At 63.2% G+C, this 109932-nt stretch carries 114 protein-coding genes, 2 tRNA genes and 1 pseudogene (1 of these 117 only partly in view); 59 read left to right on the forward strand and 58 right to left on the reverse strand.

All coding sequences use genetic code 11. The annotated features are described in order from the left end of the window. A partial coding sequence (locus L879_RS0102930) for an IS630 transposase-related protein (protein WP_027314805.1) occupies positions 1-236 on the reverse strand: 236 nt, incomplete at its 3' end. A 134-nt stretch (positions 237-370) separates the two neighbouring features. On the opposite strand from L879_RS0102930, the gene L879_RS0102935 reads away from it, so the two are divergent. Continuing rightward, a complete protein-coding gene (locus L879_RS0102935) occupies positions 371-649 on the forward strand; it encodes a hypothetical protein (RefSeq protein WP_027314806.1) in 279 nt (92 codons plus the stop codon). Here the strand turns inward: L879_RS0102935 and L879_RS0102940 are convergent. Continuing rightward, the gene (locus L879_RS0102940; RefSeq protein WP_027314807.1) at positions 638-961 is read right to left on the reverse strand and encodes a hypothetical protein; all 324 of its coding nucleotides are present in this window, start codon (positions 959-961) and stop codon (positions 638-640) included. The genes L879_RS0102935 and L879_RS0102940 overlap by 12 nt on opposite strands. A 359-nt stretch (positions 962-1320) precedes the next feature. On the opposite strand from L879_RS0102940, the gene L879_RS0102945 reads away from it, so the two are divergent. After that, on the forward strand, positions 1321-1911 hold the full coding sequence (locus L879_RS0102945) for a hypothetical protein (RefSeq protein ID WP_027314808.1): 591 nt from the start codon (positions 1321-1323) through the stop codon (positions 1909-1911). On the opposite strand, the gene truA is transcribed toward L879_RS0102945, so the two are convergent. Genes truA through def form a run of 4 tightly spaced genes read right to left on the reverse strand, consistent with a single transcriptional unit; the run spans position 1903 to position 4605 of the window. Beyond that, positions 1903-2652: a tRNA pseudouridine(38-40) synthase TruA gene (truA, locus tag L879_RS0102950; RefSeq protein WP_027314809.1), complete on the reverse strand. Its 750-nt coding sequence runs from the start codon at positions 2650-2652 to the stop codon at positions 1903-1905. The genes L879_RS0102945 and truA overlap by 9 nt on opposite strands. A gap of 2 nt (positions 2653-2654) precedes the next feature. Continuing rightward, on the reverse strand, positions 2655-3149 hold the full coding sequence (locus L879_RS0102955; RefSeq protein WP_027314810.1) for a GNAT family N-acetyltransferase: 495 nt from the start codon (positions 3147-3149) through the stop codon (positions 2655-2657). An 8-nt stretch (positions 3150-3157) separates the two neighbouring features. Beyond that, on the reverse strand, positions 3158-4090 hold the full coding sequence (gene fmt, locus L879_RS0102960; protein WP_183501313.1) for a methionyl-tRNA formyltransferase: 933 nt from the start codon (positions 4088-4090) through the stop codon (positions 3158-3160). Then, the gene (gene def, locus L879_RS0102965) at positions 4087-4605 is read right to left on the reverse strand and encodes a peptide deformylase (protein WP_027314812.1); all 519 of its coding nucleotides are present in this window, start codon (positions 4603-4605) and stop codon (positions 4087-4089) included. Before def ends, fmt begins: the two co-directional genes overlap by 4 nt. A gap of 86 nt (positions 4606-4691) precedes the next feature. Between def and L879_RS0102970 the strand changes: the two genes are divergently transcribed. Together L879_RS0102970 and L879_RS0102975 are read left to right on the forward strand one after the other, a co-directional pair. Beyond that, on the forward strand, positions 4692-5879 hold the full coding sequence (locus L879_RS0102970) for a DNA recombination protein RmuC (protein ID WP_027314813.1): 1188 nt from the start codon (positions 4692-4694) through the stop codon (positions 5877-5879). 104 nt (positions 5880-5983) lie between these two features. Continuing rightward, on the forward strand, positions 5984-6487 hold the full coding sequence (locus L879_RS0102975) for a YciE/YciF ferroxidase family protein (RefSeq protein ID WP_027314814.1): 504 nt from the start codon (positions 5984-5986) through the stop codon (positions 6485-6487). A 65-nt stretch (positions 6488-6552) separates the two neighbouring features. Here the strand turns inward: L879_RS0102975 and L879_RS0102980 are convergent, their stop codons facing one another. From L879_RS0102980 to rpmH, 9 genes are all read right to left on the reverse strand, one after another. Beyond that, positions 6553-7284, reverse strand: a complete 732-nt coding sequence (locus L879_RS0102980) for a pyrimidine 5'-nucleotidase (RefSeq protein WP_035458568.1) — start codon at positions 7282-7284, stop codon at positions 6553-6555. A gap of 77 nt (positions 7285-7361) precedes the next feature. Next, on the reverse strand, positions 7362-8267 hold the full coding sequence (gene argB, locus L879_RS0102985) for an acetylglutamate kinase (protein ID WP_027314816.1): 906 nt from the start codon (positions 8265-8267) through the stop codon (positions 7362-7364). A gap of 168 nt (positions 8268-8435) precedes the next feature. Beyond that, the gene (locus L879_RS23485; protein WP_154664061.1) at positions 8436-9533 is read right to left on the reverse strand and encodes a calcium-binding protein; all 1098 of its coding nucleotides are present in this window, start codon (positions 9531-9533) and stop codon (positions 8436-8438) included. Between the two features lie 146 nt (positions 9534-9679). Beyond that, on the reverse strand, positions 9680-10042 hold the full coding sequence (locus L879_RS0102995; RefSeq protein ID WP_027314818.1) for a DUF423 domain-containing protein: 363 nt from the start codon (positions 10040-10042) through the stop codon (positions 9680-9682). Further along, positions 10039-10704: a ribosome biogenesis GTP-binding protein YihA/YsxC gene (yihA, locus tag L879_RS0103000; RefSeq protein ID WP_027314819.1), complete on the reverse strand. Its 666-nt coding sequence runs from the start codon at positions 10702-10704 to the stop codon at positions 10039-10041. Before yihA ends, L879_RS0102995 begins: the two co-directional genes overlap by 4 nt. Positions 10705-10778: 74 nt before the next feature. Next, complete coding sequence (locus tag L879_RS0103005) at positions 10779-12323, reverse strand: CYTH and CHAD domain-containing protein (RefSeq protein WP_051434999.1); 1545 nt, start codon at positions 12321-12323, stop codon at positions 10779-10781. 141 nt (positions 12324-12464) lie between these two features. Continuing rightward, on the reverse strand, positions 12465-14321 hold the full coding sequence (gene yidC / locus L879_RS0103015) for a membrane protein insertase YidC (protein ID WP_027314821.1): 1857 nt from the start codon (positions 14319-14321) through the stop codon (positions 12465-12467). After that, positions 14314-14745 carry a ribonuclease P protein component gene (rnpA, locus tag L879_RS20195; protein ID WP_035458571.1) on the reverse strand — a complete coding sequence of 144 codons (432 nt, stop codon included), beginning with the start codon at positions 14743-14745 and terminating at the stop codon, positions 14314-14316. Before rnpA ends, yidC begins: the two co-directional genes overlap by 8 nt. Positions 14746-14766: 21 nt before the next feature. Continuing rightward, positions 14767-14901 carry a 50S ribosomal protein L34 gene (rpmH, locus tag L879_RS0103025; protein ID WP_027314822.1) on the reverse strand — a complete coding sequence of 45 codons (135 nt, stop codon included), beginning with the start codon at positions 14899-14901 and terminating at the stop codon, positions 14767-14769. Positions 14902-15496: 595 nt separating this feature from the next. Between rpmH and L879_RS0103030 the strand changes: the two genes are divergently transcribed. Further along, positions 15497-16933 (forward strand): sensor histidine kinase, encoded by a 1437-nt coding sequence (locus L879_RS0103030; RefSeq protein WP_027314823.1) that lies wholly within the window; start codon positions 15497-15499, stop codon positions 16931-16933. A 99-nt stretch (positions 16934-17032) separates the two neighbouring features. After that, positions 17033-17109 (forward strand) — tRNA-Arg (locus L879_RS0103035). 96 nt (positions 17110-17205) lie between these two features. Here the strand turns inward: L879_RS0103035 and L879_RS23920 are convergent. Then, complete coding sequence (locus tag L879_RS23920) at positions 17206-17373, reverse strand: hypothetical protein (RefSeq protein WP_169732740.1); 168 nt, start codon at positions 17371-17373, stop codon at positions 17206-17208. Positions 17374-17530: 157 nt separating this feature from the next. Here L879_RS23920 and L879_RS0103045 point away from each other — a divergent pair, with 157 nt between their 5' ends. Further along, the gene (locus L879_RS0103045) at positions 17531-17797 is read left to right on the forward strand and encodes a GlsB/YeaQ/YmgE family stress response membrane protein (protein ID WP_027314824.1); all 267 of its coding nucleotides are present in this window, start codon (positions 17531-17533) and stop codon (positions 17795-17797) included. 62 nt (positions 17798-17859) lie between these two features. Here L879_RS0103045 and L879_RS0103050 read toward each other — a convergent pair whose 3' ends face one another. Further along, the gene (locus L879_RS0103050; RefSeq protein ID WP_245265160.1) at positions 17860-18084 is read right to left on the reverse strand and encodes a YgaP-like transmembrane domain; all 225 of its coding nucleotides are present in this window, start codon (positions 18082-18084) and stop codon (positions 17860-17862) included. Between the two features lie 186 nt (positions 18085-18270). Between L879_RS0103050 and L879_RS0103055 the strand changes: the two genes are divergently transcribed. Further along, positions 18271-18765 (forward strand): YciE/YciF ferroxidase family protein, encoded by a 495-nt coding sequence (locus L879_RS0103055; RefSeq protein ID WP_027314826.1) that lies wholly within the window; start codon positions 18271-18273, stop codon positions 18763-18765. A 75-nt stretch (positions 18766-18840) separates the two neighbouring features. Here L879_RS0103055 and L879_RS0103060 read toward each other — a convergent pair whose 3' ends face one another. The 3 genes from L879_RS0103060 to L879_RS0103070 all read right to left on the reverse strand — a co-directional run bounded on the left by L879_RS0103060 (position 18841) and on the right by L879_RS0103070 (position 20533). Continuing rightward, positions 18841-19089, reverse strand: coding sequence for a hypothetical protein (locus tag L879_RS0103060; RefSeq protein WP_027314827.1), 249 nt, complete (start codon positions 19087-19089; stop codon positions 18841-18843). Then, positions 19076-19717, reverse strand: coding sequence for an acyl-homoserine-lactone synthase (locus L879_RS0103065; RefSeq protein WP_027314828.1), 642 nt, complete (start codon positions 19715-19717; stop codon positions 19076-19078). The genes L879_RS0103060 and L879_RS0103065 overlap by 14 nt, the downstream gene beginning before the upstream one ends. An 84-nt stretch (positions 19718-19801) precedes the next feature. Continuing rightward, positions 19802-20533, reverse strand: a complete 732-nt coding sequence (locus L879_RS0103070; RefSeq protein ID WP_027314829.1) for a helix-turn-helix transcriptional regulator — start codon at positions 20531-20533, stop codon at positions 19802-19804. A gap of 108 nt (positions 20534-20641) precedes the next feature. On the opposite strand from L879_RS0103070, the gene L879_RS0103075 reads away from it, so the two are divergent. The 9 genes from L879_RS0103075 to L879_RS0103115 all read left to right on the forward strand — a co-directional run bounded on the left by L879_RS0103075 (position 20642) and on the right by L879_RS0103115 (position 26149). Continuing rightward, positions 20642-21034 carry a helix-turn-helix domain-containing protein gene (locus L879_RS0103075; RefSeq protein ID WP_027314830.1) on the forward strand — a complete coding sequence of 131 codons (393 nt, stop codon included), beginning with the start codon at positions 20642-20644 and terminating at the stop codon, positions 21032-21034. Positions 21035-21119: 85 nt separating this feature from the next. Next, positions 21120-21629 carry a hypothetical protein gene (locus L879_RS20205; protein ID WP_051435000.1) on the forward strand — a complete coding sequence of 170 codons (510 nt, stop codon included), beginning with the start codon at positions 21120-21122 and terminating at the stop codon, positions 21627-21629. Positions 21630-21640: 11 nt separating this feature from the next. Beyond that, the gene (locus tag L879_RS0103085) at positions 21641-22030 is read left to right on the forward strand and encodes a phage holin family protein (protein ID WP_027314831.1); all 390 of its coding nucleotides are present in this window, start codon (positions 21641-21643) and stop codon (positions 22028-22030) included. Then, the gene (locus L879_RS22530; RefSeq protein ID WP_051435001.1) at positions 22027-22449 is read left to right on the forward strand and encodes a DUF3618 domain-containing protein; all 423 of its coding nucleotides are present in this window, start codon (positions 22027-22029) and stop codon (positions 22447-22449) included. The genes L879_RS0103085 and L879_RS22530 overlap by 4 nt, the downstream gene beginning before the upstream one ends. Positions 22450-22470: 21 nt before the next feature. Further along, positions 22471-23169 carry a hypothetical protein gene (locus L879_RS20215; protein WP_051435002.1) on the forward strand — a complete coding sequence of 233 codons (699 nt, stop codon included), beginning with the start codon at positions 22471-22473 and terminating at the stop codon, positions 23167-23169. Positions 23170-23574: 405 nt separating this feature from the next. Continuing rightward, positions 23575-23970: a response regulator gene (locus L879_RS20220; protein ID WP_210163803.1), complete on the forward strand. Its 396-nt coding sequence runs from the start codon at positions 23575-23577 to the stop codon at positions 23968-23970. Between the two features lie 101 nt (positions 23971-24071). After that, positions 24072-25109 (forward strand): UV damage endonuclease UvsE, encoded by a 1038-nt coding sequence (locus L879_RS0103105; RefSeq protein WP_027314832.1) that lies wholly within the window; start codon positions 24072-24074, stop codon positions 25107-25109. Between the two features lie 80 nt (positions 25110-25189). Beyond that, positions 25190-25642 (forward strand): response regulator, encoded by a 453-nt coding sequence (locus L879_RS20225; protein ID WP_051435003.1) that lies wholly within the window; start codon positions 25190-25192, stop codon positions 25640-25642. Positions 25643-25825: 183 nt separating this feature from the next. Continuing rightward, positions 25826-26149, forward strand: a complete 324-nt coding sequence (locus L879_RS0103115) for an SWIB/MDM2 domain-containing protein (protein ID WP_027314833.1) — start codon at positions 25826-25828, stop codon at positions 26147-26149. A gap of 35 nt (positions 26150-26184) precedes the next feature. Here the strand turns inward: L879_RS0103115 and L879_RS20230 are convergent, their stop codons facing one another. Then, positions 26185-26811, reverse strand: coding sequence for a hypothetical protein (locus L879_RS20230; RefSeq protein WP_154664062.1), 627 nt, complete (start codon positions 26809-26811; stop codon positions 26185-26187). A 114-nt stretch (positions 26812-26925) separates the two neighbouring features. Here L879_RS20230 and L879_RS0103125 point away from each other — a divergent pair, with 114 nt between their 5' ends. Next, complete coding sequence (locus tag L879_RS0103125; protein WP_027314834.1) at positions 26926-27789, forward strand: D-amino-acid transaminase; 864 nt, start codon at positions 26926-26928, stop codon at positions 27787-27789. Between the two features lie 55 nt (positions 27790-27844). After that, positions 27845-28198, forward strand: a complete 354-nt coding sequence (locus L879_RS0103130; protein WP_035458581.1) for a hypothetical protein — start codon at positions 27845-27847, stop codon at positions 28196-28198. A 14-nt stretch (positions 28199-28212) separates the two neighbouring features. Here L879_RS0103130 and L879_RS22535 read toward each other — a convergent pair whose 3' ends face one another. The 3 genes from L879_RS22535 to L879_RS0103145 form a co-directional block, all read right to left on the reverse strand. Beyond that, positions 28213-29220, reverse strand: a complete 1008-nt coding sequence (locus L879_RS22535; protein WP_051435005.1) for a coiled-coil domain-containing protein — start codon at positions 29218-29220, stop codon at positions 28213-28215. Positions 29221-29407: 187 nt separating this feature from the next. Continuing rightward, the gene (locus L879_RS0103140) at positions 29408-30010 is read right to left on the reverse strand and encodes a DUF1134 domain-containing protein (protein WP_027314836.1); all 603 of its coding nucleotides are present in this window, start codon (positions 30008-30010) and stop codon (positions 29408-29410) included. Between the two features lie 180 nt (positions 30011-30190). Continuing rightward, positions 30191-31024, reverse strand: a complete 834-nt coding sequence (locus L879_RS0103145; protein ID WP_027314837.1) for a 3'(2'),5'-bisphosphate nucleotidase CysQ family protein — start codon at positions 31022-31024, stop codon at positions 30191-30193. A 171-nt stretch (positions 31025-31195) separates the two neighbouring features. Here L879_RS0103145 and chpT point away from each other — a divergent pair, with 171 nt between their 5' ends. Beyond that, entirely contained in the window at positions 31196-31837 is a 642-nt protein-coding gene (chpT, locus tag L879_RS0103150) for a histidine phosphotransferase ChpT (RefSeq protein WP_027314838.1), read from the forward strand. 13 nt (positions 31838-31850) lie between these two features. On the opposite strand, the gene L879_RS0103155 is transcribed toward chpT, so the two are convergent. Both L879_RS0103155 and ctrA read right to left on the reverse strand, forming a co-directional pair. Continuing rightward, positions 31851-32288: an EamA family transporter gene (locus L879_RS0103155; protein WP_027314839.1), complete on the reverse strand. Its 438-nt coding sequence runs from the start codon at positions 32286-32288 to the stop codon at positions 31851-31853. Positions 32289-32360: 72 nt separating this feature from the next. Further along, entirely contained in the window at positions 32361-33062 is a 702-nt protein-coding gene (gene ctrA, locus L879_RS0103160) for a response regulator transcription factor CtrA (protein WP_027314840.1), read from the reverse strand. A 518-nt stretch (positions 33063-33580) separates the two neighbouring features. Between ctrA and L879_RS20240 the strand changes: the two genes are divergently transcribed. After that, entirely contained in the window at positions 33581-33973 is a 393-nt protein-coding gene (locus tag L879_RS20240) for a flagellar export protein FliJ (protein WP_035458584.1), read from the forward strand. 174 nt (positions 33974-34147) lie between these two features. Here L879_RS20240 and L879_RS0103170 read toward each other — a convergent pair whose 3' ends face one another. Then, entirely contained in the window at positions 34148-34579 is a 432-nt protein-coding gene (locus L879_RS0103170; RefSeq protein ID WP_027314841.1) for an SAM-dependent methyltransferase, read from the reverse strand. A gap of 175 nt (positions 34580-34754) precedes the next feature. Between L879_RS0103170 and L879_RS0103175 the strand changes: the two genes are divergently transcribed. After that, positions 34755-35378, forward strand: a complete 624-nt coding sequence (locus L879_RS0103175) for a glutathione S-transferase family protein (protein ID WP_154664063.1) — start codon at positions 34755-34757, stop codon at positions 35376-35378. A 523-nt stretch (positions 35379-35901) separates the two neighbouring features. Here L879_RS0103175 and L879_RS0103180 read toward each other — a convergent pair. Further along, the gene (locus L879_RS0103180) at positions 35902-36534 is read right to left on the reverse strand and encodes a GNAT family N-acetyltransferase (protein ID WP_027314843.1); all 633 of its coding nucleotides are present in this window, start codon (positions 36532-36534) and stop codon (positions 35902-35904) included. Positions 36535-36726: 192 nt separating this feature from the next. Here L879_RS0103180 and L879_RS0103185 point away from each other — a divergent pair, with 192 nt between their 5' ends. Beyond that, a complete protein-coding gene (locus L879_RS0103185) occupies positions 36727-37737 on the forward strand; it encodes a lysylphosphatidylglycerol synthase domain-containing protein (protein ID WP_027314844.1) in 1011 nt (336 codons plus the stop codon). Continuing rightward, a complete protein-coding gene (locus tag L879_RS0103190; RefSeq protein WP_027314845.1) occupies positions 37734-38567 on the forward strand; it encodes a class I SAM-dependent methyltransferase in 834 nt (277 codons plus the stop codon). Before L879_RS0103185 ends, L879_RS0103190 begins: the two co-directional genes overlap by 4 nt. A gap of 109 nt (positions 38568-38676) precedes the next feature. Here the strand turns inward: L879_RS0103190 and L879_RS24155 are convergent. Next, positions 38677-38904 (reverse strand): annotated as a pseudogene (locus L879_RS24155) (helix-turn-helix domain-containing protein); the annotation flags it as partial. Positions 38905-39137: 233 nt separating this feature from the next. Further along, positions 39138-39413 (reverse strand): CtrA inhibitor SciP, encoded by a 276-nt coding sequence (gene sciP / locus L879_RS0103200; RefSeq protein WP_027314846.1) that lies wholly within the window; start codon positions 39411-39413, stop codon positions 39138-39140. Positions 39414-39644: 231 nt separating this feature from the next. Here sciP and mnmA point away from each other — a divergent pair, with 231 nt between their 5' ends. The 4 genes from mnmA (at position 39645) to L879_RS0103220 (ending at position 42028) form a co-directional block, all read left to right on the forward strand. Continuing rightward, positions 39645-40799 (forward strand): tRNA 2-thiouridine(34) synthase MnmA, encoded by a 1155-nt coding sequence (gene mnmA / locus L879_RS0103205; RefSeq protein ID WP_027314847.1) that lies wholly within the window; start codon positions 39645-39647, stop codon positions 40797-40799. Between the two features lie 22 nt (positions 40800-40821). Beyond that, complete coding sequence (locus tag L879_RS0103210) at positions 40822-41463, forward strand: class I SAM-dependent methyltransferase (RefSeq protein ID WP_027314848.1); 642 nt, start codon at positions 40822-40824, stop codon at positions 41461-41463. Positions 41464-41593: 130 nt separating this feature from the next. After that, positions 41594-41812, forward strand: coding sequence for a hypothetical protein (locus L879_RS0103215; RefSeq protein ID WP_027314849.1), 219 nt, complete (start codon positions 41594-41596; stop codon positions 41810-41812). Positions 41813-41951: 139 nt separating this feature from the next. Further along, positions 41952-42028, forward strand: a tRNA-Met gene (locus L879_RS0103220). 109 nt (positions 42029-42137) lie between these two features. Here L879_RS0103220 and L879_RS0103225 read toward each other — a convergent pair. The 3 genes from L879_RS0103225 to L879_RS0103245 form a co-directional block, all read right to left on the reverse strand. Further along, entirely contained in the window at positions 42138-43652 is a 1515-nt protein-coding gene (locus L879_RS0103225; RefSeq protein WP_027314850.1) for a sensor domain-containing diguanylate cyclase, read from the reverse strand. Between the two features lie 192 nt (positions 43653-43844). Further along, the gene (locus L879_RS0103230) at positions 43845-44579 is read right to left on the reverse strand and encodes a TerC family protein (protein WP_027314851.1); all 735 of its coding nucleotides are present in this window, start codon (positions 44577-44579) and stop codon (positions 43845-43847) included. Between the two features lie 1025 nt (positions 44580-45604). Then, positions 45605-46198, reverse strand: a complete 594-nt coding sequence (locus tag L879_RS0103245) for a 3'-5' exonuclease (protein WP_027314852.1) — start codon at positions 46196-46198, stop codon at positions 45605-45607. A gap of 242 nt (positions 46199-46440) precedes the next feature. Between L879_RS0103245 and L879_RS0103250 the strand changes: the two genes are divergently transcribed. Then, positions 46441-46821 carry a rhodanese-like domain-containing protein gene (locus tag L879_RS0103250; RefSeq protein WP_027314853.1) on the forward strand — a complete coding sequence of 127 codons (381 nt, stop codon included), beginning with the start codon at positions 46441-46443 and terminating at the stop codon, positions 46819-46821. 93 nt (positions 46822-46914) lie between these two features. Here L879_RS0103250 and L879_RS20250 read toward each other — a convergent pair whose 3' ends face one another. Further along, on the reverse strand, positions 46915-47415 hold the full coding sequence (locus L879_RS20250) for a lytic transglycosylase domain-containing protein (protein WP_051435006.1): 501 nt from the start codon (positions 47413-47415) through the stop codon (positions 46915-46917). 909 nt (positions 47416-48324) lie between these two features. Here L879_RS20250 and L879_RS0103260 point away from each other — a divergent pair. From L879_RS0103260 to L879_RS20270, 10 genes are all read left to right on the forward strand, one after another. Next, a complete protein-coding gene (locus L879_RS0103260) occupies positions 48325-49635 on the forward strand; it encodes a nucleotide sugar dehydrogenase (protein WP_027314854.1) in 1311 nt (436 codons plus the stop codon). 49 nt (positions 49636-49684) lie between these two features. Beyond that, positions 49685-51151, forward strand: coding sequence for a glycosyltransferase (locus L879_RS20255; RefSeq protein WP_035458592.1), 1467 nt, complete (start codon positions 49685-49687; stop codon positions 51149-51151). Between the two features lie 28 nt (positions 51152-51179). Next, on the forward strand, positions 51180-52388 hold the full coding sequence (locus L879_RS0103270) for a PilZ domain-containing protein (RefSeq protein WP_027314855.1): 1209 nt from the start codon (positions 51180-51182) through the stop codon (positions 52386-52388). 53 nt (positions 52389-52441) lie between these two features. Next, positions 52442-53860, forward strand: a complete 1419-nt coding sequence (locus L879_RS0103275; RefSeq protein WP_027314856.1) for a mannose-1-phosphate guanylyltransferase/mannose-6-phosphate isomerase — start codon at positions 52442-52444, stop codon at positions 53858-53860. After that, positions 53838-56885, forward strand: a complete 3048-nt coding sequence (locus L879_RS23090; protein ID WP_084020683.1) for a right-handed parallel beta-helix repeat-containing protein — start codon at positions 53838-53840, stop codon at positions 56883-56885. Before L879_RS0103275 ends, L879_RS23090 begins: the two co-directional genes overlap by 23 nt. Positions 56886-56892: 7 nt before the next feature. Then, positions 56893-59820, forward strand: a complete 2928-nt coding sequence (locus L879_RS0103290) for a tetratricopeptide repeat protein (protein ID WP_027314858.1) — start codon at positions 56893-56895, stop codon at positions 59818-59820. A gap of 118 nt (positions 59821-59938) precedes the next feature. Next, positions 59939-61783 carry a tetratricopeptide repeat protein gene (locus L879_RS0103295; protein WP_027314859.1) on the forward strand — a complete coding sequence of 615 codons (1845 nt, stop codon included), beginning with the start codon at positions 59939-59941 and terminating at the stop codon, positions 61781-61783. Positions 61784-61828: 45 nt separating this feature from the next. After that, positions 61829-63169, forward strand: a complete 1341-nt coding sequence (locus L879_RS0103300; protein ID WP_027314860.1) for a tetratricopeptide repeat protein — start codon at positions 61829-61831, stop codon at positions 63167-63169. A gap of 234 nt (positions 63170-63403) precedes the next feature. Beyond that, positions 63404-64174, forward strand: a complete 771-nt coding sequence (locus L879_RS20265; RefSeq protein WP_051435008.1) for a LuxR C-terminal-related transcriptional regulator — start codon at positions 63404-63406, stop codon at positions 64172-64174. Between the two features lie 556 nt (positions 64175-64730). Further along, positions 64731-65372, forward strand: a complete 642-nt coding sequence (locus L879_RS20270) for a LuxR C-terminal-related transcriptional regulator (RefSeq protein ID WP_161634627.1) — start codon at positions 64731-64733, stop codon at positions 65370-65372. A 228-nt stretch (positions 65373-65600) separates the two neighbouring features. Here L879_RS20270 and L879_RS0103315 read toward each other — a convergent pair whose 3' ends face one another. The 6 genes from L879_RS0103315 to L879_RS0103340 all read right to left on the reverse strand — a co-directional run bounded on the left by L879_RS0103315 (position 65601) and on the right by L879_RS0103340 (position 71899). Further along, positions 65601-67241: a GMC family oxidoreductase gene (locus L879_RS0103315; RefSeq protein ID WP_027314861.1), complete on the reverse strand. Its 1641-nt coding sequence runs from the start codon at positions 67239-67241 to the stop codon at positions 65601-65603. 62 nt (positions 67242-67303) lie between these two features. Next, a complete protein-coding gene (locus tag L879_RS0103320) occupies positions 67304-68224 on the reverse strand; it encodes a branched-chain amino acid ABC transporter permease (protein WP_438268094.1) in 921 nt (306 codons plus the stop codon). Between the two features lie 58 nt (positions 68225-68282). Continuing rightward, on the reverse strand, positions 68283-69170 hold the full coding sequence (locus L879_RS0103325; protein ID WP_027314863.1) for a branched-chain amino acid ABC transporter permease: 888 nt from the start codon (positions 69168-69170) through the stop codon (positions 68283-68285). A gap of 6 nt (positions 69171-69176) precedes the next feature. Continuing rightward, the gene (locus L879_RS0103330; RefSeq protein ID WP_027314864.1) at positions 69177-69884 is read right to left on the reverse strand and encodes an ABC transporter ATP-binding protein; all 708 of its coding nucleotides are present in this window, start codon (positions 69882-69884) and stop codon (positions 69177-69179) included. Next, positions 69877-70635: an ABC transporter ATP-binding protein gene (locus L879_RS0103335; protein ID WP_027314865.1), complete on the reverse strand. Its 759-nt coding sequence runs from the start codon at positions 70633-70635 to the stop codon at positions 69877-69879. Before L879_RS0103335 ends, L879_RS0103330 begins: the two co-directional genes overlap by 8 nt. A 76-nt stretch (positions 70636-70711) precedes the next feature. After that, positions 70712-71899, reverse strand: coding sequence for an ABC transporter substrate-binding protein (locus L879_RS0103340; RefSeq protein ID WP_035458696.1), 1188 nt, complete (start codon positions 71897-71899; stop codon positions 70712-70714). A 332-nt stretch (positions 71900-72231) separates the two neighbouring features. Here L879_RS0103340 and L879_RS0103345 point away from each other — a divergent pair, with 332 nt between their 5' ends. Continuing rightward, on the forward strand, positions 72232-73722 hold the full coding sequence (locus L879_RS0103345) for an NAD-dependent succinate-semialdehyde dehydrogenase (RefSeq protein ID WP_027314867.1): 1491 nt from the start codon (positions 72232-72234) through the stop codon (positions 73720-73722). 55 nt (positions 73723-73777) lie between these two features. On the opposite strand, the gene L879_RS0103350 is transcribed toward L879_RS0103345, so the two are convergent. Continuing rightward, complete coding sequence (locus tag L879_RS0103350; RefSeq protein WP_027314868.1) at positions 73778-74578, reverse strand: HAD-IIB family hydrolase; 801 nt, start codon at positions 74576-74578, stop codon at positions 73778-73780. Between the two features lie 223 nt (positions 74579-74801). Between L879_RS0103350 and L879_RS0103355 the strand changes: the two genes are divergently transcribed. Further along, entirely contained in the window at positions 74802-76055 is a 1254-nt protein-coding gene (locus L879_RS0103355; protein WP_027314869.1) for a glycerate kinase type-2 family protein, read from the forward strand. Between the two features lie 105 nt (positions 76056-76160). Beyond that, on the forward strand, positions 76161-76337 hold the full coding sequence (locus tag L879_RS20275; RefSeq protein ID WP_035458596.1) for a CsbD family protein: 177 nt from the start codon (positions 76161-76163) through the stop codon (positions 76335-76337). A gap of 122 nt (positions 76338-76459) precedes the next feature. Here the strand turns inward: L879_RS20275 and L879_RS0103365 are convergent, their stop codons facing one another. Genes L879_RS0103365 through L879_RS0103375 form a run of 3 tightly spaced genes read right to left on the reverse strand, consistent with a single transcriptional unit; the run spans position 76460 to position 78449 of the window. Then, the gene (locus L879_RS0103365; RefSeq protein WP_027314870.1) at positions 76460-76690 is read right to left on the reverse strand and encodes a sulfurtransferase TusA family protein; all 231 of its coding nucleotides are present in this window, start codon (positions 76688-76690) and stop codon (positions 76460-76462) included. After that, on the reverse strand, positions 76687-77322 hold the full coding sequence (gene mobA / locus L879_RS0103370; protein WP_027314871.1) for a molybdenum cofactor guanylyltransferase MobA: 636 nt from the start codon (positions 77320-77322) through the stop codon (positions 76687-76689). Before mobA ends, L879_RS0103365 begins: the two co-directional genes overlap by 4 nt. A gap of 5 nt (positions 77323-77327) precedes the next feature. Next, a complete protein-coding gene (locus tag L879_RS0103375; RefSeq protein WP_027314872.1) occupies positions 77328-78449 on the reverse strand; it encodes an Mrp/NBP35 family ATP-binding protein in 1122 nt (373 codons plus the stop codon). A 253-nt stretch (positions 78450-78702) separates the two neighbouring features. Between L879_RS0103375 and L879_RS0103380 the strand changes: the two genes are divergently transcribed. From L879_RS0103380 to L879_RS0103405, 6 genes are all read left to right on the forward strand, one after another. After that, the gene (locus L879_RS0103380; protein WP_027314873.1) at positions 78703-80958 is read left to right on the forward strand and encodes a calcium-binding protein; all 2256 of its coding nucleotides are present in this window, start codon (positions 78703-78705) and stop codon (positions 80956-80958) included. 297 nt (positions 80959-81255) lie between these two features. Beyond that, positions 81256-81759 (forward strand): pyridoxamine 5'-phosphate oxidase family protein, encoded by a 504-nt coding sequence (locus L879_RS0103385; RefSeq protein WP_027314874.1) that lies wholly within the window; start codon positions 81256-81258, stop codon positions 81757-81759. Between the two features lie 189 nt (positions 81760-81948). Then, a complete protein-coding gene (locus L879_RS0103390) occupies positions 81949-83214 on the forward strand; it encodes a PQQ-dependent sugar dehydrogenase (protein ID WP_027314875.1) in 1266 nt (421 codons plus the stop codon). Positions 83215-83269: 55 nt separating this feature from the next. Then, complete coding sequence (locus tag L879_RS0103395) at positions 83270-83590, forward strand: c-type cytochrome (RefSeq protein ID WP_210278666.1); 321 nt, start codon at positions 83270-83272, stop codon at positions 83588-83590. 74 nt (positions 83591-83664) lie between these two features. Next, the gene (gene pncB, locus L879_RS0103400; RefSeq protein WP_027314877.1) at positions 83665-84957 is read left to right on the forward strand and encodes a nicotinate phosphoribosyltransferase; all 1293 of its coding nucleotides are present in this window, start codon (positions 83665-83667) and stop codon (positions 84955-84957) included. Positions 84958-84962: 5 nt separating this feature from the next. Continuing rightward, the gene (locus L879_RS0103405; protein WP_027314878.1) at positions 84963-85733 is read left to right on the forward strand and encodes a LamB/YcsF family protein; all 771 of its coding nucleotides are present in this window, start codon (positions 84963-84965) and stop codon (positions 85731-85733) included. A gap of 139 nt (positions 85734-85872) precedes the next feature. Here L879_RS0103405 and L879_RS23830 read toward each other — a convergent pair whose 3' ends face one another. Further along, positions 85873-86373: a YcbK family protein gene (locus tag L879_RS23830; RefSeq protein WP_161634628.1), complete on the reverse strand. Its 501-nt coding sequence runs from the start codon at positions 86371-86373 to the stop codon at positions 85873-85875. 379 nt (positions 86374-86752) lie between these two features. Here L879_RS23830 and L879_RS0103415 point away from each other — a divergent pair, with 379 nt between their 5' ends. Continuing rightward, positions 86753-87190, forward strand: coding sequence for a DUF4112 domain-containing protein (locus tag L879_RS0103415; protein ID WP_027314879.1), 438 nt, complete (start codon positions 86753-86755; stop codon positions 87188-87190). A 50-nt stretch (positions 87191-87240) separates the two neighbouring features. Here L879_RS0103415 and L879_RS0103420 read toward each other — a convergent pair whose 3' ends face one another. The 7 genes from L879_RS0103420 to L879_RS20285 all read right to left on the reverse strand — a co-directional run bounded on the left by L879_RS0103420 (position 87241) and on the right by L879_RS20285 (position 93398). After that, positions 87241-88050, reverse strand: a complete 810-nt coding sequence (locus L879_RS0103420) for an ABC transporter ATP-binding protein (protein ID WP_027314880.1) — start codon at positions 88048-88050, stop codon at positions 87241-87243. Further along, complete coding sequence (locus L879_RS0103425; protein WP_027314881.1) at positions 88043-88768, reverse strand: ABC transporter permease; 726 nt, start codon at positions 88766-88768, stop codon at positions 88043-88045. Before L879_RS0103425 ends, L879_RS0103420 begins: the two co-directional genes overlap by 8 nt. Further along, complete coding sequence (locus tag L879_RS0103430; RefSeq protein WP_027314882.1) at positions 88768-89490, reverse strand: ABC transporter permease; 723 nt, start codon at positions 89488-89490, stop codon at positions 88768-88770. The genes L879_RS0103425 and L879_RS0103430 overlap by 1 nt, the downstream gene beginning before the upstream one ends. 124 nt (positions 89491-89614) lie before the next feature. Next, entirely contained in the window at positions 89615-90460 is an 846-nt protein-coding gene (locus tag L879_RS0103435) for a lysine/arginine/ornithine ABC transporter substrate-binding protein (RefSeq protein WP_027314883.1), read from the reverse strand. 219 nt (positions 90461-90679) lie between these two features. Further along, positions 90680-91525 (reverse strand): lysine/arginine/ornithine ABC transporter substrate-binding protein, encoded by an 846-nt coding sequence (locus L879_RS0103440; RefSeq protein ID WP_027314884.1) that lies wholly within the window; start codon positions 91523-91525, stop codon positions 90680-90682. A 126-nt stretch (positions 91526-91651) separates the two neighbouring features. After that, positions 91652-92350, reverse strand: a complete 699-nt coding sequence (locus L879_RS0103445) for a fumarylacetoacetate hydrolase family protein (RefSeq protein ID WP_027314885.1) — start codon at positions 92348-92350, stop codon at positions 91652-91654. A gap of 91 nt (positions 92351-92441) precedes the next feature. Next, a complete protein-coding gene (locus L879_RS20285; protein ID WP_051435011.1) occupies positions 92442-93398 on the reverse strand; it encodes a metallophosphoesterase family protein in 957 nt (318 codons plus the stop codon). Positions 93399-93875: 477 nt separating this feature from the next. On the opposite strand from L879_RS20285, the gene L879_RS0103460 reads away from it, so the two are divergent. Together L879_RS0103460 and L879_RS0103465 are read left to right on the forward strand one after the other, a co-directional pair. Next, positions 93876-94358, forward strand: a complete 483-nt coding sequence (locus L879_RS0103460) for an NUDIX domain-containing protein (RefSeq protein ID WP_035458602.1) — start codon at positions 93876-93878, stop codon at positions 94356-94358. A gap of 152 nt (positions 94359-94510) precedes the next feature. Then, complete coding sequence (locus L879_RS0103465) at positions 94511-95020, forward strand: GNAT family N-acetyltransferase (protein WP_027314887.1); 510 nt, start codon at positions 94511-94513, stop codon at positions 95018-95020. Here L879_RS0103465 and L879_RS0103470 read toward each other — a convergent pair whose 3' ends face one another. From L879_RS0103470 to L879_RS0103485, 4 genes are read right to left on the reverse strand one after another with little or no spacing between them, the layout of a single operon-like run. Then, the gene (locus L879_RS0103470) at positions 95021-97093 is read right to left on the reverse strand and encodes a membrane protein (RefSeq protein ID WP_027314888.1); all 2073 of its coding nucleotides are present in this window, start codon (positions 97091-97093) and stop codon (positions 95021-95023) included. It abuts the gene before it with no gap. Positions 97094-97108: 15 nt separating this feature from the next. Beyond that, entirely contained in the window at positions 97109-99907 is a 2799-nt protein-coding gene (locus tag L879_RS0103475; RefSeq protein WP_027314889.1) for a DUF4159 domain-containing protein, read from the reverse strand. A gap of 3 nt (positions 99908-99910) precedes the next feature. Next, positions 99911-100837: a DUF58 domain-containing protein gene (locus tag L879_RS0103480; RefSeq protein WP_027314890.1), complete on the reverse strand. Its 927-nt coding sequence runs from the start codon at positions 100835-100837 to the stop codon at positions 99911-99913. A gap of 9 nt (positions 100838-100846) precedes the next feature. Further along, complete coding sequence (locus tag L879_RS0103485; protein ID WP_027314891.1) at positions 100847-101863, reverse strand: AAA family ATPase; 1017 nt, start codon at positions 101861-101863, stop codon at positions 100847-100849. Positions 101864-102066: 203 nt separating this feature from the next. Here L879_RS0103485 and L879_RS0103490 point away from each other — a divergent pair, with 203 nt between their 5' ends. From L879_RS0103490 to L879_RS0103505, 4 genes are read left to right on the forward strand one after another with little or no spacing between them, the layout of a single operon-like run. Next, positions 102067-102666: a DUF1285 domain-containing protein gene (locus L879_RS0103490; RefSeq protein WP_027314892.1), complete on the forward strand. Its 600-nt coding sequence runs from the start codon at positions 102067-102069 to the stop codon at positions 102664-102666. Then, positions 102666-103304, forward strand: coding sequence for a CoA pyrophosphatase (locus tag L879_RS0103495; RefSeq protein WP_027314893.1), 639 nt, complete (start codon positions 102666-102668; stop codon positions 103302-103304). Before L879_RS0103490 ends, L879_RS0103495 begins: the two co-directional genes overlap by 1 nt. Further along, complete coding sequence (locus tag L879_RS0103500; RefSeq protein WP_027314894.1) at positions 103301-103558, forward strand: DUF6111 family protein; 258 nt, start codon at positions 103301-103303, stop codon at positions 103556-103558. Before L879_RS0103495 ends, L879_RS0103500 begins: the two co-directional genes overlap by 4 nt. Further along, positions 103558-104802, forward strand: coding sequence for a CCA tRNA nucleotidyltransferase (locus L879_RS0103505; protein ID WP_027314895.1), 1245 nt, complete (start codon positions 103558-103560; stop codon positions 104800-104802). Before L879_RS0103500 ends, L879_RS0103505 begins: the two co-directional genes overlap by 1 nt. On the opposite strand, the gene hemF is transcribed toward L879_RS0103505, so the two are convergent. Both hemF and L879_RS0103515 read right to left on the reverse strand, forming a co-directional pair. After that, the gene (gene hemF / locus L879_RS0103510) at positions 104799-105695 is read right to left on the reverse strand and encodes an oxygen-dependent coproporphyrinogen oxidase (RefSeq protein ID WP_027314896.1); all 897 of its coding nucleotides are present in this window, start codon (positions 105693-105695) and stop codon (positions 104799-104801) included. The genes L879_RS0103505 and hemF overlap by 4 nt on opposite strands. A 5-nt stretch (positions 105696-105700) precedes the next feature. Further along, on the reverse strand, positions 105701-106186 hold the full coding sequence (locus tag L879_RS0103515) for a tRNA (cytidine(34)-2'-O)-methyltransferase (RefSeq protein WP_027314897.1): 486 nt from the start codon (positions 106184-106186) through the stop codon (positions 105701-105703). Between the two features lie 286 nt (positions 106187-106472). Here L879_RS0103515 and petA point away from each other — a divergent pair, with 286 nt between their 5' ends. The 4 genes from petA to L879_RS0103535 form a co-directional block, all read left to right on the forward strand. Next, complete coding sequence (gene petA, locus L879_RS0103520) at positions 106473-107036, forward strand: ubiquinol-cytochrome c reductase iron-sulfur subunit (protein ID WP_035458606.1); 564 nt, start codon at positions 106473-106475, stop codon at positions 107034-107036. Positions 107037-107060: 24 nt separating this feature from the next. Next, positions 107061-108341: a cytochrome b gene (locus tag L879_RS0103525; RefSeq protein WP_027314899.1), complete on the forward strand. Its 1281-nt coding sequence runs from the start codon at positions 107061-107063 to the stop codon at positions 108339-108341. A gap of 23 nt (positions 108342-108364) precedes the next feature. After that, positions 108365-109249 (forward strand): cytochrome c1, encoded by an 885-nt coding sequence (locus tag L879_RS20290; RefSeq protein ID WP_035458609.1) that lies wholly within the window; start codon positions 108365-108367, stop codon positions 109247-109249. A gap of 216 nt (positions 109250-109465) precedes the next feature. After that, a protein-coding gene (locus tag L879_RS0103535; protein WP_027314900.1) for a 2'-5' RNA ligase family protein crosses the window boundary here: on the forward strand, positions 109466-109932 show its 5' portion. Its footprint extends 142 nt past the window's final position; only the first 467 of its 609 coding nucleotides appear in the window; the start codon lies at positions 109466-109468; its stop codon lies off the right edge, out of view.

Consider the following 109932-nt stretch of genomic DNA (forward strand, 5'->3'; position numbering starts at 1 on the left):
TCGGTCGTCTCGGTCACACGGCGGATGAGGAACTCGCGGTGCGGGTCGAGCTTGGAATAGCGCCAGCCGCCCTCCGGCTTGGGCGCTAGGCTGCCGGTGTCCCGATAGGCAGCCATCAGCCGGACCACGAAGGCGACCGACACGTCAAAGTGCCGGGCAGCGGCATGACAGGAGTGCCCCGCCTCGACAAAGCGCGCCACGCGGCGGCGAAGGTCCAACGAGTAGGACTTGGTCATCGCTCATCTCCTCCAAAGAGGGCCAAGATGAGTGAATCACGAAGCCGTCACATCGTATAGTCCAAACGATTCCGTCAGAATTGCCCTTGCTCTAGTCCTCAGGCAGGCCTTTCCGTAGAGAGACCCTGCGGACTATGTACGATTATCTTCTCGTCTACTACATGCTGACCTCTGCCGCCGTCCCGGTGACCGCAGCGAACCCGACGGCGAATGTCCTGCCGCGTACGGATGCGTGGGGCCGCGTCGCGGCTGTCAGCGTTCAGGAGCGTTTCGGCAGCCAGGAGCAGTGCCGGCAGCGCATCGAGGCCATTCGGTTCCGGGCCGCTCAGACGAATGTGCCGAGCGAGAGATTCGAGCTCGATTGCCACCCGGTTCCCCGGCCCGGCGCCGTCATTCCCTCGTCAGCGAACTGAGGTCGCGTCGGCCGCCTGCTGCCCGGCGCAATGTTCCCCGCCCAGGCTGGCCTTCGTCCCGCCGGGGCAGTCCGGCTTCGCCAGGACCCATTGGTTTCGCGGGGCGAGAACGCAGTACATGCCGTCGGCCGTGCTGACGTATTCCGGCGGGCAGATGCCGGGATTGCGGATGGAGGCGGCAATGCTGACCACGCAGAAGGCGCCGTTGGGTCGCAGATTGGGCGGGCAGATGCCTTGTCCCTGCATGGACTGAGCCTGCGCGGCGGCCGGAGCAAGGGCGAGGAAGAGGGCCAGGGTAGAGTAAAGGCGCATTCGGGAACTCTAAAGATTAGGCATCCGTTCTTAAACACTCTCCCGGAATTTTGCATCACATTCTATAGAGTTTATCGAATGTTTTTCTCTCAAAGTGTTTTGATTTTTCACAAGAATAAAAATGAAACGAAATAGTATTTAGTATTCATTTAATAATGCAGAATTCGTGCTGAGCAGAGGGGCGGTGGCGCCGGCGCGCAGCCTTTTCTGATCCCCTGCGGGTCTGGATTCCCAGGTGCGACTCCAAGGAACTTTCATCAGCTTGAGCGCAGCGATATGGACTAAAGTATAGGCTGCGCCGGAACGTTTGCGGCCCACGCCTGTTTGTGTGGGCATCTTCAAGCTGAGAGAGGCTGCCCATGATCGTCACGGCTGATGAGGTCAATCGCTCGTTTCGGGGTGCTGTCGATCTCCTCAACAGCAGGGTGGAGGGGCTGAAGTCCTTCGACATGAGCGAGCGGGGCTTCTGGCGCTCCTTCACGGCTCTCTGGCTCACTCTGCCGGCCTATATCGTGTCCCTGGCCGTCGAGCGTCTCCGCCTCGGCCTCCTGCAGCCGGATCGTTCCCTTCTCGGCAATCTCTGGATCGACCTCGTCGTGGCCCTGGGCCACGTGGCTGCTTTCCTTGCCCTGCCTGTGGCGATGATCTGGATCGCCAGGTGGCTTCGGCGCGAGGGGGCCTATGTGCCCTTCGTCATCGTGACGAACTGGATCTCCGTCATCGGCATGCTGGTGCTCTCGGTGCCTGCGCTGCTCATGCTCCTGGGCTGGGCGTCTCCGGGCCTTGCCAGTCTCTTCAGCCTCGCCTTCGCGGTCATCGTCATCCGGCTGCAATGGTTCGCGACAAAGTCGACGATGGGCCTTGCAACCCTGCCTTCCTTGGGCATCGCCATGCTCGGCTTCGGGCTCGATGCCTTCGTCGAGACGGCGATGCGGGGGCTGCTAGGCTAGCTCCGGGTAGTCCACGCCGATGAGGTAGAGGCCCGTCGGCGGGGCCATGGGGCCGCAGCGCCTGCGGTCGCGCGCCTCGAGCGCCGCTCGCACCTCCTCCACCGACCACCGCCCGGCTCCGGCCCGTTCCAGCGTTCCCGTCATCGAGCGTACCTGATGATGCAGGAACGAACGGGCGGAGGCATAGATGCGGATCTCGTCGCCGATCCGCTCCACGTCGAGCCGGTCGAGGGTGCGGATCGGGCTGTTCGCCTGGCATTCCGCCGCCCGGAACGTGGTGAAGTCGTGCCGGCCGACGAGGAGCTGGGCGGCCTCGTGCATGATGTCCGCATCGAGCTTCCAGGCCACGTGCCAGACACGGTTCACATCGAGCGCCGCCGGCGCGCGGCGGTTGAGGATGCGGTAGACGTAATGGCGCTTGATGGCCGAGAGACGGGCATTGAACGCCTCGGGCACGATCTCCGCCGAGAGGATCGCGACGGGCGCGGGCCTCAAATGGGAATTCGTCGCGTCGCGAACCGTGTCCGGCCGCCACTCCTTCTCCAGGTCCACATGCACCACCTGATGGGTGGCATGGACGCCGGAATCCGTGCGGCCCGCACAATGGATGCGCACGGGCGAGCCGGTAAAGCGCGCGATGGCATCCTCGACCGCCTGCTGCACCGAGAGGCCGTTCGTCTGGTGCTGCCAGCCGGTGAAAGGCGTGCCGTCATACTCGACGACAAGCTTGTAGCGAGGCATGTCTAATTCAGCTCTGCAAAGGCTCGGGCATAGGAGACCGGACCGCGGGCATCGTTCCCTTTGTCGGAAAGAGCAAGGGCCTGGAGGTAGGGCCCGTCATAAGGGGTTTCCAGCTTTTCCGCCAGTTTCGGGTCGAATCCGAAGCGGCCGTAATAGCGCGGATCGCCGAGAACGGTGACCAGATCGTACCCGTCGGCGCGCAGCCGATCGAGGCTGTGCTGCACGAGCGTCGTGCCGATGCCCTTGTTCTGGAAAGGGTGCGCGACCGCCAGCGGCGCGAGCACGCAGGCCTTGATGGGGGGCGTTTCGTGCAGGACAAGATGCGAATAGGCGATATGACCGGCCGGCTCCTCGGCATAGGCGACAAGGGAGAGGATCAATTCCCGGTCGCTCTCCATGTTTCGCACGAGGTCCGCCTCGGCCGACTGCCCGAAGGCGGCGGCGTAGATCGCATAAATCGCCGGCCAGTCGGTGGTTTCCTCAAGGCGGATCGTCATGGCGGCCCTCACCCGAATCGGGCGCCCGGTACAAGCCTCACGCCGCGCAGGAATTCCTCGGAAGCCACGAGGCCCTTGCCGGCGCGCTGAACCTGAATCAGGCGGACGGCTCCATCGCCACAGGATATCGTACCATTGGCGTCGAGCAATGTCCCTGCGGAACCGGAGCCAGTCCCCAGGGCTGACCGCAGCACCTTCACGCGCTCCTGTCCCTTGCCGAAATCGGCGGTGAAGTAGGCGCCGGGGAAGGGGGAGAGCCCGCGGATATGGTCGTGCACCGCCTGCGCGGGCTTCGACCAGTCGATCAGGGCATCCTCGTTCTTGAGCTTGTGGGCATAGGTCACGCCCTCTTCGGGCTGGGGCGTGAAGTTCAGCCCGCCACGGGAAAGGGCGGCCAGCGCCCGCACCATCAGGTCGGCGCCGAGCACCATCAGCCTGTCGTGCAGCTCACCCGCATTCATGTCGGGCGCGATCGCTACCCGCTCGACCATGGCGACGGGGCCCGTATCCAGGCCCTCTTCCATCTTCATCACGGCGACGCCGGTCTCCCTGTCGCCGGCCATGATGGCGCGCTGGATCGGGGCCGCGCCGCGCCAGCGGGGCAGCAGGGAGGCGTGCAGGTTGAGGCAGCCGAGTTCCGGCGCCTCGAGAATCGCCTTCGGCAGAAGCATTCCATAGGCGACCACCACGGCCGCGTCCGCCCGATGGCTGCGGAAGGTTTCGACGGCCTCTTCGGTGCGCAGGGTCTTGGGCGTCAGCACGGGCAGGCCGAACCGCTCCGCCATCGCGTGCACTGGGGAGGGCTTGAGCTCCATGCCGCGCCCGGCGGCGGCGGGCGGGCGGGTATAGACGGCCACGACCTCATGGCCCTGGCCGACGATCTCGGCGAGGGTGGGCACGGCGAAATCCGGCGTGCCCATGAAGACGACGCGCAGGCTCATGCGCCTGCCTCGCGGCGGGCGGCCTTCCTGAACTTGGTCAGGACCCGGTCGCGCTTGAGCTTCGACAGGTAGTCGATGAAGAGAACCCCGTTCAGATGGTCGATCTCGTGCTGCACGCAGGTGGCCAGCAGACCGTCCGCCTCCTGCTCGACTGTCTCGCCCTGCAGGGTCATGTAGCGGAAGCGTACACGGTCCGGCCGCTCGACCTCCTCGTAATATTCGGGGATCGACAGGCAGCCCTCCTCGTAGACGCGCCTCTCCTCCGAGGCCCAGACGATCTCGGGGTTGATGAGCACCATCGGCTGGCGCTCCTCCTCGGATTTCGACACGTCCATGGTCACCATCCGGACCGGAACGCCGATCTGGATGGCTGCGAGGCCCACGCCCGGGGCGTCGTACATGGTTTCCAGCATGTCCTCCGCCAGCTGGCGGATCTCGCTCGTGATTTCCTTAACGGGCTCGGAAATCAGGCGGAGCTTGGAATCGGGAATGATGACGAGGGGTCTGATGCTCATGATCGCGGGAGATAAGCACTTGCGGGAGGATGGTCAAATCGTTCGTCTTATGTTCGGATGCGTCCGTCAACCGGAACTTATGCTCCATGAATGAAGTCGTCCTCGTCCTCGGCCAGCTCTCCATCACCCTGGGGCAGGCCGTCATGGGGACGGCCGGGGTGAGCCTGTTCCTGCTTCTCCTCGTGACCCTGCTGCTCCTGCGCACCCGCCGGGAGCGGGCGATGGAAGCCGCCATCGCGGACGAGCGGGCGCGGGAAATGGACGACAAGGTGGCCGAACTCACCCGGATTCAAGCCGAGATGACGGGCCGGATGCGGACCATGGCGGAGGTGTTCGGCTCCCGCCAGAGCGATTTCGCGCGGATGATCTCGGAGCGGATCGACGGGCTCCAGCATCGCGTCGGCCAGGGGCTCGAGGCCTCCACCCGCCACCAGACCGAGAACCTCTCCAAGCTGAACGAGCGGCTCGCCGTCATCGATGCGGCCCAGCAGAACCTGACGAACCTCACGGGCGAGATCGTCGGGCTGAAGGACATTCTCGCCAACAAGCAGAGCCGCGGCGCCTACGGGCAGGGGCGGATGGAGGCGATCATCCGCGACGGGCTGCCGCCCAGCGCCTTCGCGTTCCAGGCCACCCTGTCCAACCGCACGCGGCCCGATTGCCTCGTGCGCCTGCCGGGGGACGAGCGCGGCCTCGTGATCGACGCCAAGTTTCCGCTGGAGGGGTTCACCCAGTTCCGCGAGGCCAAGGGAGAGGAAGCCCGGAGCCGTGCGGCGGCGCGCGTGCGCAACGACATGCTCCTCCATGTGAAGGACGTGGCGGAGAAATACCTGATCCCCGGTGAGACGCAGGACATCGCGATGCTGTTCGTCCCGGCGGAGTCGATCTATGCGGACCTCGCCGAGCATTTCGACGATGTGGTGCAGAAGGCCCATCGTGCCCGCGTCGTCATCGTCTCGCCTTCGCTTCTCACCCTCGCGATCCAGGTCATGCAGGCGCTCGTGCGCGATGCGCGCATCCGGGAGGAGGCGCGCGTGATCCAGGTCGAGGTGCAGAAGCTTCTGGAGGACGTGGAGCGGCTGGATACCCGGGTCGCGAAGCTCGATGCGCATTTCCGGCAGGCGCAGGAAGACGTGTCCCAGATCAGAGTGTCCACGGACAAGATCGTGAAGCGCGGCCAGAAGATCGAAACCCTCGAGTTCGACGAGGGCGATGCGCAGGCCCAGGCCGAACTGCTGCGCCTTCAGGGGCGCAATCTCCGCGCCGTGGATTAGGAACCGCCTTCCGCCAGCGACGTTCTCCCCCAGGCCGGGCGACGCGCCTCCCAACAATGGCGTTCGCATTCCGGCATATCTCAAAACACGGGAAGGATTGCGCTATGGGCCTTTTGTCGAAGGACATCAAGTCGTTGGACGACCTCTTCATTCACACCCTGCAGGACATCTATTACGCCGAGCAGCAGATCACGAAGGCGCTGCCCGAGATGATCGAACAGGTGAGCGATCCGCAGCTGAAGCAGGCGTTCCAGACCCACCTCGGCGAGACCAAGCAGCAGATCCAGATGGTCGAGCAGGTGTTTCGCATGCACGGTCACGATCCGAAGGGCGTGACCTGTCCGGCGATCGACGGCATCATCGACGAGGCACAGGACATTGCCGGCGACATCGACGATCCGCAGGTTCTCGATGCTGCCCTGCTCGCCGCGGCTCAGGCCGTTGAGCACTACGAGATCACCCGCTACGGCACGCTCGTCGCCTGGGCGAAGCAGCTCGGCCGCGAGGATTGCGCCGGAGTCCTGCACCAGATCCTGGATCAGGAAAAGGCGACCGACCAGAAGCTCAACAGGATCGCCGAGAGCAAGATCAACACGAAGGCCGCGTAAGGCCTTCGCATGTCTGAAACGGGAATGGCCTCCGAAGGGAGGCCATTTCTTTGCGTAGTGCCGCGCTATTTCGCAGGCAGCGCGTAAGCCTTCAAAAAATCCGCCAGATCGTTGGTGATGTAGTCGATGTCCGGCGTCTTCACCGCTTCCTGCTCGAAATCCTCGCGGAAGGGGTCCAAGGTTTTCGGAACGATCAGGGTCGTGGTCATGCCGAGCTCGTGCGGAACTGTAAGATTCTTGGCGATATCCTCGAACATGGCCGCGCGTGACGGCTCCACGCCGTGCTTGTCGAGAAAGACCTCGTAGGCGCGACGGTCGGGCTTGGGTACGAAGTTGGAAGCGGCGATGTCGAACACGTCCTCGAAATGGTCAAGGATACCGATCTTTCTCGCCACGTTTTCCGCATGCTTGCGGGAGCCGTTGGTGAGGATGAGCTTGCGTCCCGGCAGCCGCTCGATCGCATCGCCCAGGTTATGGTTCAGCTCGATATCCGTGTGGTCGATGTCATGCGCGAAATCGAGGAAATCGTGCGGGTCGATATTGTGCTCTTCGATCAGCGCCCGCAGGGTCGTGCCGTATTTGTGATAGAAGAATTTCTGCAGCGCCCGCGCGGAGAGGCCGTCGAGGCCGAAAAGCTCCGCGATGTACAACGTGATCCGCTCGTCGATCTGCGGCCAGATCCGCGAGGTGTGCGGATAGAGCGTATTGTCCAGGTCGAAGATCCACGTCTCCACATGCGAGAAGGAGCGGGAATCGGTGGCGGACAGGTGGCTCTCGAGGGCAGGTTTTGCGTTCATGATCTCAAAGACGACAATGGGGCCGTGCGGCCCCACCGACAAATATATAAGTGCTCCGGCCCCGTTCGGGAAGGGATTTAACCCCTCCGGATCATCGTGCCCGCGCCGTGATCGGTGAACAGCTCGAGCAGCACCGCGTGCGGCACCTTGCCGTCCAGGATCACCACCGCCTCCACGCCCCGCTCCAGGGCATAGATGCAGGTCTCGATCTTGGGGATCATGCCGTCGGTGATGGTGCCGTCGGCGATCAGGCGGCGGCAATCCTCGATGGTCATGTCGGGGATGAGGTTCTTGTTCTTGTCGAGAACGCCCGGAACGTCGGTCAGGAGCAGAAGCCGCTTGGCCGTCATCGCGCCGGCGATGGCGCCGGCAAAAGTATCCGCATTGACGTTGTAGGTCTGGCCGTCATGGCCTGTGGCCACGGGCGCGAGAACCGGGATCAGTTCGGCCTTGAGCACCTGGTCCAGAACCTCCCGGTTCACGTGCTCGGGCTCCCCGACGAAGCCGAGATCCACCACCTTCTCGATGTTGGAATCCGGGTCGACCGCCGTGCGGGTGATCTTACGGGCCGTGACCATGTTGCCGTCCTTGCCGGACAGGCCCACCGCCTTGCCGCCTTCGGCGCCGATCCAACCGACGATCTGCTTGTTGATGGAGCCCGCGAGCACCATCTCGACGATCTCGACCGTCGCCGAATCCGTGACGCGCAGGCCGCCCCTGAACTCGGACTTGATGCCGAGCTTGTCCAGCATCCTGCCGATCTGGGGACCGCCGCCATGGACGACGATGGGCTTGATTCCGGCCTGCTCGAGCAGGACCACATCCTCCGCGAAATCCTCGGCGGCCGCGCGGTCGCCCATGGCATGCCCGCCATACTTGATCACCACGACCTGCTGGTCGTAGCGCTGCATGTGCGGCAGGGCCTGCACGAGCACTTCGGCCTGCACATGGACGTCGGGGAGGGGAGTGGACGGATCGGACATGGACGGCTCCGGCGCGGTCATCGGGATCGAACGGCCTGCGTTCTAGCCTAGGTCCGGCGCGATGGAAACCGGTATGATGGCACCTGGAATATCCGCCATGCCGGTTCGCCTCGAAAGCGACGCTGCCGGGCAAAAGCGAAAAGGGCCGCCGAAGGCGGCCCTTCCGGGTCAGATGATGAAGAAGTCTTTCGCAGTTATCTTCAAATTCTTGTCGAGATCGGCGAATTTGACTGCCTTGCGGGAGCCGGAGCCGTCCGCATCGTAATAGAGATCGCCAGCCTTCTTGTCGTAGATGATCCGGTCGTTCTTGTCGTGCGCTTTCGAGCCGGTCCAGAAGGCATCCTTCTTGAGCCCGCCCTTTTTGCCGATCTTCGAAAAGATCGCTTTGGACAGGCCAATCGTGTCGCTCTTCGTTTCGAAGTCGTCGAGGTTGACGGCCTTCTTGGGGTTCAGCTTGTCATCGACAAGGTAAAACTCGCCATCTTCCAGAATGCCGTATTGGCCGGAGGAGGAAAAATTGGCGAAGTGGATGACTTCGACGTTCTTGAACTTGCCGAAGTCGAAGCTGGCAAGATCAGCCACATTGTACATGACAAAAGCAGTGTCGCGGCCGCCATTTATAGCTTCAATAACGGTGCTGTTGATGCTCTCAACATAGTACTTGTCGTCGCCTGTGCCGCCTTCGAGGGTGTCGCTGCCGGCGAGATCATGAAGCGTGTCATCGCCGCCGAGGCCCATCAAGTGATTGTCGCCTGCATTGCCCGACAATTCATTGTCTAAGGCATTGCCTGTTCCATTGATGCTCTCATAGCTTTCAAAAACAGTGCGTCCTGAACCCCCGAGGCCTAGCTTTTCCACGTTCTCCGGTAGCACGTAGCTGACACGCGACAGGATAAAATCCGTGCCGCCGTTTGCTGTCTCGACGACGACGTCCCCAGCATCGTCGATATTATAGGAATCGTCCCCGGCGCCACCGATTAGTCGGTCCGCTCCGGTCCCGCCCCAAAGAAAGTCGTCGCCTGCCCCTCCATCGAGGGTGTCCTGACCGGCGCCTCCATTCAAATCGTTGTTTAAAGTGCTGCCGGTAATATAATTGTCGAGGTCATTGCCATTAACGTGTACACTATAAAAAGGAGCAATACCTTTGTAAATCGCATCCAAGAGCTGATTTAACGTATCGTATCCGACCATATTATTGTATTCAGATACGGTATATTTAACTTCTGCTTGCTGAAGAGTATAGTAAGTGAAGTAGTAGTTTAGCATCGGAAGCCCCTTATGGATTTTTCTCCTACTATATAACGTTTCAATAATTGTCAATTCCTCATTGCTTTGAGGATGAGCAGGCGCATATTCCTTTGCAAACCAAGAGGCTTGAGTGCTGCAGGCGAAATCTTGGGGCGTTCAAGTGTTCAGCGGTTTAGCAAACTTGACACGCCGATCATCACCCAGCCGATCATCAGCAGAATGCCCCCCGTGGGCGCAGCCCTGGGGAATAGGGCCATGCCCGAAAAGGCCCGACGGGAGAGGTCGCCGCAGAACAGCGCGAGCCCAAGGACGATGACGTAGCCGGCGATCTGCGCCAGCAGCGGATGGACCGCGCCGGCAGCGATCAGGGCCGCGAGGGCGAGAAGCGCGGGAGCATGGAAGAGCAGGAACTGCGCCGCCGTTGTGAGGCTGCCGCCCGTGACATGGGCCGCGGCGGCGGAGAGGCCGACGCCGAGGAGGCCCGACAGGGAGGCGAGAACGATCAGGATCCGGGCGGCGAGCGTCATCCGGCGCCCCTTTCGTTCAGGAGCCGGGCGATTCCCGCCCGCAATTCGGGAATCCCGAAGCCCGTGCGGCTCGACGTAGGCAGGATCTCCGGGAAGGCGGCGGCGCGCTTTTCGATCTTGTGCAGGGTATCGGCCATGCACTTCTCCAGCTCGCCCTTCTTCAGCTCATCCGCCTTGGTGAGGACGATCTGATAGGAGACGGCGGCCGTGCCGAGAGTCTCCAGCACGGCCTCGTCCACGGGCTTGATGCCATGGCGGGCGTCGATCAGCACATAGACGCGGGCGAGGCTCGCCCGGCCCCGCAGGTAATCGTGGATCAGCTGCGTCCAGGCCGCGACCTTCTGCTTGTCGACGGCGGCATAGCCGTAGCCGGGCATGTCGACGAGGTGGAAGCGGTCGTTGACGTTGAAGAAGTTGAGCTGCTGGGTCCGGCCCGGCGTGTGCGAGGTGCGGGCGAGCGTGTTGCGGCCGGTCAGGGCGTTCACGAGGCTCGACTTGCCGACATTGGAGCGCCCGGCAAAGGCGATCTCCACCTTGCTCATGGGCGGCAGGTTCTTCAGGGAATTGGCGGCCCAGATGAAGTCGGCATGGCCCGCAAAGAGCTTGCGGCCGGTTTCGAGGAGCGGATCGGTATCCTGATGGGGAGGGGTTGTCTCGGTCATGGGGCTCTTATCGGCGCTCGGGACACTTTCTTCAAGGGCCGGCGGCTAGACCGTTCCTGCGGGCGTAAAAGGGCTCACCGCCAGAAGGGATCGGCCTTGGCCAGCGCGATCGCGGCAGCCTCGCTGGCATCGAGCAGCTTCCGCCGCTGCCGCTCCATGCGTTCCGGCGAGGTCTCCGGGAGAAACCGGGTGAGGGAACCGCCGACCGTGAGATCGTTCAGCTCGCCCAGCGTCTCCTGCAGATCCTCCAGGATCCCGGCCATCTCCTTGCTGCGCTTCCGGGCCTTCGTCGAGGAGAAGAGCGGAGCGAAAAATTCGGTTCCGTAGCGCAGCTTCTTGATCCGGATGCGCAATCCGTGGCGTTCCGCGTCGCTGAGCGCCCGCAGATGCTCGCCCAGCTTGCGGATGCGCTTGAACCGGCGGGACAGCTCGTCCGACGCGAAATCCCGGACCGGGTGCTTGCGGGCTTTCCGCATCGCCTTCCGGTCCGAGACCGTCCAGGCTCCGGCCTCGATCCAGGCGGCGGTCTGCAGAATGACGTCCATGAACCGGCGGGAATGGAGGGTTTCCAGGAGTTCCTCATAGGCCCGGGCCCGCTGTCGCTCCACAGCCCCGGCCTGAGAGGGACCGTCCCCCGACGCCTCCGTGGAGCGGATCCGGGCGAGGAGAACATCGAGATCGCGGGCGGCTCCCAGCGTCTGGCCGGCCCAGCGGAGATCGCTCCTGACCGCATCGCTTTCCGGGTCGGACAGCAGGTGTTTCCCGAACAGGGAGACAGCAGCCCTTAAGCGCCGCAGGCCCACGCGCATCTGGTGCAGGGCCGCGGGGTCCTGGGTCTGACGCACGAGCACTTCGTTGCGAACCGCCTGGGACAGGCAGGACCGGGCGATGGCCTTGAACGCCTCGGCGCAGGTCGCGTCCTTCGCCAATGCGACCGGCTCCGCCCGAACGGGAGATGCAGGCTGAGTCTCAAGGAGGCGGTAGCCGCGTTCCGATTTCGCCATGGTCGACAGGCGCAAGGGGGCGCTCTCGCTTAAGCAGCGGGCGAGGCCGAAGAGAGCGGCGGCATCGCCCTGCCGCAGTTCCAGCTCGACTTCCGAGAAGGCCGCTGTCTTGTCGCCCCCGATGGCCCGAGCGTTGTCGAGCGCCACCTCGATCAGGGCGCCGTCGAACTCCATCTCAAAAGCCCTCCGGTCCGTTTCGACGGTGAAGGCAGGCTTGATGTCCGCGCGCAAAGCTTCGTCCGACAAAAGCTTTTCGAGAGGGGTGCCGGCTGCGGCTGTCAGGTCGAGCGCGCCATCGACGGGAGTTTCCCACTCGCCGCGCTCCAGGGCGAGGCCCCGGTGGCGGCCCTCGGCCTTGATCGTCTGGATCGCGCCGTCTTTCCTTCGGCGAATGCGCAGGCTGATGCCTTTCCGCTTCAGGGCCCGGTCGCCGGTGTCGAAATAGGTCGCGTGGAACTGCCCTCCCTGCTCGGGCAAGGGCCGCGCCTTGGCGAGAAGGGGATGCGCGAGAAGAGCGTCGGCCGTGCCCGACGCGAGTTCCATCTTCAGCTCGACCTCGCGGGGCTGGGTTTTCGATGCGGAATTCCGCTTCGACTGTTTTCCGTAGGCACGCATGACCTGTCACCGGCTCGCCTCGCCGATGATCATATAGATGCGCAGGGATGGGAGGAAATGCCCTCGCTCGAGCCGGGGCTTTCCCAAAAGAAAATCCCCGGGGCGAAGCCCGGGGATGATCATGGCTGCTGTTGCTCGGCTTCAGCCCTTGGCGGGGCTTGCCTTGCGGCTGAAGGTCTTGCGCAGGTTGTCCCAGAGCTCGATCTTCACGCCGTTGCGCCGCATGATGAAGGCCTGCTGCGTCACGGAGAGCAGATTGTTCCAGGCCCAGTAGATCACGAGACCGGCGGGGAACGAGCCCAGCATGAAGGTGAAGATCACCGGCATCCAGGAGAAGACCTGCTTCTGGACCGGGTCCGGCGGCTCCGGATTCATCTTCATCTGGAGCCACATGGTGATTCCCATGAGGATCGGCCACACGCCGAGCATGAGGAAGTGGCCGATCACCGGCACGGCGCCCGGGTTGTAGGGCAGAAGGCCGAACAGGTTGAAGATCGAGGTCGGATCGGGCGCGGCGAGGTCGCGGATCCAGCCGAAGAACGGCGCATGGCGCATTTCGATGGTGACGAAAAGTACCTTGTAGAGCGCGAAGAACACCGGGATCTGGATCAGCACCGGCCAGCAGCCGGCGACCGGGTTGATCTTCTCCTTGCGATAAAGCTCCATCAGCGCCTGCTGCTGCTTCATCTTGTCGTCGGCATAGCGCTCGCGGATCGAGGTCATCTCCGGCTGCACCGCCTTCATCTTCGCCATGGAGGCGTAGGACTTGTTGGCGAGCGGGAAGAACAGGATCTTCAGGATCACGGTCACCAGCAGGATCGCGATGCCGAAATTGCCGAACAGCTTGTAGAAGAAGTCCAGCACCATGAAGAGATGTTTGGTGATGAAGTAGAACCAGCCCCAATCGATGAGGCGGTCGAAGCGGTCGATGTTCAGCGAGCTCTGATAGGCATCAATCGTCGCCACCTCTTTCGCGCCGGCGAAGAGATGCTGTGTGACATTGAATGAGCCGCCCGGCTGGACCGTCTGCGCCGCGACCTGGGTCACTGCATTGTACGTGCGGCCCGCCTGGCTCTGCTGCGAGGCGAAGGTGCCCTGATAGGGCGTCGCCTGATCGGGGATGATCGCAGCCGCCCAGTACTTGTCGGTAATACCGAGGAAACCGCCCTTCACACCGTCCCACGTCTTTTGTGAGACATTGGAACCTGCAACCGGAGTTTCTTTGTCCAGAGCGTCGTACTTGATCTCCTGGAGACCGTTCTCGCCGACGACGCCGATCATGCCCTCGTGAAGCACGTAGTAGCCGAGCGTCACCGGCTTGCCATGGCGCGAAACGAGGCCGTAGGCCTGCAGGGACACGGGCGCGGAGCCGCGGTTCTCGACCGTGTCCTTGACCGTGAACATGAATTTCTCGTCGACCGAAACGGTGCGCTGGAAGACCAGTCCCTGGTCGTTCTGCCAGGTCAGGGTGACCGGGCTGCCGGGCGTCAGGGACGTCTTGTCGGCGGTCCACACCGTATTGGGGCCGGGCAGGCTCCCGGCCTGAGCGCCGACCCAGCCGAACTCCGCATAATAGGGATTCTGCGTCCCGGCCGGCGACAGAAGCACGATGTTCGCGCTCTTGGGATCGACGGTCTCGCGGTAGTTCTTCAGCGCCACGTCGTCGATGCGGCCGCCGCGCAGGTTGATCGAGCCCGAAATCGCGGGGGTGTCGATGGCGACGCGCGGCGAGCGTGCAAGAGCCGCCTCGCGGGTCTCGACGGCGGGTGCCGCCGGCGTGCTCGGAACGGTTCCCGGTACGGTCGGGGCCGCGCCGCCTGCTTGGCTCGGGCTCGCAGGCGGGTTCGGCGCCGTCGGGTTGGCCTGCGTGGATTGCTGCTGCTGGGCGGCCTGCCGCTGCTTTTCGGCCTGGGGAGCCGCAAAGAAATATTGCCAGCCTAGCAAGACCGCCAGCGACAGCGCGATGGCGACGATGAGATTTTTGTTATCTTCACGCATGGGAATGTCCGCGACGCTCGCCGTTGAGAGGTGAGGAGGGGAGGTGACGTTCTGCGGGGGGCGCGCTTTTGGGCTTGGTGACAGCTCGCAGCGCGCGCCGGAGATCGTCGATGAGCACACCGAAATCGGCGGAGAGAATATCGCGCCGTCCGATGACGACCACATCCGCTTCGATTGGGGCGAAATCCTGGCCTGCCTGGGCAATGGCGGCCCGCAGCCGGCGCTTGATCCGGTTGCGCTCCGTGGCGTGGCCAACCCGCTTCGTGACCGTGAGCCCGAAGCGCAGGCCGAGGCCTGAGCCTTCGCGCAATCGAGCCTGAACCGTCATCCGCTCGGTATGAAAGCGGCGGCCGGAGGCCGCCGCGACGAAGTCAGGTCTTTTCGTCAGACGCCCGAGGCTCGACGCTGCGCGATGTTCGCGCATCGGGCTGTCCTTAAGGGCTGCTTACGCCGAGAGGCGCTTGCGGCCATGGGCGCGGCGAGCGGCAATGACCTTGCGGCCACCCTTGGTCGCCATGCGCGCACGGAAGCCGTGGCGGCGCTTGCGAACCAGCTTGCTCGGTTGATACGTCCTCTTCACGGCACATCTCCGGTCGAATGGGGCAGCGGTGCTCGAAGGCTCGCGCCCGTCTGGTTTAGGATGGGGTTTCCCCCGAAACTGTCTCGAAAAAACGATCAGCGCCCCGAGAAGAGCGCTGTCAGCTTGCGGGCTTATGAAGGAATGGAGGGGCAAAGTCAACGCCGCTCTGCCTCCGATGCGGCAATCGGGCCTCTCCTTACCAAGCCGTGACGGACCGGCCGGGTGGGCTGCCGCAGGCCCGTCAAGCCGCATGCGGTGCCCGAAGGGCATGTGCCGGAGGATAGAGCCGTTTCCACTGGCGTGGAATCGCCCCTTTTCTTTAGCAGGCCGCATTTCTCACGGCGAACCGGTCCGCTTCGCGGAAAATGCTCCAGCAGGCGAATCGCCAGGGCCGGTACCGGGCCATGGATCGGCCGATCCTGTCGGCGGACGGGGAGCCGCAGAGTAATGGTTTCCGATTGCGCAGGGTTGGTCTATCCCTACCCCGCTATCTCCGAGGGGACGAAGGGCACGGCGGTGGCGTTCCCGAAGCCGCCGGCCCAGGATCCTGGGCGCGGCGCCCGTTTTCCCGGTATGCCGTTTGGAATGAGGCCGAATGAGTCGTGAGCCAACCACCTTTGCAGGGCGTATCCTGAGCCGGTTCGGGCTCTCCGCGCGCCTGCTGCTGCTCACGGCGCTCTTCGTGATGATCGCGGAAGTGCTCATCTACGTTCCTTCCATCGCCAATTTCCGGCTCACATGGCTGAACGACCGTCTGGCCGCAGCGCAGATCGCGGCCATGGTTCTGGATGCCGCACCCGAGGAGAGCCTGTCGGAAGAGCTGGAAATGCGGCTTCTCCAGGGGGTCGGGGCCCGGGCCATCGCGCTCCGGGGCGGGGGGCGCCGAAGCCTCCTGGCGGCGGGCGACATGCCCCCCGAGGTGAGCAAGACCGTCGATCTGCGGGATGCCCAGAGGATGGTTCTGGTCAAGGACGCCTTCGATGTGCTGTTCAATCCGGCCGACAAGCCGATCCGGGTGATCGGCTCGGGCATGGGGGTGGAGTTCGTCGAGATGATCCTCGACCAGCGCCCCCTGCGCCATGCCATGATCGAGTTCTCCCGCAACATCCTGTTCCTGTCGCTCTTCATCTCCATCATCACGGCCGGGTTCGTCTATCTGACCCTGCAATGGGTGATCGTGCGCCCCGTGCGCCGCCTCACCGGCAACATCGCGGAGTTTTCCAGCCATCCGGAGGATGCCTCGCGGGTCATCCAGCCGACGGACAGGGGCGACGAGATCGGTCTGGCCGAGCAGGCCCTAGCCCGCATGGAAATGACCCTGGCCGACGAGCTGCGCCAGAAGCGGCGTCTCGCCCAGCTCGGGCTCGCGGTCAGCAAGATCAACCACGAGCTCCGCAACATGCTCACCACCGCCCAGCTGCTGACGGACCGCCTGGACAATGTCAGCGACGAATCCGTGCAGCGCATCGCGCCGAGGCTGGTCAACACCCTCGACCGGGCCATCGCCTTCTGCGAGACGACCCTGGCCTATGGCCGGGCGACCGAGCCCCTGCCGCAGAGGCGGCTCATCCCCCTGGCTCCCCTGATCGGCGAGCTGTCGAACCTGACCGACCTCGCGCCCGAGGTCGGCATCGCCTTCGAGGCCGAGGTGGCCCCGGACCTGACGATCGATGCCGATCCGGACCAGCTCTCCCGGGTGCTCGTCAACGTGGTCCGCAATGCGGTCCAGGCCCTGAGCCAGACAGGCTCCCCGGAAGGCAAGCCCCGCATCGACATCTCCGCCCATCGGGAGGGCGGCACGGTTATTATCCTCATCAAGGACAACGGCCCTGGCATCCCGGAGCGGGCCAAGGCGAACCTCTTCACGCCTTTCCAGGGCTCGGCCCAGAAAGGCGGCACGGGCCTCGGCCTGCCGATCGCGGCGGAGCTCGTCCAGCTCCACGGAGGAACCATCACCCTCGACGAGCGCCAGGGGCGGACCTGCTTCAGGATCGCGATCCCGGACCGGATGTCCCCTGCAGATGCAAACTGAGGCTTTCCGCAAAACTTCCGCACAAGAGGCTTGCCAACCGCGTCGGATCCCTTTATGTCACCGGCCTCGGCAGACGTTGCTTCCCGCAACGGCCGGCAGGCGCCCGTAGCTCAGCTGGATAGAGCACCAGACTACGAATCTGGGGGTCAGAGGTTCGAATCCTTTCGGGCGCGCCATTTCTTCACATGACATCGACAAGCGAATGAAGGTTCGAAGACGCGTTCCTGCGCTCCGAAGCCTTCTGGCAATGCAATTCGAAGAATTCTACCGGATCATACTTCTGCGGCCGGAGTGACGCCGAGATCGCTGAGCTTGGCGCGGACCTCCGAAACGGGCCGTTTGAGCTTCAGACTGATTACGGAAACCGGTATTCCCTCCCTTGCGAGGGCCAGGAGGGCTTGAACGGTCTCGTAGGTCCAGAAGCTTCCGTCGGCATTCATGGTCGGTGCCTCCCTTCCCAAAAAGGCAAGCGTCGCCTTCAAGTGAGGCGAGATCATGAAAAATCGACCTGGAAAAATCGGCTTGGGAAAATCTCCAGCGCAACCTTAGCCGAGGATGTGCGTTCCCTGTGGAGGCAACACAGACAGGGACCACATCATGAGCATTCTCTGGACCATCATCATCGGCTTCGTTGCTGGCTTGATCGCCAAATGGATCATGCCAGGCCCGAACGAGCCGTCGGGCTTCATCATGACGACGATCCTGGGTATCGTAGGAGCCGTCGTCGCAACCTATCTCGGGCAGGCTCTGGGCTGGTACCGGGCCGATGAGGGAGCCGGTTTCATTGGTGCCATCGTCGGAGCGATCGTCGTGCTTTTCATCTACGGTCTGATCGTCGGACGCCGTTCGAGCACCACCTACTAAGTATGTCACGCCTGCGAGCGTGATGAAGGGGCCACGACTTCGTCGGTGGCCCTTCTTTCTTTTTAGCCGTCGTAGCCGACACGGCCCTGCTCGTGCGAGCCCATCAGGGCCGCCTTGACGGGGCACTGACCCACATAGCCGCGCCAGGCAAGGAACGATCCGCCTGCCAGGGCCAGGACGTTCAAGAATGGATTGGGCCGCGGCTTGGCGGCAGCCGCGGCAAGGCCGAGTCCGGCCAGCATGTAGAGGGTGCGTTCGGCCGTGGTGAGGTTGGCTTTTCCGTTCATCAAAGATCCGGCCTTTGCGGACATCATGTTCGACACATCGGTTCTCCTGATTGTCTTTGCGCGATCACCTTGGCCGAACGCGATGCCAAGCAGTGTTGTTCCGCATCCGCCGGCAAGCGCATCGGCGCGAGGAACCTGTAACCTTGGCCATCGTTGAGTCCACGCTTCAACAAAGGAGACGTGACGATGCCAGCCAAAGAGAAGACCTTGAACGACTTGTTCCTTCATACGCTGAAGGATGTTCTCTATGCCGAAAAGCAGATCTTGAAATCGCTGCCGAAGATGGCCAAGGCTGCGGAATCGCAGGAGCTGAAGCAGGCCTTTGAGACCCACCGCGAAGAAACGGAAGGGCAGATCGAGCGGCTGGAGAAGGTCTTTGCGATGCTGGACAAGCCCGCTCGCGGCGTGCAGTGCGAGGCCATCAACGGCATCATCGAAGAGGGCAAGGAAGTCATGGAGGATTTCGCCGAGAGCGTGGCTCTCGATGCGGGCATTCTCGCAGCCGCGCAGGCTGTGGAGCATTACGAGATCACGCGTTACGGCACGCTCAAGACCTGGGCCGAGGAACTCGGAATGCACGATGTCGCGAAGCTTCTCGACGAAACCCTTCAGGAAGAGAAGAAGACCGATCAGCTCCTGACCAAGCTCGCTGAAGCGCGCGTCAACATCAAGGCCGCATGACATAAGCTTACGCACGAAGAGCCCCGCGCGCTCACAAGCGCGGGGCTTCGTCTCAGCTCCCGGCGGCTGGCGAAATCAATGCCGGTTTTTGCTGCAAGGGAGAACCTCCGTTTCCAGGACGAGGCGCATGGCGCCCGAGGGCGTAATCTCCAGCGACGCCTTCATCGTGTCCGGATTTTCGACCAGATGCATGAAGGCCAGGAGCCTCAGCCGCACGATCCGGGGCAGTTTCTCCAGGCATTGCGAGAGGGTTTCCGAAACTCCGTTGATCATTTCTTCCTGCACGAAGGAGGAGAGAGGCGCGTTCTCGTCAGGCTGCGACATGCGGCACCTTTTTCTGCACATGCGGGCTGGTTCCGTGAAAGAGGCAGGGGCCGCGCAAGCCGGCCAATCGGCGGACGTGCTGGAGGCTTTCTGTCGAGATCTGGATGGCGGCTGCAAGGCAGGGCTGGCCTTCGATCGTCGTGGGTAGCCCAAGAGGACGAACCTTGAAGCCCGCCTGGTGCCAGCGGGGCAGCCACCACATTTCGACCACGGCAGTGACCTCGGTGATGCCTTCCTCGAGGCAGAATTCCTGGAAGGCCGCCAGCAGGCGGCAATCCGTGCGTCCCGTGCGGCGCTCCTTGACGATGAAATACCGCGTGCATTCGAAGATGGTCGGACCGGCAAGAATGGCTTTGTCCCTGATGAGGGAAGCGAAGGACTCGCTGATCATATGGGGCAGAAGCGTCGGATAAAGCCGCAATCCGCCGATGACGCGTTCGTTGTCGAGAGCGATCAGATAGGTTGCGTGATCGTTGTCATAGGCGTCCACGTCGCGTCCGTCGGGACGCTCGATGTCACGCCATCCTCGTTCCCCAACGAAAACGTCGTGCCTCAGGCGAAAGTATTCTTCGAGAACCTCCTCATAATTCGCCTTGTTGTGTTTGGTGATGACGTGAATCGAGGTCATCCCTCATGCCCTCCGTTTTGCCGGAGAGCAGTCTCCACGCGGGGGCGTGTTTGAGTATTGTAGAAAATTACAGGTGTCGAAGCGTCACATCTCGATCAGGCGATGGTGGAGTGCGCGGGCCACGGCATGGGTCTTGTTGGCGGCGTTGAGCTTGATGCAGGCGCTGCTGATATGAGCCGTGATGGTTCTCTCCGTCACGCCCAGGATTTCCCCCGTATCTGCCGCCGATTTGCCGAGGGCCGCCCAACGCAGCGACTCCTGCTCGCGGGCGGTGAGGGGGTTGGGGCGCGGGGAGGGGGCCAGGATGAGCCGGGCGCGCTCGAAGGCATACATGGTCATGAGGTGAAGCGCGGGCTTTGTCTGGGGCGTCAGCTCCAGGGCGGAGCCGCTCATGGACAGGCAGGCCTCGAAGCCATTCAGCCCATGAATGGGGAGACAGTAGCCCTGCCGCATGCCGAATTCCTCGGCTTCCCGCATGATTTCGGCGCCTTTCGGATTCGTTTCCGGGTCGTAGCGGGCCTCGCTCCATTCGAAGGGCTGAACGGTCTGGCGGCACAGGCGAATGATCGGATCGTGGCGGTCGTAGCCGTTGTGCGTGTAGCGACGGTACCAGTCGATAGGCCATTTCTTGAGCAGGACGAGGCTTTCGATCCGCTGGTCCGGGTGCGGCAGCCCGGTCATGATGAAGTTCTCGAACCCGAACCGGGCAAAGGACCGCTCCATGGCATCGATGATGTCCTGAGGCGTGGTCAGGCGGTCAAGGTCTTCAATGAATTCAAAGGCTTCTGCCGTATGGTCAAGGCGGCGTCCGCTCACAAGCATCTCCCTGACTTTCAACCTTTGGCTTAATGATATAAGCATGCTACTAAAAGTTTTTACAACCGCATAGAGACTGTTTTTGATCCTAAGAGGCAGGAGCGGCTTTTGCAGAAGAAGTCCCCCAACGAGACTGACAAGCATATCGGCAGCCGGGTTCGCGCCCGGCGGATCATGCTCGGGATGAGCCAGGAAAAGCTCGCGGATGCCTTGGGTCTCACCTTTCAGCAGATCCAGAAATACGAAAAGGGCGTGAACCGTATCGGCGCGAGCCGCCTGCTCCAGATGTCGGGAATTCTGGACGTGAGCATCGAGTTCTTCTTCGAAGGGCTTCCGGGACTGCGCGAGAAAGGCTTCCCGGATAGCGGCGTCATGGCCGATTTCCTGATGAAGCCTGAAAGCGACCGGCTGGTCCGGGGCTTCCTGCGCCTCAAGGATGACGACATTCGCCGGAAGGTGGCCGACCTCGTGGACTGGCTCGCCTCAAACCAGCATCCCTGAATTCCTGACGTTCCGGGCTTCCAGGCCCCTTCGGAACCCCCCGCGCTTCAGATGGTTACCCCCTCACGATTGAGAGAGGTTGACCATGGGCGTGGGACAGCAAGACACCAGCAGGCAGCATGACGACGGCAGCGAGGATTGGGATGCGCTGAAGGGCGATGTCGGCGAGATCGCCAGCGCGGCCGTGGAGCGCAGCCGTTACTTCATCGATTCCGCGCGCGAGCAGGCGACAGACTACGTCGATCGCCGCAAGGACGATATTGCGCAGTCGGTCGCCGATTTCGCCACCTCCTTACGCGAATCCACGCATTCCTTCGATGAGCGGCCCAACATCCGCGCCGTCGTCGACAGCGCCGCCGAGGGATTGGACCATCTGGCGGATTCGATCCGCGAGCGGACCTTCGCCGATTTCTTCAACGACTTCGAGGATGTGGTGCGCCGCCGTCCGGCAACCGTGGCCGCCGTGTCGGTCGCCGTGGGTTTTCTCGCCGCGCGCTTCATCAAGAGCACGGCCGAGGATCTTCGCCACGCCGACAGGGCGCAAACCGGCCGGCCGCGGACGCGCCAGGGCCAAGGCGCGCGCGGCAGCGCCTGACGGAGGTTTTCATGCAAGGCAACAACCAGACCATACAGGGTCTTGTGGGTGAGGCGCTGCGGGAATCCACCGATCTCGCGCAGAAGGAATTCACGCTCTTCAAGACCGAAATCTCCCAGAACATGCGCACCCTTTTCATAGGGCTCGCGATGGTGGTCGTCGCAGCAATCTTCGCGATCGCAGCCGTCATGCTGCTGACCGAGTCCCTGGTGAAGTGGCTGGCGACGATCGTCGATTCCGAAGCGCTCGCGGCGCTCATCGTCGGTGGGTCCCTCGCAGTGATCGCCATCGGCCTCGGGCTTTGGGGTCGCAGCGCCGTGACGGCATCTTCGCTCGCGCCGCAGAGGACCATGCGTTCGCTGAAGCGCGATGCGGAAGTCCTGTCGGAGAGAGGTGCATGATGACGTCGCAAAGCCTTCAGGACCTGGAGCAGGATATCGAGCGCAGCCGCGCACAACTCGACCGGACCATCGATCGCCTCCAGGACAAGATGACGGTCTCCGGCGTCGTCGACGACATGCTCGGGACGGCGCGCAGCAGCCAGTATGGACCGCTTTACGACACGGTCCTGGAAACCGTCAGACGCAACCCGGTTCCGGTCATGCTGATCGCCATGGGCATCGGGCTTCTCGCCTATCGCCTGGGCCGGCCGCATCGTGCCGCGCGCCCGGAAAGACTGATCGCCGCGGATGAGGACCTCATCACGGAAGAACATCTTCTGATGGAAGAGGAGGATCCGCGCCTCTACGGGACGGAAGCGAACTCCCGGCATACGCCCGAGACCATGGTCGATCGTCCCCGCATGAACTCCCGCTATTGATGGATTGAACAGGAGAGATATATGGCCAACACCAAGAACGAGCCCGGCAAGCAGGGCGGTACCGAGACCGGCACGGCCGGCAAGGTTTCCGCGGGCACCTCTGTCGGCAATATCGGCGAGGCTCCGATGCCTCACGCGCAGAACCAGAAACACGCACAGGCAGCCGGTGCGTCCGCAGGCAGCGGTCAGTCCAGGGGCTCGCCGTCCGGTCAGTCGACGCAGCAGAGCGCTCAGGGGCAGGCGGGTTCGGTGAGCGATAAAGCTCAGCAGGCCACCGAGGAACTGCGCCATCGCGCCGAGGATGCCTATGAAGGCGCTTCCGAATGGGCGCGGGATACATATGAGCGGGCCTCCGACTGGGCGTCCGAGACCTACGATCAACAGCGCCGCCGGATGGGCCATATGCGCGGCCGTTCCGCACGGGCTTACGGGCAGGCACGCCATACCCTGCAGGAATATGTAGCCGAGAACCCGATGGTGGTCGGGCTGGTCGGATTGGCCGCAGGGCTCGTCCTCGGAGCGCTGCTGCCGCGCACCCGCCGGGAGAACGAGATGTTCGGCGAATGGGCGGACGAAGTGCGCAACCAAGGGCTTCGTTACGCACGCGACGCGGCCAGTCGCGGCCGGGAATACGTCGAGGAAACGTTCAGCGGAGACGAGGCGCAATTCAGTCGCCACGAGAGCGAGCTCGGCGGTCAGCGCGGCGCCGGCAGGCATTAGTCCGCTTTCGCGGACCCGGCTTTCCGGCGCTGAGCCTCATCTGTCCGGGTCAGCGATGCTGTAAAGCAGAAGACTTCACATCGAAAGAAAGCGCCGGTTCTCACCGGCGCTTTCTTTATAAGGCCATCCCGCCGAGTGTCTCGCCAGAAAAAGCAACGGCCACGGCGAAATGATGTGCGTACATCCGGCATCACCATTTCGGCATCGTGACCGCTTCTGGCGAAACAGTGACGCCAGACTGAGCCTGAGATGGGGGTGCATCGGTGCCTTTGCAAGAGGTGAAGGAATTTCTTAACGCTAAACCCGCAAAACTTCTGTGCGCACAGTGAAGACCAGGAACGACGTGGATGCGAGTTTGTTGGCCCTGTGCAGGGACGAACTTTCCTATTCCTGCAAACGAGAGGTTTGAGCGAGGGTCCTGCTCAAGGACCGGTCGGAGGAGTTGTAATGCGTATCCTGATCTTGGAAGACGATCCGGCGATTGCTTTCGACCTTCAAGCCATTCTCGAAGGGGAGGGGCATGAAATCGTCGATTCAGTCAGTTCACTGGCAGAAGTTTACGAGCATATCGACGACGACCTCGATTGCGCCTTGCTCGACATCGACGTGGTCGGCGGGAAAAGTTTCGGCGTGGCCGAGATGCTTATGGAGCGCCATATTCCTTTCGCCTTCGTGTCGGCATCCAATCCATCCGATCTGCCCTGCAATCTCCAGGAGGCGGCTTTCGTTGCAAAGCCTTTCGAGGAAAGGGCGCTTCTCCGGGCCGTCATGGACATTGCGCCCCATCAGTTCCCTTGCTAGAGCCTCGATCCCAAAGATGGGTCTGCACAAGGAACCGTTCCGATGTGCGGACCATCCGAGGGCCGGGAGGCCCGTCATTCTGCGGGGCTTAATCCTTCATCATGCAAGACGTCCGGTTCGGCTTCTGCTGCAAGTACATTCCTGAGGACGGCTCGGTGGAGGCCGCCCGGGCAATGAATACGACCACGGTGACGATGGCTCACTTGGGCCGTCTGACGCCGAAGGCCGCGTATGACAAGCTCGCCTCCGTCGTGGCGCACAACCTGGATGCCTTTCGGCTCCAGATCGCGCATGTGGCCGGGCGGCCGAGGCTCGAGCGCCTGCATCGTCTCTCAAGCGATCTTCTGCCCGGCTATACGCATCCCGGCAGCCAGGATTACTATCGCGATCCGGACCTGCGCCGCCTGATCGAAACGAAGCTGGCGGAAGCAGGACAGCTCGCGCGCGACAAGGATGTGCGGCTCAGCATGCATCCCGGCCAGTTCTGCGTGATCGCATCCGCCAATCCATCCGCCGCAGCCAACGGCATCGCGGAATTCGAGTATCATGCGCAGGTCATGGCGCTCATGGGCTATGGGGAGGGCTGGCATCCCCACGGCGCCCACATCAACATCCATGGCGGCGCGAAAGCCATGGGCGCCGAGGGAATCCGGCGCGGGCTCGATGCTTTGTCGGAAACGGCGCGGAACCTGATCACGATGGAGAATGACGAGGTCAGCTTCGGGCTCGACGACCTCCTGCCTCTCGTGGACCACGTGCCCATCGTGCTCGACCTCCATCATCATTGGATCATGAGCCAGGGCGAGTATATCGAGCCGGAAGACCCCAGAATCCGGCTCATCGTCGCATCCTGGCGCGGAGTGAGGCCGGTGAGCCATGTGAGCGTCTCCCGGGAGGACCTGCTGTCCGGGCATGACGTCCGGACGCTTCCGAGCTTCAAGACCCTCGTCGAAGCAGGCCTCAAGCCGAAGGACCTGCGCGCCCATTCCGATCTCATGTGGAACGAGGCGGTCAACGATCTGGTGATGCGTCACCTCGCCTGGTCGGATTTCGAGATCGAGGCCAAGCTGAAGAACCTCGCCACCGAGGGGCTGGCTCGCCACGTTGAAAAACGGCAGGGCGTTCTTCTTACACAATAACGTACCAAAAATTTTCCCGTTTCGCGGAACCAAACCGGTTTGCGCGAGTTGTCGAGCATTGTGCAGTGAGTCAGGTTTCGATGCCCGCCGATCCAACCACAGTTCTGTTAGTCGAAGACGAGCCGCTCATCCGTCTCTTTCTTTCCGAGCTTCTGGAGGACGTCGGCTTCAGGGTCGTCGAGGCGGCCAATGGCATCGAGGCGCTCGTCCTCCTCGAGGCGGGGCTCTCCATCGATGTTCTTTTGACCGATGTGGATATGCCGGTGGGCTGCGACGGGTTCGAACTGGCGCGCCGGGTGCATCAATCGCGGCCGGAAACCGAGATCCTGATCATGTCGGGCCGGCAATGGCCCTCGCAGGGGGATCTGCCTCCAGGGGCGGCATTCCTGGCCAAGCCCTGCCCCAACGAGGCCATCGTGTCTCACGTCATTTCCGCGGCCGAGCGCACGAAGCTCTCCAGCCATGTTGCCAAAAGTCAACGGTCTTCCCTCGATGAAGCGGCAAAGATACTGCCATTTTCGAAAACAGCCTAAATTCCTGAACTCGACCTTGCTGCCGGCGGTGAGCGGACATAAGCTCTGCCGGAATTGATCTTCACCAATGGGCCGGGGGTGAGTGACTTCCCCCGGAAGGTCCGGCCGAAGATTGGTCAATCAGCTTTTCGGGCCTGGTTCAGGGCCGTCGATAGCTTTCCCACCCCATTCCCGGAGGAATACATGCCGACCAAGACCACAGACCCTAAAGCCAGTGCGAAGAAGGCTGCAGACAAGCCCGCCGCTAAGAAGGCTGCCGGTTCGAAGCCCAATGCCCTTCAACAGCCGTTGCAACCGTCCAAGGAACTGGCGGCGATTGTCGGTTCCAACCCGCTGCCCCGCGGTGAGGTGGTGAGCAAGATGTGGGACTACATCAAGAAGAACAACCTGCAGAACCCCGAGAACAAGCGCGAGATCATCGCCGACGACAAGCTGAAGCCGATCTTCGGCAAGCCGAAGGTGACGATGTTCGAGATGAACAAGCACCTCGCCCAGCACCTGAAGTAAGCCGCTTCACGAAAGCCTGGCGACGCTTCGCCCGCTCAGGAATCCTGCCGCCACCGATCGAGCGGCAGGATCTCCGGCCGTTGACCCGGCGCTTTCTTCCATGGGTCCACGGCCCATTCCGCGCCCGTCCGTTTCTCCGCGATGACCGCCGTGAAATGCGGATAGCGTCCGTCGAGGAAGAATCCGCGCGATTCCGGGTGCTCCACCACATGATGGGAAAGAAGACCCTGATCCTGGAGAACCAGAAGCAAGCTCGTCGTGTTCGCGGTTTCGTCCAGACAATCCATCTGCCCGTACACGCCCGACAACTGGGGCGGCGACCCCGGCACATCGGGCTTTCCACCCAAGGATGCCGCCAGATAGGCGGTATAGGACCGGATGACATCGGCCAGGGCCTGCCGCTCCGCATCCGGTGAGCCCTGGGCGGCCCTCAACGCTGCCCGCGCCCGGCTCAACCATGCACCCTCGACGGAAAGCTCGAGCCGACGCGCGCATCCATAACCGTGACAGGCGATGATGCGGTTGCCGGAGGGCCCGACATAGCCCCGCTCGCCGAACCAGTTCTGGGGGGCCTGAGGTCCGGCGAGGGCCGGGCTTTCCGGGAACCCTCCCATGAGCAGGCATGGCAGGGCTGTCAAAATGAGAAGTGGCGTCGATCTCATGATGGGGATACCTATCGCTCTCAAGGCTGCAGGTTCCCCGGGGCATATAGAACGGGCGATCTTTCTGCCCATGGGTTAAGCTTAGTTGAGTCGGGTTACGACCTTGGAGTTTTCATGTCCCGCATCGTCTTCCTGAATGGTTCCTTCCTGCCGATCGAAGAGGCCAAGGTGCCTTTCATGGATCGAGGCTTCATGTTCGGAGACGGAGTCTATGAAGGCATCGGGGTGCTCAATGGGCGCCTGATCGACAATGAGGCGCATCTCGAGCGTCTCGAACGTTCGCTTGCCGAAGTGCGCATCCCCAATCCCTATACGCGGGCCGAATGGACCTCCCTCGAGGAGGAGCTCGTGCGCCGCAATGGCATGGCCGAAGGCTTCGTCTATTTCCAGGTCACCCGTGGCGTGGCGGAGCGTGACTTCTTCTTCCCCGACAATGCCAAGCCGACGGTTGCGATGTTCACCCAGGCCAAGTCCATCGCCTCGGCCCCCGCCGCCGAGACGGGAATTGCCGTCGTCACGGTGCCGGACATGCGCTGGGAGCGGCGGGACATCAAGTCCATCAACCTGCTCGCCCAGGTGCTGGCCAAGCAGGCCGCCAAGGAGGCCGGCGCGCAGGAAGCCTGGATGGTGCAGGACGGCTATGTGACCGAGGGCGGCTCGTCGAGCGCCTTCATCGTAACGAAGAAGGGCAGCATCGTCGTGCGCCCGCTCTCAAACGCCATCCTGCCGGGCATCACGCGCAAGTCCCTCCTGCGGCTGTCGCAGGAGGCCGGGATCGCCCTCGAAGAGCGTCGGTTCACGGTGGAAGAGGCCTATGACGCCGCAGAGGCGTTCCTGACCAGCGCATCGAATTTCGTCCTGCCCGTGGTGTCCATCGACGGGCGTCCGGTCGGCGATGGAAAGCCGGGGCCCATCACCAAGCGGCTGCGCGAGCTTTATCTGGACATGGCCCGCTTGCCGGCCATCGCCGCCGAGTAGCCTTGCCGGAACCCGCTTCCGGGTCGCCCGTTGCCTTTCCAAAGGAGCGCGACCCATGAAGCGTGTGCTGGTCCTATCCATGGCGCTGGCGGGCGGCCTCTCCACGGCCGCCCTGGCGCAGGATCCGAAAGTTCTGCAGCAGCAGGCTCCGAACATGCCGCAGCCGCATCAGGTGCCGGCCGAGAAGGTGGCGCCCGACGGCGATCTCTCGGGAGCCAGGGATCCGTCCGAGACCGGCTCGACCAACACCCTGAGCGACAGGCTGGAGCGGTCGGACGGCGTGATCCGTCCGCCGGAGACGGCGACGCCCGACATCACCGTTCCGGCGCCAGTGCCGAATCCCGGTACGACTCCGGTCATTCCCCCACCGGGCAGCCCGGGCGGCAATCCGCAGCTCGATCCGAAATAGGCCGTGGCGGGAGGTTACTTCCCCGCCGAACGGCGGCGCTTGCCCTCGCGGGACTTCGCGCTCTCGCGGGGTTTGTCGCCGGCGGAGCGGCCCTCGCCGCTTTTCATGATCTGAGCGGCCACTTCGGAAATCTTCTGCCGCAGCTCCTCGTTGCGGCTGCCGGTGCCTTCCAGGGCTTCGAGCCTGCTCTGAATCTCGTCGCGCTCGGCCTGGGTCTCGCGGATGCGCTGTTCCAGGATGAGTCCACGCTCCTGCTCGGCGGCCAGGCTTTTCGCCAGTTCTGCCAGGCGCAGGCGCTCGTCGGAGAGTTCGCTCCGGTGCTCGCCCAGGGCCCGTTCGAAGTCGTTTCCGCGTGAAGTCTGGGTCATGAGCCGGGTTTCCAAGTCCGAGATCGTAATACGCTTGGTGTCGACCTCGCTCAAGGCCGCAGTCAGGCGGCGCTCGGCATCGGCCAGATCCGCCTCGAACCGCGAAAGCTTCTCCTCGGCGTGAACGAGTTCGGCTTTGGTCCTGGAGCGTTCCTGTTGCGCGAGTTCCAGCTCCATGCGGGTGTTGGACAGCTCGTCCAAGGTTGCCCGATGGGCGCTTTCGAGGGCGGTCAGGGTTTCGCGCGTGCTCGCAAGATAGGTTTTCGTTTCCGAAAGATCCTCTTCGGCCGCGGCCAGCCGGGTCTGCGTCGCCGCCAGGGACATCTCGAGTTCCGAGACGGTCCGGTCACGTTCGGCGAGGGTGCTCTCCAGGGCCTCGATGCGGATCGCCCGCCGCCCCAGCTCCTCCATGCTTTCCCGCTTCTGGTTCAGGGCCTCCTCGGCCTTGCGCTCGATCCGCCGCTGGAGAACCGCGAATTCCGCCCGCAGATGATCCTTTTCAGCCGTCAGCTCCGAGACCGACATGGGAAAGAGCGCCTCGGCCCTGCGGCGCGCCAGGCGCTCCGCGCGGGTATTGATGGCGGGAACGATGAGAAGCGCGATGAGGGATGCGGCGACGAATCCCAGCGCAAAGATCATGATGCTTTCGATCACGCGGACGCCAACTCCAGGATGCTTGACCGGTAACGCTCAAGCACCTTGCCTTGTGCCTGCGCAGCTTTCCAGAGCTTAGGCCCCGAAAGTGACGTCCACTTTCGGGGCCTAAGCTCTTTTTTCAAAGGTAGCGCATTCGGAGGCCGTTTCCATCGCGATGGGCGGCCCTTCGCATCGCGGTGGGGTGCTAGAAAGGATTCCAGGTCGGCTCGGGGGTGAATTTCAGGTAGCCGATATTGACCCCGAGGCGGGCTCCCACGCCGGCGCGGATCGGAACGACGATCATCTCGTCCGCCGCCACGGCCGTCACGCCGAAACCGCCGATGAAATAGGCCGAGCCGTCCACGCCCACGAAGCGCTTATAGAGCGCGTCCGTGAAGGGCATGTTGTAGACCAGCATCATGGTGCGGGCGCCGTCGCCGCCGACATCGAATCCGAGGGAGGGCCCCTGCCAGAAGACTCGGCGTTCCCCGGCGTTGCGGGTGAAGAGCTTGCCCTCGCCGTAGCGCAATCCGCCGAAGAACGCGCCGGAGGCTTCCTGGCCGAGAATGTAGCCGTTGGGTTCGCCCCAGCGCCGCACCGCCTCCTGGAGCGCGAGGGCGAGGCCGCGGGAGGCCGAGCCGAAGAACTGGTGGCCGGATTCGAGCAATTCATTGGAATTGAAGGAATTCGGATTGCCGGGATTGTTGGCGTAGGTGCGCTGGGCGGTTTGCGCGGAGGCCTGCGGAGCCAGGACGCCGATGAGGGCGGCCAGTGCTGCTGCCGCAAGACATGTGGACCGGGAGCGCATGGGCTATCTCCTCGCATGAGACAGGGGACAATCCAGCCCCTTGAAGGCCGGAAGGCTGCTATCGAGGGTCGAACCTTAAAGTCTTCAACCCTAACAATCTCTGTACGGATTGCCTTTTGGAGAGGCGGGCCGGCGGGCCGCACCTTTCGGATCGACGATCGAGGATGAAGGAGACGAAATTCAGGCTGTCGAGGCCGAGACGGGCAGATCGAGCCGAGATGCCAGGGCCACGTCGCCGATGGCGGCGAAGGGGCCGTTCCTGTAGCCCCGGTGCTCGTGCCCGTAGGTCAGGGGAGCTCCGCCCGGTCCCACCACGCTTCCGCCCGCGCGGGTCAGGATGTGATCACCGGCCGCCGTGTCCCATTCCATGGTCGGGCCGCAGCGCACATAGACATCGGCCTCGCCGGAGGCGATGAGGCAGAACTTCAGGGCCGAGGAGGTCATGCGCCTCGTGCCGATCGACAGGACCGAGAGGCAGGCTTCCGTTGCGATATCCCCATGGCGGCGACTGACCAGGGCGACGAGATCGTCCTCGGGGGCCGGGCGCACCCGCGCCGCGCGCCAGTCGAAATCTGTGCCGGCCTCCTGGGGGAGGGAACTCGTCCGGGCGGAGTCGCCGGCGATCCAGATCGCGCCGATAGCCGGAGCCGCCACGACGGCCGCGACGGGCCTGTCGCCCCGGATCAGGGCTATGTTGACGCTGTACTCTCCGGTCCCGTGAATGAAGTCGCCCGTGCCGTCGAGGGGATCGACCAGGAAGAAATATTCCTCCGTCCGGGCCGCGCTGGCGGTTTCCTCCGCGATGACGGGAACGCCGCTCCAGGCCTCGGCGAGGCGTCCGATGATCAGCTCCTCCGCAGCCAGATCGGCGGCCGTCGTGGGCGTTCCGTCGTCCTTGATGCGCTTGTCGATCAGCGCATTCTCCATGCCGCGCAGGAGCCGCCCCGCCTCCCAGGCGATGTGGGCGAGCTTCAGGGCGATCTCGTCGGGGGTTTGACCATCGAAGCGCATCATGGCTTTGTGCCCGTTCCCTCGAAAACTGTCGATTCCTTTTTGCCCGCTTTTCAAAGAACTCGCAGCCGGGTATCCGGGTTCACGTTCTCTTTCCTGTTTGGCTGTATTCATGCGGGTCGAAACCTCGATTCATGAAGAGGCAGCCGACGTTACGGTGTCTCCGGAGCCCCTATGGCCACGATCTCCCTCGATTCCCTCGACCTCGCCGCTCTTCTCTGCTCGCGCGTCTGCCACGACGTGATTTCGCCGGTGGGAGCCATCGTCAACGGGCTGGAGGTGCTCGAGGACGACAGCGATGCCTCCATGCGCGAATTCGCGCTCGACCTGATCCAGAAGAGCGCCAGACAGGCGTCGGCCCGCCTGCAATTCGCCCGCCTCGCCTTCGGGGCGGCGGGCTCTGCCGGCGCTTCCATCGATCTCGGCGATGCCGAGCAGGTGGCGCGGGGGCTCTTCCTCGACGACAAGATCACCTTCTCCTGGACATCGCCCCGTCTCCTGTTCCCCAAGAACCGGGTGAAGCTCCTGCTCAATCTCATCATGACCGCCACTGCCGCCATCCCGCGCGGCGGCTCGATTGCGGTGACGGTCACGGGCGATGCGGAGACGTGCGAGTTCATCATCAAGGCGAAGGGCCTGAACGCCCGCATTCCCGCGCATGCGGAGGCTCTTCTGGCCGGCAATTCCGAGACCGGCACGATCGATGCGCATGGCATCCAGACCTATTATGCCGGCATGGTCGCCCGCGCCTCGAACATGAGCATCGCCTTCAGCATCGAGGGTGATGAAGTGACGATCCGGGCCGCGACGGCCTGAAGGCTCCTGCCCGTCACGCCTTGTAGGCGACGAGAACCGCACCCGATGCGATCAGGGCGATGCCGATCCAGTTCGGCATCGTCAGCTTTTCTCCGAGAAATATGACTCCGAACACGGCGACGAGCACCACGCTCAGCTTGTCGATCGGTGCCACGCGCGCCGCGTCTCCGAGCTTCAGCGCCCGGAAGTAACAGAGCCACGATGCGCCCGTGGCGAGGCCCGAGAGAACCAGGAAGATGTAGGTTCGTCCGGAGACCGATGCGAGGGGCTGCCATTGCCGGGTAGCGACCAGGATCCCGCCGAGCACGAGCAGGATCACGACGGTTCGGAGAAAGGTCGCGAAATCCGCGTCGATCTGCTCGACGCCGACCTTTGCGAAGATCGCCGTCAGCGCCGCGAAGGCGGCCGAGAGAAGAGCCCAGAACGGCCATGACAGCAGAACGGATTTCATGAAAGCCTCCCTACCGCGATCAATAAAAAAGCCCGGCTGGAGGCCGGGCTCTTCAATCTATCCCTGTTCGCGTCAGACCGCGACACGCTCGTCCGCCTCGTTGGGCTCGCGCAACACATAGCCGCGGCCCCAGACGGTTTCGATGTAGTTCCGGCCCTGCGAGGCGTTGGCGAGCTTCTTGCGGAGCTTGCAGATGAAGACGTCGATGATCTTCAGCTCGGGCTCGTCCATGCCGCCGTAGAGGTGGTTGAGGAACATCTCCTTCGTCAGGGTCGTGCCCTTGCGAAGCGAGAGGAGTTCCAGCATCTGGTACTCCTTGCCCGTCAGGTGGACGCGGGCCCCGCCGACCTCGACCGTTTTGGTGTCGAGGTTCACGATCAGGTCGCCGGTGGTGATCACTGACTGGGCATGGCCCTTCGAGCGGCGGACGATCGCATGGATGCGGGCCACCATCTCGTCCTTGTGAAACGGCTTGGTCAGGTAATCGTCGGCGCCGAAGCCGAGGCCCTTCACCTTGTCCTCGATGCCGGCCATGCCGGAGAGGATCAGGATCGGCGTCTTCACCTTCGCGACGCGCAGGGTGCGCAGGACCTCGTAGCCCGACATATCGGGAAGGTTCAGGTCGAGAAGGATGATGTCGTAATCGTAGAGTTTGCCGAGGTCGATGCCCTCTTCTCCGAGATCCGTCGTATAGATATTGAAGTTCTCGAACTTCAGCATCAATTCGATGCTTTGCGCAGTCGCGCTGTCGTCTTCGATCAGAAGTACGCGCATGTTCAATCCCCAGCCCTTGCCCTTGAGCCCTTGAGCAGCGGAACGCTGCCCACCCGCCGCCGGGCCTGCGACGGATGCTCTTTTGAACTGATTCGAAACGCTAGTACGGAATGGTTAACAAACCCTGATTCTGGGAGGCAAGCGCTTAACGAACTTGACAGGCAGATCGTCTGCCAAAGGCAATTTTCCTGTGGATTCTGGGTAACCATAGGGAACCGCCTCACAACATCCCAAAAGCTTACGGTTCAAGCGTTTCGGCTTTGTCCGGGGCGCGGATCGGTCCGGCCACGCCCGTGACCGGACCAGTCTTAACGAAACCGGTAAACGAAAGGTTGACGAAGGGCCTGGCGCGGGGGGCGGGGACGGCGGCGCTCTCCAAAGCCCTGAGGCGCAGGGGAGTTTTTGTCGCAGACGGTAAGGAAAGGTCAACTTCCGTCGGCGAAAGTGTCCTCATGTCTGGCGGATAACTGAGCGATCCGTGAGACACGTGAAACAGCGACGTGTGGAGTTGAATCAAGATGAAGTCGCGGGATACGCTCATCCGCCTCAAGCGCTTTCAGGTCGACGAAAAGCGTCGCCGCGTGGCGCAAATCGAGATGATGATCGCCGAGTTCGACCGCATGGCGGCTGACCTGGACCGGGAGATCGCGGCGGAGGAGCAGAAGGCGGGCATCACCGACCCGAACCACTTTGCCTATCCAACCTATGCGCGCGCTGCGGCCCAGCGGCGGGACAATCTCCGCCTTTCGGCCCAGAACCTTCACATCCAGCTCGACGATGCGAAGGCCGAGCTTGGCGAAGCCTTCGAGGACCTGAAGAGAGCCGAAAGCCTGGAGGATCGCGAGCGTTCCCTGGATGCCGCCATCAGCCAGATCGGGACCGGCCGCGTCGTGCGCGCCGCAACCGCCTGATCCGATCCTAGAAAACGAAGATCCCGAAGGGCGCGCCGGACAGGTCGCGCCCTTTTTTAAGTCCCTTGCGTCTAACCGCGTTCGCTGCAACGCGGAGGGCGGTTTGATTCCGGTAAGGCCGTCTATGAAATGCCAGGAGGCCAGCCCACTGTGCCCTTTGGTTCTACCTTTGCCTCACTCGATCAGTCGGACCTCCCGCAAGGGACTTCCCCCGTCGATCAAGAGCCGTCCACCTGGGACCAGCGCAGCTCTGATGCGGGCACGAGCGCGGATCCCGGTCTGCGGATGGCGCCCGTCGAGAGCACCTACCCGCACGGCCAAGGCGAGGTCGAAGGGTGCCTCTCCGGGAGCAAGTTCGAAGTCTTCCACCGCAACCTGGCGGAAGCTCAATCGTCCGGACGCCACCTCATTGGCCGACGCAGCCTGCGCTTGTGCGATGGCCTTGGCAGACCGGTCGATCGCCAGGACGTACCCACCACCGATGCGCCGAGCGATCTCGCGCGCAGCCGCTCCCGGACCGCAGCCGATCTCCAGCACCCGTAAGCCGTCGCGAAGGGGAAGCGCGTTCACGATAGCAAGCAGGCGAGCCGATAGTTCATGGGCCATCGATGTTCCTTCGTTGCGCCGTGTAACGGCTAAGTGTCTTCCACGTGCGCGCGGAAGGCTATGCGTAATTTACGATCAGCGCGTTCATGGAACCGGATAGAGCGGAGGCATTTTCCTTCTGCTGTCAAATCTCGGCTGGGTGCTCGGTCCTGTCTCAACTCCGGAGAACTTGGTGATGAAACTTTATTACAAACAAGGGGCTGTTTCCCTAGCCTCTCACATTGCACTGGAGGAAGCCGAAGCCGTTTTTGAAACCGTGCCTATCAACTTCAAGGCCGGGGAGCAGCGGACGCCCGAGTACCTTGACCTAAATCCCCTTGGCCGCGTTCCCACGCTCATGACTGAACACGGTGTCCTCACCGAAACCCTGGCTATCCTTACCTATATCGCGCAAGCTCATCCAGCCGCCCAGCTTGCACCTGAAAGCCCTTGGGACTTTGCGCAGATGCTCTCCGTCATGAGCTTTCTCGCATCAACCGTCCACATTAGTACAGCGCACATGAACCGAGGATACCGCTGGGCGGATGATCCGAATGCAATTGCAGACATGCGCCGCAAGGCTCCCAGTGTTGTAGCCGCCGACCTAAAAATTCTGGAAGACAGGCTTGGCGCTGGTCCTTGGATCCTTGGTCCGCATTACAGTGTTGCCGATCCGCTTCTATTCGTCATGACGTGGTGGGCCGAGCCTGACGGGGTGCCCCTCGCACCTTTTCCCAACCTAAGGGCACATCTCACGCGTATGCAGGACAGGGAGGCCGTTCAGAATGTTTTGACACGGGAGAGGCTTTTGCCGCGATAAACGACAGCTACACCGGCGAGGGCTGCCAGTGCTGAGGACCAGCCGCGCAGGCATCTCGGTTGGGGCCATGTTCGTGCTGGGAGGTCTTAGTTGGATTGCCATCGCATGGATTTTGGCGACGATTATCGGACATTTTGAGACTGCGTAATTCGTAGAACGGGCCTTATGGAACGCAACGGCCCTTAAAGCTTTAGCCAGCGGTAGCGCAGCGGAGATGAAACCCCTTTCTCTTAGATCCTCTGAAGTAAGAGTCAGCTGCTCTGCCCCAGATTTCCAGAGCCAACGGATTAATAGTTTGCTGTATTGCGCTTGAGAAGCGGTCCCGACGCTGGGTCCTTTTGCACGATGCATTGAGAGCCTCTAATGGAACCGTTGGAGGCACTTTCCCTCCCCCTTGTAGGGAGGAAAGTCTGCGCTGCATAAGACAAATCTTGGATAAGCCCGAGTCTCATGGGGGAGGAGGGCCAGTGCCGCGCCTGTGTTTCCGAGTTGCGCAAAGAGGCGAGGAATTTCGTGAGGTATTCTAAGCAGACGTTCCGTTCGGCGACAGCACGGGCATCTGAGGAGCCGCCTCGCGGGGAAGAAGCCCGAGGAGCCGGGGATCGTCCGCCACCTCGATCGCCCGACGGTAGGGCGTGAATCCAGACCGGATATAGAAGGGGAGAGCACCAGGGGCATCGAGCGTGCAGGTATGGACGAAGAAGCGCTGGATCGGCTTAGTGAAGGCACGGCGGATCCCTTCGCTCATCAGGAAGCGCCCCGCCCCCTGGCCGATGAAACCGGGAACGAGCCCGAGAAAGGCCAGTTCGACCTCTTGGTCCGGACGAAAATCCAGCTCGAGGAGGCCCACATCGGCGGTTCCGTCATGGAGGGCATAGGCCTCGACCTTCGGATCGCCGATGATCGCCTTCAGTTCCTCGTCGGGCATCACGGCCCGGCTGAACCAGAGCCAGGGCTCTCCGATCGTGCGGAACAGGGTCCGGTAGCGCTGGAGGTCGCGGTCGATGCGCTGGAGAGACCAGCCTTCCGGCGCCTGGGCGACGGGAAGGGATGGAGGTTCGCGCATTTCGAGATACGTGACGACCATTGCGATCTTGTCCGGCGGCAGGTCCGTGTAGCCGTTGAGGTTGAGGGACACTGCCGTTTCCGCGGTCATGATGCGATGCCTTCTGTGGGCTGCCGGAGAGAGAATCTCCGTTGCTTAAGAGGATTGCCGCCCGCCGTCACCCTCCGTTTGGATCGCCCGTGCCGGCCGGACGTTATCTCCTGTCTTTCGGTCAGCATAATTCCCTTGCGGACCAAGGGGATTATGGGCACAGAGGAGCAGCGAGGGAGTGCAGCCGACGCGATGAGGAATGTGCGTGAGTTCATTTGGCCCGTGATCGGGCTGCTGGCGATCATTCTGTCAGGCTGGATACTTTATGATCGGCTGCATGGGATGTCTTTTAACGAGGTCTGGGGCAGCCTGACGGCCGTTCCGCCGCATCGCTACGCCCTGGCCGCCCTGTCGACCCTGGTCGCCTACGCGGCGCTGGCCTGGTATGACCGGATCGCCCTGCTACATCTCGGGGTCCGCCATATCTCCTGGCTCTTCGTCTCCGTGACGTCGTTCACCACCTATGCGCTGTCCCATAATATCGGCGCATCGGTCTTTTCCGGCGCCGTCGTCCGCTACCGGGCCTACACGTCGAAAGGTCTGGGCGCCCCGCAGATCGCCGTTCTCGTCGCCCTGTGCTCCTTCACCTTCGGCCTCGGCACCATTCTCCTCGGCGGAGTCGTCCTCGTGGCCGACCCGACCCTGCTGCACCGGCTCGAAGATCTCCTGCCCTCGATGCTCACCAATCCGGCGACGGCCCGCATTTTCGGCCTGCTGCTGCTCGGCTTCGTGGCGCTCTATGTGATCGGCTCCGTCCTGCACCTGCCGCCGCTCGTGATCCGCAAGGCGAAGCTGGAATATCCCCGCCCCGCCATCATGGCGCGCCAGCTGATCGCCGCCCCGCTCGAACTGCTGGGGGCGGCCGGAATCATCTATTTCGTGCTTCCGGCCCATCTCGAGCCGAGTTTCATCATCGTGCTCGCCGTCTTCCTGGCCTCCTTCTCGGCGGCCCTGGTCAGCCATGCCCCCGGCGGCCTCGGCGTGTTCGAGCTCGTCTTCCTCACCGCCATGCCCGACATTCCCAAGGCCGACGTGCTGGCGGCACTCATCATCTTCCGCCTGTTCTATCTCCTGATCCCCTTCGCTCTCTCGCTCGTCGTCGTCCTCATGTTCGAGCGCGCGCGGCTGGCCCAGGCCTGGCGCGGCCGGGCGGCCGCCGACCGCTCCGTGCCGCCGCCGCCCCTGTCCTCCTCCGACCAATGACGGCTTTCTGGCGCAGGCTGGGCTTCGGCCTGTCGACGCTTCTGGGCGTCAGGCGTCTCGGCTTCTTCATTCCCTATCGCTATGCGGACAGCGTCGAGCCGGCGGGCTACCCGGCGCTGCGGCGGTATTTCGAGGCGGCGGAGCCGAGATTTTCCGAGGTGCTGGAGACCGTCGAGGCCCATGGGGAGCAGCTGCGCGCCATTCTCGGGGGCAGCGGTCCGGCGCGCTTCGACCAGAGCTGGTTTCCGCGCCTGGACGCCGCCTCGGCCTATGCCATGGTTCGCCGGGAGAAGCCGCGGCGGATCGTCGAGATCGGCTCCGGCCATTCGACCCGGTTCATGGCGAAAGCCGTGCAGGATGGCGGGCTTCCCACCCGCATCACCTGCATCGATCCCGCTCCCCGCGCCAGCTTGAGCAGGCTCTCGGTCGAGCATCGGCATGCCCTGCTGCGGGACACGGACCCCGCCGTTTTCCAGGAGCTGGAGGCGGGCGACATCCTTTTCATCGATTCCAGCCACATCGCCATGCCCGGCACCGATGTGGACCGGCTTTTCCTGGATGTGCTCCCGAGGCTGGCCCGCGGAGTCCTGGTTCACGTGCACGATATTACCCTGCCCGAAGCCTATCCGGAGGCCTGGGCTTGGCGCGGCTATAACGAGCAGCTGCTGGTCGGAACCCTTCTGCAGGGCGGGGGCTATGAACTCGTCTTCGCCAGCCACTACGTGGCGCGCAAGCCCCAAAGCGCTCTGTCCCGGGGGATCCTGTCGGAGCTGCCGCTGGTCTCCGGGGCGCAGGAGACGAGCCTGTGGCTTCGGAAACTGGAACCCTAGAGCCGTTTCAGGAAAACCGGGAACTGGTTTTCCGACCGAAATGGCGGCAAGCAAGGACAGTTGCCGCGGCTTTCGGCTTCACGAAAATTCAAACGGCTCCAGCCGGGCCTTAGGCCGCGACGCTCGGCCTCTGTCCGGGCTCCGGGACCGCGATGCCTGCTTCCATGTACTCGTTGAGCTTGTTGCGCAGGGTGCGGATCGAGATGCCGAGGATCTTCGCCGCATGGGTACGGTTGCCGAAGCAGAAGGCCAGGGTGTCGAGAATGAGGTGACGCTCCACATCGGCGATGGTCCGGCCGACCAGAATTTGCCTCAGGGCCTCGATGGTCTGCTCCGCTCCGGAGGGGGAGGGGGCGGTATTCACCTGAGATGAGCCTTGCTGTTCCAACGGATCCGGTGTGCCGAGCACGGTGCGAGCCTGCCTTAAGGGAAGTGATTCAGGAGTTTATGCTCATTCTATGGTTAGGAAGGTCTTAACGGCCGAGCTTGCGGCGTGAAATTTTGCCGCCTCGGCACAGCAAAAAGGCGCTGACCCGGGGGGCAGCGCCTCGTGTTCGAGCCGGCTTGGGCTTATTGCCGGTATTGCTGGATACGCGTCGTCCGCAGTCCCGCCAGGCCATGCTGGTCGATGGACATCTGCCAGCTCAGGAATTCCTCTGTGGTCAGCGTGTAGCGCTGACAGGCTTCCTCGAGGCTGAGCAGACCGCCGCGTACGGCGGCGACGACTTCGGCCTTGCGCCGAATGACCCAGCGACGGGTGGTGGAAGGCGGCAGGTCGGCAATCGTCAGGGGACTGCCATCGGGCCCAATGACATACTTGACCCTTGGGCGGTGGGGTTCGGTCATGATACGCTCACACAAAAATTCAACGACCTTTGGTAGGCTCGAACCTACGCGACGGGGCTTAATGTTTTCCTAAGCCCGATCAGGCGGTTACGGCAGTGCCTAAGTTCGGCCCCAATCGTTAACGCTGGCTTATTGCCGTCGACTTTCCCTTTAAGAATTCGACTTCAATGGCTATAGAAGGGGCTTGACCCCTCCTGTGCGCCGCCTTGAACGGCGCCTCTGGATGGAACGATGCTCAATTCTCTCGACCTTCCCACCGAACCCTCGAAGACCCGCGTCGTGGTTGCGATGTCGGGCGGCGTGGATTCCTCCGTCGTCGCGGCCCTGCTCAAGCGCGAGGGCTATGACGTGATCGGCATCACGCTCCAGCTCTACGACCATGGCGCCGCCGCCCATCGTAAGGGCGCCTGCTGCGCCGGCCAGGACATCTACGATGCCCGCCGGGTGGCGGAGGCCATCGGCATCCCCCATTACGTGCTAGACTACGAGGCCCGCTTCCGCGAGGCCGTGATCGACCGCTTCACCCAGAGCTATCTGGCGGGCGAGACGCCGATCCCTTGCGTGGAGTGCAACCGCTCCATCAAGTTCCGGGACCTTCTGGAAACGGCCAGGGAGCTCGGGGCCGACGTGCTGGCCACCGGCCATTACGTGGCGAGCCGCCGCTTGCCGGACGGACGCCGCGCCCTGCACCGGGCCGCCGATCCGGACCGGGACCAGAGCTATTTCCTCTATGCGACGACGCCGGAGCAGCTCGATCTCCTGCGCTTCCCCCTGGGCGAGCTGCCGAAGGAGAAGACCCGGGAGCTGGCGCGCGAGTTCGGGCTCACCGTGGCGGAGAAGGCGGACAGTCAGGATATCTGCTTCGTGACCCAGGGGCGCTACAGCGATGTCATCGAACGCTTGAAGCCCGGGGCCGTGCAGGGCGGCGAGATCGTCCACATCGACGGCAGGGTGCTCGGCCGCCACGAGGGGATCATCCATTACACCGTCGGGCAGCGGAAGGGCCTGGGGCTCTCCATCGGCGAGCCCCTCTACGTGGTCCGTCTCGAGGCCAAGGAGGCCCGCGTGGTGGTAGGTCCCCGGGAGGCCCTGGCCACGAAGCTCATCCGCGTGACCGATCTGAACTGGCTCGGCGACGTCCCCCTCGAAGCCCTGGGCGAGAAGGGCATGGAGGTAGCCGTTCGCGTGCGCTCGACCCGCGAGCCGCGCCCCGCCATCCTGCGATCCACAGGAACCGACACCTCTGTCGAGCTGTTCTCGGCGGAAGATGGGGTGTCTCCCGGTCAAGCTTGTGTCATCTATGAGAGCGATGATCCCCGGGCCCGCGTGCTCGGCGGAGGCACCATCACTCGCACTCTTGCCGAAGCCGCGCCCGCCGCGGCCTGACGCGCCGACCGAAGGAACCTTTATGACGGATGGAGCGACCACCGTCCTGATGCGCAAGGCTTATGCGCGTTGGGCGCCGATCTACGACCTCGTCTATGACAAGCTGACCGAGCCCGCCGCCCGCGCGGCGGTCAACGCCGCGGTCGCCTGCGGCCCCAAGGTGCTGGAGGCCGGCGTCGGCACGGGGCTGTCCCTCGGCTATTACCCGAAGCATGCCGAGGTCTATGGGGTCGATCTATCCGAGGACATGCTGCGCCGGGCCAAGGAAAAGGTCGAGAAGCGGGGCCTCGCGCATGTGAAGAGCCTTCAGGTGATGGACGTGACCCGTCTCGGGTTTCCGGATGAGAGCTTCGATGCGGTGACGGCGCAGTTCATCATCACTCTCGTTCCCGAGCCCGAAACGGCGCTGGACGAGTTCCTCCGCGTGCTGAAGCCGGGAGGGGAGATCGTTCTGGCCAATCACTGGGGCCAGCCCTCCGGGCCGATCGCAGCCCTGGAGGAGCTGGCCTCGCCGGTTGCCAAGGCCATCGGCTGGAGCTCCGCCTTCAAGGCGGCCCGCGTCGAGGATTGGGCGCGCCGGACCGGGAGGGTGGAGGTCGTCGAGCTGAGATCGCTCTTCCCGGTGGGCTTCTTCAAGCTGATGCGGCTGAAGAAGACCGCCTGAGAAGGATTGGAACGGCCGGACCGGGGATCCGGCCGCCTTGCCCCAGGCGTCCCAGGTATCGGGTGACTTTCAGGCCTCATGCCCTATCTTAGAGGGGAAGGGCAATCCGCTCACCACGAAGGCTTCTCCCATGCGTCTCTTCATGTTCACCTCTCAAGCCAGAGACGATCTCTACGCCTTCGCGGGCGATGAGACGGGCACCAAGCTTCCGGCCAAGTACGGCCCCTGGGGCCTGACCGGTACCCTCAGCTCCCGCGAGACCCCGCCCCACAAGTTCTCGCGCAAGGCCATCGAACAGGCGATCTCGACGGAAGGCTTCCAGCTCTGGCGCATGAAACCCAAGGGCTGACGGATTTCCGAGCCGATGGATCTTTGCCCGAAGGCGCATCGGCACAAATCCGTATCCAGGGTGCGGGTCTTCCTTGACACTGGGGGGCAACTTTCCCTATATCGCGCTTGCCTGACGCGGGGTTCGCCCCGCTGCCTGGGGCGGAGTAGCTCAGTTGGTCAGAGCAGAGGAATCATAATCCTTGTGTCGGGGGTTCAAATCCCTCCTCCGCTACCATCATCCCCATCCTGAAATCCAAGCATAAGCCCCGACGGGATCCGTCAGCCGAATCGGGTTGCGTTCCTTCGTGAACCCTCGGCTATGCAGGAAGGCCTCCAGGGGCTTTTTAGGCCGCAGCGCTGGGTCGGTCGTTGAAAGGTGGATGGGGTTCGCTCTCTGGAATGCGGACGCAGTTGCGGCCTGCCGCCTTGGCCCGGTAGAGGGCCTGGTCCGCGGCTTCCAGCAGGATTTCCCTGCTGCTCCCGCGGAGCGGCTGCGCCGATGCGGCGCCGATGCTGGCCGTCACGTTCCGGTACGGGCTGCTCTCGTGGGCGATGCCCATGGCCAGGATCGCCAGACGGATCTTCTCGGCGATGATCAGGGCTCCCTTCAGATCCGTCTCCGGTAGGATGACGGCGAATTCCTCGCCGCCGTAACGGGCAGCCACGTCCCTCGGGCGGCGGATATTGGCATCGAGCGCGGCTGCGATGGCGCGCAGAACTTCATCGCCCCGTCCGTGGCCATAGCGGTCGTTGAAGCTTTTGAAGAAATCGACGTCGACATAAAGCAAGGACAGGAGGGATGCAGATCGGACCGCATGCCTCCATTCGCGCTCGAAGGTTTCGCGGAAGGCGCGGCGGTTCGGCAGGCCGGTGAGGTCGTCGGTCCGCGCAACGCGCCTCAGTTTGGTTTCCGCGCGCATGCGGCGCTTCAATTCCCGCTGAAAGAGAAAAGTCAGGCCGACGACGGCGCAGCACAGTAGCAGTGTCGCAAGGCTCAGGACCAGGGCTCTTCTCTCCCAGGCGGCGAAAATCTCGTCGACGGACAAGGCGACCGTGAGAACCAGCGGAAACCGGTCCAGCCGCTCGAACGAGATGACGCGCCAGGCTCCGTCGATGGGCGAGATCGAGTCGAAGGTGCCGGACTTCGCCTGCAGAAGACGCTGCACATGAGGCGAATTGCCGAGATCCTGATCGATCTGGCTCTCGTCATAGGGATAGCGCGTGAGCAGGATTCCGTCGCTGCGGAACAGATTGATCGCTCCCTTTTGGCCCAGGCTCAGATTGTCGAAGAGCTGATTGATCGTGCGTAGCGCAATCGATCCCATGACCACCCCGGCGAAATCGCCGTTCGAGTCGGGAATTCGCCGGCTGATGGCGATGGCAAACTCACGCTGTGGCGTCCTGCTCGCGAAGGGGCGACTCACATACAGGCCGACATGGGATTTTTCCTTGTGAACGGTGAAATACTCCCGGTCCGAAACGTTCAGAGAGCGCTCGGCGATGATCGGACCTGCATCGGCAATGAGGTTGCCCGCCCGATCGGCGAGTAGAAGCACACCCATGAAGGAGGCGGAAGAGGCGCGATCGAAAAGCATCCGATACTGGAGATCGGGAGGAAGCTTGTGAACGCTAAGATGGCGCAACCCCTCCATCGCGCCTTTCAAGGAAAGGTCGAGCAGTTCGAGCTTGCCTTCGAGGTCGCGCGCAATGGTGGTCAGAACGTTGCGGGAGGATATTTCCGCCTCCTGCCACGTGTGTTGGCGATCCATCCATAAGATGTGCGCCGATATCCCGAGGATCCCCACCGCAATGATGCCTGCGATCAGGTGCAGGTAGACGACCGAGAGCAGACGCTTCATGGGGCCATGCAAGGCTGTGGCGCGAATAGTGTTATGCGAGCCGGCGAGAATTGACGGACGCCATGATAGCGGAAACTTGGAAGGGGTCGCTATTGCAAAGGTTAACGTGAACGATTGATCTTTGTGTCAAGGAACGGAATTACATTTCGGGCGCAGCGGATCGACCGTCGCCGCGCCCGAGCATGAGTGGTTTTAGCGCGATCGCCGGGCCCGACGCGAGAGCATGTTGAGGGCTTCGATCAAGGCCGAGAAGGCCATTGCCGCATAGATGTAGCCTTTGGGCACATGAGCGCCGAAGCCCTCGGCAATCAGGACCGTGCCGATCATGAGCAGGAAGCCGAGGGCCAGCATGACGACTGTCGGATTGGCCTGGATGAAGCGCGCGAGGGGATCCGCCGCCAGGAGCATCACCGTGACGGCGGTGACGACGGCGACGACCATGATCGGCACATGATCGGTCATGCCGACCGCCGTGATGATGCTGTCGATGGAGAAGACGAGATCCAGGAGCAGAATCTGAACGATTGCCGAAGCGAAGCTCATCTGGGCCCGGTCGCTCTCGAAGAGATCGGGACCTGCATTGGGATCGACGTTATGGTGGATCTCCTTCGTCGCCTTCCAGACGAGGAAGAGGCCGCCTGCGATCAGGATCAGGTCACGCCAGGAAAAGCCGTGGCCGAAGGCGGTAAAGAGCGGCTCCGTGAGCTGAACGATGATGGCGATCGTTCCGAGAAGGCCCAGGCGCAGGATCAGGGCCAGGCCTATTCCGATGCGGCGGGCTCGCGCCTGCTGGTGCGCGGGCAGCTTGTTCGTGAGGATCGAAATGAAAATCAGATTGTCGATCCCGAGAACGACCTCCATGACGACAAGGGTCGCAAGCGCAGCCCACGCCGCCGGGTCCGCTGCCAATGCCAGAATGTGATCCATAAAGCTGTTCCTGTTCTATCAGGCCTTATTTCGGATATTGTTGAGCTTGCACAAGAGCCGAAGGGTATTCTTTCAAGGCGAATCCTCCACAATTCTCGAAAGCAGCTTGAAGGCGGGCGAACTTGAGCCATTTTCAGAATGTGGCCGCCGCATCATGGACGCTGCTCACCTTGGCAGATGCACGGCGCTGGGTTTTGAAGCTGGGCTTTGAAACGGTGTTCCGCTGACTTCGCGCCGTGCCCAGGCAGGCTGGCATCGTTCCGTCACTCGTCAGGCTCAGCCGTGGAACCCGGCGTGGTGTGAGAAGCGTTTCCTTAAAGAATGATATGGAGTTCCGTTATGGCAGGATCATCGGGATGTCGGCTGCTGACAGCCACGCTCCTGGGCGCTCTCGCGAACCCGCTGGCGGCTTATGCTCAAACAGGGCGGCCCTGGGTCGATCCGCCTCCGGAATCAACGGGACCTGCCCTTGGAGCGCCGGCGCCGGCTCCACCTCAGCCTTCATCTTCCGCGCAGCCGACGCATCGCATTCCCTCCTCGGATGTGCAGGCGGCCACCGATAAGGAACGGCGCGAACCGCAGCCGGCATCGGACGAAGCCGGAAGAAGCGTGGCCGCTGATGAACAGGCTCGACCGAAAACGACGGCCGGAAGCAAAGTAAGAAGCCAAGCGCAACAAGCTCGCACATCGAGCCGTGCGCCTAGGCGCGAGGATCAGGCGGCTCGCCGGGCCGGAGCAGGATCGCAGATCTCGCAGGCACAACCGCGCAACGCCTTTGACCGTCGGACCCGTGGGGTGCGCTATGGATCGATCCAGGAAGGCCTCGATGCCGGCCTCGAGGTCATGAGAATGAGAACCTTCCAGCTCCCGGATGGAAGACGCATCACCGTCCTCACGCGCCCCGATCAGGATCCGACGCCTCAATTTCCTGACGGATACTGACGGACCTGACGATCTTTGAAATGCGTCGGCCGTCGTCACGGATGTCATTGCCGCTTACACATGAGGAACGGCGATCGTTCTGCTCAACGATCGGGCAGGACCTGGCGTCGTTCTTCTGCGGTCTCTCGGGCGAGGCGGCGAATGTCGCGCCACAGGCGTTGCTCGCGTCGCGCATCGGCCAGGGCCCGGTGAACGGCCGGTCCAATCTCGCTATCCCGGCGCTGAGCCGCTGAGAGAATAGCCTGCATGATGTCTGCGTGGAAATCCTCCGGGATGCCGGCAGCCTGGAGTTCCTCGCGCATGGCCAATGTGTGAGCCGCCTCGGTATCCTGGATGCGCAGCGCATGGCGGGGAAGACCTGCTCCGCGCAGGAGCCTGCTGAGCCATTTGCCGTCCCAGGATGGCGCTGTGGCATAAAGGGCGCGGCCGCTCAAAACGGAAAGCATTCTTCGGGCGACGTCTTCCACCGGCTCTCCCTCTTCCTCGAGCCGCTCCCGGGAGATGCCGTGAACGGCTTCAGCCTCGATGTCCCAGTCGCCCCAGCCCGGCGCGGGGCGAATGAGATGGCTTTCCTCTTCGCCGTCTCCAAGAACCCAGGCGACTTCGATGGGATAGCCGTATTTGCCAAGGGAAGACGCCTCGAAATCGAGAAAGGCAATGTCCGGCAACGCTGTCATCGGTGAATGGGTTTGCTTGCGAGGAACCATTGAGAGAGGCTGTCTCCTCGGGCCATTCTAAGCTGAACGATTGGAGGATGTCTGCATCCAGAGTCCTTATGCAGATGTCGTCGCTTTGCGTCTGTCTTCAACAGGCCTTGGTGCGGAGATGTCATGTCAGCCTTGTTCTTCCTTGACAGAGGTTTTCTTCGGGCGGAGCCTCTGTCGGCTACCACGAAGCAGTTCAGGATTTGGAGGGAAATATGGCGAAGGGCGTCAAGGATCTTCTCGCAGAGGCCAATTCCGCGGTTCCGAAACTGTCTCCCAACGAAGCGGCCGAAAAGATGAAATCCGGCGACGTGCTCGTCGTCGATGTGCGCGATCCGGGCGAAGTTCAGCAAACCGGCCGGATCAAGGGAGCGCTCAACGTGCCGCGAGGCATGCTGGAATTCAGGGCCGATCCCGACAGCCAGTATCACAACCCGGCTTTTCAAAGAGATAAGACCATCCTCTTGCACTGCGCATCCGGCGGTCGTTCCGCTCTCGCCGCAAAGACCTTGCAGGACATGGGATACACGGCGGTCTTCAATATCGGCGGGTTCAAGGATCTGGCCGAAGCCGGCATCGATACGGAGCCGGCCTGAACCTTAACGGGACGGCCGATAGTCGCTCGGCGCTCGGATTTTCAGATCGAGCGCCGCGTATCGATGAGAACGACGGCGTTCCGCCCGGCCATCCTAACGCATATCGACCGACGTGCTGGCGACGCTGGGGATAGGTTCGGCTGAGGCCGTGATCGATCCGGTCGAGGCAGGATCGCCGATGCCTCTTGTGAGCGCGCTGAGGAGGCCCTTGCGCTTCGCTTCGTAATAGTAGCCCCCGGCATAAAGACGGATGGCGCGGTCTTGATTGCCTCCGGCAACTTTATAGGCATTGGCCAGATAGGCGACGGCGTAGGTCAGGTTGGTCTCGGCGTCGAGCAGACCGGATTCCGGGCCGCGATACCCCATGCCCCGCGCAGTCGCATAGCGGATCTGCATCAAGCCGAAATTGCCTCGGTTCACGGCGCGCGGGTTATAGCCGCTCTCCCGCTGCACGACGCGATGAACCAATGTTTCAGGTATGCCGTGGGCCTTGGCGTGTTGCGCAATCAACGCGTCGATTGCAACCCTGTCGGAGGCCATGGCCGGTGAAATGCAAGCCATCGCGATGCTTGCCATGACAAGACGAGAAATCATGAAGGTCCCCTTGTTTGAAGGGGATTAGTCATCAGCAATCGTGGCGAGAGCAGGTCAGCTTGGCTGTATCCGTATACGGGATAGAATGCACAGACGTGCTGCTTTCCGTTGTTCTTGAGGCTTTACAATCGTCGCCTTATGCGTTCGTGGTAATTCTTCTGAGGCAACGGATCGCCTGTGAATTATCGCAGAGCTTACTCCCGCTGAGGATCGATGGCGGTAGAGAAAATCCGTGCGTCAACGTGGCGTCATTATGAGAAGCTTATCGCTCATTCGCAACAAGTTCCAAGTGGATAGCTTGTCCCGATGAGTTCTTGCGAGCATCGCATGAGCTTAATCGGCCAACGACCGATTCCATGAATGGCTTGGTTTCTGCGTTGAGCGAGCATCTCCGCCCGAAAGGGGCAACAGCACTCCTGGCGGATGAGAGCCATCCCTGAGCATCACTATGCTCGGTGCTTATTCGCCTGCAATCGGACATCCATACGCGTTTCGTCGCGCCGAGATGAATTCGGATCTGCTGCCTTGCATGCGGACATCGCACCGAAAGCACAGATCGTAGTCGAGACAGCGATCAGGACATCATTCCGGTGAAGAAAAAAATGCTCTTCCGTCTCAGTTCTGCGCTCGACTGTTTTAAGGTATATTTGCAATATAAATTATTACTTAAGTGTTATTTTTTATTATTAAATGTATATATCTGTTCTTTCGCTTGAATATGGCATGCAGATATTGTGTATTAATAAATTATATTGGGCGGAGTAATCCTTGTTTAATCCGTCTGGATTATCTCTCAAGCCGAAATAGTGAAGAGATTTTTACCGAGGCGGTAGTATTTATTGGACTGTGAACGGCGCATCCAAGGAATTTGGCGCCTTGCTTTCTCAGCTCTTCGGCAGGAACGGCCTAATGCAAATTAGTGTTTTTGGGATTGGCTATGTCGGTGCCGTTTCGGCAGCGTGCCTGGCCAATGACGGACATAACGTCATTGCAGTCGATACGAACCTTCAGAAGGTCGGGTCTCTCAATGAGGGCATCAGCCCCATCGTCGAACCGGGCTTGGATGAGCTGATCAAGAGCGGCATTCGTCATAAGAGACTTGTCGCGACCAGCGACGTGCGTGAGGCGATCCATGGCACGGACCTGTCCTTCGTCTGTGTCGGAACCCCCTCCCGCGCCAACGGATCTCTCGACACGTCCTATGTGAGTGCGGCCATCGAGCAGATCGGCGCAGCCATTCGCGAGAAGAACGCTTTTCATTCCGTCGTCATGCGCTCGACCATTCTTCCTGGAACGATGGAAAGCATCGTTCTGCCGGCGCTCGAGCGTGTTTCAGGGCGTCAAGCCGGTGTCGGGTTCGGGGTCGCCTATTATCCGGAGTTCCTGCGCGAGAGCACAGCCATCGCCGATTACTACGATCCTGGTGCGATCATTTTCGGGCGTCACGATCAGGCGACGATCGATAGCCTGCTCGACCTTCACAAGATCTTCAAGGCCGAGCCGCGCATCGTTTCGATCCGCACGGCGGAAGCCGTAAAATACACGAACAATGCCTGGCACGCGCTTAAGATCAGTTTTGCCAACGAGATCGGCAATATCTGCAAGGATGCAGGAATCGACGGTCATGCGGTAATGGATGTTCTCTGTGCCGATACGCGGCTGAACATTTCAAAGGCCTATCTCAAGCCCGGGTTTGCATTCGGCGGATCCTGCCTGCCGAAGGATCTGCGCGCTCTCCGTTTCGCGGCGCGCAAGCTGGATGTTCCAACCCCGCTCCTCGATGCGACGATGCTGGCGAACGAAGAGCAATTGCGGCGTGCCTATGCGATGGTTGCCGCAACGGGAAAGCGCCGGATCGGAATCGTCGGCTTGAGCTTCAAGCCGGGCACGGACGACCTGCGCGAAAGCCCGTTGGTCGAGCTCGCCGAGCGCCTCTATGGACGTGGATACGACATTCGCATCTACGATCCGAACATCCAGGTCTCAAAGCTCACTGGCGCAAACCTGCAGTTCGTAAGGGCTCACTTGCCGCACCTTGCGTCCCTCCTGACGGACGATATCAACGACGTCGTCGATCATGCGGAGGCGCTCGTCCTGGGTAACCGGGACGAGGCAGGAAGGATCGTGGACATCGTCGACGACGAACGGCCGCTCATCGATCTCGTCCGCATTGACCAGACAAGGTGCTCAGGTGACTTCTATCAGGGAATCTGCTGGTAGCAGCGGCGGCGTCCGGTTTTCCGAGACGCTAGGGGCGCATGTCCTCTACGTGATCGCACTGGCAGCCTTCGCCGTTGCGCTGCCAGCTCAGGCTTACGGCCTGGCAAGTCGTGGTGTCGTTGGTGCGATCGGCCTTCTTGCTCTATGGCGTTATGGGTGGGGATGCCTCCACTTCATCCGTGCGCTCATCTTTCGCAGGATCGTCTTTCCGCGCCAAAGAAAGAACGCCGACGCAGCGGTTCATGACGATCCGCCAGGCGCATACCTCCTTGTGACCTCGTTTCGCATCGACAGCGCAGTGACCAGACGAGTCTATCAGGCGGCTTTCGAAGCCGCCCTGGCTGCTCCGGGAAGGGCGACAGTCGTCGCGTCTCTCGTCGAGGCAGGTGACGAGAGATTGATCAAGTCGCTGTTTCGAAAGATATGCGGGGATCAGGAAAAGGTCGATCTGGTCGTCGTCCGGATCGCAGGCACAGGCAAACGGGATGCTCTCGCTTATGGGTTCCGGGCGATTGCGCGCCGTACCCCCGCGGAAAACGATGTCGTTGCCGTCATCGATGGGGACAGCATCGTTCCGCCGGATCTCGTTCAGAAATGCGCCGGGTTCTTCCGTCTCGATCCACGGGTCGGAGCCTTGACGACCGACGAACTGAGCGAAGTGAGAGGCAGGCGCATCTTTCAGGAATGGTATTCCCTGCGCTTCGCCCAGCGCCACACCCTCATGTCCTCCGTCGGTTTGTCCGAGCGCGTCCTGACCCTGACCGGCCGCATGGCCATGTTCCGGGCGAGCATCGTCTGTACGCCGGATTTCATCCGCCAGGTGGAGATCGACTACATCGATCACTGGCGTTTGGGGCGCTTCAAGTTTCTCACAGGCGATGACAAGTCGAGCTGGTTCTGGCTCCTTCGGAATGGCTACAAAATGCTCTACGTGCCGGACGTCGTCGTTCTGACCGTCGAGGATCCGCCGTCCGACAGGTTCGTTTCCGCAGCATCGATGCTGATGGTCAGGTGGTTCGGCAACATGCTGAGGACCAATGCGCGTGCTCTCGCCCTAGGGCCGGCGAGGATCGGTCTTTTCACCTGGTGGGCGATTCTCGATCAGCGGATGTCTATGTGGACTTCGCTCGTGGGGTTCGCAGCTGCGCTTTTGGCCGGGTTGTTCGTCAGCGGATACGCGATCCTTCTCTATGTCCTCTGGATCCTCACGACGCGCTACATCCTGACGCTCTCCCTGCTGGCCTCGCGGCCGAGGGTGTCGTTGTTCTACCCGTTTCTTCTCTACTTCAACCAGATATTCGGGTCTCTGGTCAAAGTTCACGTCACCTTCCGCCTGGATCGGCAGAAATGGACACGGCAGAAGACCACATCGGCAACGCAAGCGAGGCGTCCCCTCATCGCCAGCGGCTTCATGTCAGCCTACATGCACAGCCTCGCGCTCGCCGCTTTCGTGACGGTTCTGGCCTGGGGCATGGATGTTCTCCCGACACCGAGCCCATCGCTGTTCCTTCCTTGATGCCGGTGTTTCCGATTTGGAGTGTTGAATGACCAAGATTACGCACGAAGCCGAGGTTCAAAGACAGCACCCACGCTATCGGTTTCCCGTAAAGTGCCTTTACAATGGAAAGCAAATTGCCGTCATCGACATCTCCGTGGGAGGGCTCGGCCTGCGGGACGGCGGGATGGAAATCAAGCCCGGATCCGTTCTCGACCTGACGCTTGCCTTTCCCTTCAGCGGCTATGAGCTCACATTGCCCCTTCATGCGGAGGTTCGCTATGTTGCTGAGGAACACAGCCGCATCGGACTGAGGTTTGTCGATGTCTCGCCGCGCCAGCATAGCCTCATCAGGTTCGTTCTGGATGCCTATCTCGCCGGCGACGTCGTCGAAGCCGGCGACATCCTGGAGGTCGTTTCCCGGCGCAATGACGGGAAAACCCGTGAGGTTCCCGCGCGGCCTCAGCCCCAAGGGTTCGTGACGCGCCTGAGCCGCTATGGACGCTGCGCCGCAGGCTATGCCGGGATTGCCGCGGTCACGTTTCTTCTTCTTGGCTTTGTCGGGATGGGTGCTTTCGAGCGGCTTTACATGATCCCGGCGCAATCGGCTCTGATCACCGCCGACCTCATCACCGTTCCCGCACCGTCCAACGGTCAGTTGACCTTCGTTGCTGCCGGTCATGAGATCAAGGCAGGGGAGCCGCTTCTGACCATCCAGGAGCCGCATGGCAACAGCGTCGTCATCGATAGCCCTTGCGATTGCGTGGTTCAGCTGCGCTACAGCCGGGCTGCCAGCTTCGTCCGGGAGGGAGAGCCGGTTCTTACATTGCGTGAGAAGAACAGCTCTCCTTACATCACGGCGAGCATTTCCCAAGATCAATCGTTGCGGCTTTACCGGGGGGCGAGTGCTGTCGTCGAATATTCCAATGGGAGTCGCGTAAGGGAAGCTAAGCTCGAACGCGTGCCGATTGTCACCGAAGATTCTGCGAATTCAGAGAATGTGCAGATCAAAATCGTACCAGGGCAGCTCTTGGAGCCTACCTCTATTGGTGAGCCCGTCTCCGTTGTCTTCAACACCTTTGAGGGATCAACGATCAGGGCCGTGGTCGGTAAACTGCAAGCTGCGGCAAGCTGGGCAGGAAACGTTATTGCCGATATCTTCGAAGAAGTCAGCAAGATGGCGGCGGCGCCAGACAAGACCGGAGAGCCTGAAGCCGATGACGGGAGGAGAATGGCCGGGCTCAAATCGGAAGACTGATCTGCCCGGGTCCCGATCCGGACGGCCTTAATCGAAAGCTCTTGGAGATCGACATGGACAATATCATTCCGGTTCTGATGTGTGGCGGATCGGGCACCCGTCTTTGGCCGGTATCGCGTTCCGGCGAGCCGAAGCAGTTTCACGCTCTGTCCGGTAGCACGAGCCTGTTTCAGCAGACCATGCAGCGTTTCTGTTCCGAGCAATATGCGGAGCCGCTCATCGTCGTGAATTCCCTTCATCGCGACATCGCCCTGAGGGAGATAGGAGAGCTTGGGACGCGGACTGCGCGACTGCTCGTCGAACCTTGCGTGAGAAGCACGGGGCCTGCCATTGCCGCTGCGGCTGCCCTCGTCGCAGAGGAAGATCCGGACCGGTTGATGCTTGTCGCCCCGAGCGATCATGTGATCGAACAGGTCGATATCTTCTCCCGAGCCGTCGCTCATGCAGCGGTGGCAGCGCGTCAAGGCCGGATCGTGCTCTTCGGCATCCAGCCGACTCATGCCGAAACCGGCTTTGGCTATATCGAGGCAGGAGAGCCGTTTGACGATTCAAGCTTCATGGTCGCCGGTTTCGTCGAAAAACCGAAGCGAGCCATGGCCGAGGACTTGGTCGCCAATGGCAGGCACCTCTGGAACAGCGGGATCTTCATGTTTACGGCCCGCACGATCCTCGAGGAGCTCGAACGTTATGCTCCCGATGTCCTGGCCTGTGCGCGGCGCGCTTTGTCCATGGCCCAGAGAGGAAACGACACCATAAGGCTTGCCGCAGATTTCGATACGGCGCCCGTGATCTCCATCGATTACGCCGTGATGGAACGCAGCGACCGCCTGGTCTGTGTTCCCGTGGCTCCCGACTGGCGCGATCTTGGCTCATGGTCCGCGCTCTGGGATATCGGAGGAAAGGACGGAAATGGGAATGTCGCCCGCGGCGACACGCTTCTTCAGGATGTCCATAACAGTTATATCTATGGCAATTCCCGGCTTGTCGCGGTCATGGGTGTCGAGAAGCTCGTGGTCATCGACACGGCCGATGCCGTTCTCGTCAGCTCGCTGGATCAGGCGCAGAATATCGGCCGCCTGGCTGCCGAGCTTGCAGCCGCGAAAAGGCCCGAGGCGAGCCTTCACAAGAAAGTGCGCCGCCCATGGGGCTGCTACGAATCCCTGCGTTCGGGTGAAACCTTCCAGGTCAAGCACATCATCGTCGATGTCGCCGGAAGGCTGTCTTTACAATACCACCATCACCGTTCCGAGCATTGGACGGTCGTTTCGGGAACGGCCCGCGTGACGATTGGCGATAAGGTCTTCGTCATGACGGCCAATCAATCCGCGTATATTCCAAAGGGAGACGTACATCGACTGGAGAATATCGGTGACGATGAGCTTCATCTGATCGAGGTTCAATGCGGTTCATACCTCGGCGAAGACGACATCGTGCGTCTGGAGGACAAATATGACCGCATCGTCACGATCTGACGGCTGTCTTCATCTGCGCATTGCCTCCTTTCTCGCCGCCATGGCGCTGGCATGGAATGTCATGGCGCAGGATGGAAACGACATCACCCGCCTTTCGGGCGAAGTGCGACAAGCCGTTCTCTCGGCCGAGCAGGCTGGTGCCGGAACGAAGCAGCAGGCCGGTTTCTATCAGGTCGCTCGAGCCCGACTGAACTTACTGGAAAAACTTGCTTCTGAGGACAGCGCGTATCCAAGGGAGTTGCTCGACACCGCACGTTCGGAACTTGCCCGTCTGGCTGGGCTCGGCGTGAGTTTCGATTCCCTCACTGCGAAACTGCTCCAGACATCCCTGGGGGATCTGATTTCCGCCCCCTCAGGTGCCGACCGCATGGAGCTTGGCGGTGTTCTGTATCAGCTTGCCAGCGAGCAGCGAAATCCGGCCAGTCGTGCGGCTGCGTTGATCGACATTGGCTATGCCTATCGAAAGATTGGTGCACAGGACCGTGCCTTGCGCTATGCCTCGCTCGCCTTGGACGCGACCGAGGCGATACTGGAGATCGGTGCGAGGGTCGATGCCTGTCAGGTCGTGGCCCGTCTTTCCATCGGCTTGGGAGCATCGGGTGCTTTCATCGCAAACCGGGCCTTGTCTTCGATCTCCGAACCGCGAGCGCGCGCTCTCGCTCGTCACGGGCTGGCGCGGGAGCAACTCCAGGGCAGCCCTTTCGAGAAGGAAGCCGACGCCAAGCTGATAGCTGAAGCCAGACGTCGCCTTGAGGGCGGAGATATTTCCGGCAGTTTGGCCCTTGTGCTGGCTCTTCCCGATGGAGAAGAGCGCGAGGCTCTTCTTGCGGGTTTGTTGACATCCGCGCTCCGGCGGCGGGATCGCGAAACGGCCCTGGTGGCGGCGCAGGGATCGTTCAAGGCTGAGCGGCAGCTGAACAACCTTGCCGTGCTTGTCGCGGATCATGTCGCGCACCATCTGCCGCTTCAAGCCGCAGACATCGTCAACCAATGGCCAGACGGTTCCGGTAAGGACTCAATCCGGCTTTCGCTTGCGGATGACCTGCGCCGCAGGGGCTATTCCAGAATGGCCGAGCAGTTGCTCGGCCGCATCGGAACCAAGAAAGATCCGAATTGGACGAAGCAGGAGATCGCGCTTGGCGATCCGTGGATCACCGACGGCGGCAAGACGAACGATGACCAAGCCAAGGTCGAGCGAGCGCATGCCGTTGCATCTCTTCCGGATGGTATCATCGAAGCGGCTGCCTTGATCCGTTCGGTCTCGGATGACAGGCTGAGAACCAAGGCCTTTCGCCGCATGGCGGAGATCCATGCCAATCTGCTCGCGGCATCTTCAGGCGAAGATCGCGCCGCTGCCGATGCTGTTGAGTCGGTACGGGAAGAGCTCGGGGAAGATCGACAGGAATTGCAGACGCGTCGTGGACTCACACTGATCGTAACAGGCGATCCGCAGGTGATCCCGGAACGCATGGCCTTTCCTCGGAGCTCTCCCACGGCATCCGATGTTCGGCAGGATGTACCATGGCCGGAGGGCGCCGTCGTCGGAAGCACCTTTGCCCATCATAATCCCTATATGGCAAAGTTTCTCGAAGACGGAGCGGACGGATCGACCCGCCTGGAGCAGGCGATCCAATACCAGGGTCTTCCGTCTCCGAAAATGATCGTCGTTCAGAGCGGCGTTGCAACGCTGGGGATGGTCGCCCGCGCGCTGCAGGGCACGGACGCGGGCAACCTGATCGCCTTCGACGGCGATTCCTTGATCGTTCGCGCTCCTGTATTCGTCGCTCCCGGAGCAAGGCTGATTTTGTCGCGCTTCGATGTTCCGATTTACCGCCTGAGCGCCGATGCGGGAACCTTCATTGCGAATGCGGGGACCGTCGACATCGTTGATGCCGAGGTCGTCGGTTATGATGAGAAACGCGTGCAGCCTCTCTGGTTCGACGGCGAGAGAAAAGGCGGCTTTCGTCCCTTCCTGCTGACCTGGGGCGACGGTCGCATGAATGTGGCGGCTTCCACGCTGGCGGCGCTGGGCTACGACAATGCCCTGTCCTTCGGCCTGTCCTATTCTTCCGGTCCGGATCGTGTGACGGAGCTGCGGGATCAGGCTCGTCCTTCCGGGATTATGGTCGACAGCTTGTTCCGCAATTTCTATATCGGCTTCCACTCCTATGAATCCGAGAATGTCCAGGTCGTCGGAAATGAGTTTCGCGACAGCATTCTTTATGCACTGGATCTTCACGACCGCTCGGCAGGAGGCGTGATCGCGCTCAACACGGTCTATGGAACGATGCTGCGGCAGGGGATTACGCTGTCGCGCGATGTCAGCGACAGCGTGGTCTCTGGAAACCTCTCCTTCGACAATGCCGGGTCGGGAATCGTCCTGGACCGCAACAGCACCAACAACATCGTCCAGGCCAACAGTGCTTTCCGGAATGCACAGGACGGTGTGAGCGTTTTCGAAAGCTCCTGCAATGTGCTGAGCAATAATCAATTGACCGGCAATGGGCGGGATGGCCTGAAGGTTCGTAACAGCGTCGATGTGGGCGCCTATGGCAATCGCATCGCATCGAACCTCAATGCGGGAGTGAGCGCCTATATCGCCAATATCGCGGTTGGGACGAACGGCAAAAGCGGTGCGGCGGAGGAGGGGGCGTTCACGCCAGTGACAGCCCTGTCTCTCGGGAAGAACATCATCTCGTCCAATGGGGTCGGCATCAACGCACAGGGCGTATCCGGGCTGGCGATGTTCGGCAACGCTTTCGTGAAGCAATCCCGCCGCCTCTTCGGTGGAGATTATCGCGGACTGGAAGGGCCGTTGCTGCGCCTGTCATCCACATCAGGAGTTCTCATCGCAAGCACCTGCCGTCCTGCGAGGCCGGCGCCGGCCTGCCGATTGCGGGAGCAAGGATATCTCCAGGAGAGCGCCGGGCTCCCGATCTTCGATCAAGCGGACGGTTCCGATTGCACGGATGTCACCGGCTCCGTGCAGCAGAAGGCCTTCAGCAATTTCTCACAGGGGACCTAGAGCCAGCATGAGATCCGCGCTCCTCGTCCTGATCCTGAATCTTCTGGCCCTTGTGCCGTCATGCGGGCAAGCGCGGGCCCAGGGGGGCATGGATGCAAATCCGAGGGACCGGTTCATCGCTGCCATGACCGCGATGGAACAACTGAAGCAGCACAAGGATGCCGCCGCTTTCGTGGCGCAGGCCGACATGCTTCAGGGGGGCTTGCCCATCAGCGAGACGAACCCGCTCAAGGTCCCGCATATCGGGGAGGCGGAGAGCCTTTATGAGCGGGCCTTGGCGGTTCAGGGCGCTCATTGGCCGTCAGCAGCGCTCCGGCGGGCCAAGCTGCTTCTGGCGCAGCGCCGGGACCCGGAATCCATCGAGCGAGCCCTTGAGCTCCTGCGTCGTGCGGCCGCCCTGCAGAACCGTGAAGCGGCCTTCGTCCTCGGCGGCCTGATGGAGGAGGGGGCCGGAGGCCGTCAGGATCTCGACGGCGCCAGGAATCTTTATCGGCTCGCCCTCCGCTCCGGTCACGGCCCGGCGGGACTCGCCCTCGCACGCCTCGAAACCGATCCTGCCAAGGCGAATGTCTATGCGATGCAGGGCGTGAAGCTGCTTTTCGAGGAAGCAAGGCAAGGCTCAGCCGACGCAGCGAGGCTCTTGGCCGATCATTACCGGTCAACCGGCGAAGGGCCCGAGCGCCTGAGGATTGCCATCGAATGGTATCGGCGCGCCGTCGATCTCGGCGATGATGAGGCGGCCTTGCGCCTCGGGCGCCTGTATCTCGACCCCAAATCGGCGATGCAGAGGCCAAAGGAGGCAAGAGATTTCTTCCTGCTGGCCGCGCAGCGCGGTTCTATCGATGCTGCGATGATCCTGGCTGAGGATCCTTACAAGGGCTCGATCCTCGGCGTTCCTGGGAGTGAAGCCGAACTCTGGCTCAATCGCGCCATCGCGACAGGAAGCCCGCATGCGCTCGTTCTCGCGGCCGAGATCCGCAGTCAGGGCGGCGAAGAGGGGCAGAAGGCCGCGAAAGCGCTGTTAGCGGAAGCGATCCGGCGCGTCGACAACGATGTTGCCGCTCTCGTCGCCATCGGCCGTCATGCCCGCGATGGCGTTCTCATGGAGCGTGACGTGCCGCTTGCCCTGAAATTGTTCGACAGGGCGGCTGGAGCGGACAGCGTGGCGGCGTCCTACGAATTCGCACGCACCGCCCTGATATATCCTGAGGAAGTGACGGACGACATGCGCAAGGCGGCGCTCGAACGTCTCCGGAGCGCCGCCGATCGGGGCCACGCGAAAGCTGCCGTCATGATGGGCGATGCTTATCTGCGGGGGCGCAGTCTTTCGGAGACGCATGAGGAAGCCTTGCGGTGGTACCGCAAGGCTGCAGAGAACGGGTCGGCCGTCGCTTACATTCGTATCGGCGACTTCTATGCAGGACGCGCCACGGCAACGGAGGCATTGCGCGCGCTGGAATGGTACCGAAAGGCGGCGGATGCCGAAAGCGCGATAGCCATGGTTCGCCTCGGCAAGATGTTCGGCGAGGGCAGAGGAGTTCCGCAGGATCAGGCGCTCGCAGCGGCGTGGTTCAGCCGCGCGGCGGCGATGGGAAGCGGAGCAGCCATGGTGGAGCTCGGCGCACTCTACGCGCACGTCGGAGGTCCGGATCATGTCAATATGGCGCGCGAGTCGCTCGAGAAAGCCAGCCGGTCCGGCGATCTCCGTGCTCCGATTGCCTTGGCTAAGCTTTATCTTGTCCGGGGCGAGCGTCAGCCGGCCGAGAACACGCTGAAGAAATCTGCCGAGGGCGGCAGTGCGGAAGCCGCCTTGCAGCTGGCAGACCTCCTTGCGTCCGGCCAGCCGACGCCGGAGCAGGCGAATGCGGCACGGCGCTGGCTCGCGTTCGCCGAAAGGACGACGGTGAATGACGATGGGAGGCTCGGCCGGCTTGCGCTGGTTTACCTGAAGCTGCCCGATGCGGCCTCCATCGGACATGGGCTCGCGATCCTGGAGGCGCTGGTTCGCAAAAACGATGCCGAGGTGATGACGCTCCTGGCCACGGCGCTTCTCAAGGGAGCAGGCATGAAGCCGGATCCGGCGCGTGCGGAAGCCTTGCTCCGGCGTGCCGTGCAATTGGGGGACGATGGAGCCCGTTTCGTCCTCGCCAAGGCATATCGCGACGGAGTTGGACTTCCTCGCGATCCGGCGCGGGCCTTTGCTCTCTATCGCGAGCTCTACAACGAGGAGCCGGGCGATACGCGTGTGCAACTGGCGCTGGGGGATTCTTACGCGCGTGGCGATGGCGTTCCCCAGGACCGCCGCGTGGCCGCGGAATTCTATTCCCGGGCAGCGCAACAAGGCGATCCCGAAGGACAGCTCCGTCTCGGGACAGCCTATCTCCATGGGGGCGGTATGCCGCGCGATGAGCGAAAGGCCGAGCAATGGCTGTCACGGGCCGCTGAATCCGGTCTGGTCGCAGCGAAGATACAACTTGCGAGCGCCAAGCTTTCGGGACTCGGAACGGCTATCGATGCGGAGGGAGCATTCGTCTCCCATCTGCGCGCGGCGGAAGCGGGATCTCCTGTCGCGATGATCGAGGTGGCTCGTGCCTTGATAGTGGGATTGGGGACGCAGGCCGATCCGTTGCTTGCCAGGACATGGCTGGAGCGCGCGGCTGCCCTCGGCTCATCGGATGCGATGTTCGAGCTTTATCGTCTCAACGAAATCGGAGGAAGCGCGAATGCCCACGAAGCCGAGCGCTGGCTGAAACAGGCCGCGCAGAGCGGCCATGCCGCCGCCATGTATCGTCTGTCGCTGCATTACCGGCAGGGCACGTCCGGGCAGGACGATGCGGCTGCTCGTGAGTGGCTCGCAAAGGCTGCCCAAGCAGGCCATGCGCAGGCCGTGAAGGCCCTCGCCAGGCAGGCGAGCGCAGCGCCGCAACCGGAATGAGGGCGTGACCATGACGATCGGCGCAGCATGGCGGAGTGACGGACGAGGCAAAACGGAACGGGGAGCGAGGGCGATAACACCCGTGGGTTCAGGAAGTCCGCGTTGGGGGAACCTCCTGTTGCGGTTCTTCGGCAAGGCCGCTCTTCCAGCTTGGGCTTTGGCGCTTGCTCTCAGCCCAGCGGTCGGTGCGCAGGCACAATCTGTTCGGTCCTTCACACCGGATACGGATTTCAGCAAGATCTGCGCGAAGTCGCCCAAGCCGCACCTGACGCGCGATTGGAGCCAATGGACCAAGGCGCAGCCTGTCGGCGATCCTGAGGAGATGTATGCGGCGGCGACCGCCTATGCGGAAGGCAGTCGCATGCTCGACCGGGATCCCCTCACGGCGCGCCGGCTTCTCGAGGCCCTCGCCGAGCGCGTGTGGGCGGGACAGGACAGGGCTCATTTCCGCCTGGCCAAGCTCTTCCTCGATCCGGTCGCCGGGCCCGTCGATGCCGAGCGGGCTGCGACCCATCTGAGGGCGGCCGTGTCCATGCAGAATATGGATGCCGCAGTACTTCTCGCGCGACTGCATGAACAGGGGCGGATCGAGGGCGCCGATGTGGCGGAGGCCGAGCGTCTCCTCCGCTCGGCCTCCGCGGCCGGGCATGTGGACGGCGTGATCGGCCTCGCCCGGCTTCAACGCAGCGGACGGATCGGTCCTGTGCCGCGTGGTGCAACGGACGATCTCGCCGCACTCGCCCTGCAGATGCTCTATGGCGAGCTGAAACAGGGCAAGTGCTCGGCTCTCTACCGGATCGCATCGCTTCTCAGCGATGAGACCCTGGTTCCCGGCGGTCTTAAGGAGGCCGTGAGATGGTTCGAGGCTGCGTCCCGCCAGGGGGACGCCAAGGCCGATCTGGCGCTGGCTGAGATCGATCTCCAGGGTCGCGGCGCCACCTCCTCCGAGCCTGTCATGCGGCATCTGGAGAAGGCCGCCGAGGCGGGCGAGCCACGGGCCATGACCCTGCTGGGCGAACGTCTCCTGGTGGGCGACCGTGCCCCAAAGGATTTCAAGAAGGCCGTGATGTGGCTGGAGCGCGCCGGACTGAATGCGGATCAGGAGGCCTACAAGCTTCTTGCGCGTCATTATCGGGGAGAATTCGGCGCTGCTCCAAACCTTTCGAAGGCAGCGGAAGCCTTGACCAAAGCGAGCCTTCTCCCAGGACAGAGCGCGAGCGTTCTTGCCAGCCTCGCGCGGCTCTATGCAACGGGCATCGACGGAAAGCCGGATGTCGCCGCGGCGCTGGCGGCCTATCGGCGCGCCGCCGTGCTGGGGGATGTGGGGTCCCTCACGGAGATGGCAAAGATTCTGCTGGCCGATCCGCAGGCAGGCAGCTCCGATGAGCCATTGCGCCTTCTCAAGCAGGCGGCCGCAGCGGGGCGTGTTGATGCCATGCGCTATCTTGCGCGCGGCTATGCCTCCGGCCAGTTCGGCGATCCCGATCTTCAGCGGGCGATCGCATGGTTTGCCGAAGCCCTGCGCGGTGGAGATGCGAATGTTGCGGCCGATCTTGCAAGGCTCGCCGCTACCCCCGGTGCCGATGGAGAGAAAGCCCTGGCCCTTCTCAAAGAAAGCGCGGTGAGCGGTTTTGCATCTTCCATGCGGGAATATGGCCGTATCCTGCAGCTGGGGTTGGGGGAGGATGCGCAGCCGGAAGCCGGTGCCGCATGGCTGAGGAAAGCCGCCGAGGCAGGCGACACGGCAGCGATGAAGGAACTCTCGCAGGCCTATGCATCGGGATATGGCGTCGAACTTTCTGCCCGCATCAGCACGGAATGGCTGCAACGTGCGGCTCAGGCGGGCGATCCGGAAGCCATGCATAATCTCGGTCTTGCCATGACTCTTGGATTCGGCACGGACGCGAATGCGAAGGTTGCACAGGAATGGCTCAGGAGCGCCGAAGGTGCAGGGCGCCGCTGACGGCTGAAGAAGGATTCTTCGGAGGTGTGCATGAGGAGAAACGGAATGTTCGGAAAGCTTCACATTCTCTTCCTGAGCGGCCTCTGCATCAGCATAACCCCGGTGGCTATGGCCGCGCCCGGCGCGGAAACGCACGCCCGTCCGGCCCCGACTGCGCAATCCGCACCATTGCCGCAGGAAAAGCTGAATGCCATGTCCAACCCGCAGCTTCTCAAGCTGGGCCAGAGGGCGCTGGATGCGGAGGTTGAGACGCAGGACTTCGTCACCGGTCTTAACGCCGCCAAGGTCGCGATGTCGCGCGGAGACCGCGACGCTACCCGCCTGATGGCGAAGATCATGGCTCGCCATCAGGTCGTGCTCGACGGCATCGACCGTGTGAGGCTGGAGCGCCGCCTCCGTTTCGAAGCCATGCGCGGCGCCTCGAGTTCCGTTCTGGCGGTTGCGATCATGCATGACCGGGGCGAAGGTGTTCCCGTCGATACGAAGAAGGCGGCTGAATGGTACCTGTGGGCGGCTCGTCTCGGGCATGAACGGGCGATGGCTCACGTGGCCTATGCCTATGGCGTGGGGCGCGGGCTGGAACGCAACGAAGCCGATGCCTTGAAATGGCTCGAAGGCCTCAATGAGGGGCGGCGCCGCAGTACTCTGGTGGAGATGGGATGGGCGCTGTTGCTGGGGACGGAGGGCGTGACTGATGAAGCTGGCGCTCTCAGGTTCTTCGAGAGGGCGGCGGAGCTGCAGTCGGGCGCGGCCTATCAGGTCTCTCTCGAACTCGAACGAGGAACACGCGGCGTTCAAAACAGGGAGATGGCGGATCGTCTGATCCGTTATGCAGCCGAGCGCGGCGATTCCTCCGCGGCCACCCGCTTGGCCCAATCGCTGTCGCGCAGCTCCAGCGTGGAGGATCAGCGATTGGCCATCCGCTGGTACGCGGCCGCCGCTCAGGACAAGGACAATGCCGTTGCCGGGCAAAGCCTCTCGCGCCTTCTGACCGTGCGGCCTGCGGGCGCGCTTGTGCCGGAACTCGTCTCCGCTTTGGAGAGCGCAGCAAGAGCCGGGAATCTTGAAGCGATCCTGGGTATGGCTCATGCCTACGCAGAAGGCATCGGTGTCGATGCCTCTCCGGAGAAGGCCGCAGGCCTGCTGCAGCAGGCGGCCGATAGCGGCCTTCCGGAAGCTCAGTATCGGTTGGGTCTCATGTACAAGTCCGGCTTGGGGGTTCCTGTCAACCTCGCAAAGGCCATGGCCCTGATGAGCAGCGCCCGGCAGAGCGGATATCCCCTCGCGGCCGTAGCCTTAAGCTCCATGATGGAACCGGCGGCAGAATCTCCAGCGACCGATCGGGACAGGGCAGAAGGCAGATTGAATCCTGACGGAAAGCAGTGAGCACCTTGTCGAAAGCAGGGCCGCATGGATAGTGGATGCGCGTAGAGAAGATGATGGGACAGGAGCTGCGCATTGCATGCCGTCCGATACCTATTCTTCCGCGCTTTTCGCTTCTCTTCGGAGGGATTTTTTCTCTACCTCCTAATCACGCTTCCATACCTCCTTTTTAGGAATGATTAACTAAACGTTCACTCATACAATTTGGGGTAATCTCTGCGGTAAAGGCTCCTTCGCATGTCAAACCTTCTGTCGGTCACCACGGTTCTCGGTTGCAATAATTCCATGCTCCGCGAAGGTTTGCGGCACATTCTCTCGAGCACGCGGTTCAAGCTGCACCCGGAAAATCTCACGCGCGGAGATTTCAGTCTGGGCGACGAGCATGGAGGATCCTCGATCCTCTTCATTCTCGACAGGAATCTTTACGCGTCAGGGATCGCCAGGGCGGTTTCGGCCTTGCGACAGCATCATGCGCAGGCGCGTATCGTCGTCCTTTCCGACGCGTTCGACTTGGACGACATGAAAGAAGCCTTCCAATCCGGAGCTGATGGGTATTGCCTGGCCACGACCGGATGTGAGGCTCTCATCAAGTACCTCGACCTCGTGATGCTGGGAGAGATCGTCTTCCCTTCGGCCGCTTTTCTTTCATCGCTCTCGTCGCCGGCTTCAGAGACAAGCCTGCGCAGGGAGATGCCGTCCAGCAGGATGTCGCCCGCGCCGGTTGCCGCGGCACAGGAAACTCACGACTCGCCCATCCGGACCCTGTCGAGCCGAGAGGCGGAAATCCTGCAATGCCTGATGCAGGGCGCCCCCAACAAGGTGATCGCCCGCAAGCTCGATGTCGCCGAGGCTACGGTCAAGGTGCATATCAAGGCCATCCTTCGCAAGATCCGCGTGGCCAACCGGACGCAGGCAGCCATGTGGGCGGTCAACCATTTCTCCGCTGGCGGAACGGATGACTCATTGATCCCGTCGGGAGAGAAACTGGCGGCGCATGGCCTGCGTTAGGGAACTCGTTTTTGAAAGGTGCGGCCCGGAAACGACCTATCTTCGCCGCTCGAGGTCTCGATAACGTCCGTTTTGTTCTTTGGATCGGGAGTAGACTTTGCAGAGCACTTAGAATGGATTCGGGCTCGCATTTCGATGAACGAGTTCTTGAAGCTTCCTAAGAGCGCTCCATAATTCCGGTTCACGCCGCTTCAATAAGTAATGCCTGGATAGTAAAAATGAAACGATATCAAGTAACTTGTCTATACCTTTTAATTAATGATTATTAAAACGATTTGAATGGGTAATGATTGTCGGGAATAAGATTATAAGCTAAAGATCTCGAAAGAAATTTTATTATTTGCCTGACCGAATCAAGACCAGAAAGGCATCTGCGATGCGGAACACCTACGATCTTGATAACCTTCCTCATCCAGGCGCTTCATCGGCTAAAGACGTAGCCTATTCAAGGTATATGGAACTGGCGCGCTCGGTTGAGCCCTCACCCTCCGAATTTGCAGCGGCGCGTGCGATCCGAACGCTTCTCGTGGAGCCCAACGCTCTCCTGAGGGAGGGCTTGAGACGAATCCTCTCCGAAACGCTCTACGCGCCCTCGGTCGCGGCGGCGAGCATCGACGAGGTCCGTGCAGCCTATGGCCCCGACAACGGAGCGGTCGTGCTGATTACGGATGCAAGCCGCGACCATGAGGAAACCTGTCGTAAGGCCAAACTCGTGAAGGAGCAGAATGCGAACGCCAAAGTGGTGATGCTGGTCGAGCAATACGACCTGACCCAAGCTCTGTCGGCGTTCCGGGCAGGTGCTGATGCCTACCTTAAAAAGTCCATTTCCTGCGAAGTTCTCGTCAAGTCTCTCGATCTCGTGATGCTTGGGGAGGCGATTTTCCCTGGCGCAATCCTCGGTCTCCTGCAGGAAGAGGAAGTCCGGACGGAGCGGTCCAAGGAGGATCGGTCCGGCGACGAGGTGCAGGAGGGAATCACGCCCACGAAAGGCCTTTCCGTTCGCGAGACGGTCATCCTGCGGTGCCTGATGGACGGCGACTCGAACAAGATCATCGCCCGCAAATTCGACATCACGGAAGCGACCGTGAAGGTTCACGTCAAGGCGATCCTGCGAAAGATCCAAGCCAAGAACCGCACGCAAGCGGCAATCTGGGCCGCAAGCCACTTGTCTGCAAATCCCAAGTCTTCCGCCAGCTGACGGCGCTGGCAGGGCTTGAAGGGGCGTCCTTGATGGGAGGCAGCGGGGTCCGCTGCCCTTATAGGCTTGCGGACTTGAGCGCATTGTCTGTGGGCTCCCGCTGCAATTCATCTTGGTTACCGCAGTGATCCAGAGCCATTTCGGGAAAAAGCAGGAACCGTTTTCCTGAAATGGCGGCAGGCAAGGCCTTGTGGTGCGGCGTGCGATGCCACGAAAATGCGAACGGCTTTAAGCGGAGCGCAGCGCCGGCCTGGATGCCTGAGCTTGATCCTCCAGGATCATCGCGGCGCCCTTGTCGGCGATCATGAGCGTTGGCGAATTCGTGTTGCCGCTCGTGATGGTCGGCATGATCGACGCATCGATCACCCGCAGCCCTTCGATGCCGCGAACGCGCAGGCGCTCATCCGTCACGGCCATCGGATCGCTGTCGATTCCCATCCTGGCCGTACCCACAGGGTGGAATATCGTGGTTCCGATGTCGCGTGCTCCATTCAGAAGCTCTGCATCGGTCGTCAGCTGAGCGCCTGGCTTGTACTCCTCGGGGCGATACTTTTGGAGTGCGGGCATCGCGACGATGCGTCGTACCAGACGCAGGGCATCGACGGCGACCTGCTGGTCTTCCTGCGTCGAGAGGTAATTCGGGCGGATGGAGGGGAGATCGCCCGCCGTGCCGCTGCGAATTCGAACGCTTCCCCGGCTGGTGGGGCGCAGGTTGCAGACGCTGGCCGTAAAGGCGGGGAAGGGATGCGGGTCTTCGCCGAACTTGTCCAGGGAAAGCGGCTGGATGTGAAACTGGAGATTCGGGGTGGCGTAGTCCGGGGACGAGCGGGTGAAGGCCCCAAGCTGCGAAGGCGCCATGGTGAGCGGCCCCCGGCGAAAGAGCGCGTATTCGAGCGCCATCTGCCCTTTTCTGACGAGCGAACGGTATTCCTCGTTCAGCGTCCGCACGCCGCTGACCTTGTAGATGGGGCGCAGCTGCAGATGGTCCTGCAGGTTTTCTCCCACCCCCGGCAGGTGATGGACGACGTCGATGCCGTGCTCCTGCAGCAGGGCGCCGTTGCCGATGCCTGACAGTTGCAGAAGCTGGGGCGAGGCGATGGCGCCTGCGGAGAGCACGACCTCCTTGCGGGCGAGAATGCGCCTCAGGCTGCCGTTCTGCAGGATTTCCACGCCGATGGCGCGCCTCCCTTCGAACAGGATGCGCGTGGCATGGGCGTGGGTTTCGACTTTCAGGTTCGGGCGCGACAAGGCCGGCTTGAGGAAGCCGCGCGCGGAGGACCAGCGCCGCCCGTTCTTCTGGTTGACGTGAAAATAGGAGATGCCCTCGTTGCTGCCCGTGTTGAAATCGCTCACACGGGGAATCCCGGCCTCGGCGGCGGCCTCGATGAAGGAATCGAGGATTTCCCAGCGCACCCGGGGCGCTTCCACGCGCCATTCACCGCCGGTGCCGTGATGCTCACCGGCGCCGAGATAATGGTCCAGGTGCTGGCGGAAGATCGGCCTGACATCGTCCCAGCCCCAGCCTGTAAGCCCCATCTGGCGCCAGTTGTCGTAATCCTCCCGTTGGCCGCGCATGTAGATCATCGCATTGATGGCCGAGCAGCCGCCGAGAACCTTGCCGCGCGGGTAATTCAGGACACGGCCGTTCAGTCCTGCCTCGGCTTCGGTCTTGAACATCCAGTCGGCGCGGGGATTGCCGATCGCGAAGAGGTAGCCGACCGGAATGTGAAACCAGATCCAGTTGTCCTTGCCGCCGGCTTCCAGGAGGCAGACAGCGTTCCGGGGATCCCTGGACAGGCGGTTGGCGAGCACGCAGCCCGCCGAACCTGCGCCGATGATGACATAGTCGAATGTCGTGGTGTCTGACATGGGTGTCTCGATCGAAGAGAGCGGCGCTCACGGTCGCGCCAACCGAACTCATCATGCATGCTCTATGCGGATTGCTTTGACTTGCGCTTCGTCAATTCCATGATCTCGCCGACGATGCCGCGGCGGAAGAGCAGGACGCAGACCACGAAGATGATGCCGATCAGCACCGTCACGGGGAAGTCGGAGGCGGCGAGATAGTTCTGGAGCGCGATCACGAAGCCGGCGCCGACGATGGGGCCGATCAGCGTGCCGATGCCGCCGAGAAGCGTCATCAGGATCACCTCGCCCGACATCTGCCATTGCACGTCGGTGAGGGTCGCGAACTGGAAGACGATGGCCTTCGTGCCGCCCGCCAGCCCCGCCAGGGCGGCCGACATGACGAAAGCGCCGAGCTTGTAGCGGTCCACCCGGTAGCCCAGCGAGATTGCCCGCCGCTCGTTCTCGCGGATGGCCTTGAGGATGTTGCCGAAGGGCGAGTGCACGATGCGCCAGATGGCGAAGAAGCCGAACAGGAAGATGGCCAGCGTGACATAGTACATCGCCAGGGGCTGGTTCAGGTCGATGATGCCGAGCAGATGTCCGCGGGGAACCCCCTGGATGCCGTCCTCGCCATGGGTGAAAGGGACCTGCAGGCAGATGAAGGCGAACATCTGCGACAGGGCGAGCGTGATCATGGCGAAGTAGATGCCCTGGCGGCGGATGGCCAGGAATCCGATCACGAAGCCCATGGCGGCTGCTCCGGCCATGCCGAGCAGGATGGACGTCAAAGGCTCCCAGCCCCAGACCTTGGCGGCATGGGCCGTGAAATAGGCGGCTCCGCCGAAGAAGGCTGCATGGCCGAAGGAGAGCAGCCCAACATAGCCGATGAGCAGGTTGAACGCGCAGGCGAAGAGAGCGAAGCAGAGAATGCTCATCAGGAGCACGGGGTAGAAGAAGAACGGCGCTGCCATCAGGGCCGCGACGACCACTGCGCCGATCACCATGGAGGAGGTGCGCAGCTTCGGCTGCTCCGCGAGATATTGGGTTCCGACAGCCATGATTTTACTCCTCCCGCCCGAAGAGCCCTGCCGGCCTGACGAGCAGAACGATAGCCATGATCACAAAGATAACGATGCTCGAGGCTTCCGGGTAGAAGACCTTCGTCAGTCCCTCGAGCACGCCGAGCACATAGCCGGTCACGATGGCGCCCAGGATCGAGCCCATGCCGCCGACGACGACCACCGCGAAGACGATGATGATGAGGTTCGAGCCCATGAGCGGGCTGACTTGGTAGATCGGCGCGGCGAGAACGCCGGCGAGCGCGGCCAGCGCCGCGCCAAGGCCGTAGGTGAGGGTCAGAAGCAGCGGCACGTTCACGCCGAAGGCCTGGACCAGCGTGGCGTTTTCCGTCGCGGCCCGCAGGTAGGCCCCGAGCCGCGTCTTTTCGATGAGAAGCCATGTGCCGAGGCAGATGACGAGGGATGCGACGACCACCCAGCCACGGTAGATCGGCATGAACATGAAGCCGAGATTGAGGGCGCCCGTCAGCTGCGCAGGCGCGGCATAGGGCTGCCCGGCGGCTCCGAACCAGTAGCGGAAAGCGCCTTCGAGAATGAGGGCGAGGCCGAAGGTCAGGAGGAGGCCGTAGAGCGGGTCGATGCCGTAGAGACGGCTCAGCATGGTGCGTTCGATCACGACCGCGACTGCGCCGACGATCAGGGGCGCCAGAACGAGGGCGAGCCAATAGCCGATGCCTGCGTAGGACAGGAGCAGGTAGGCCGCGAAAGCCCCGAGCATGTATTGGGCGCCATGGGCGAAATTGATGATCCGCAGCAGGCCGAAGATCACGGCCAGGCCGAGGCTCAGCATGGCATAGAACGAACCGTTGATCAGGCCGATGAGGATCTGGCCGTAGAGGGCAGGGGCGGGAACGCCGAAAATCGTGCTCATGATGCTCTACACCCCAAGAACTTCGTGCAGCTCGTCCATGCGCGCATCGAGCTCGTGCCCGGGAAACGCGTTCACCATGCGCCCGTCCTCCATGAGGTAGAAGCGGTCGGCGACCTTCCGGGCGAAACGGAAATTCTGCTCGACGAGAAGGATCGTCATGCCGCGCTTCTTGAGTTCCACCAGGACGTCGCCGATGCGCTGGACGATCACGGGCGCAAGGCCTTCCGTCGGCTCGTCGAGAAGAATGATCTTGGCCCCCGTGCGCAGCACGCGGGCGATGGCGAGCATCTGCTGCTCGCCGCCCGACAGCTTCGTGCCCTGGCTCGATCTCCTCTCATGGAGATTGGGAAAGAGCGTGTAGATTTCCTCCACGCTCATGCCGCCCTCCGCCACGGTGGGGGGCAGCATGAGATTCTCGGAGACGTTGAGGCTCGCGAAGATGCCGCGCTCCTCCGGGACATAGCCGAGCCCGGCTTTGGCGACCTTGTGCAGCGGCAGCCCCAGAAGGTCACGGCCGCGCAGGCGGATCACGCCCTCGCGGCGGCGCAGGATGCCCATGATCGCCCGCAGCGTCGTGGTCTTGCCCGCGCCGTTGCGGCCCAGAAGCGTAACGGTTTCACCTTCACGGATGTCGAGATCGACACCGTGCAGGACGTGGCTCTCGCCGTACCAGGCGTTGAGGCCACGCACTTCGAGAAGAGGAGCGCTACTCATGCTCGGTTCCCATATAGGCTTCGCGCACCCGCGGATCCCGGCTGACGGTGTCGTAGGACCCGTCGGAAAGGATCTCGCCCCGCGCCAGAACGGTCACGCGGTCGCAGAGGTCTGCGACGACGTTCAGGTTGTGCTCGACCATCAGCACCGTGCGGTTGCGGGCGATGCGCCGGATGAGGTCGGAAATTCGGCCGATATCCTCATGGCCCATGCCCGCCATGGGCTCGTCGAGGAGCAGCATGGCCGGGTCGAGCGCCAGGGTCGTGGCGATCTCGAGCGCCCGCTTGCGGCCATAGGACAATTCGGTCGCCGGAAGATCCGCATAGGATGAAAGATTGACCGCGTCGATCAACTCCATCGCCCGCTCGTCCAGAGCGGCAAGGGTGTTCGACGAGCGCCAGAACTGGGTCGCGAGGCCTGAGGGACGCTGCAGGGCCACGCGCACGTTGTCGAGCAAGGTCAGATGGGGAAAGACAGCCGATATCTGGAAGGAGCGCACCAGGCCCAGGCGCGCGACCTCGGCGGGTTTCATGCGCGTGATATCGGCGCCTTTGAAGACGATCTGGCCGCGCGTCGGCGTGAGGAACTTCGTGAGCAGGTTGAAAACGGTGGTCTTGCCGGCGCCGTTGGGGCCGATGAGGGCGTGGATCGACCCCTCGTTGACGGATAGCGTCACGTCCTTGACGGCGACGAAGCCACGAAACTCCATGGTGAGTCCGGTGGCTTGCAGGATAGGTTGGGTACTGACCATAGGGTGAGGCCGAAACTCTCTCGATGAGACGACAGCGGAGGCGGACGGCTCATGCCGTCCGCCTCGTGCGCAAGGATTACTGCGTGAGCTGGCAGCCGCTCTCGGCAACCTTCAGGTAGGCATCGTCGCCGGGGATCTTGGCGAGCTGCTTGTACATGTCCCAATCGCTCTTGCTCTCTTCGGGCTTCTTCACCTGGAAGAGATACATGTCGTAGACCATGCGGCCGTTGGGCAGCACCTTGCCGTTCTTGGCGAAGATATCCTGAACCGGCATCTCGTGCAGAAGCTTGGCAACGGGCTCCGTCGCATCGGTGCCCGCCTTCTCGACGGCCTTCAGGTATTGCAGCACGGCGGAGTAGGTGCCCATGTGGATCATGTTCGGCATGCGGCCGGTCTTGTCCATGAACTTCTTGGCGAAGGCGCGGTTCTCGTCGCTCTGATCCCAGTACCAGCCCTCGGTCAGGGTCAGGCCCTGTGCGGCCTTCAGGCCGAGGCCCTTCACTTCCGCCAGCGTGAAGAGAAGCGCCGCCAGACGCGTGCCGCCCTGGGTGATGCCGAATTCCGCCGCCTGCTTGATGGCGTTGGCGGTGTCGAGGCCGGCATTGGCGAGACCGATCACATTCGCGCCGGAACTCTGGGCCTGCAGAAGGAAGGACGAATAATCCGTGGCCGCCAGCGGATGGCGGACGGCGCCGACCACCTGACCGCCCTTCGACTTCACGAATTTCGAGGTCTGCTCCTCGAGGGAGTAGCCGAAGGCGTAATCGGCGGTGAGGAAGAACCACTTGTTGCCGCCGTTTTCCACCAGCGCGCCGCCGGTGCCGACGGCCAGGGCGTGGGTATCGTAGGCCCAGTGGAAGCCGTAAGGAGAGCATTGCTTGCCGGTAAGGTCCGTCGTCGCCGCACCGGTCGTCATGGTGATTTTCTTCTTGTCCTTGGACAGACCCTGCACCGCCAGGGCGACGGACGAGGTGGTCAGCTCCATGATGGCATCGACCTTTTCCGTGTCGTACCACTGCCGGGCGATGCTGGAGGCCACATCGGGCTTGTTCTGGTGGTCGGCGCTCACGATCTCGACCGGAACGCCGAGGACCTTGCCGCCGAAATCCTGGACCGCCATGCGAGCGGCCTCGACCGAGGACTTGCCGCCGAAATCCGCATAGACGCCGGATTGATCGTTCAGGATGCCGATCTTGACCACGCCGTCGGAGGCCTGCTGCGCATGGGCCGAATGCGCCAGCACGGTGCAGCTGAGGGCAAACATGATCTTGCTGAGGATACGCATGGATTTCCTTCCCATTGTTTCGAGGCAGGTTGGTCCTGCCCTTGTTTGATCAGCCGCGTGGAAACACGCATGGCGATGATGAGAAAGGTACAGACACTTCGGGCCTTATCAATGCGAGAAACGGTCATCCTTAAGTCGCAGAGATCCTTGACCTTCTGCCTGAAAATGAGGCAGCGGCCGTCTGCTTCTCGAAAGGAAGGCCGCTCCTGCGGCTGCGCGGCTCAGAAATCTGCGCGGTTCACAAGCCTGGGAGCACCCCTTATATCTGCCTCAGCTTTTCTTCCTCATCACGCTTAGGTTGGAGCCTGCCGATGAATGTCCATGCCAAGCCTGCGGATCGCCGCATTCTCGATCTGAAGGATCCGTCGCTTCTGGTGAGCCAGGCCTATGTGGCGGGCGAGTGGGTGGATGCGGACGGCGGCAAGACGATCGCTGTCACCGATCCCTTCGACGGCGCGCTCATCGCCCATGTGCCCGATCTGGGCGCCGATGCCGCCCGCCGGGCCATCGACAAGGCCCATGAGGTGCAGAAGGGATGGGCCAAGCGCACCGCCAAGGAGCGCAGCCAGATCCTGCGGCGCTGGTACGACCTGATCGTCGCCCATGCCGACGATCTCGCCCTCATCCTCACCACCGAGCAGGGCAAGCCCCTGGCGGAGGCCAAAGCCGAGGTGATCTCCAACGCGGCCTATATCGAATGGTTCGCTGAAGAGGCCAAGCGCATCGACGGCGATGTCATTCCCGGCGCCAATCCGTCCCAGCGCATCGTGGTGCTCAAGCAGCCTGTGGGCGTGTGCGCCGCCATCACGCCCTGGAACTTTCCCAATGGCATGATCACCCGCAAGGTCGGCCCGGCGCTCGCCGCCGGCTGCACCATGGTGCTCAAGCCTGCCGCCCAGACGCCGCTCTCGGCTCTTGCCCTGGCCGTCCTGGCGGAGCGGGCCGGGATCCCGAAGGGCGCCTTCTCGGTGATCACCACCGACGACGCCAAGCCCATCGGCGAGGAATTCTGCCATAACCCGAAGGTGGCCAAGATCACCTTCACCGGCTCGACCAATGTCGGGCGCTGGCTGATGCGGGAGGCGGGCGACAGCATCAAGCGCCTGTCCCTCGAGCTCGGCGGCAACGCCCCCTTCATCGTCTTCGACGATGCCGATCTCGATGCGGCGGTGGAGGGCGCCATGCTCTCCAAGTTCCGCAATGCCGGACAGACCTGTGTCTGCGCCAACCGCATCTATGTGCAGGAGAGCGTGGCCCCGGCCTTCGCCGAGAAGCTGGCGGCCAAGGCCAGGAACCTCAAGCTCGGCCGGGGGACGGACGCGGGCGTGACCATGGGTCCGTTGATCGACGCGCGCGCCGTGGCGAAGATGGAGGATCACGTGGCCGACGCCCTCGCGAAGGGCGGTCGGCTGCTCGTGGGCGGCAAGCGCTCGGAACTCGGAGGAACCTTCTTCGAGCCGACGGTGATGACGGGCATCACGCAAGAAATGAAGGTGACGAAGGAAGAGACCTTCGCGCCGCTGGCGCCGATCATCACGTTCAGGGACGAGGCCGATGTGATCGCCATGGCAAACGATTCCGAATACGGCCTGGCGTCGTATTTCTACGCCAGGGACATGGCCCGCGTCTGGCGTGTAGCGGAGGCGCTGGAGAGCGGCATGGTGGGCGTGAACACGCCGGCTTTGGCCAACGAGATGGCGCCGTTCGGCGGCGTGAAGCAATCGGGCCTGGGCCGGGAAGGCTCGAAATACGGCATCGAGGGCTTCCTCGAAATCAAGTATATCTGCCTCGCAGGCATGTAAGCCTGAGACAGGAAAGCCCGGCAATGCCGGGCTTTCTTTTCGGCGCGGGATGGGCTTATCGATGTCTTGCCCTGAGCAGCAGGTCTGCGAGTTCCGCAAACCCGTCTCCCGAATGTCCGTTCGTGATATAGGCCGGCTTATGCGTCAGCCGATGAGCGAAGGCGCGGATATTGGCGACGCCGACGCTCATGGGAAAAGCCGCGAACATCGGCTCGTCGTTGGGCGAGTCCCCGGCATAGATCACGCTGGCCCTGGCCTCGTCCCACCCGATGCCGAAAACATCCGCGAGCAGAGTCTTGGCCATGCTCAGCTTGTTGTAATCGCCGAACCAGCCGTTCACGTGAATCGAGCTGACCTTGGCCTGCGCGCCTGCGCGCTCGAAGATCGAAACGATCCTGTCCACCTCCGCTTCGGGCAGGGCCGGAACGTCCTCGCAGAAGTCGATGGCGAGATCCGCCATGCGGTAGGCCTGATCGCTGGCGAGAGCGGTTCCCGCTACGGTCCCGAGTACTTCCGCCTCGATGGCGTCGAGCTTCAGGCGGTTTCGCTTAAGCTCCTCCGGGCTGGCCCAGAAGCGCTGCTGCATCTTCTTGCGCTCGCGGTCGTAGCGGAAGAAGAAGGCGCCGTTCTCTCCCACCACCGCGTCCACCGGCCACATGCGGGCGATGTGGTCGCACCAGCCCGCGGGCCTTCCCGTCACCGGGATCACGATGAAGCCCGCGCGGTGCAGTTGCTCGAGCGCGCCATAGGCCGAGGCCGTCAGCATGCCCTCCGTGGTCACGGTGTCGTCGATATCGGTGAGCACCACGCGAAGCGCGCGTGCGCTGTCGAGAGAAAGTTCCGAGAGAGGCTTCATGCCATGCACCCTGGGAGGAAGAAGCGAAGGTGCAGGTTCGACGGGTTCATCGGCAGATTTCATCCTTGTTGAAGACAGGAACGATCTTGAGACGGCTAAGCGCGCATCTTTAAGCACAATCCTGTGAGAGGCTCCAGGAGCTTTGGCGAGGGAGGGCCGGCTCCTGTGCGCAACCTGGTGGCCTCGGGCTTCACGCAGGAGATTTCTGACGTAAAGTGACGCCATGTCCAACGATGCTGACATCCTCAAGGCTCTGTTCGAAGCGGCTCTGAAGGCGGCTTTGCCCGATGGGCATTTCGACGGGCGCTTGCCGCCCAAGCCCAAAGGCCGGACGATCGTGCTCGGCGCGGGCAAGGCCTCGGCCCGCATGGCGGCAGCCTTCGAGGAGGCATGGACCCGGGCCGGCAGAACATGCGAAGGATTGGTGGTCACGCGTTACGGCCATGCCGTGCCGACCCGGTTCGTCGAGGTCGTCGAGGCCGCCCATCCGGTTCCCGACGATGCGGGGATGCAGGCGGCCGGAAGAATTCTGGCGCTGGCGCAGCAGGCGGGCCCCGAGGATCTCGTCGTCTGCCTGATCTCAGGCGGGGCCTCTGCTCTCCTGTCATTGCCCGCCGGGGGCGTGACGCTTGCCGACAAGCAGGCCTTGAACCGGGCGCTGCTGAAATCCGGTGCACCCATCGGCGAGATGAATCTGGTCCGCAAGTCCCTCTCCGCCATCAAGGGCGGCAGGCTCGCAGCGGCAGCGGGGCGGGCGCAGCTAGTCACGTATCTGATCTCGGACGTACCCGGGGACGATCCGTCCAGCATCGGCTCGGGACCTACGATTCCGGAGCGCGTCGATCCGGACGCAACGCTTTCGATCCTGCGCAAATACGGCATCGATGTGCCGGAGCATGTGCTGCGCGCCATCCGTTCCAACGCGGTCAGGGAGCCTGCGGCCGGCGGTGCCGTGCATATGCTGGCAACGCCCAAGATGGCGCTCGATGCGGCGGCTGCCAAGGCTCGCGATTTCGGGTTGGTTCCTCTCATTCTCGGGGATGCGATCGAGGGCGAGGCGCGGGAAGCCGGGCGCGTGATGGCGGGGATCGCGCGCTCCGTTCTCTTGCACGGAGAGCCTGCGAAGGCACCGTGCGTTCTGCTTTCGGGCGGTGAGACGACGGTGACGGTGCGCGGCAGGGGACGCGGCGGCCGTAATGCGGAATTCCTTTTGTCCCTGGCGCTCGCCTTGAAGGATGAGGAGGGGATCGCTGCGATTGCCTGCGATACAGACGGGATCGACGGCTCTGAGGACAATGCGGGTGCGTGGTTCGACTCAAGCCTGTTTGAGAGCGCGCGCAGCAAGGGGATCGATCTTGCCGCTCATCTTGAGCATAACGATGCCTACACGGCCTTCGCTGCGCTCGACAGGCTCGTGATGACGGGGCCGACGCTCACCAACGTCAACGATTTCCGCTGCATCCTCATTCGCGGTTGAACTGAAGGACCGCGTACCGGGCGAAGTGAACCGGCTGCACTTCTTTGAAACCTCCGGTCTTCTCGCGCGTTGCCAGAACGCACATCGAAATTCTGGAGAAACACTATGGATCGTGATCGCACCGAAGGCAGCATGAAGACCATGAAGGGCCGCATCAAGGAGGGTCTTGGCAAGGCTCTCGGCGATTCGAAGATGGAAGCCGAAGGCAAGATGGACAAGGCCGAGGGCAAGGTCCAGAACACCATCGGCGGCATCAAGGATACCCTCCGCAAGGAGCCCTGATCGACGCCAGGCCGTAAGAACGGTCGGGTCCCGGAGCCGATTTCACCCGTGTGGAATCGGCTCTTTTCGCTGGACGATCATATTCGTGCGGCAAAGCGGGACAAAATGCCCCAGCAAGCCACTCACGCTGGTTGTTCGATCTTGCGGATCACGAAGCTGATCCTGTGATTGTCTTGTCCTTGCGCTTCCAGAACATCGCCGGTTTCGCGGACGAGGTTGGGCACATCGATTCCGGCCAGCGGGTCCGTGCAGATCACCTTCAGGCGGTCGCCGGATCGCATTTCCTTGAGAGCCTTGCGCGTGCGCAGGACCGGCAAGGGACATTTCAGCCCGGAAAGATCGAGTTCTTTCATGGAAAGTCTTTTCGTTGTGCCAGGGCCCTCGCGCGATCCAGCTCGTCGGGCGTGTTGACGTTGAAGAACGGATCGACGGGATCCTCCGGCCAGGACGCTTCGGCCAAGCCATGCGGGCCCGCCCATTCCCGGATGCTGCGCGTGCCCCTTCCGACCATGGCGCTGCGCAGATCGTGGCGCAGGGACACGGGCCAGAGACCGACGGCGAAATGTCGTCGGGAGGCGGACGAGGCGCAGACGAGCGGGAGCCCGCTCGCGCGCCGGTCCTCGTGCAGCCGCTCCACGAGATCGCCCGGTATGAACGGCGTATCCCCAGGAACGCTCACGACCCATTCCACGGACGGGGCATGAACGGCCGCCCATTCGAGCGCAGCCAGGATGCCGGCCAGCGGGCCGGGATGATCCGCGAGAGTATCCGGCACGATGGGGAGATTCATGTCGTCAAAGCGCGCTGGATCGCCGTTGACGTTGAGGATCAGCCGCGCGCATTGAACGGCGAGCCGTTCCGCCACGCATTGCACGAGCGTGCGCTCTCCAATGGTCAGAAGGGACTTGTCGCCGCCGCCCATGCGCCGTGAAAGGCCGCCCGCCAGAATGACGCCGACGGTAGGGGGAGGCGGTGCGAGGCCCACGATGCTCACTCGATGACGATACGCGGCGCCGGTCGCGCGGCCGCGCCGCCCGAGAGCGCATTCCACACCTCATGCGCCATGTCCTTGTAAATGCGCGCATGCGGCCCATCGGGATCGGTGACGACGACCGGACGGCCCGCATCCGACAGCTCGCGGATCCGCATGTTGAGAGGAACCTCGCCGAGGAAGGGAACGCCGAGACGCTTGGCCTCGTCGCGAGCGCCGCCATGGCCGAAGATGTGCGAGGTCTGTCCGCAATGCGGGCAGACGAAGGTGGCCATGTTCTCGACGATGCCGAGGATCGGGATTTCCACGCGCTTGAACATCGAGACGCCGCGCCGGGCGTCGATGAGGGCAAGATCCTGCGGGGTGGAGACGATCACGGCGCCCGCCAGCGGGGTGGATTGTGCCATGGTGAGCTGGGCGTCGCCCGTGCCGGGCGGCATGTCGACCACCAGAACGTCCAGATCGCCCCAGGCGACTTCCCGCAGCATTTGGGTGATGGCCGACATCACCATGGGCCCGCGCCAGATCATGGCCGCTTCCTCCTCGACGAGGAAGCCGATGGACATGACCTTGAGGCCATAGGCCTCCATGGGTTCCAGGATACGATTCTCGAGCAGGCGCGGCTTGCCGTGGATGCCGAGGAGCTTGGGCATCGAGGGGCCGTAGATGTCCGCGTCGAGCAGCCCGACCTTCAGCCCCAGCGCCTTCAGGCCGAGGGCCAGATTGCAGGCGGTGGTCGACTTGCCCACGCCGCCTTTGCCGGACGCAACGGCAATCACGTGCTTCACGCCCGGGATATGCTGGGTCTTGGGCAGGGCCGCCGGGCGCGGGCGCTGGGATGTGCCCGAGGAGGGCGGCGAGGAGCCCGCGGGCCGGTCGGCGGTGAGGCTGGCGAAGACGCCCTTCACCCCCGGCAGGGCCTGAACGGCCGCGACGGCGGCCTGGCGGACCCGTTCCATGGTCGCGGCTTCGGAGGGGTCGATGGTGATCGCGAACATGACCCGGTCCGCATCGTCCAGCACGACGTCCGAGAGCCGCCCCGATGCGGTGAGATTGACCCTGTCCCCATCGACCGGCACGGACGAGAGGGCCTGCAGCACATGTTCACGGGTAATCGCCACTTTGCATTCTCCTGAACCGCCAAGGCGTGATCCTGCCCCTCATGTATAGGTTGGGGTGTTTCCCGTTAAGGGCCACCTCCGGAAAAGGCAGGGGAGCATCGAGAAGGCAAAATCAGCCTTTCCGTGCCCATCATGCCCGGGCATAACCTCAAATTCTCTCGATGAAGGGAATTTCGGCCTAAAAACGCCCGGAAACGCTTGAGCTTGGATCGCCGCGGCCTTACCGTCGTGCAACGATATATGAGGCGACGTCATGGCTTTGTTCCAGTTTTCCGAAATTGACAATCCCGCTCTCCAGGGCATCGGTCTGAGGGATTTTATAGACGGTTCCACCACTATAGTTGAGGAGGCCTCGAAGAGAATTTACCTCTCCAGCACCGGGCGGCGCATCGAGCTGGATCTGGCCGACACGGAGCAGTTCGGCCCCCGCTCCCTCTGCACGAAATTGACATTCTATGTCCTCGATCCCCAGACCGGCGAGGATGTGGTCTATGCGGTCGCCACAGAGTTCCCGCCCGGTCTGATTCCCGGCCCTGGCCTTTACCAGCTTCTCACCAGAGATACGGTCAACGGCTCCAGCGGCAAGGACTTTCTGGAAAGCTACGGCGATGCATTTTCGTCGTCTCAAGGCGATGCGCTGTACGGCTTCGGGGGAGACGACACCCTTGTGACCGACGACAATAAAACCCTCCTCGACGGTGGAACGGGGAACGACAAATTCTTTCTCTCGACCCCTACCCAGACTTTTCTCACCAATACCTTTGCTATCGACGGAGGCGAGGGGTTCGATACCCTGCACATCGCTTATGGCGGCTCCATCGCCTTTGAAGCGATGGAGAATACCCCGGCGATCGCCGGGATCGAGCGTATAGAGTTCGGTCAGTATATTGTCTCATCGACTCTCGTTCGCTTCACCTCAGCCCAGATCGCTGCGCTGCCGGCCGATCTTCAGATCGACACTGCGAGGGAAGCCTTCACGAAGTTCGACATCGCGCGCACCCCAGGCGAGTCAGTGAACATCGATCTGTCCGGTTGGGCCTTTACCGGTTGGGACCCGCAGCAGGTACCGATGCGACAGGTCTTTACCTATAACCTGGCTGAAAATTCCCCGTTGGATGACCGGGTGAAAGGGTCGATTTTCCTGGACTTCATTAGAGCCCATGGGGGTAACGATCTCATCGATGGATATGCCGGAAACGACATTCTGCTGGGGGATCAGGGCCGCGACACGGTCTATGGAGGTGCCGGTGATGACAGGATCGTCGTGAACGATGGAGACGCTGAGGCCGGAGAGATCATCGACGGCGGTGAGGGAAATGACATTCTACAGGCTGAAGGCGATCTGCGCGGCGTGACGATTAGGGGCATCGAACGTGTGCAAGCCACTTCTGGGGCCACGGTCCAGTTCGGCAATACCCTCCGGTCGGATGTCGCGTTCGACGTTAATGGCATAGCGACTCTCATCCGTGTGCACCTCGACAACGGCCAGCCTCTCGATGCGAGCGGTTGGACGACGGTCAACTGGGTCTCCGGCAGCCAGCTTGAGATCGTCGGGTCGGCCGGTGCCGACCGGATCATCGCTCCCAAGATTGCGGTCAGCGTCCTCGGCGGCGAGGGGCTCGACACCGTGTCCCTCGACAGGTCGTTCCGGACATCTTCCGTCGTTCTCGACCTCAGCGATGCGACAGACGAGCATGTTCTGTCCGATGGCACCGTGCTCAAAAGCATCGAGCGGTTCGAGCTCACCGGCGGTACTGCGCGGGACATCCTTGCCGGCGGGGCATTCGGCGATACGCTTGCTGGCGGCGGCGGCCGGGATATGCTCGATGGGGGAGGCGGCGCCGACTTGCTCGATGGCGGGGCCGGAGACGACATCCTCGACGGCGGCCTCGGCAACGATACCTTTGTCGTGTCCGGCAACGATGCCATCCTCGACAGCGGCGGCCTGGACACGGTTCTTGTCGCGGGATCGTTCTCGCTCGCGGCTCTTGCGCAGATCGAGAACCTGTCGGTTCAATCGGCGTCCTCCACCGCTGCGATCGGACTTTCCGGCAATGCCCTGGCCAACGTCATCAATGGCAATGCGGGCGTGAACACGCTTCAGGGGCAGGCCGGCAACGATACGCTGAACGGATTGGCAGGCAACGATACGGTCCTGGGCGGTGCGGGCAAGGACATTTTGTCCGGAGGGGCCGGGAAGGATACGTTCACGTTCAATTCCAGTCTCAACAAGAGCACCAATGTCGACACGATCACCGATTTCCGGGCCACCGACGATACGATCCGGCTCGACGATGCGGTCTTCAAGGGCGTCAAGCGCGGCGCTCTGGCAAAGAGCGCCTTCGTGCTCGGTCAGAAAGCCGCCGATGCCCAGGACCGGGTGATCTACGACAAGAAGGCCGGTGCGCTCTATTACGATCCGGATGGAACGGGCTCCGCCAAGCAGCTTCTCTTTGCAAAGCTCGCCAACAAGGCTGCGCTCTCCCATCTTGATTTCGCCATCGTCTAAAGCATCGGACGAGAAAAGTGGATTTGCACTTTTGGGATCTATCCGATGCTTCTCTCTTGGATAAGCGCATCGTTCAGCGCGGCCCGCTGGGTCCGCGCGATGCGCTAGAGTATCGGAAAAGCGCTGCGCTGATTGAAGGGCAGCCGGGCGCCCCAGGAAACCAAACGATACTCCGTCCGTTGTCACCCATATCTTTCAGGGAGCGTGCTGCTCCGGTCATCCGTCCCTCCTGAGCGAAAGACGGATGGCTGGCGGACGCTCGCCCGAGGAATTCGTGACACGTTCCAGGAGACGACGATGCACCAGCACGGCCACAAGGATCCCAATGCCGGAAAGCTCTATGAGCTGATCAAGGATGTGAGGATCGCGATGATGACCACCATCGACGACGATGGGACCCTTCACAGCCGACCCATGTACAACCAGGAGGCCGACGACCATGGCGACCTCTGGTTCTTCACGCAGATCCAGTCTCCCAAGATGGAAGAAATCTCTCGTGACAGCGAGGTGAGCCTTGCCTACAGCGATCCGGACAGCCAGACCTATGTCTCGGTTTCCGGCAAGGCGGATATCGTGCGCGACAAGGCGACGATCGAGGAGAAATGGTCGGAGCCCCTACGCGCATGGTTTCCCGAGGGCGTCGACGATCCGCAGATCGCGCTCATTCGCGTCCATCCCGTGAAGGGCGAGTATTGGGACAGCCCGTCCTCCACCCTCGTCCATCTCTACGGCTATGCGAAGGCCGTCGTCACCGGCGAGCAGCCGAAGCCGGGCGATCAGGCGAAGGTCAACCTGACCTGAGCCTTTCCTCGACATGAGAAACCTTCGGGGCCGCCGAGCGGCCTCTTTTCTTTGTGGCACCGGATCCTAATTTCACCCAACAGCTTGGGTATTGATGGGAACATTGAGTCGTCAGGCAGAGCCCTTCTGCTAGCTATTTTTAGAACGACTGAGAGCGACCCGGCTGGGGGCAGTTTTTGGGAGGAAACGATGAGATCCATCCTGCTCGCCGCTGTTTCCGTTGTCGTGCTTGCATCCTCGAGCCTCGCCCAGCCCGCAGCCCAGCCGAGTTCGAGCAACCTCGAAAAGCTGCAGGCTTTCCAGAGCACGGGCACCGAGGAACCTAAGCCCATTCCTCAGGAGGGACGCCGCGCGGATGCCATCCGCCGCAATCTCGAGAGGATCCAGCTTCCCGCCGGCTTCAAGATCGATCTCTATGCGATCGTGCCCGATGCCCGCCACATGGCGGTCGGCCCCAATGCCGGAGTCGTCTTCGTCGGAACCCGCAAGAACAATGTCTATGTCGTGACGGATCGGGACAAGGACCGCGTCGCCGACGAGGTCAAGCAGTTCGCGCCGTCCATTGCCTTCAAGATCCCCAACGGGGTCTGCTTTTCGCGGGATGGCATTCTCTATGTGGTGGAGCAGAACCGCGTGCTCCAGTTTCCCGCTGCGGAGTTCTTTTATGAGGGGCCGGATGTCGCCGCCTTCATCGTCGCCAAGCATGGCGACCTGATCCCGCCGACGGAGGAGAGCTTCAACCACACGGCCCGTGTCTGCCGCATCGGTCCCGACAACAAGCTCTATATTGCCCTGGGGCAGCCTTTCAACGTGCCGCCGAAGGACAAGTTGGATCTCTACAAGCGGGCCGGCATCGGCGGCATCATCCGGATGGATCAGGACGGCAAGAACCGCGAGGTCTACGTGACCGGCATCCGCAACTCCGTCGGCATGGATTTCAACCCGGCGGACAGGACGCTCTGGTTCACCGACAATCAGGTGGACGGCATGGGCGACGACCGTCCGCCCGGAGAGATCAACCGCATCACGAATATGGGCCAGAATTTCGGCTTCCCCTGGTATGGCGGCGGCACGGTTCGCACGGTCGAGTACAAGGACGAACAGGTGCCCGCCGGCGTCGTCGGCCCGCAGGCGGAGATGGATCCTCACGCCGCCGACCTCGGCATGATGTTCTATACGGGCCGCATGTTCCCGCAGACCTATCGGGGCGGCATCTTCTCCGCGCAGCACGGCTCCTGGAACCGCACCAAGCCTATCGGCGCGCGGGTGATGTTCACGCCGCTCAAGCCCGACGGCACGGCCGACAAGCCTCAGGTCTTCGCCGAGGGCTGGCTCACCGATAACGGGGAATATCTCGGCCGGCCGGTGGATGTGGCCATGCTGCCTGACGGGTCCCTCCTCGTCTCCGACGATACGGCCGGCGCGATCTACCGCATCTCCTATGAAGCCCGCTGAAGGCGTTCCCGACAGGCGTGCCCAAGGCACGCCTGCTCTTTTCGGAGAGACGATCATGAAGCTTGCCATTGCCCTGGCTGCAACGCTTATTGCTTTCGCGCCAGCCGGCGTAGAGGCCGGGGATGCCAGGGCCGGCCGTCAGAAGATCACCGCCTGTCAGGCCTGCCATGGGCTCGACGGCCTGTCCAAGAACCCCGAGGCCCCCAATCTGGCGGGCCAGGTGGAGGATTATCTGGTCAGGAGCCTGACGGCCTATCGCAGCGGGGAGCGCAAGAACGAGTCGATGAACATCGTGGCGAAGGACCTGTCGGATGCGGATATCGCCGATGTGGCGGCCTATTACGCCGCGATCCAGGTCGATGTTCTGCCGCCCTGACGAGCCGGGCACCCTTTCATCATGGGCGGGCCTTCGCTATTGTCTCGCCCCCTGTGAGTGGCAAGGAGTAGGCGATGGTGGACATCGCAACCCGGGTCTACAACCATACCTGGAAGATCGACCCGATCGTCCGGTCCGTTCTGGATACGGATTTCTATAAGCTTCTGATGGCGCAGACGATCTTTCGCCGCCATCGGGACGTTCAGGTGACGTTCGGCATCCACAACCGCACGACGCGCATCCGCCTGGCGGACATCATCGATGCGGGGGAGCTGCGCGAACAGCTCGACCACGTGCGCAGCCTGTCCCTGACCCGGGGGGAGTCCACCTGGCTTCGCGGCAACACGTTCTACGGCAAGCGGCAGATGTTCTCGCCGGAATTCATGGACTGGCTCGAGACCTTCCGCTTTCCGGAATACCTGCTGGAGAAGGAGGACGGCCAGTATGTCCTGACCTTTCACGGTCCCTGGATCGAAACCACCATGTGGGAGATCCCTGCGCTGGCGATCCTCAACGAGCTGCGCTCGCGCGGGGTTCTCAAGGGCATGGCCAAATTCGAGCTCCAGGTTCTTTATGCCCGCGCCATGACCCGGGTCTGGGAGAAGATCCAGCGGCTCAAGCAATTGCCCGATCTCTCGATCTCCGATTTCGGTACAAGGCGGCGCCACGGCTTTCTCTGGCAGGACTGGTGCGTGCAGGCCATGATCGAGGGCCTGGGCTCCTCGTTCCTCGGCACCTCCAACTGTCTGATCGCCATGCGCCGCGAGGTGGAGGCCGTCGGCACGAATGCCCATGAGCTCCCCATGGTCTATGCGGCCTTGACCGATAGCGACGAGGAGCTGGCCAAAGCGCCATACCATGTGCTGGCCGATTGGCAGCAGGATTACGAGGGCAACCTGAGGATCATCCTGCCCGATACCTATGGCACCACGAACTTCCTTCAGAACGCACCCGATTGGGTCGCCTCATGGACCGGCATCCGCATCGACTCCAAGGATCCCGTCGAGGGCGGGGAGGAGGCGATCGCGTGGTGGAACCAGCGCGGGCAGAACCCCAAGGACAAGCTCGCGATCTTCTCCGATGGCCTCGACGTCGAGGTGATCGAACGCATCCACAGGCATTTCCGCGGCCGCATGCGCATCGGTTACGGCTGGGGCACGCTGCTTACCAACGACTTCCGGGGCCTTGCGCCGGAGCAGGCGCTCGATCCGATCTCCATCGTCTGCAAGGTCATCTCGGCGAATGGCCGCCCGACCGTGAAGCTCTCGGACAATCCGACGAAGGCCATGGGGCCGAAGGATGAGATCGAGCGCTACAAGCGCATCTTCCACGTCGGCGCGCAGACCGCGAAACCCGTATTGGTGTGACGGACATGATCATCGACCTCAACTGCGACATGGGCGAAGGCTTCGGTCCCTGGCCGATGGGGGACGACGAGGCGATGCTCGACATCGTTTCTTCCGCCAACATCGCCTGCGGGTTCCATGCCGGCGATCCGTCCATCATGTTCCGCACGGCGGAGATCGCCAAGCGCAAGGGCGTGGCGATCGGTGCGCATCCCGGCTTCAACGATCTGCACGGATTCGGACGCCGCGCGATCCGCGGCGACAGCCCGGCGGAAATCGAGCGCATGGTCGCTTACCAGATCGGCGCGATGCAGGCCGTCGCATCGCTGGCCGGTCACAAGGTCACCTATGTGAAGGCGCATGGCGCGCTCAACAACATGGCGAACGAGGACGAGGATCTGGCGCTCGCCATCGCGCGCGCCGTCAAGGGGGTCGATGCGAGCCTCGTGAATGTCTGCATGCCGGGACTGCTGATGGAGAAAGCCTCCGAGAAGGTCGGCGTGAGGGTGGCGCGCGAGTTCTTCGCCGACCGCACGTATGAGGACAACGGAACGCTGACCAGCCGCAGGAAGCCCGGCTCCGTGCTGCACGATGCGGAGGAGGCCGCCGAGCGTGTGCTGCGCGCCGTCCAGGACAAGGCGGTGACGTCCACATCCGGCAAGCGCATTCCTCTTGCCTTCGACACGATCTGCGTTCACGGCGATGAGCCGAGCGCGGTCGCCATGGCCCGCACGATCCGTGCGAAGCTGGAAGAGAACGGCGTCGTCATCAAGCCTTTCGCGGCCTTCCTGGCGTGAGAGGGCTCAAGCATCGGACCCAAAAGTGGACTTGCACTTTTGGGATCCATCCGATGCTTCTTTCTTGATGAGCGCATCGCTTAAGCGGAAAACCGGATCCTCTTTTCGCTGACGCGGCCCTTCGGGTCCGCACGATGCGCTACCAGGAACGGCGCGATCCGTTATCGATGTGGATGATGCCGTTCCTGTACATCTTGAGGCCCCCGACTTGCGGGTGCGCGAGCAGATAGGCCATGACGCCGCGCACGCGCGCGCGAACCCTGAAATCGATGGCGCGGCAGGCGAGATGAAGGGAGTGGCGGACGCCGCCCGCGCGCCAGTTGCGGCTTCGGCTCCGGTGCGTGGATTCGACGCTGACGGGACCGAACTTCGCGGCGACGGACGCTACGACATCGCGCAGGTTATCCGGAATGCAGTGGGTCGGCGCGGTTTCGCGAAGGGTAATGGTTCCCTGAGAGACCAGCGAGGTAAAGCCGGAGAGCGTCCTCGCGTTCGGCAGGCTGCCTGTCGTGTCCGGCTCGTCGAGACGATCGCTCATGGGCAGGCTGGCATATTGGGCAGGCGGTACGAGCCCTCCGTCGCCGTCGCGCGCTTGAAGCGCGGCGGGTGACAGGCCGAAGAACAGAAGCGCGATACTCATCAGGGGAAAACGCAACGCGTGTCGAACTCGGCAATCGAAGCTCATCGGGTTCTCCCGTCCTGAGCCCCCATGGGTCCGTGCCGTCCAAATTGCGGATTCGGCGGCACTTTTTCTTATGGAACGGAAAACTGACGGTTGAAGAACGCGGTTTAGGCATATCCACCTAAGGTCGCGTCGGGCATGAGCAAGGGTGCGTGAGCGACAAGATTTCACGGGCGCAGGCGAGCGCTTCCAGAAGCTTTGCTTTGTAAGGAAAATGGGCCGCGGAAATTTCGGATGATGAATATCATAACATAGCGGTGCCTCTTGCAGATGGGCGGCTTCATGCACACATCGGAGCCTGTCGCGCCGCTCATCGGGCGGCCATCTGGAGACTGGAATGAACACTGCTCGTGGCGCTGTTTTCGACGCGATCAAGATCGCCGGGCCGTCCCGGGAAGATGCGATCGCGCGCATCACGCTGTTGGCAAAACTGATGGACAGCGCCGTCCTGATCCCGGGCCTGAACCGGCGTGTCGGTCTGGATGCCGTGCTGGGGCTGATGCCGGGCGTCGGCGATGCGCTCTCGGCCGCTCTGGCAGGCTACATCATCTGGGAGGCGCGACAGCTCGGCCTGCCGCGCTGGAAGATCGCGCGGATGATCGGCAATGTCGCGGTCGATACGGTCATCGGGGCCGTTCCGTTCGCAGGAGACGTGTTCGACGTCTTCTTCAAGTCAAACGAGCGGAATCTTCGCATCATTCACGAGCATCTGGGCACGCCCAAGCGCGGGCCGCGGCAGATCGACGGCATCGCTACGCGGATCGAGGATCGCTGAAGCAAAAGGGCGAAGCGGTGGCCGCTTCGCCCTTCACATGTCCTGAAGCCTTACCGGTGGCTCGAGATGAACTGCTTGAAGCGTTCCGACTTCGGAGCGCCGAACACCTCAGCTGGAGCGCCTTCCTCTTCCACCACGCCCTTGTGCAGGAACACGACGCGGTTCGACACATCGCGCGCGAAGCCCATCTCGTGCGTCACCACGAGCATGGTGCGGCCTTCTTCCGCGAGCGAGCGCATCACGCGCAGCACTTCGCCGACGAGCTCCGGATCGAGCGCCGATGTGGGCTCGTCGAAGAGCATCACCTTGGGATGCATGGCGAGCGCGCGCGCGATGGCGGCGCGCTGCTGCTGGCCGCCTGAGAGATGGGAGGGGTATTGATTGCGCTTGTCGACGATGCCGACCTTCTTCAGCAGTTCCTCGGCTTCTGCGATGCACTCCGCCTTCGGACGCTTCTGCACATGGACGGGCGCTTCGATCACGTTCTCCAGGATCGTCATGTGGGACCAGAGATTGAAGCTCTGGAACACCATGGCGACCCGCGAACGGATGCGGTCGACTTGGCGCTGATCCGCCGGTTCCATGCCTCTCCGGCCCTTCTTCAGGCCGATGGCTTCCCCGCCGATGCGGATCTCGCCGGAATCAGGCACTTCCAGCATGTTGATGCAGCGGAGCATGGTGGATTTGCCGGAGCCGGAGGCTCCGAGGATCGAGATGACATCGCCTTCCTTCGCGCTCAGCGAGACGCCTTTGAGCACCTCGAGGGAGCCGAAGCTCTTGCGGAGATTCTGGACGGAGACGGCGGGAACGCCCTCGGCGAGCGCGGGTTGGGACGACAAGGATGCAACTCCGTTAGACATGGGCTGCCTCCAGGCGCGGCTCCACGGAGGGCGGGCGGCGCAGGTGAGGCGACAGCCACCATTCGATGGCCATGATGATGCGGGTGATGATGAAGTTGAGGATGAGATAGATCAGGCCCGCGACGACGAAGACTTCGACCGCGCGGAAAGTCTGCGAGATCAGCTTGGCCGCAAGACCGGTCACTTCCATCATCGTGATGACGGAGGCGAGAGAGGTCGCCTTCACCATGAGGATGATCTCGCTGCCATAGGCAGGAAGCGCCTGACGGACGGCGATGGGAAAGATGATCCGGCGGAAGAGCAGGAAGCCCGACATGCCGCAGGCGCGCGCCGCTTCGACCTGATTGTAGGGAACCGCCTGCAGGCCGCCGCGGATGATCTCGCTGGCATAGGCCGCCGTATTGAGCGTGAGCGCGAAGACGGCGCACCAGTAGGGCTCGCGGAAGAAGGTCCACAAACCCCATGCCTGCAATGTCGGGCGGAATTGTCCGAGGCCGTAATAGATCAGGAAGATCTGCACCAGCAGCGGCGTTCCGCGGAAGACGAAGACATAGGCCTGCGCGGGCCAGTCCAGCGCCCTGACGCCGGACATGCGCATGAGCGCGAGAAGCATGGCGAGCACCGCGCCGAGCGCGACGGAGGTGAAGGCCAGGTTCAGGGTCAGCGGCACGCCCCCGATCAGCGTGAAGAAGGTGTCCCGCATGAAGGCGAAGTCCATCAGGAAGCCCTCCGCATGCCACGCATCGAGTGCGTCTCGGCGCGCTGGAAAAGATAGGTCGAGACCCAGGTGATCAGCAGGTAAAGCACCGCCGCCGTGATGTAGAAGTCGAACGGACGGCGCGTGGAGCCTGCCGCGATATGCGACTGGCGCAGGAGCTCGACGAGGCCCGTGACGGAGATCAGCGCGGATTCCTTCAGGACGAGCTGCCAGGTGTTGCCGAGGCCCGGGATGGCGTAGCGCAGAACCTGCGGCGCGATGATGCGGCGGAACATCAGCCAGCGATGCATGCCGACCGAGCGCGCCGCCTCGATCTCGCCGCGGCTGACGACCTGATAGGCGCCGCGGAAGACCTCGGCCTGATAGGCGCCCGACACGATGCCGATGGCCATGGCGCCCGTGGCGAAGGCCGGCACGCCGATGAAGCCGTCAGCCCCGAAGAGGCTGCCGATGGCGCCGAGCGCCGCGCTGCCGCCGAAATAGAACAGGTAGATCACGAGGAGATCGGGGATGCCGCGAAGAACGGTCGTGTAGCCATCCGCGAGGCCGCGGATGATCGCATTCCCGCCTATCTTGCCCCAGGCGACCAGGGTGCCGACGATGGAGCCCGCAAGAAAGCCGCAGAGAGCGACTGCAATGGTCATGCCCGCCGCGGTGAGAAGAGACCATCCCCATCCGTTGGGCCCGAACCCGACGAGCTCGAAATAGCTCAGTTGTTGCACGCTTTATCTTTCCTGAATGGGCTCATCCCCTGCAAACCGAGGGTGGAGCCGCCTTCCGTCATTATCCGATGCCGCTGGAGCGGCCCGCCCGGCCCAGGCAGGACCGGGACGGGGCCGTTCCGTCTCAGCCTTGCGGCGTCATGTCGATCTTGAACCATTTCTGCGTGAGCTTCTGAACGGTTCCGTCGTCGATGGCCGACTGAATGGCCTTGTCGAACATGGCCTTCAGCTCGGTATCCTCCTTACGCAGGCCAACAGCCACGCCGCGGCCGAGCACATCGCCGCTCACCGCGCCGCCGGCGATGACCATATCCTTGAACTCGGGCTTCTCGGTCGAGGCCTTGAGGGACGAGTGCGCCGCAAAGATCGCATCGAGGCGACCGGCCGCGAGGTCCAGGTCGTGTTGCTCCGTGGTCTTGTATTCACGGATGGTCACCGTGTCCTTGAGGTACTTTTCAAGGAACTGCGCATTGACGGTCGAGCCCTGGGTGCCGACGGTCTTGCCTTTCAGCAGGGGCTTCCATTCCTCGATCATGGCCTTCGCGGCGGCGGGATCCTTGTCGAGGCTAAGCCGCTTGCCTTCGCCGGCAAGCTTCTCGAGGGGAGATCCCTTCAGCACGCCCCATCCATGCGGGCCGGAGGCATAGGGGCGCGAGAAGTTGATCGTCTCGAGACGCTTATCCGTGATGTTCATGCCCGCCATGATGGCATCGTACTTCTTGGCCTGGAGAGCCGGGATGATGCCGTCCCAATCTTGCGAAATGATCTCGCATTTCACCTTCATGCGGGCGCAGAGGTCGTTGGCGAGGTCGATCTCGAAACCCTCGAGCTTGCCGCCCGCGCCGGTGAAGTTCCACGGGGCATAGGCGCCCTCGGTCGCGATCTTGACGGTCTTTTCCTGCGCCGTCGCCGCGCCCATGGCGAGAGCGGAGGCGAGCAGGCCCAAACCCAATGCCTTGAATACTTTCATCGTCGTTCCCTCGGTCAGTTTCGACTGAACCTTTTTGTCGGACGGGGCTGTAACGGCCCTTCATTCCATTCTCGGAAGCTAACAGTCAAAAGCCAAGCCGGCGCAAGTCCTAAACGTGCCGAATCAAGCGGTTAAGCTGGTGATTTCGGTCGCAGGCGAGCGGAATCGATACAAAAAAAGGCGCGGCCTTGGCCGCGCCTTGAGAAGACATAAGGGCGATCAGCTCTTCGGGCTGATGTCGACCTTGAACCACTTGACGGCCAGCTTGCTGACCGTGCCGTCCTTGACGGCGGCCGCGATGGCTTCGTTGAAGGCCTTCTTGAGGTCCTGGTCTTCCTTGCGCAGGCCGACGCCGACGCCCGCGCCGAGGAGACCGCCGGTGATGGACGGGCCGACGAGCACGTAGTCCTTGAACTCGGGCTTCTCGAGAGTGCCGATGATGCTGGTGGCATCAGCCAGAACCGCGTCGATGCGGCCGGCGGCGAGGTCGAGGTCATGGGCCTCGGTGGTCTTGTACTCGCGGATCTCGGCCGTGCCCTTCAGGTACTTGTCGGCGAAGTTGGCGTGGATCGTCGAGCCCTGGACGCCGATGGTCTTGCCCTTCACGACGGCCTTCACGGCGTCGATCGCCTTCTCTGCGGCTGCCTGCTGCGTGCCGAGGTTATAGGCCTCGCCCGTGCCGGGCATCTTGGCCAGCGGCGAGCTCTTGGGGACGAGGAAGCCGTTCGGGCCGGCCGCATAAGGACCGGCGAAGTCGATGGTCTTCTTGCGCTCGTCCGTGATGCTCATGCCGGCCATGATGGCGTCGTACTTCTTGGCGGTCAGGGCCGGGATGATGCCGTCCCAGTCCTGGGCCACGATCTCGCACTTCACCTTCATGCGGGCGCAGAGGTCGTTGGCGAGGTCGATCTCGAAGCCCTCGAGCTTGCCGCCCGCGCCGGTGAAGTTCCACGGGGCATAGGCGCCCTCGGTCGCGATCTTGATCGTCTTTTCCTGAGCGGCCGCCCCGCCGAAGGCGAGAGCGGAACCGAGAAGAGCCAAGCCCACGGTCTTAACGAATTTCATAGTCGTTCCCTTGTTTGTGGGCTCCGGCATCGAGCCGGAGCCTGACGTGCTCGCAGCCCCTCCGGGCCGCGCCGTGATGCAGTAACGGCCAATCTCGGAAAAAAGGCAAGGGGCCGTCGGGACCCCTTACACAACCCGCAATCGGATCTCACCGAGGCCCTCGATGGCCCCCACCATGGTCTGACCTTGCGTCACGGCCCCCACGCCTTCGGGGGTTCCGGAGAAGATCACGTCGCCCGGCGCGAGCTCGAAATACGAGGACAGGTATGCGATCTGCTCGGCGACCGACCAGATCATGTCCGACAGATCCGCCTTCTGCCTGAGTGTGCCATCCACGGACAGGGAGATGGCTCCCTTGGCCGGATGGCCGACCGCGGATGCGGGATGGATGGGTCCGACCGGGCCCGAAAAATCGGCGGCTTTGCCCAGCTCCCAGGGGCGGCGAAGCTGCTTGGCCTCGTCCTGCAGGTCGCGGCGGGTCATGTCGAGGCCGACCGCATAGCCGTAGACGTGCTCGAGAGCCTGCTCGACGGGGATGTCGCGCCCGCCCTTGGCGAGGGCCACGACCATCTCGATCTCGAAGTGATAATTGCCGGTCTTGGGCGGGTAGGGATGGTCGACCGTCGTACCTTCCGCGACAGGTTGCAGGGCGTCCGCCGGTTTCATGAAGAAGAAGGGCGGCTCGCGGGTCGGGTCGCCACCCATTTCGCGGGCGTGCGCGGCATAGTTGCGGCCGACGCAATAGACCCGGCGGACCGGGAACAGATCGCCGGTTCCGGCGACGGGAAGAGCAGGAATCGAGGGCGCAGGAATGACGTAGGCCATGGGGACTCGCGAGGTGAGAAGTGCAGTGCCCCTTCCTACACCGTGCCGCTCGCATCACAAGCCGGGAAACCGTTTTCCCACTCGTCGCCGATCATGCGCGGTCGTTCGGTGGGGGATGCCGCCGCCGCTTCGGGAAGAACCTTTTCCGGGGATGGCGGATGCGGGCGAGGGAGAGCATGCCCATGCCGCCGACGCTGCCGTCGAGCCTCAGGCCGCGCAGCTCGGCCGTGAGCAGGAAGCCCGTTTCGTCCCGGTCGATGGTGAAGAGGTGGTAGCCTGCCGTGTGGGTCAGGGTTCCGCCCCGGGCGGAGGCGGAGGGCGCGCCGATCACGGGGATCGGGCCGCGCGGCCCGTCCAGGTGAGCCAGCGAGCCCACATGGTTGTGCCCGTGAAGGACGAGCTCTGCGCCGGCCCGGCCGAGCATGGCCTCGAACCGGTGCGCATCGGTGAGATTGCGGCCCGCTTCGGCCCCGCCGACATGGGGCGGGTGATGAATGAGCACGACACGGAAGCATTCAGGGTCGCGCCCGAGTTGCGTGAGGATTTCCTCGGCGGCCTTCATCTGCGTGCTCCCCACCCGTCCGGAGGCCACGAAAGGCAGGGTCGGGATCGCCGAGGAAAGGCCGATGATGGCGGTGGACCCGTAGCGGCGCAGATAGGGGAAGATGCCTTCGCGGCCGTCGTCGCCCCGCGTCCAGGGAGCGACCTCCTTCAACAGGCCTTCGAGCGAGCCGCGGACATAGGCGTCGTGATTGCCCGGCACGAAGGTGACGCGCGACGGATCCCCCAGGCCTTCGAGAAAGACCCGCGAGGTCTTCCATTCGTCGGGCAGGCCGATGTTACAGGTGTCGCCGGTGCAGGCGATGTGGTCGGGCTTTTGCGCGTGGATGTCGGCCACCAGCTCGGCCAGGAGTTCCATATCGTGCAGGTCGTGGCGGCTGCGGTGCCAGTTGTACCAGCCGGTCAGGCGCTTGCTCAGAAGCTGCTTCAGGCGCGGCCGGGGCAGGGGACCCACATGGGGGTCGGTCAGGTGAGCGATACGGAACATGGCGGCCGGCTCGATGCGAAAGGACAGGAGAGTTCGCGCGGGCGGCGTGCTCCGTCAAGCGCCGCCTGTGAAGTGACCGGCAGCCGGGACGACGGCGCGGGATATCATGGCGCTTCGCCGGTCGGGAAAAACAAAGCGAGCGCGATGCGATCGCGCTCGGGAAATCGGATCAGGACGTTCCGGCAGACCTTTGCGGGACCGCCTTGCCGGAGTAGGCAACCGGCTCAGTACTGCGCGCCCGGGATCAGGGTCGAGTAGATCGTGCGGTCTTCCAGGTTCAGGGCCGGGGACCACGAGAAGCGGGCGGAACGGTTCAGGCGGGACAGGATCAGAGAAAGAAACATCGGAGCACCTTTGGTTGCCGGTGTCTTAGACCTTCGTATAATGCAGGTCACGCGCCAAATTGCGACGGCTGCCATGCGCCCGATGAATGGCTACGTTCATCAACCGGTAATGTTGCTGTGCTTTCATCGTGCAATGTCCGACTCTCTGCCTCAGCGGAAAGCGTCGCGCCTCCTCTCCAGGGTGCTGCACACCTACTGGCGCTTCTCCCGGGGCATGACGCTCGGCGTACGGGCCGTCGTGCTCGATGGGCAGAACCGTGTCTTCCTCATCCGCCACACCTATGTCTCCGGCTGGCATCTGCCGGGCGGCGGCGTCGAGACCGGCGAGACGGCCCTGGAAGCCCTCGAGCGCGAATTGCGGGAAGAAGCCTGCATCGCCATGGACGAGCCGCCCGCTCTGGCCGGGGTCTTCTTCAATCGCCGCGCCTCCCGGCGCGATCACGTGCTGGTTTACCTCATCCGGCGCTTCACGGTGCTGGCGGTGAAAAAGCCGGACCGGGAGATTGCCGAAGCAGGGTTCTTCCCGCTCGACCGGCTGCCGGAGGGGACCACCGCAGCCACCCGCAACCGCCTCGCCGAAATCCTCGAAGGGCGGGTTCCTTCGCCGGACTGGTAAGAGAGGGTTTGCGCCGCGTTCCCGACACTGCTATGGCCAAGGCAAGACGAGGAAACGCCGAGCCCCATGAGCATCATCCGGACCCTGCGACGACGACACGGCTGACACGCATCCAGCCCTTTCTGTCTTTTCGTCTTTCGCCGAGTCCGTTCATGACCGAGCTGTCCCTCCTTATCCGCACCGAGCAACCCATCGATTCCGAGGCCATCGAGCGCCTGCACGAGCGCGCCTTCGGCCCCGGCCGCTTCGCCCGCACGGCCTCGCGCTTGCGGGAAGGGGTGCCGCATCTTCGCGACCTGTCCTTCACGGCCCTGGTCGGCACCCTGCTCGTCGGGTCCGTTCGCCTGACGCCGGTCATGGCGGGGGAGGAGGCGGCCCTGATGCTGGGACCGCTGACGGTCGAGCCCGCTTTCGAGAACCGCGGCATCGGCGCCGCCCTCATGCGCCGGTCGCTCGAGGCCGCCAAGGCGAAGGGGCACACCCTGGTTCTGCTCGTGGGGGACGAGCCCTATTACAGTCGCTTCGGCTTCAAACGCATTCCGCCCCAGCACCTGCAGCTTCCCGGCCCGGTGAACCCTGCCCGCTTCCTGGCGCTTGAACTCGAGGAAGGGGCGCTCGCCCGCGCCAAGGGAATGGTGAGCCAGTTTCCCGTCTCCGCGTGATCACGCGCGGCGGCGGCCCTCGATCAGCCAAGCGGCCAGGGTCGAGCCGATCAGCAGCACGAGCCCCACGAACCCAAGCGCCATGGGAAACACCGAGACGCCACGGACGATGGCGCTGTCGCTCGGCTTGATCCCGATCCAGTCGCTGCCGGAAAAGCGCGTGCCGGAATGCACCGCGAGGATGCGCGGCACCGTGATGGTCTGGTCGCCTTCCGTCGCGACCCGGCGGACCGATCCGCCCGTCGCCTCCGCGATGGGCGCCAGCGCTTGCGTGTTGCTGAACACGTCCGTCAGCTCGCGCGGATTGGGCGGGCCGATGCTGACGAAGGCGATGAGGTCTCCCGACCGTATCGTATAGAGGCCGAGTTCGCGGCTTCCCACCTCGGCCGTGAACAGGCCAGGGCGCGTCTCGGTGAGAAGCGCGCTGCTCTCCGCGCCGCTCGGCGCGGTGACGGTCACGGGATCGGCGGTATCCTGCATGGTCTGGCGCTCGATGCGGATATTGCGCCCCAGCGCGCTCGCGCGCAGGGCTTCCTCCTCCAGCGCCGGCTCCTTCATGAGCCAATGGGCGAGGCGGCGCAGCAGATCGAGATGCGGGCCGCCGTCCTGATAGCCGCGCGCCCAGAGCCAGGCATGGTCGGAGAGCAGAAGCGCCACGCGGCCCTTGTCCTCCCGGCGCAGCACGAGAAGCGGCAGGTCGTTGGCTCCCGACATGAGCGTCGCGCCCGACTGCACCTGTGAGCCGATGATGCGCAGCCACTCGCCCCAGGCGGGCGGAGAGGTCTCCGAGCCTGGCAGGTCGCGGGTCACGGGATGGCGTTCGCCGGTGCCGGTGATCTGCGCCTTGTAGGGCTGCTCGACGATGCTGCCCGTGGGCTGGCCCGGGATGATCGGCGAAAGCCTCGTCTGCGCGAGGCTGCCGTAGCTCGCAAATTCCGGTCCCGCCGCCACGAGGATCGCACCGCCCTCGCGCACGTAGCGCACGATGTTCTCGAAATAGCTCGACGGCAGGATGCTCTGGTTCGCGTAGCGGTCGAAGATGATCAGGTCGAAATCCTTGATCTTCTGCTGGAACAGCTCGCGAGTCGGGAAGGCGATGAGCGACAATTCGTTGATCGGCGTTCCGTCCTGCTTCTCCGGCGGACGCAGGATGGTGAAGTGGACGAGGTCCACATTGGCGTCGGACTTGAGGAGATTGCGCCATGTCCGCTCGCCCGCATGCGGCTCGCCCGACACCAGCAGCACGCGCAGCTTTTCGCGGATCCCCTCGATGGGAAGCACGGCCCGGTTGTTGGCCTGGGTCAGTTCGCCGGGCAGTCCTTCCACTTCGAGCTCCACCACGTTGGTGCCGCCGTGCTCGATGCGTACCTGGAGCGAGAAGGGCGTCCCGGCGGGCACCTGCTGACGGGTGAGGACCTGCCCGTCCCGGCGCACCGTGACGAGGGCCGACCCCGTGCCGCCGCGCTCCATCACCTCGGCGCGGACGGTCTGGTCCTTGCCGACGATGCCGAAGCGCGGGGCCTCCAAAAGCTTGATCTGCCGGTCGCGCTCGTCCGGGCGGCCGGTGATGAGAGCGTGGAGGGGCGCCTTGAAGCCGAGCCCTTCCACCGAGGGCGGGATGTCGTGAACGACCCCGTCGGTGACGAAGACGACGCCCGCCAGCCGATCGGGCGGCACGTCGGCAAGTCCGTTGGATAGCGCGGCGAACAGCCGTGTTCCGTCGTCGCCGTTGCCGTCATCCGCTTCGATGAAGCGCGGGTCGATATCCGCGAGCGAACCGAAGCGGCGTTCCAGCTCGGCGCGCACCTGATCCGTCATGGAAGCGCGGTCGCCGAGGGTCTGCGAGGTCGAGCGGTCGATGATGACCGCGACGATGTCCTTCACCTTCTCCCGGTCCTCCTGCACCAGGGCGGGATTGGCGAGCGCCAGCAGCACGAGGCCGAGAGCAAGGGCGCGCAGGACCGCGACGGGGCCGCGGGAGACGAGCGCCAGGATCGCGAGAAGCGCCGTGGCCGCGCCGAGAGCCCAGAGGGCGTAGAGGGGGATGAGCGGTGAGAACTGGATGGATAACACGGACGATCTCCCGCCCTATTGCCCGAGGCGTTCGAGCAGGGCCGGCACGTGCACCTGATCGGCCTTGTAGTTGCCTGTGAGCGCATACATGACGATGTTGACGCCGCTGCGATAGGAAAATTCCCGCTGGCGCTGGTCGGTGCCGACGACGGGGTAGAGCCATTCGCCCCGCGCCCCGACCGCCCAGGCGGCGGCGAGATCGTTGGAGGTGATGATGATCGGCGAGACGCCGTCGCCTGAGCGGGCAGGGCGGCTGACCTCACCCTCCGCCTGCGGCGGCAGCGCCTCCACCCAGGTCTGCCCCGTGGCGTAGCGGCCGGGGAAGCTGTCGAGGAGGTAGAAGGTTTTGGTGAGCACGTGATCGGCGGGAACCGGCTCCAGCTCGGGGAGGTCGAGGCTCGCCAGCATGCGCCGCAGATACTGACCCTCGGCGGTGGGGGCTCCGTCCGGGCGACTGCCGAAAGCGTCGCGCGTATCGAAGATCACCGTGCCGCCGCCCTTCATGAAGGCATCGAGACGCCGGATCGCGGCCTCCGACGGCATAGGCCGGTTCGCCACGATCGGCCAGTAGATCAGCGGATAGAATGCCACTTCGTCCCGGGACAGGTCTATGCCGATGGGAGCGCCCGGCGAAAGCGCCGTTCGCTGGCTCAGCACCTGGGTCAGTCCGGAAAGTCCCGCCTTGCTGGTCTCGTCGACCTGTGCGTCGCCCGTGATGACATAGGCAAGACGCGTCACGAGTGCGGGGTTGGCGCTCTCCATCGTCATGCGACGCTCCTGCGCCTGCGCATCGGGCATGGGAGCGAGGAGGAACGACGAGGCGATGAGGATGGCCGCTGCCGCGCCCGCCTTCCGCAGGCGTCCGGACAGGTTCGAGAGATGCCCGCCAAGCCAGAGCGAGGCGAGGGTATCGGCGAGCAGGAGCAGGAGAGCCAGCATGAAAAGCGGCATGCGCAGGTCGATGGTCTGCGCTCCCGCGAGCGGCGCGACCCGGGCCTTGAGCGGTGCGATGTCGAGCGGAGCCAGCCTATCGGTCGGCAAAAGGGCGTTGACGGCCAGGCTCGAATCCACCGGACCGTAGAAACCCGGCGGGTGCTCGCCGTTGGCGCGCTCGGCAAAGTTGCGGGTGATCGCGCGGGCCGTCGCCGGGGGGGAGATGTACATGCCGTATCCGTCGAGGGTCAGGCGCGGAGCCACGGTTTCGGTTCCGGCATTGCGCAATTCCGCCCCGGTATCGCCGGGCGTGCCCGCGAGCGCCGTCGTCCGGCGCAGCATGTCGACGAAGAGACCGGACAGGGGCAGGTTCGACCAGGTGGTGTCGGCGGTCACGTGAAAGAGCACGACCATCCCGTCGCCGCGTTTGTCAGCGGTCACGATCGGCGTGCCGTCGGCCAGCGCCGCCCAGGTTTTCGCCGGCAGGTCGCCGTCCGGCTCCGCGAGGATCTGGCGGCGGATGCCGATTTCCTCGGGAACCTGAAGACCGAAGAAGGGACTTTCGCGGGTGAACGGCGCGAAGGTCTTCGGCGTGTCCCAGGAAAGCGTGCCGCCGAGGCTGCGTCCGCCCCGGCGCAGGCGCACCGGCACCAGGTCGTCGTTGCCGGCGGCAAGCCTGGACCCTGCAAAGCGCAGCAGCATGCCGCCCCGCTCCACGAAGGCCGTGACCTTGCCCAGGGTCTCGCGGTCGAGGCCGCCCACATCGGCGAGCACCAATACGGAAACCTGCTCGTCGATAAGCTGGTTCACCGCATCGGCCACGCCGCCGCGGCCCATGCGGATTTCCGAATAAGGCGAGAGCGCCCGCTCGATGTAATAGAGCGGCGAAAGAAGCGGCTGGGCCTGATCCGCCGTGCCGCCGAAGACGAGGCCGACGCGGCGGCGCTTGCCCCGCTCGTCGAGAAGGTGAACGGCGCCGGCGGAGTTCTCGCCCAGAACTTCGATGCGGGCGATGGCGTTGCGGATCTCCGTCGGCAGAGTGAAGGCGACGTTCGTTTCGGTGGCATCCGTCTCGAAGGAGAAGCGCGTGTCGGCGAGCGGCAGGCTTTTCAGGTCGAGAGCGCGGATCGTGCCGGAATCGCGCCCGTTCGGCTCGGGCCGCACGAGCCTGACATTGAGCTGGCCGCTGGCATTCTCCACGCCTGCGACGGCGATGGCCGGAGTACGCTCCGCCTTCAGCACCGTGATCCGCGACCCGTCCGCCATTGCCGCCAAACCGTCGATGAAACCCTGCCCGTTAACGCCTGCAACCCCATCGCTGATCCAGACGATACGGGCGTCCGGCGTCGCTTCCAGAAAACGCTTCATGGAGTCGAGATGCGCCTGACGGTTCTGCAGATGCGGCTGAGGCTTCAGGGAGCGCAGGCGGTCGAGCATGGCGGCGGGACTTGCAGGCTCGATGGCTGCCGGCGCTTCGGCCGTCGCCAGAAGCGCCACCGTGCGCCCGTCCCGGCCTGCGGCCTCGATACGCTCGGCGGCGATGGCCATGCGCTCGCGCCAGTCGTGAGCGGCGGCGAAACCGTTGTCGAGCACGAGCAGGATCGGCGAGCGGTCGTTGTCCTCCGCCAGCGGGTTCCACACCGGTCCTGCGGCGGCGAGAATGAGAAAGCCTGCGAGCAGCAGCCGCATCAGCAGGAGCCACCATGGCGTGCGGGCGGGCGTTTCCTGTTCGGGTCGAAGATCGGCGAGGATCTTGAGCGGCGGAAAGTCCACGCGCTTCGGCTGCGGTGGCGTGATGCGCAGGAGGAGCCAGATCGCCGGCAGCGCGGCGAGCGCCGTGAGGACGAGCGGAGCGGCGAAGGTGAGAGGAAAGCCCAGCATCGCTCAGCGCCCTCCGATGCCGGCGCCGCGCGAGGTCGCCACGAGCGTCATGATGCGCAGCGCCGCTTCGCTCGCCGGGCGGTCGGTGCGATGGATCGTCAGCGTCCAGCCGCGGCGGCGGGCTAGATCCTGGAGCTCCTCCCGGTGCTGCCGGATGCGAAGCCGATAGGCCTGCCCCCAGGAGGCGGCATCGCCAATGCGCAGGGACAGGCCGTCCTCGAGATCGTGCAGAACCGCCTGTCCCTGGAACGGGAAGGTTTCTTCGACGGGATCGACGATCATGACGAGATGGCCGCGCGCGCCGCGGGAGGAAATGCCCTCCACCATGGCGGCGATCTCGCGGAGGGGGGAGAGGAAATCGCCGATCAGCACGGCTTCGTGCTGAGGCGCGATGGAGGCCTGCGGCGGCAGGTCATCCTCCCGCGAAGCCCGGTCCGCCACGAGGGCCTGGGCCATGGATTCCGCAATCTGGCGGGTGGCCCGGGGCGGCATCGATCCGAGCATGCCGACACGCTCGCCGGATTCGACGAAGCAATGGGCCAGCGCCAGGCCGAGCACGATGGCGCGCTCGATCTTGGAGGCCTGCGCCAGGTCCGAGACGTAGCCCATGGAGGCCGAGCGGTCGATCCAGAACCACATGGTCTGGGCGGTCTCCCATTCGCGCTCGCGCACATAGAGCCGGTCGTCGCGGCCTGAGCGGCGCCAGTCGATACGCTGCGCCGCTTCGCCCGCCACGAAGGGACGGAACTGCCAGAAGGTCTCGCCGGTGCCGGCGCGCCGGCGGCCGTGGATGCCATGGGCGAGATTGGCGGCCACGCGCCTTGCCTCGAGCACGAGGCGGGGCATGCGATGCGCCAGGGAGAGCGCATTCTCCGTTTCGCGGCGGCCCGGCGCGCGGGCGCTTTCGGGAAGGACCCTGACACGGGCCATGGCGGAATCCTAGCCCGCCAGCCGCGTAACGAGCCGGCCGATGACGCTTCCGATGGTGTCTCCGTCCGCCCGGGCTGCGAAGGTGAGCGCCATGCGGTGCTTGAGCACCGGCTCGGCCAGCGCCGCCACGTCGGCAATGGAAGGCGCCACGCGGCCCTCGATGAGCGCGCGGGCCCGCACCGCCAGCATGAGCGCCTGGCTGGCGCGGGGGCCGGGGCCCCACAGGATCCTGTCGGTCACGCCCTCGATCCGGTCGCTTTCCGGCCGGGCCGAGCGCACGAGATCGAGGATCGCCTCGATGACGCTCTCGCCCACGGGCAGGCGGCGCACCAGGCGCTGGGCGTTCATGAGCGCCTCGGCATTCATCACGGTCGCGGGCTTGCGGTCCTCGGCCCCTGTGGTCTCGATGAGGATGCGCCGTTCGGCGTCGCGGCTCGGGTAACCGACGTCGATTTCCAGGAGGAAACGGTCGAGCTGGGCCTCGGGGAGGGGATAGGTGCCCTCCTGCTCGATGGGGTTCTGGGTTGCCAGCACGTGGAAGGGCTGGGGCAGGTCGTGCCGCTCGCCGCCCACCGAGACGTGATGCTCCTGCATAGCCTGCAGCAGGGCGGACTGGGTGCGCGGGCTCGCGCGGTTGATCTCGTCGGCCATGAGGAGCTGTGCGAAGACCGGCCCCTTCACGAACCGGAAGGAGCGACGCCGGTCCGCGCCCTCGTCGAGGATCTCGGAGCCGAGGATGTCGGAGGGCATCAGATCGGGCGTGAACTGGATGCGCCGGGCGTCGAGACCGAGCACGATGCCGAGCGTTTCCACGAGCTTGGTCTTGGCAAGGCCCGGCACGCCGACCAGAAGGCCATGGCCTCCGGCGAGAAGGGTGATGAGGGTGAGATCGACCACGTCTTCCTGGCCGAAGATGACGGAGTGAATGGCCTCGCGGGCGCGGCCGACAGTCTCAAGGGTCGCCTCCGCGTTGCGGATGATCGCGTCGTCCAGGGCGGTGGGCGCTTGAGCAATGCTGGCCGTCATGAGGTCGTTCTCCCTCTCATTCGCAATTGCCCCCGAGGAGTTAATCTGCCTTCGATCCGGGTCGATAGGCAAGGGTCGATGCGCCGCAGCGCTTGACCCGGTCCGAGTGGACGAGACAGCCGGGGACTCTATGCTCTAAGGAAGTAACCATCGGCGGCCGTTCGTCGATCCTCAAAATGGAAAATCCTGTTCACGCTTGCGTCATGACCGATCCCTCGCCTCTCGCCCCCGGCAGCGCGCTCGCCCGACTGACCGAAGCCCTCGGCCCCGATACCGGCAGAAAAGGGCTGCCGCCCGTCGAGCGCTGGAACCCCGTCTATTGCGGCGAGATCGACATGCGCATCGCCGCCGATGGAACATGGCATTACATGGGGTCGCCCATCAACCGGCCCGCCCTCGTGAGGCTGTTCTCGACGGTTCTGCGCAAGGATCCTGAGCGTTACGTGCTCGTCACGCCCGTGGAGCGCGTCGGCATCATTGTCGAGGATGTGCCGTTCATCGCCGTCGAGATGGCCGTGGAGGGCGAAGGCGAGGGCCGCCAGATCGCGTTCCGCACCAATGTGGACGATCTCGTTCAGGTGGGGCCGGATCGTCCCCTGCGTTTCGAGCAGGATTCGAAGGGCGGCGTCAGGCCCTATGTGAAGGTCCGCGGAGAGCTCTGGGCCCGCGTGACGCGGGCGCTCGCCCTCGACCTGGTCGCCTTGGGCGAGGAGAGGGATCTCAACGGGGAAGCGACCTTCGGTGTCGCGGCCGGCGGGGCCTTCTTTCCCGTCGCGCCCGCTTCCGAACTGGGCGTGCCCTGATGCGCCTTGCTCCCCACGACGCGCCGGATTTCCTGACGCTGGCGGCCGGACGGCTCCGGCCCGAGCCGCCCCGGGCGGAGGAGGCCTTGGCGAATCCCAGAGGCGATCACAGCCTCGACGATGTGCCCCTGGTCCGTCCCCTGTCCCCGAAGCCGGCTGCGGTTCTCGTGCCCGTGGTCATGCGCGAGACGCCGATGCTGCTGCTCACCGAGCGCGCCGCCCATCTGCGCCAGCATTCGGGGCAGATCGCCTTTCCGGGCGGACGGGTCGATCCGGAGGATGCTTCCGTCCTGGCGGCGGCTTGCCGCGAGGCCATGGAGGAGATCGGCCTCGACAGCCGGTTCATCAGTCCGCTCGGCTATCTCGACGCCTATTTGTCCACCACGAATTATCTCGTCATGCCGGTGGTGGCGCGGATTTCGCCTTCCTACATCCTCAACCTCAACCGGGATGAGGTGGCCGATACCTTCGAGGTGCCGCTCAGCTTCCTCATGGACCCCGCGCGGCACGAACTGCACGCGCGGGAATGGCAGGGCAGGCTTCGCCGCTACTATGCAATGCCGTACGAAGGGCGCTACATCTGGGGCGTGACGGCGGGCATCATCCGCAACCTTTACGAGAGGCTCTACGGTTCATGACGCGGGCGGTTGTTCAGGGATTGGTGCTGTTTCTCCTGCCCTTCGTCCTCTTCGGTTCCTATCTCGTCATCCGCCGCCGCAATCCTCTGCTCTGGTCCCATTGGAGCAGCCAGTCGGTCTGGCTCACCATCGCGGGCTTGTGCTTCGTCGTCGTCTCGCTGATCGTGACGGGGTTTCTGGACGAGCGCCAGACAGGCACGTATGTGCCCACGCGTGTTGAAAACGGGCGGTTGATCCCAGGACATTTCGAGTGATGGAAACTCTCGACCGACAGGCGCTGGCCGGCCTTCTCGAACGCGGCCCCCTGCGCCGCCTCCTGGAGGCCTACAACGATGCGACCGAGGAAACGCGCATCGTGGGCGGTGCCGTGCGCAACGCTCTCCTGGGGCGGCCCGTCACGGAGGTGGACTGCACCACGACCATGCTGCCCGAGGCCATCGTGGAACGGGCGAGGAAGGCCGGGTTCAAGGCGGTGCCCACCGGGATCGAGCACGGCACGGTCACGGTGATCGTCGATGGCGAGCCCTTCGAGGTCACGACCCTGCGCGAGGATGTGGAGACGGACGGCCGCTATGCGGTCGTGCATTTCGGCCGCGATTTCGTCCTCGACGCGCGGCGGCGGGATTTTACGATCAATGCGCTCTCCCTCGGTCTCGACGGAAAGCTCTACGATTACACGGATGGCGCGGCGGATCTGGCTGCCCGGCGCGTCCGCTTCATCGGCGAGGCCCGCACCCGCATCCGCGAAGATTACTTGAGGATCATGCGCTTCTTCCGCTTCCATGCGGAATATGCCGAGGGCGACCCCGACGCGGAGGGGCTTGAGGCCTCGGGGGCCGAGCGGCAGGGACTCGACATCCTGTCCAGGGAGCGCATCCGCCACGAACTGCTCAAGCTGCTCGTGGCCCGGCGGGCGGAGGATACGATCCGCGTCCTCGCCGATCACGGTTTTCTCACGCGGCTCCTCGGCGGCGTCGCCGAGTTCGGCCGGTTCGGCCGGATCGTCTCCGCCGATCGGGGCGATCCCAGCCCGGTCTGGCGCCTGGCGGCGCTGGCGGTCATGGTGGAGGAGGACGCGGAGCGTCTGCGGGAGCATTTCCGGCTCTCCAACGACGAGCACAGGAAGCTCACGGCCTATGCGCGGCTCCTGACCCGGCTCAAGGGCTGGGCTCCGCCGCTCGATGCGGCGGCCATCCGCCGCCTTGTGGCCGATCATGAGCCGGAGGTTCTCGAACGCGTTCTCACCGCGACCTCCGGGGAGCCCTCTCCCCGCGTTCATGCGGAGGCCCGACGGTCGCTCGAACGCTTTCGCAGCGGGGCCGAGCCCGTGCCGGTCTTTCCCCTGCGCGGGGCCGACCTCATCGAGGGCGGCATCCCGAAGGGGCCGAAGGTCGGCGAGGCCCTCGCCCGGGCCCGCCGGGCGTGGCTGGAAGAGGGGTGCCGGACCGACGAAGGCTATGCCCGAGACCTGCTCGGGCGGGTGCTGGAGCGGGCTTAGGGCCACCTCACGGTGGGCGGCATGGAGGACAGGATCGAGGCAATGTTGCCCCCGGTCTTCAGGCCGAAGATCGTGCCCCGGTCGTAGAGCAGGTTGAATTCCACATAGCGCCCGCGCCGCACCTGCTGCTCCATGCGGTCCGCCTCCGTCCAGGAGGTGGCGGCGTTGCGGCGGACGATCTCGGGATACGCCTTGAGAAAAGCCTCGCCCACCTCGCGGGTGAAGGCGAAGTCCTCGTCCGGGTTCCCGGTCCAATGGTAATCGTAGAAGATGCCGCCGATGCCGCGCGGCTCGTTGCGGTGCTTGAGGAAGAAGTATTCGTCGCACCACTTCTTGTACTTTTCGTAAGACCCCGCCGGTGCATGGGCCCTGCAGGCCTCCTCCATCGCCCGATGGAACAGGATCGTGTCGGCATCCTCCTGGGTCCGCCGCCGGTCGAGCACGGGGGTGAGATCCGCCCCGCCGCCGAACCAGGGCTTCGTCGTCACCACGAAGCGGGTGTTCATGTGCACCGTCGGAACGTTCGGGTTCCAGGGATGCGCGATGAGCGAGATGCCTCCGGCCCAGAACCGCGGGTCCTGGTCCGAGCCGGGGATCTGGCCCCGGAACTCGGGCGCGAACTCCCCGTGGACGGTCGAGACATGCACGCCCACCTTCTCGAAGACGCGGCCGCGCATCATGGACATGACGCCGCCGCCGCCGGGGGCGCCGCTGTGGTCCTTGCGCTCCCAGGGCGTGCGCTCGAAGCGGCCCGGCTCGGAGGCCTCCGGGGGGAGGGGGGCCGTCACCTCGTCCTCCAGCGCCTCGAAGGCCGCGCAGATCCGGTCGCGCAGCTGCGCGAACCAGACGGGAGCCTCGGCTTGCAGATGGGCAATGGCGGCTTGATCGGTCATCGGGGTCATGCCTCTGGGTTGGGGAGGGCGATAGGAGGAAACGATTGGGTCTGCCGGAGAGCCTCGCCCAGGATCATGGCGGCGGTTACCGCCACGTTGAGGGAACGCAGCCCCGCCTGCATGGGAACGATCACCCGCGCATCGGCCGATTGGTGAACCTCTTCCGGCACGCCGGCGGATTCGCGGCCGACCAGGATGATGTCGTCCGGCCGGTATGCGAAGTCGGCATAGGGGATCGCTCCCTTGGTGGTGGCGAGGACCAGCCGGCCTCCGGCCTCCTGCCGCCAGGCCTCGAAGGCCCGCCACGAGATGTGCCGGGCAATGGCCGCGCGATGAAGATAGTCCATGCCGGAACGGCGCAGGTTCCGGTCGGAGACATCGAAGGCGGCGGGCTCGATGAGCTCGACGGGAACGCCGAGGCAGGCCGCCAGGCGCAGCATGGTGCCTGTGTTCTGCGGAATGTCCGGCTGGTAGATGGCGAGACGGGGCATGGGTCCCGTCATCGGGGCAAGCGGCGCATCCGTCAAGTGAGACCGGCCGCCGGCCGGTGGAAGCCTTTCGGCGCCAGGAAAACGGCGGCATTTTGAACCGCAGGCTGGAACAAGTCCAATCCGGCTATGGACAGGCGGGCTTGGCCGTGCCAAACAGCCACCGCGCGGCGACTCCCAGTCGCATTGCGCGCGCGTCGACGCGCATGCTTGTTCCAATTTGGACCTTGCATGCCAAGTGCCTGGGTTTCCAAGGCATTGCCGATGCGCGGTTCTCGTTTTTTGATCAATGCTGGAGAGCCAAGTGGCCGAGACCACCACTCATGTCGCTGAGCCGACACGGCGCGATTTCCTTTACATCGCCACGGGCGCAGCTGCCGCTGTCGGCGGAGCCACCCTGGTATGGCCCTTCATCCAGTCCCTGGCGCCCGACGCGGCGACGGTGGCTGCCGGCGCGCCTGTCGAGGTCGACCTGGCCCCCATCGCGCCAGGGCAGATCGTGAAAGTTTTCTGGCGTGGCAAGCTGATCTTCATCCGGCACCGTACGCCCGAGGAAATCAAGGCGGCCGAGGACGTGAACGTAGCCTCCCTGCGCGATCCTCAGCCCGACTCGGCCCGTGTGAAGGAAGGCAAGCCGCAGTGGCTCGTCGTCTTCGGCAACTGCACCCATCTGGGTTGCGTCCCGCTGGGTCAGCAGGGTGAGTATCATGGCTGGTTCTGCCCCTGCCACGGTTCGGTGTTCGATACCTCCGGCCGCGTCCGCGGCGGTCCGGCGCCGACCAATCTGCCGATCCCGCCCTATTCCTTCGCGTCCGACACGAAGGTCATCATCGGCCAAGAAGCCACGGCGTAACCCAGCGACGATCAGGCGATATCCATGAGCGACCATTCCACAACTTACGTTCCCAAGAGCGCCTTCGGTAAGTGGTTCGAGAGCCGTTTGCCCATCGCAGGCCTCGTTCACTCGTCCTTCATCGCGTTCCCCGTTCCGCGGAACCTGACCTATTTCTGGACCTTCGGCGCCATCCTCGTGTTCATGCTCGTGTCGCAGATCGTGACCGGCGTGTTCCTGGCCATGTACTACACGCCGAATGCCGCCCTCGCGTTCCAGTCCGTCGAGCACATCATGCGCGACGTGAACTATGGCTGGCTGATCCGGTATCTCCACGCCAACGGCGCGTCGATGTTCTTCGTGGCCGTCTACGTGCATATCTTCCGGAACTTCTACTATGGCTCCTACAAGGCGCCGCGTGAGGTTCTCTACATCCTCGGCGTGATCATCTTCCTCCTGATGATGGCTACCGCCTTCATGGGCTACGTGCTTCCCTGGGGCCAGATGAGCTTCTGGGGCGCCACCGTGATCACGAACCTTTTCTCGGCGATCCCGGTCGTCGGCGAGACCATCGTGCACTACCTCTGGGGTGGCTACTCGGTGGGCAACCCGACCCTGAACCGCTTCTTCTCCCTGCACTACCTGCTGCCCTTCATGATCGTGGGCGTCGTCGCCCTCCATGTCTGGGCGCTGCACGTGCCGGGCCAGAACAACCCGACCGGCATTCCGATCAAGTCGGGCAAGGACGCGGTTCCGTTCACGCCCTATGCGACGATCAAGGACATCTTCGCCGTCGTCGTGTTCATGCTCTTCTTCGCCTACTGGGTGTTCTACATGCCGAACTATCTCGGCCATGCGGACAACTACATCCCGGCGAACCCGGCCGTGACGCCGTCCCACATCGTTCCCGAGTGGTACTTCCTGCCCTTCTACGCGATCCTGCGCGCCATTCCCGACAAGCTCGGCGGCGTCATCGCCATGGGCGCGGCCATCGTGATCTGGTGCTTCATGCCCTGGCTCGATACCTCCAAGGTCCGTTCCACGGCTTACCGTCCGCTCTACAAGCAGTTCTTCTGGATCTTCGTGGCGGTCTGCATCACGCTCGGCTGGCTGGGTTCCCGCCCGGCCGAGGGCTGGTACGTGATCGCGTCCCAGATCTGCACCGCCTATTATTTCGCCCACTTCCTGATCGTTCTGCCGGTGCTCGGCTTCGTCGAGCGTCCGCTGCCCCTGCCGAATTCGATCCTCGAATCCGTCATGGGCGTGCAGAAGGGCGGGGCTGGCATTCCGGCCGGTGCCGCTTCCGAGCCGCAGACCAAGGGCTGATCGCGAGCGTTGAGGAAATCATCATGATGAAGCGTACCCTTCTCATCGCCGCTGCCGTGCTCGGCTTCTCCGCTCCGGTCTTCGCTGCCGGCGGCACCGCCGTACCGCCGCAGCTCAAGTGGAGCTTTCAGGGCCCGTTCGGCACCTTCGACCGGGCTCAGCTCCAGCGCGGCTTCAAGGTTTACCGGGAGGTCTGCGCCTCCTGCCACGGCCTGAGCTATGTGACGTTCCGGAACCTGTCGCAGCCCGGCGGTCCGGAATTCTCCGAGGCCCAGGTCAAGGCTCTGGCGGCCGAGTACAAGATCCAGGACGGCCCGAACGATGCCGGCGACATGTTCGAGCGTCCCGGCCGTCCCGCCGACCGCTTCCCGTCCCCGTTCCCGAACGAGAACGCGGCGGCCTCGGCCAATGGCGGCAAGGCCCCGCCGGACCTGTCCCTGATGCCCAAGGCCCGCACCTATGAGCGCGGCTTCCCCTGGTTCATCACCGACGTGTTCCGCCAGTATTCGGAGAACGGCGCCGATTACCTCGTCGCCCTGCTCACCGGCTACGAGGAGGCTCCGGCCGGGTTCCAGGTGCCCGAGGGCGGCCACTACAACCACTACTTCCCGGGCAACGTGATCGCGATGCCGAAGCCGCTCAGCGACGGCCAGGTCGAGTATCCGAAGAACGAGGCGGGTCAGCCTCAGGCTCCGGAGACCGTCGAGCAGTACGCCCGCGACGTGACGGCATTCCTCATGTGGACGGCCGAGCCTCACCTCGAAGCCCGCAAGCGCCTCGGTTTCCAGGTCATGCTGTTCCTGCTGGTGCTCTCGGGCCTGCTCTACTTCACGAAGAAGAAGGTCTGGGCCAAGGTGGGCGGCGAGGTCGAAGGCCACGCGACCCCACCGATGACCCACAATCCCTAAGACGTAAGATCAAGGCCCCGCTTCGGGGCCTTTTTCTTTTCGGGTGACGTCCCGAGGCGCTAGCGCATCGTGTGGAAAAGTGGACCCGGTTTTCGCTGGCGCGGCCCTTCGGGTCCGCTTGAACGATGCGCTTCTCCAAGAAAGAAGCATCGGATGGATCCCAAAAGTGCAAGTCCACTTTTCTCGTCCGATGCTTTAGCCTTATCTCGATGATCCATGATGCAGACGATCGCCGACGACATCTGGGGCCTGCCCTGCCTCGCCTATCACGTCCAGCCCAGCCTGACCGCCGGGACCCGGGACGCCTTCGAGAGGCTGCAGCGGATCATCGCCGAACAATGGCCCGAGCCGCTGCATCTTTGCCCTCTGCACGGGCTGCACGTGACCATCTACGCGCTTGTCCCGGTCAAGGCGGCCTTCGACAAGGAGAGCTACTGGCAGGCCATCGCCGAACCCTGCCGGGACCTCCTCGAGACGCTGTGCGCGCGCCATGAGGCCCTGGAGCTCCAGTTCTCCCGGCTCAAGGTGACGGATACCGCCATCATCGCCACGGCTACCGAGAAAACCGGCCTGATCGAGGCCATCCGGCGGCGGATCGCGCAGGATATCCCGCCGCCGCCCGGCCGGAAGCCGCTGCGCTATGACCTCATCCATACGACCCTGGCCCGGTACAGAACCGCCGC

Source organism: Microvirga flocculans ATCC BAA-817 (assembly GCF_000518665.1).
Taxonomy (GTDB): domain Bacteria; phylum Pseudomonadota; class Alphaproteobacteria; order Rhizobiales; family Beijerinckiaceae; genus Microvirga; species Microvirga flocculans.

Excerpts from the sequence above, each read along its gene's own strand:
- L879_RS0102935 (WP_027314806.1), top strand. The coding sequence starts at position 371 with ATGTACGATTATCTTCTCGTCTACTACATGCTGACCTCTGCCGCCGTC.
- L879_RS0102940 (WP_027314807.1), bottom strand. The coding sequence starts at position 961 with ATGCGCCTTTACTCTACCCTGGCCCTCTTCCTCGCCCTTGCTCCGGCC.
- L879_RS0102945 (WP_027314808.1), top strand. The coding sequence starts at position 1,321 with ATGATCGTCACGGCTGATGAGGTCAATCGCTCGTTTCGGGGTGCTGTC.
- truA (WP_027314809.1), bottom strand. The coding sequence starts at position 2,652 with ATGCCTCGCTACAAGCTTGTCGTCGAGTATGACGGCACGCCTTTCACC.
- L879_RS0102955 (WP_027314810.1), bottom strand. The coding sequence starts at position 3,149 with ATGACGATCCGCCTTGAGGAAACCACCGACTGGCCGGCGATTTATGCG.
- fmt (WP_183501313.1), bottom strand. The coding sequence starts at position 4,090 with ATGAGCCTGCGCGTCGTCTTCATGGGCACGCCGGATTTCGCCGTGCCC.
- def (WP_027314812.1), bottom strand. The coding sequence starts at position 4,605 with ATGAGCATCAGACCCCTCGTCATCATTCCCGATTCCAAGCTCCGCCTG.
- L879_RS0102970 (WP_027314813.1), top strand. The coding sequence starts at position 4,692 with ATGAATGAAGTCGTCCTCGTCCTCGGCCAGCTCTCCATCACCCTGGGG.
- L879_RS0102975 (WP_027314814.1), top strand. The coding sequence starts at position 5,984 with ATGGGCCTTTTGTCGAAGGACATCAAGTCGTTGGACGACCTCTTCATT.
- L879_RS0102980 (WP_035458568.1), bottom strand. The coding sequence starts at position 7,284 with ATGAACGCAAAACCTGCCCTCGAGAGCCACCTGTCCGCCACCGATTCC.
- argB (WP_027314816.1), bottom strand. The coding sequence starts at position 8,267 with ATGTCCGATCCGTCCACTCCCCTCCCCGACGTCCATGTGCAGGCCGAA.
- L879_RS23485 (WP_154664061.1), bottom strand. The coding sequence starts at position 9,533 with ATGCTAAACTACTACTTCACTTACTATACTCTTCAGCAAGCAGAAGTT.
- L879_RS0102995 (WP_027314818.1), bottom strand. The coding sequence starts at position 10,042 with ATGACGCTCGCCGCCCGGATCCTGATCGTTCTCGCCTCCCTGTCGGGC.
- yihA (WP_027314819.1), bottom strand. The coding sequence starts at position 10,704 with ATGACCGAGACAACCCCTCCCCATCAGGATACCGATCCGCTCCTCGAA.
- L879_RS0103005 (WP_051434999.1), bottom strand. The coding sequence starts at position 12,323 with ATGCGTGCCTACGGAAAACAGTCGAAGCGGAATTCCGCATCGAAAACC.
- yidC (WP_027314821.1), bottom strand. The coding sequence starts at position 14,321 with ATGCGTGAAGATAACAAAAATCTCATCGTCGCCATCGCGCTGTCGCTG.
- rnpA (WP_035458571.1), bottom strand. The coding sequence starts at position 14,745 with ATGCGCGAACATCGCGCAGCGTCGAGCCTCGGGCGTCTGACGAAAAGA.
- L879_RS0103030 (WP_027314823.1), top strand. The coding sequence starts at position 15,497 with ATGAGTCGTGAGCCAACCACCTTTGCAGGGCGTATCCTGAGCCGGTTC.
- L879_RS23920 (WP_169732740.1), bottom strand. The coding sequence starts at position 17,373 with ATGAATGCCGACGGAAGCTTCTGGACCTACGAGACCGTTCAAGCCCTC.
- L879_RS0103045 (WP_027314824.1), top strand. The coding sequence starts at position 17,531 with ATGAGCATTCTCTGGACCATCATCATCGGCTTCGTTGCTGGCTTGATC.
- L879_RS0103050 (WP_245265160.1), bottom strand. The coding sequence starts at position 18,084 with ATGAACGGAAAAGCCAACCTCACCACGGCCGAACGCACCCTCTACATG.
- L879_RS0103055 (WP_027314826.1), top strand. The coding sequence starts at position 18,271 with ATGCCAGCCAAAGAGAAGACCTTGAACGACTTGTTCCTTCATACGCTG.
- L879_RS0103060 (WP_027314827.1), bottom strand. The coding sequence starts at position 19,089 with ATGTCGCAGCCTGACGAGAACGCGCCTCTCTCCTCCTTCGTGCAGGAA.
- L879_RS0103065 (WP_027314828.1), bottom strand. The coding sequence starts at position 19,717 with ATGACCTCGATTCACGTCATCACCAAACACAACAAGGCGAATTATGAG.
- L879_RS20205 (WP_051435000.1), top strand. The coding sequence starts at position 21,120 with ATGGGCGTGGGACAGCAAGACACCAGCAGGCAGCATGACGACGGCAGC.
- L879_RS0103085 (WP_027314831.1), top strand. The coding sequence starts at position 21,641 with ATGCAAGGCAACAACCAGACCATACAGGGTCTTGTGGGTGAGGCGCTG.
- L879_RS22530 (WP_051435001.1), top strand. The coding sequence starts at position 22,027 with ATGATGACGTCGCAAAGCCTTCAGGACCTGGAGCAGGATATCGAGCGC.
- L879_RS20215 (WP_051435002.1), top strand. The coding sequence starts at position 22,471 with ATGGCCAACACCAAGAACGAGCCCGGCAAGCAGGGCGGTACCGAGACC.
- L879_RS0103105 (WP_027314832.1), top strand. The coding sequence starts at position 24,072 with ATGCAAGACGTCCGGTTCGGCTTCTGCTGCAAGTACATTCCTGAGGAC.
- L879_RS20225 (WP_051435003.1), top strand. The coding sequence starts at position 25,190 with ATGCCCGCCGATCCAACCACAGTTCTGTTAGTCGAAGACGAGCCGCTC.
- L879_RS0103115 (WP_027314833.1), top strand. The coding sequence starts at position 25,826 with ATGCCGACCAAGACCACAGACCCTAAAGCCAGTGCGAAGAAGGCTGCA.
- L879_RS20230 (WP_154664062.1), bottom strand. The coding sequence starts at position 26,811 with ATGAGATCGACGCCACTTCTCATTTTGACAGCCCTGCCATGCCTGCTC.
- L879_RS0103125 (WP_027314834.1), top strand. The coding sequence starts at position 26,926 with ATGTCCCGCATCGTCTTCCTGAATGGTTCCTTCCTGCCGATCGAAGAG.
- L879_RS0103130 (WP_035458581.1), top strand. The coding sequence starts at position 27,845 with ATGAAGCGTGTGCTGGTCCTATCCATGGCGCTGGCGGGCGGCCTCTCC.
- L879_RS0103140 (WP_027314836.1), bottom strand. The coding sequence starts at position 30,010 with ATGCGCTCCCGGTCCACATGTCTTGCGGCAGCAGCACTGGCCGCCCTC.
- L879_RS0103145 (WP_027314837.1), bottom strand. The coding sequence starts at position 31,024 with ATGATGCGCTTCGATGGTCAAACCCCCGACGAGATCGCCCTGAAGCTC.
- chpT (WP_027314838.1), top strand. The coding sequence starts at position 31,196 with ATGGCCACGATCTCCCTCGATTCCCTCGACCTCGCCGCTCTTCTCTGC.
- L879_RS0103155 (WP_027314839.1), bottom strand. The coding sequence starts at position 32,288 with ATGAAATCCGTTCTGCTGTCATGGCCGTTCTGGGCTCTTCTCTCGGCC.
- ctrA (WP_027314840.1), bottom strand. The coding sequence starts at position 33,062 with ATGCGCGTACTTCTGATCGAAGACGACAGCGCGACTGCGCAAAGCATC.
- L879_RS20240 (WP_035458584.1), top strand. The coding sequence starts at position 33,581 with ATGAAGTCGCGGGATACGCTCATCCGCCTCAAGCGCTTTCAGGTCGAC.
- L879_RS0103170 (WP_027314841.1), bottom strand. The coding sequence starts at position 34,579 with ATGGCCCATGAACTATCGGCTCGCCTGCTTGCTATCGTGAACGCGCTT.
- L879_RS0103175 (WP_154664063.1), top strand. The coding sequence starts at position 34,755 with ATGAAACTTTATTACAAACAAGGGGCTGTTTCCCTAGCCTCTCACATT.
- L879_RS0103180 (WP_027314843.1), bottom strand. The coding sequence starts at position 36,534 with ATGACCGCGGAAACGGCAGTGTCCCTCAACCTCAACGGCTACACGGAC.
- L879_RS0103185 (WP_027314844.1), top strand. The coding sequence starts at position 36,727 with ATGAGGAATGTGCGTGAGTTCATTTGGCCCGTGATCGGGCTGCTGGCG.
- L879_RS0103190 (WP_027314845.1), top strand. The coding sequence starts at position 37,734 with ATGACGGCTTTCTGGCGCAGGCTGGGCTTCGGCCTGTCGACGCTTCTG.
- sciP (WP_027314846.1), bottom strand. The coding sequence starts at position 39,413 with ATGACCGAACCCCACCGCCCAAGGGTCAAGTATGTCATTGGGCCCGAT.
- mnmA (WP_027314847.1), top strand. The coding sequence starts at position 39,645 with ATGCTCAATTCTCTCGACCTTCCCACCGAACCCTCGAAGACCCGCGTC.
- L879_RS0103210 (WP_027314848.1), top strand. The coding sequence starts at position 40,822 with ATGACGGATGGAGCGACCACCGTCCTGATGCGCAAGGCTTATGCGCGT.
- L879_RS0103215 (WP_027314849.1), top strand. The coding sequence starts at position 41,594 with ATGCGTCTCTTCATGTTCACCTCTCAAGCCAGAGACGATCTCTACGCC.
- L879_RS0103225 (WP_027314850.1), bottom strand. The coding sequence starts at position 43,652 with ATGAAGCGTCTGCTCTCGGTCGTCTACCTGCACCTGATCGCAGGCATC.
- L879_RS0103230 (WP_027314851.1), bottom strand. The coding sequence starts at position 44,579 with ATGGATCACATTCTGGCATTGGCAGCGGACCCGGCGGCGTGGGCTGCG.
- L879_RS0103245 (WP_027314852.1), bottom strand. The coding sequence starts at position 46,198 with ATGACAGCGTTGCCGGACATTGCCTTTCTCGATTTCGAGGCGTCTTCC.
- L879_RS0103250 (WP_027314853.1), top strand. The coding sequence starts at position 46,441 with ATGGCGAAGGGCGTCAAGGATCTTCTCGCAGAGGCCAATTCCGCGGTT.
- L879_RS20250 (WP_051435006.1), bottom strand. The coding sequence starts at position 47,415 with ATGATTTCTCGTCTTGTCATGGCAAGCATCGCGATGGCTTGCATTTCA.
- L879_RS0103260 (WP_027314854.1), top strand. The coding sequence starts at position 48,325 with ATGCAAATTAGTGTTTTTGGGATTGGCTATGTCGGTGCCGTTTCGGCA.
- L879_RS0103270 (WP_027314855.1), top strand. The coding sequence starts at position 51,180 with ATGACCAAGATTACGCACGAAGCCGAGGTTCAAAGACAGCACCCACGC.
- L879_RS0103275 (WP_027314856.1), top strand. The coding sequence starts at position 52,442 with ATGGACAATATCATTCCGGTTCTGATGTGTGGCGGATCGGGCACCCGT.
- L879_RS23090 (WP_084020683.1), top strand. The coding sequence starts at position 53,838 with ATGACCGCATCGTCACGATCTGACGGCTGTCTTCATCTGCGCATTGCC.
- L879_RS0103290 (WP_027314858.1), top strand. The coding sequence starts at position 56,893 with ATGAGATCCGCGCTCCTCGTCCTGATCCTGAATCTTCTGGCCCTTGTG.
- L879_RS0103300 (WP_027314860.1), top strand. The coding sequence starts at position 61,829 with ATGTTCGGAAAGCTTCACATTCTCTTCCTGAGCGGCCTCTGCATCAGC.
- L879_RS20265 (WP_051435008.1), top strand. The coding sequence starts at position 63,404 with ATGTCAAACCTTCTGTCGGTCACCACGGTTCTCGGTTGCAATAATTCC.
- L879_RS0103315 (WP_027314861.1), bottom strand. The coding sequence starts at position 67,241 with ATGTCAGACACCACGACATTCGACTATGTCATCATCGGCGCAGGTTCG.
- L879_RS0103320 (WP_438268094.1), bottom strand. The coding sequence starts at position 68,224 with ATGGTGATCGGCGCAGTGGTCGTCGCGGCCCTGATGGCAGCGCCGTTC.
- L879_RS0103325 (WP_027314863.1), bottom strand. The coding sequence starts at position 69,170 with ATGAGCACGATTTTCGGCGTTCCCGCCCCTGCCCTCTACGGCCAGATC.
- L879_RS0103330 (WP_027314864.1), bottom strand. The coding sequence starts at position 69,884 with ATGAGTAGCGCTCCTCTTCTCGAAGTGCGTGGCCTCAACGCCTGGTAC.
- L879_RS0103335 (WP_027314865.1), bottom strand. The coding sequence starts at position 70,635 with ATGGTCAGTACCCAACCTATCCTGCAAGCCACCGGACTCACCATGGAG.
- L879_RS0103340 (WP_035458696.1), bottom strand. The coding sequence starts at position 71,899 with ATGTTTGCCCTCAGCTGCACCGTGCTGGCGCATTCGGCCCATGCGCAG.
- L879_RS0103345 (WP_027314867.1), top strand. The coding sequence starts at position 72,232 with ATGAATGTCCATGCCAAGCCTGCGGATCGCCGCATTCTCGATCTGAAG.
- L879_RS0103350 (WP_027314868.1), bottom strand. The coding sequence starts at position 74,578 with ATGAAGCCTCTCTCGGAACTTTCTCTCGACAGCGCACGCGCGCTTCGC.
- L879_RS0103355 (WP_027314869.1), top strand. The coding sequence starts at position 74,802 with ATGTCCAACGATGCTGACATCCTCAAGGCTCTGTTCGAAGCGGCTCTG.
- L879_RS20275 (WP_035458596.1), top strand. The coding sequence starts at position 76,161 with ATGGATCGTGATCGCACCGAAGGCAGCATGAAGACCATGAAGGGCCGC.
- L879_RS0103365 (WP_027314870.1), bottom strand. The coding sequence starts at position 76,690 with ATGAAAGAACTCGATCTTTCCGGGCTGAAATGTCCCTTGCCGGTCCTG.
- L879_RS0103380 (WP_027314873.1), top strand. The coding sequence starts at position 78,703 with ATGGCTTTGTTCCAGTTTTCCGAAATTGACAATCCCGCTCTCCAGGGC.
- L879_RS0103385 (WP_027314874.1), top strand. The coding sequence starts at position 81,256 with ATGCACCAGCACGGCCACAAGGATCCCAATGCCGGAAAGCTCTATGAG.
- L879_RS0103390 (WP_027314875.1), top strand. The coding sequence starts at position 81,949 with ATGAGATCCATCCTGCTCGCCGCTGTTTCCGTTGTCGTGCTTGCATCC.
- L879_RS0103395 (WP_210278666.1), top strand. The coding sequence starts at position 83,270 with ATGAAGCTTGCCATTGCCCTGGCTGCAACGCTTATTGCTTTCGCGCCA.
- pncB (WP_027314877.1), top strand. The coding sequence starts at position 83,665 with ATGGTGGACATCGCAACCCGGGTCTACAACCATACCTGGAAGATCGAC.
- L879_RS0103405 (WP_027314878.1), top strand. The coding sequence starts at position 84,963 with ATGATCATCGACCTCAACTGCGACATGGGCGAAGGCTTCGGTCCCTGG.
- L879_RS23830 (WP_161634628.1), bottom strand. The coding sequence starts at position 86,373 with ATGAGTATCGCGCTTCTGTTCTTCGGCCTGTCACCCGCCGCGCTTCAA.
- L879_RS0103415 (WP_027314879.1), top strand. The coding sequence starts at position 86,753 with ATGAACACTGCTCGTGGCGCTGTTTTCGACGCGATCAAGATCGCCGGG.
- L879_RS0103420 (WP_027314880.1), bottom strand. The coding sequence starts at position 88,050 with ATGTCTAACGGAGTTGCATCCTTGTCGTCCCAACCCGCGCTCGCCGAG.
- L879_RS0103425 (WP_027314881.1), bottom strand. The coding sequence starts at position 88,768 with ATGGACTTCGCCTTCATGCGGGACACCTTCTTCACGCTGATCGGGGGC.
- L879_RS0103435 (WP_027314883.1), bottom strand. The coding sequence starts at position 90,460 with ATGAAAGTATTCAAGGCATTGGGTTTGGGCCTGCTCGCCTCCGCTCTC.
- L879_RS0103440 (WP_027314884.1), bottom strand. The coding sequence starts at position 91,525 with ATGAAATTCGTTAAGACCGTGGGCTTGGCTCTTCTCGGTTCCGCTCTC.
- L879_RS0103445 (WP_027314885.1), bottom strand. The coding sequence starts at position 92,350 with ATGGCCTACGTCATTCCTGCGCCCTCGATTCCTGCTCTTCCCGTCGCC.
- L879_RS20285 (WP_051435011.1), bottom strand. The coding sequence starts at position 93,398 with ATGTTCCGTATCGCTCACCTGACCGACCCCCATGTGGGTCCCCTGCCC.
- L879_RS0103460 (WP_035458602.1), top strand. The coding sequence starts at position 93,876 with ATGTCCGACTCTCTGCCTCAGCGGAAAGCGTCGCGCCTCCTCTCCAGG.
- L879_RS0103465 (WP_027314887.1), top strand. The coding sequence starts at position 94,511 with ATGACCGAGCTGTCCCTCCTTATCCGCACCGAGCAACCCATCGATTCC.
- L879_RS0103475 (WP_027314889.1), bottom strand. The coding sequence starts at position 99,907 with ATGCTGGGCTTTCCTCTCACCTTCGCCGCTCCGCTCGTCCTCACGGCG.
- L879_RS0103480 (WP_027314890.1), bottom strand. The coding sequence starts at position 100,837 with ATGGCCCGTGTCAGGGTCCTTCCCGAAAGCGCCCGCGCGCCGGGCCGC.
- L879_RS0103485 (WP_027314891.1), bottom strand. The coding sequence starts at position 101,863 with ATGACGGCCAGCATTGCTCAAGCGCCCACCGCCCTGGACGACGCGATC.
- L879_RS0103490 (WP_027314892.1), top strand. The coding sequence starts at position 102,067 with ATGACCGATCCCTCGCCTCTCGCCCCCGGCAGCGCGCTCGCCCGACTG.
- L879_RS0103495 (WP_027314893.1), top strand. The coding sequence starts at position 102,666 with ATGCGCCTTGCTCCCCACGACGCGCCGGATTTCCTGACGCTGGCGGCC.
- L879_RS0103500 (WP_027314894.1), top strand. The coding sequence starts at position 103,301 with ATGACGCGGGCGGTTGTTCAGGGATTGGTGCTGTTTCTCCTGCCCTTC.
- L879_RS0103505 (WP_027314895.1), top strand. The coding sequence starts at position 103,558 with ATGGAAACTCTCGACCGACAGGCGCTGGCCGGCCTTCTCGAACGCGGC.
- hemF (WP_027314896.1), bottom strand. The coding sequence starts at position 105,695 with ATGACCGATCAAGCCGCCATTGCCCATCTGCAAGCCGAGGCTCCCGTC.
- L879_RS0103515 (WP_027314897.1), bottom strand. The coding sequence starts at position 106,186 with ATGCCCCGTCTCGCCATCTACCAGCCGGACATTCCGCAGAACACAGGC.
- petA (WP_035458606.1), top strand. The coding sequence starts at position 106,473 with ATGCTGGAGAGCCAAGTGGCCGAGACCACCACTCATGTCGCTGAGCCG.
- L879_RS0103525 (WP_027314899.1), top strand. The coding sequence starts at position 107,061 with ATGAGCGACCATTCCACAACTTACGTTCCCAAGAGCGCCTTCGGTAAG.
- L879_RS20290 (WP_035458609.1), top strand. The coding sequence starts at position 108,365 with ATGATGAAGCGTACCCTTCTCATCGCCGCTGCCGTGCTCGGCTTCTCC.